The organism is Tunturiibacter lichenicola, from assembly GCF_051013355.1.
Classification (GTDB): domain Bacteria; phylum Acidobacteriota; class Terriglobia; order Terriglobales; family Acidobacteriaceae; genus Edaphobacter; species Edaphobacter lichenicola_F.
In genome coordinates this window covers 461,372-576,714 of the sequence record NZ_CP132945.1, presented here as the reverse complement: position 1 = coordinate 576,714, position 115,343 = coordinate 461,372, and the positions used below count along the sequence as shown (strand labels likewise).

The window sequence follows — 115,343 nt, the reverse complement described above, 5'->3', positions numbered from 1 at the left end:
AGCATGCTCATCATCTGGTCCTTTGTCATGGGCTTCGTACTTCAAAACTTCGTCATTCCGTCCTCTTCCATGGCCAGCACCCTACTCGTTGGCGACCACGTAATCGTAGAGCGCGCAACCCTGGCGCCCGCTACCTCTTGGACGAACCTCATCCCGTACCGCGAACTGCGGCGTGACGAACCCGTCGTTTTCTTCCGCCCGGCACCTAATCCCAAGGGGCAGCACGATATTCTGGTTAAGCGCGTCATCGGTATCCCCGGCGATCGTATCCACCTCCGCTGCGGCATCGTTCATCGCAACGGCGTCTCCTTGGACGAGCCGTGCGCAGCCAAGCCCACCCCGGCTAATTACGACCCCTACAACGACGAATTCCCCGCTATCTCACCAGCAAAAGGACGCGGAGTCACCGCCGAGTGGTCGCTTGACCTCCTCGACCACATCCAGGGTGAAGACCTCGTTGTTCCATCCGGCATGTACTTCGTCATGGGCGACAACCGTAGCAATAGCTACGATGGCCGTTACTGGGGCCTAGTCCCTCGAGCCAACCTGATCGGCCGTCCACTTTTCGTCTACTGGTCTTTCGAGACACCCGAAGACGATTTGTACAAAACTTCACCGTCAGAAAGAGCCAGTTCCACGCTCCATACCATGCTCCACTTCTTTGACGAGACCCGCTGGAGCCGGACCTTCCACCGGGTGAACTAAACTACCTTTCACTCGGGGATGCGATCGTTGTGACAGTACCAGAAAGTGGCCGGCAGATCGGTCTGATCAAGGCGCTCGAATAACCAATGTCAAAGCCCAGTGCACGAAAAACGGGGCGGTCTCAACCGGTCGATGCAACACCATCTGATATGAATTCAATTTCAAAAGGTGGTGGTTATGGCACAAGGAAAACGGAACAGGCTTTCCACTGGGCAGAGGATCGAGATGTGGCGGCGCTGGAAGGCGGGCGAGTCGTTGCATGACATTGGGCGTGCCTTCGGTAAGGGGCATGGTTCTATTCGGTTCCTGTTGACGCAGCGCGGCGGGATAGTTCCTCCCGCTCGTCGGCGCTCACCGCGAACGCTGACCTTGGCCGAGCGGGAAGACATCTCACGAGGAATTGCTTCCGGTTTGTCGATCCGTGAGATAGCCAGCGGGTTGCAACGGCCTGTGTCGACAGTGAGCCGGGAGGTGGCGCGTCACGGTGGCCGTCCACTCTATCGAGCCAGTGAAGCCGATCGTCAGGCCTGGGAGTCGGCTCTGCGACCCAAGGTGTGTCTTCTTGCGAACCACGAAGAACTGCGGACGATCGTGGCCAGTAAACTGATCCTGGACTGGTCGCCGGAACAGATTTCGAAATGGTTGAAGGTAAGCTATCCCAACAACGAGAGCATGCGCGTGTCCCACGAAACCATCTACCGCAGCTTATTCATCCAGGCCGCGGAGTGCTGAAAAAAGAGCTGGTTCAGCATCTCAGGTCCAAGCGGCTGATCCGTCGTTCACGGCACGCGCGGGCAGCGGGACAGTCCCGCGGACAGATCGTTGATGCGATCTCTATCAGCGAGAGACCAGCGGAGGTTGAAGACCGCGCCGTTCCCGGTCATTGGGAGGGCGACCTACTTGCAGGCAGCAAGAATACTCATATCGCAACTCTGGTGGAACGGCACTCGCGTTTTGTCATGCTCATCAAGGTGCCCAGCAAAGACACAACGACGGTCGTCGCCGCGCTGAGCAAGCACGTGCTTAAACTGCCCGCAACCCTGCGGCGCTCGTTGACCTGGGACCGAGGGTTGGAGATGGCCAAACACAAGAGCTTCACGGTGGACACAAATGTGAAAGTCTACTTCTGCGATCCGCAGAGTCCATGGCAGCGCGGAACCAATGAAAATACCAACGGCCTGCTAAGACAGTACTTCCCTAAGAAGACCGACTTGTCCGTCCACACTCAAGCCCATCTCAACAAGATCGCGCTGCGTCTCAACCAACGCCCGCGAGAGACCTTGGGCTTTCAAACGCCGGCGAGTAAACTGCAAGCCAGTGTTGCATCGACCGGTTGAGCTGGCAGTCATTTTCAGCAAGCAGCACGCTGTTGATAGCTTTAGGCTTCCTTAAGTCGTTGCTCTTCTTTTGACGCGCCCTCGAAGGTATTGATTCTGATGCGACATAGTGTCAGCAGGGTTTCTAGAGCCCCTACATGAACAGACAAGCCCGGTTTCTGAGTTGAAATCCAAGTACAGCTTATCGAAGTAAATGTTGAAGCCATTAAATTCGAATCTCCTCGGATCTGAGTTCTCTAGGTCTCAGTTGTCGAGTTCGATTCCCGGCATTAAGCGCGCCCTGAATCCTCCGGAGACGCATGAGTTCCTGAAGGAGCTGAGTCCTCTCAAGCGATTGGCAAACGTAGGAGAGATTGAAGAACTGTTGCTTTATCTCGAACGCACGCTCTTTTTAAATGGCGAAATCGTCCATCTTGATGGAAGTGCATGTCGGGAAGTAGTAACCCATGACAAGCTCTGTCGACCACTCAATGTCGAGATTTTAGGGCGAGATCCTGTAAAGATTGCGTTTTTGCAAAATCTCATTCGCAGACTGTTGTTTAGCCTCAAAGAGGAGGAAAAGATGATTGCAATTACAGGAATAACTGGACGTATAGGAAGACGACTTAAGGGCCATCTGCTAGCGCAGGGTCAAGCGGTTCGTGGCGTCGTTCGCGATCCGAAGAGGGCGGAAAACTGGAAGCGGCAACGGTGCGAAGTTGCAGTCGCTCAGCCGTAGGAACTTGACGGACGAATGCCCGCAGGCGAGCTCCGAAGGGATGGTGCTCGTTCCGAACATAAACCGGAAACACCATCACGATTCAATCTCATGAGATTTGTGCGTTGGCGCGACGAAATAAACCATTGCATGGCAACAGGTGAAAATTATTTGAAGCTAGGAACTTTTTGGACCACAGTCCGTTGGAAAATCCTGATCCTCTTTTTACTCTCCAGTGTCGTCTCGGTAATCATGGTGATGTGCTTTTCGATAACTGTCCTGAATGTGCTGATACGACGAGAGAGTGCGTACCTGATTGAGGAACGAATTAAGGTTATCGTCGAAAGCCGCCAGGGACTTATGGATCCAGCTCTCGACAAGCTACAGGGATGCCAGTACGCCTCTAATTCCACCCTCTTTACAGCCTTCACCGAACAGTTGAATGCCGCGTGGCCGGGGAGTCAAAGCATCTTTACCATCCTGTCCACGAAAGCCCTCAACACCGCTGGTCCGATGTGGCTTGATGTACCGTCCTTTGCCGGTGTTGTTGAAGATCGGGGCAGTCCAGAAATCCGCTTCATGCGCACCGTGAAACGCGAGGACTGTTTCGTAAGGATTCTTGTCAGAATTCCTCTTGGCGAATCGTTCTTAAGTCAATTGTCAAACGCCTCGGGCCTGGAGATCGTAAACAGCAAACCCGTGCTGCTGCGTCCGTACCGGCGCGACGAGGGAATTGCTGGAGAGATCAAAGCCAACTTTATGCCTGGTTCGTCGCGACCGGTTCCTGTCGTAGTTGTCGCGCGGAATTGGGAGAGCGGAGCATCAGAAAGCTGGGTGATCTGCCAGATTCGGCCCAGCTATGCACGGACCATAGAGGACCTTAGCCGTATGGGTTTGCGTAGGGCATCGTGGGTTTCTCCTCTAATCACCATCGCCTTCGCCCTGGGGCTCGCCTATGCGTGCGGCATGTGGTTTTCTCTCCGTCTCAGCAAACGCATCGTTACTGTAATTGACGCATTGAGCCACGCTGCGCATCTCGTCGGAATGGGTGATTTTTCGATCAGGATTCCGCTTACCGAACACGGCCAACTTGGATCACTCGTAGCTTCGTTCAATGCAATGACCTCTCATCTTGACACTCAGTACGAGCAGGAGAATCAACGTATTGCTCTGGAGCGAGATATGACATTGGCCCACGAGGTACAGCAATATCTTTATCCCCGCTCTGCGCCCGTCGTATCAGGCGCGACGGTGTGGGGCAGCACCACACCCGCCCGTATCGTGAGCGGTGATCTTTATGATTTCTTTTCCTGCAGCAGCAACTCGGTTGGCCTGCTCTGCGCTGACGTTAGTGGTAAGGGAATGTCGGCTGCATTGATGATGGCGCATTTACAGGCGGTCGCACACGGCAGAATGCTTGCGCCGAATGAACCGACCGCGCGGCCATCCCCTTCTTCCTTCGCCGCACTGCTCAACCGCGATCTCTGTGGACGTTTTGGCGACAACAGATACGCCACGATGTTTTATGGAGAATATGACTCCTGCAGTGGACTGTTACGGTATGTCAACGCCGGGCATTGTCGACCCATCTTCATCTCAGAGACCGGCGAAGTCACTGCGCTCCTAAATGGTGATTTGCCAATTGGTCTATTCGCGGACGCGCTCTATCAGGAGTTTCAACTCACGGTCTCTAAGGGTTGTACCGTCGTTGTGTACAGCGACGGATTGATAGACGCGCTGAATTCGAATGGGGAGGAATTCGGTGAAGAGAGGCTCGTGGACCGCTGCAGATCTCTGCCGAAGAGGGCGACGGCACAGGAGATCTGTGCACACCTGTCCCAGTATCTTGCCGAATGGTCAGCGGGTGTCGAACAGTTCGACGACACAACCATTCTCGTTCTGACAGTGAACTGAAGAACAGCGGTATTTGTGGCGCGCCGTGGATCAGGACGGCGACGTGATCGACATTCCGGTCCAGCCGCATCGTGATCAGCGCGCCGCAGAACGATTCTTTCGAAAACTCTTGCGTAGCCAGGGTTCGGAACCACTGCAGATCATTGCCGACAAATTGAGAAGCTACTCCGCTGCCATGCGAAGCATCTTCAGCAACGTGACTCACAGGGTGGAGCGGTACGCCAACAATCGCGTCGAAGCCTTGCATCAGCCGACGCGCCAACGGGAACGGCAAATGCGCCGATTCAAATCTGCCAGGCACGCACAACGTTTTCTCTCCCTCCATGATGCCGTTCGAAATCTGTTCCGTGTGGGCCGACACTTAGTAAGGTCTAGCAATCACCGGCTCCTACGATCGCGGTCATTGGCGGTCTGGCGGGAAGTGACCGCGGCCTAAGCGAGCGCAAGACCCGCAGCGTTCCCAGCTCAGATGTCCCTCAATGTCTAAAGTTGACAATGTCGATCGAAGGCATTACATAGTCCCCATTTTGAACAGAGCACAAACCGGCGCCATTCAGATTTATTCCATTGCTGTTTATTGTCCTAGGTCCGGCAATGGAATATAGCGTTGATCCTTTGAAATGGAATTCACAATCCATCTGGTACAGAAGTCGTAGGGGAATGCAATCTCTTGCCACCGTCAGTTGTTGAGACAATGATGTTTTCACCTTGCTCTTGATGGGCCGCACATGAGCGAAGCGTGATTGGAGCTTCGGGCTAGACCGAAAGATTGACCTTGGAGCCGTCCATCAGGTGGTCGCGAAACAAGGCTGAGGTTGTTATTGTGCTCCCAGCTCATTTCACCACATTCTTTGGACCTCTAAGAGGAATCACAATGCTCAAGCGGCTGGCACCGTTGTCCCTTTTTATCGCACTGATTACGACGGCGTCACAGGCGCAAAGTAACTACGCAAGCTTACGGGGAGAGGTAACTGATCCACAGCATCTGCCCGTGCCCGGGGCGAAGGTGCATATTACCTCCGACCTCACTGGCGCGGCGCGCAATGTAACGACTGACGGCGCGGGCCTCTATGTGGCAGGTGGCCTGCAGCCGGGCGGGTATCACGTAGAGATCGACAAGAGCGGATTCACCGCAGCCAAGCAGTCGCTGCAGCTGGAAGTGGGGCAGAAGGCCACGCTCGACATTGCTCTCTCTCTTGGGCCTGTGGCACTGGCGGTCAATGTCGGTGTTAACGGCGAGCTACTTCGTACTGCCGATGCCACCGTTGGTGCAGTTGTCGATCGCGACTCCGTGCAACAGCTACCGTTGAATGGAAGGCAGCTTATCGATCTCGTCGCCACGGTGCCCGGAGCCCACGTGAGCATGGGCGCGCAGGAAGGCAATGTGAATCCTTTGTATTGGCGGCCCGGACAGTTTTCTGCCGTGAGCATTGCGGGCGCTCGGCCGAATGCGAACTACTTTTTGCTGGATGGAGCGACTAATACCGATCCTACATTTAACACACAGAATCTGAATCCGAATCCGGACATGGTGCAGGAGTTTCAGGTTCAGGTTGGAAGCTACGCAGCCGACATGGGCGGCGCAGGCGGCGGCCAGATCAACATCGCCACGCGGTCCGGAACGAACTCATTTCACGGCACAGCCTATGAGTTTCTCCGGAATGGAGCGATGGATGCCTTCTCCTTTGGCTCGATGGGAATGACCAAGCACCTGGTTCAGAACGACTTTGGCGGAGCCGTCGGCGGCCCTATCTATAAACACACATTCTTCTTCGTGAACTATGAAGGTTTGCGTAGGGCAGCGGCAGATCCAATGACCGACACCGTCCCCACCGCAGAGGAGGCTTCAGGAGACTTCAGTGACAGTGGCGTGAACATCTACGACCCGAGCTCGACCTATGCCAATCCTGACTACAATCCTGCCCTTCCCGTCAGTGCTTCAAACCCGCAGTCCCTGCGAAAGCAGTTTGAATACAACGGCAAACTGAATGTTATTCCGCCCAGCGAGTTGAATTCGGCATCGTCGATCATGCTCAAGCAATACGTGCCCCAGCCCAACCAGATGAGCGGCATGATGGGCATGAATATGAATGGGCAGCCCACCGTCGTAGGAGCTGGAAACGATTCCAACAATTACCTCGATCTTCGCAATGAGCTCCACTACACCGACCAGGGCACCGTGCGCGTCGACCATGACTTCAACAACGGCAGCACAGTCTTTGTCCGTTACAGTGGTCAGGGTGAACATGGATTCATGCCTGAGAACCTTCCCGGTTTCGGCTATTACCACGATAATCTCGCGCAGCAGGGAGTGCTCGGTCTCAGCACAGTCATCTCGCCGCGCATGGTGAACACCTCTACGCTGGCCATCTCGCGGCTCAGCATGGATCACACAACCGAAAGCGCAAACAAAAACGATATCGTCAGCCAGTTAGGAATTCAGGGCGTGGGATTCGGCGGCCCCGGAGCCTGGGGTGCTCCTTACTTCACGGTTCAGGGATACTCGCCCTTTGGCGACAGCTACTCGGCCACGCCGATGCATGCATGGGACACGATCATCGAAGGGCGTGACTCACTTACTTTTCAAACCGGTAAGCACACACTCAAATTCGGCGGCGTTTACCAGTGGTACATATGGCCGATGTGGGGCTTCTTTCAGAATCGCGGCTACTACCAGTTCACCAGCGGCTTCACCACCGAGACGTTGACCAATGACGGTACCGGCTCCGCGCTGGCGAGCTTCCTGCTGGGCATGCCCGTAGTCAGGCAGCGGCAGGCCGGCGTTCCGCAGATGAATCTCCGTCAGTGGTACGCCGATGGCTTCGCGCAGGACACCTTGAGAGTCACCCCATCGACAACAATCAATTATGGCGTTCGCTATGAGTACATGAGCCCGCTCTGGGACGTGAGCTATACCAACAGCAACCTCGATCTCAGCAGCGGGGCGCCGCAACCATTCATCGGCGGACAGAACGGATATCCGCGCGGATTGATGTATCCCAACCGGAAGAACTTTGCACCGAGGTTCGGCATCGCGCAGAGCTTCGGCCTTGGGTTAGTCTGGCATGCGGCCTACGGCATTTTCTTCACTCCCGTCGATATGAACACCTGGTGCAATCAGCGTCACAACATTCCATACGTCTTTCCTGAGACGGCACAGAGTGACAACTACACCCCAACTGCCGCAATCGCGAACTACAACTTCGGGCAGCCGGTGCTCGGCAAAACAGTCGTCAGTTTCACGGCAATGAGCATTCATCCCGCTCCACAATACATCCAGCAATGGAGCACCTCCCTGGAGAAGAGCCTCGGCCAGAGTACAACCCTTGAGATCGGCTACATTGGCTCCGGCGGATGGCATCTGCAACGCGCCCACCTGATCAACAATGCGCAGCCGGGTCCCGGCCTGATTCAGCCTCGCCGTCCCGTGAGATCCATGAGCTTTGTCCCGGGAACCGTTTTGCCCTCGAACATCCAGGTGTTGAACCCGGCAACCCCGCTCATCACGCCGGTCAGCACCATCAACCTGCTCGAGAACACCGCGCAAAGCTGGTACGACGCGGGCTACGTCACATTTAGGCACAGATATGCGCGCGGGCTGTCGCTCGTCGCGAACTACACCTATGCGAAAAATCTTTCGAATGCGCCAGACTTCAGATCACCTATGTACGAATCTGCAATTCCGCAGAACAACAACGATCTGGAGGCAGAGAAGGGACCGGCCTGCGATATACGTCACCGCTTTGCGCTGACTGGCGTCTACGACATCCCCACATGGAAGGAATCACGGTTGGCAGAAGTCGCGACAGAGGGCTGGCGGTTGTCCTTGATCTATCAGATCCAGACCGGCTATCCGCTGACAATCTCCGTCTTTGGCGACACCGCCAACGCGGGAACGGCACTCGGGGAGAATCCGATTCGCTCAAACTATACCGGCCAACCGATGTTTGGCCAGGGTACCCGCAACGCGAACGAGTGGTTCAACACTGGAGCGTTCGCCGCTCCTCCCGCCTACACCTTCGGCGACGTTGGTCGAAACTCAGTTTATGGACCGGGTATGCAGAGCCTGGACTTCGCGCTGGTGCGGAGTTTTCCGATTACCGAGAGGACAATTTTCGATCTTCGCGGCGAAGTTTATAACGCTCTGAATAAAGTGAACTTGGATACGCCGAACCGGTTTGTGAATACTGCAGGATTCGGAACGATCACAGATGCGATGGATCCAGCTCGCCAAGTTCAATTGAGTGCTCGCGTCTCGTTCTAAGCAGAGACACTCCGCAGTCCGCACAGACGATAGCCGCCGCTCGCATTAGGCAGCTGGGACTTCTGTCACGGTTATGCCTCGCGACAATTGGGACGGTGCGACGGCATCAATAAATTGTCCAGACTCCGGGTGTAGCAACCTCGAGGAGGTGCCGGTCTGGGTCACGGAAATAAAGGCTGTGACCACCGAGCTTCCAAGCTTGCGTCTCTTCCACAGTGATTCCGTTTTCGGCAAGCCACGCTCCCCATCGTGTCAGTTCGTCGGCGCCGATCGCGAACGCGAGGTGAAGCTCACCATCTCCGTCGTGCGGTGACACGATGTTGAGCGAACCTCCCTTCTTGAACAGCAACAAGACGTGGCGTTTCCCCGCCTTCATTGCGCAGCCGCGCTCTCCGAAGTCGCCAATGACCTCGAAACCAAAGATCTTCTTGTAAAACGAGACAGAACGGGCCAGGTCGGTTACGTAAAGTGAAGACTCGAGGATTCCCTCAGTGTTCGGATGCATGTTTGATCTCCACGATGCAGTCTTCACAATCTTAACTCGCTCTTCATCTTGTTGCCTGGATCTCCGGGCGAGAGCAGGCTTCTGAAGAACGAGTTCCGCGCGAAACTGGGTTAATCTATCGGCAAGTTGCCGATGACGTTTTACGAGGTAGACTGGCATCGCATATGGAAGGGTGAATTTGGAGTGCCTTCGACGAAGTAAAAAGAGAAAGGGCAAATGACTGTAATTGAACCATTCCTGAACAAGTTGATCGATTACGCGGGGCTCTTTCCGCCTGCGGGCCTCGATATGCTGACGTCGGCCCGGAATTATGTCAGTTACCGCTCTGGGAGATATGCATGGGTTCTGGGACGCTTGATCATTCCCGTTGCGAGGTTGACAGAGTTCAACGCGGCGTTGATGGAGGTTGGCGGCGATGAGCATCTGACACCATGCCTCGTGAGCGCACTCAGCACAGGCGATGCGCAGCAAGATGCTCGTCTGATATCTGGGCTCGATAAGAGGGTTGCAGTTGTTGACGTGCTCGAGTGGAAGGCTGCGAATCTGGATGATGTGCATAGGCTGCTCTCGGCCCCAGTGCAAAAGACAACTCTCTACGTTGAATTTCCGCTGAAGGATTGCAGGCAAATAATTCCTGCACTGAAGGAAGGAAACGCGCGCGCAAAGATTCGGACCGGAGGCGTTACTGCTGATGCCATCCCCAGCGTCGAGCAGATCGCGGAGTTTCTCGTGACCTGTGCCGAAGCAAAGGTCCCCTTCAAGGCAACGGCTGGACTGCATCATCCTTTGCGTTCCATTCAACGACTCACGTATGAACCGAGAAGCGCATCCGCTCTGATGCACGGTTTCATGAATGTCTTCGTCGCGGCAGTCATCGCCTATTACGGAGCAACGGAACAGAAAGTTTTAGCAGTGTTAAAGGAAAACGATCCTACCGCGTTTCGCTGGAGCGGGCACGCTCTTGCATGGCGTGATCAGGAGCTATCCGCAGAACAAATTAGAGAAGCGCGAGAGAACTTCGCTATCGGCTTCGGCTCCTGTTCGTTTAATGAACCGATCGCCGATCTTTTGAATCTCGGATGGCTCTCATGAAACAAAATGGATTCCTCGTTCAGGGCCATGCAGTTGATTATTGTTGTTGCGCGCACGTAGATTGCTTGTACGATTCCATGCCTGGAGGACCTTGTGCTGAAAACGTTTGCAGCCTTTGCCTGCTGTAGTTTTGTGTTGTTGGGCCTATTTGTGCCCAGCCCTGTCTCGGCTCAGACGGCAGTGCGGCCCCAACCGGATCGGCAGCAGTGGTATCTCGATGCCGGCAAGATGACCTACGTGGTCGGCGTCAATGAACAGGGCATCCTGCAATCGCTTTACTGGGGGCCAAAGTTGAGCGACCGCGGTCTGGTGCCGGTGGCGAAGAGCCTGCCTGAACGCGCTTCACAGTATCCGCCGGCAGCCACAACGCCACAGGAGTATCCGGCGTATGGCGCAGGGATATTTCCGGAGACAGCGCTCAAGGTTAATTCGCCGAACGGGGATCGGACGTTGATTCTCAAATATGAGTCGGCGAAGGTGACGGGGTCGGAGCTCGAGATCGTCCTGAAGGATACGAATGAGCCGCTGCGCGTACACCTGTACTACAAGACCTTTCCGCAGGGCGTGCTGGCGCGTTGGTCACGCATCGAAAATATAGGCAAAGGCAGCTTTGGTATTGAGAATGCTGCGTCGGCTACATGGAATCTGCCTGCCGGTACAGGTTATAAGCATCGCTGGCTGACGGGTATGTGGGGCGGTGAGTTCCAGTTGAACGAAGAGCCGCTGGTGACCGGAAAGAGCGTGCAGGAGAGCCGTACCGGACATACGTCTCACGAGGCGAATCCGTGGTTTTCGATCGGCAAAGAGGGGGAGACGACCGAAGAGGCCGGGCCGGTCTGGTTTGGGGAGCTTGGATGGAGCGGCAATTGGCAGATTGTCACCGAATATACTCAGCTACGCCAACCGCGGGTGACGGGCGGCTACAACCCGTTCGACTTTCATTGGACACTTGCAGCCGGAGCATCGCTTGAGACGCCGAAGTTCTACGCGGGTTACACGGATGGCGGCGATGGTGAGGCGTCACGCATCCTGAGCCAACTTCAGTTGCAGGAGATCCTGCCTAAGCGCGGTGAAGCGCGTGAGCCCAAGCCCCGCCCGATCATCTACAACTCCTGGGAGGCGACGGAGATGAACTTCACCGGCGATACGCAGATCGCGCTCGCCGAACGCGCCGCGAAGGTAGGTGTGGAGAGGTTTGTGATCGATGATGGCTGGTTCGGCAAACGTGACGACGACCATGCAGGACTTGGCGACTGGACGATCACGCCAAAGAAGTTTCCGCAGGGGTTGAAGCCGGTCATCGATCGCGTGCATGCGCTGGGCATGGACTTCGGTATCTGGGTGGAACCAGAGATGGTGAATCCAGACAGCGATCTCTATCGCCAGCATCCGGAGTGGGCGATGCAGTTCCCGAATCGTGAACATTCGGAGGAGCGCAATCAGTTGATGTTGAACCTGGCGCGGCCGGATGTGAAGGAGTGGATGTTCAACTGGCTCGACAAGCTGGTGAGCGAGAACGATATTGCTTTTCTGAAGTGGGACTATAACCGCATCTGGTCGGAGCCGGGCTGGAACACGGCGCCGGGCTCTTCGCCAGAGCATCCCAATACGGATGCGGAGAAGGCAATCTATCTCGAAGCTGTGCGTAACCTGTATGACGTGATCGATCGGCTTCGCGCGAAGCATCCGAAGTTGGAGATCGAGTCCTGCTCTAGCGGGGGCGGGCGCGTGGACCTCGGCATTCTTGAGCGCACGGATGAGGTTTGGCCGAGTGATAATACGGACGCGCTCGACCGGCAGGATATTCAGTATGGCTACACGCAGGGGTACACGCCGCAGACCATGGTGGCGTGGGTGACGGATGTGCCGAGCATGGATCACCGCATGGTTCCGCTGCAGTATCGCTTTGTTGTGGCGATGCAGGGCGCACTCGGCATCGGGGCAAATCTGACGAAGTTTTCCGATGCCGAGCTGGCGCTCTCGGCGAAGCTCACAGAGTTTTACAAGACCATTCGGACTACGGTGCAACACGGCAAGTTGTATCGGCTTGCATCGCCGCTAACAGGCGATGCATCGCAGATGGAATATGTTGCGCAGGACGGCTCACAGGCCGTGCTGCTGTCGTTGCTGCATAGCCAGCGATTCCGGCTGCCCTACCCCACAGTCCATCTGCGTGGGCTTGACCCCAACGCAATGTATCGTGTTCGTGCGTTGGACCGGGAGAAGTATACGGGGGAGGCGCTTTTATCGGGCTCCGTGCTGATGGGCGCGGGTGTGAACCTGAAACTCGAGGGCGATTATGACAGCACTGCGTTAGTCCTGGAGCGGCTCCCGTGATTTGATCCACTCCCATCGAACACGGTTTCCGGAAACGAGGTTATGGAAATTGAACTCCATCCGGTGTCTCGGCGTTCCGAAGTTGCTGATAACCCCATTTCAGGGAACTATGGCTGCGGATGCCTCTGGAACTGGCGTGGCCGTTACGACCGCCAGTCCTCCTTGAGAGTCTCTGGTGTGGATTTTATTGATAAGTCATCGGTGCCGGGTTGCTGATCCCAAGACGATGGAAATGGAATAACGCTCTTTGTTCACTGCTTGTCAGGATAACGAGTTTACTAGGAGTAATCACATCCCTATCGATACGTCATGCGCTCAAGGTCCGGAGGATACCGGTTGCCCTCGACGGCAATCTTCGCGGTCGCGCTATCCAGTTCATGAAGATCGTTCGCTGTCAGTTCGACGAGAGTCGAGTCGATGTTCTCCTCTAGCCGGTGCAGTCTTGTAGTGCCTGGAATGGGGACGGGCGTGGCCACGTGTCACCGTTCATGCTGCGCCTCGCCGTGGCCTGTACCGACGAGGCGCAGCACTCAAGCGCAAACAGGTTTGCTTAGCGCTTGACGATCTTCTCCAAGCGCGGATCCGACCATAGAGCAGCAAACTCCTGATCGCTATATACCCGCGCCAAGTCCGGATAGTGGCCCTCCTTTGCCCGACGCAAATATTCAAGAGCGCCGTCGAGATTGCCTTTCTTTCCATACGATTTTGCAATCAGGTAGGAGATCCGGGCGCGTTGCTCGGGGGTGGTGACCTGCGCGATAACTCCGCCGTTGTCGCTGTCCAAGATATCGGCATTCAGTTCGAGCGCCCGAGAGTACTCGGTCATCGCCCAGTCCACCTCTCCGAGACCCATCCAGGCCTCCGCGATGTTCAGGTGGGCTGTTGCGTTCGATTCATCGAGAGCCAGTGCCTGCTTCAAGTAGTTGACAGAGGCTTTGTATCTCTTGTCCATCAAATCCATGACCCCGAGATTGTTAAGCGCGGCAACACTACGGGAGTCGAGCTTAACCGCCTGCGTCAAATGCTTGCGGGCAGCGTTCTTGTCACCGAGTTGGAATTCTGCGATGGCCAATTTGTCATACAGCATGGAGTTTCTCGTATCGCCCTGGACTGCTGCGTGGTAGTAAGCGACGGCGGATGCGTAATCCTTATGGATGCGCGCCTGGTCTCCCTTTTGCTCAGCCGTCTTCTCAACGGTCGGCGACTTCGGCACATCCGGAAGAGACTCTGTCCTCGCCTGTACGGCAGCGAAAACCATCAGGTTTGCGACTAAAAGTACTTTTAGAAATCCTTGCATTTTGCACCTCTTCTCGATGAGGCGACCTCCGGAGGTGGGCGAATGATCGTGCCGCTTCGGACAGTTTGCTCATCACTTCGACTCCAGTAGAGGCCCGTCATCTTCCGCTGACAACGCTACAGCCGCTACTACACCGTTTTGCGTCAAGACGAAGTGATGAAAATGGGCTGCAAAGACGCTAAGCGTCTCCTTTCTGAAGGCTTGCGGGCGATCTGGTGGAAGAGAAGAGAGGAGGTTAAATGCCGTTACAAGGCATGGAGTAGCTCTATGGATACCGTTAAATCGGCCAGGAACAGTGCCCCGGCGCTAACATCGGAGCGGCGCGACAATCTAAGTTGACAGAGAACGGTGATTAAGATGGCGCCGATAAGCCTAGAATCAGTCGATTTAGAGCAAGAGCGCGCAGAACTGAAATGTGTGCTCAACTCCAAGGAATTCAGTCGTTCTCCCACGCTGGCTCGCATGCTTTCCTATCTGTGCGAGGTGCAGTTCGCCGGAGAGGCCGACAGAATCAAAGAGTATACGATTGCGGTCGAGGTTTTTCGGCGCGCCGATTCGTTTGATCAGGACTCGGATTCAATCGTGCGGGTAGAAGCCAACCGGCTGCGCAAGCGGCTGGCCGAGTACTACGCTCAGAGTGGCTCGACGCGACCTCTAAGAATCACTATTCCGGTTGGGCAGTACGTGCCGCGGTTCGAGACGGCCGAAGCATCCGCTCAGGCCCCCCTGGTGAGCACGCTTCAGCCCGCCAACCCGCCGGGAAATCCGTCAGACCAACTCGTCAAGTATTTCAAAGGTAAACATTGGGCATGGTGGCTAGCCGCAGTGCTTGCGACTATGTTGGCGGGCACCACAGGAACCTGGCTTATCTTGCGGCATGAAGCCCGGGTTTCGTCCGCTCAATCCAGGGCGCCAACCGCCACGGAAGGGCCTACCGAGCAGATCGGACCGCCAGCCGGTGAAGAGATACGAATCCTCGCTGGCACAACACGTAGCTTTGTCGATCATGCCGGCAAGTTATGGAGCGCTGACAAGTGGTTTACAGGCGGCAATGCCGTTAGAAGTTCCGTGCTACAGATTTGGCGTACAGAGGAGCCAGGTTTCTACCGAACCAGCAGGCAGGGACAATTCCGCTACGACATTCCACTCAAGAGAGGAGTTTACGAGCTGCGACTTCATTTTGCGGAAACTGCTTTTGGTCCCGAATCAACGGAAACCGGTGGTGAAGGCAGCCGGCTGATGACGATCCGAGCAAATGGAAAGACGCTGCTCGCCGACTTAGATGTTGTTGCTGATGCCGGCGCCAGCCGAACTGCAGACGTAAAAATCTTTCCGGATATAAGACCGGAGCCGAACGAAATTCTCCATTTGGAGTTCGCCGGCGAGGATGGAATGCCGGCAATGGTTTCAGCTATCGAAATTCTGCCAGGAGCACAAGGCCGCATGCGGCCCGTTCGTGTTCTGGCACGGCAGTCTCCTTACTACTCCAACGACAGCCACTGGTGGAGTCCTGACAATTATTTCGAAGGTGGGCAGCTGGCGGTGTTCGCAGAGCCTGTCACAGGTACCGACGATCCCGAACTTTACGAAACGGAACGGTGGGGAAACTTCTCCTACGCGATTCCAGCGTCTCCGGGAAGATACTCTATAACGCTCCACTTTGCTGCACGCCGCGCGCCCTCGGGCGAATCGTCGATCAATGCGGCGCTGAGCAGAATGCAGGTTAGTCGCGTATTCAATGTGTTCTGCAATGGCAAGGCTCTCCTTCAGAATTTCGACTTATCGAAGGAGGCGCATCCATCGGATGTTGTGATCCGAAAGTTTTCCGGCCTCGAACCGAATGCACAAGGCAAGTTCCTGCTGGCTTTCGTTCCAGTCAATGGCTACGCATCCGTAAGTGGAATTGAATGTCTTCCCCAATGAGGTCCATCTGCGGCTCGCTGAGGAAACAAGTTGATGTGAACGGAAACACCATTAACATCAAGGGCATTGTCAACTTAAGACGTTGAGGGACATTCTGGACTGGGAACGCTGCGGGTCTTGCGCTCGCTTAGGCCGCGGTCACTTCCCGCCAGACCGCGAATGACCGCGATCGCAGGAGCCGGTAATTGCTAGACCTCAATAAGTGTCGGCCCACACGGAACAGATTTCGAACGGCATCATGGAGGAAGAGAAAACGTCGTGCGTGCCTGGCAGATTTGAATTGGCGCATTTGCCGTTCCCGTTGGCGCGTCGGCTGATGCGAGGCTTCGACGCGATTGTTGGCGTACCGCTCCACCCTGTGAGTCACGTTGCCGAAGATGCTTCGCATGGCAGCGGAGTAGCTTCTCAATTTGTCGGTAATGATCTGCAGTGGTTCCGAACCCTGGCCACGCAAGAGTTTTCGAAAAAAGCGCTCTGCGGCGCGCTGATCACGATGCGGCTGGAGAAGAATGTCGATCACGTCGCCGTCCTGATCCACGGCGCGCCACAAATACCGCTGTTGGCCGTTGATTCGAATGAAGATTTCATCCAAATGCCAGTGGTCGCCCAGCCGTCCCTCTTGTCGCTTCAATCGCCGAGCATAGTCGAGACCGAACTTCTCACACCACTGCCGGATCGTTTCATAGGATACGATGATGCCGCGCTCGGCGAGAAGATCTTCGACATCCCGGAAACTTAGGCAGAGGCGATGATAAGCCCACACCGCATAGCTGATGATCTGGGAAGGGAAACGATAGCCAGAGTAACGAAAGCAATCACTCTTCATGGCACCAGTGTTTCAGGTTTCGTGCGCAAGTTGACAATGCCATTGTCTGAGTCAGCCATCTCTCCCTTGAATGCGACATCAGTGAGCAACGACTATTCGACCGCTGATTTTCTTCCCCAATCAAAGCGCCTGCCGAGAATTCCCTTGACAATCAAGTGATCGGTCGCTGATGTCGGGCCTATGCCAATTCCTATGTTGATCTCCCACTTCGGCGATAGGTTTAGGTCTGTCACGGCGAAGAGTTGCTGTTCTTGATTATGGAGCGAGTAAAAGGAGCCGATCCACCCATAGTCCGCATAGTATTCGAAGCCGGCGCTGACCACTCGAGTGAAGTCATACCCCACCTTGGCACCGGGCGAAAAACCCCAACCTTGATTCGCACCGGGGCCATGCAACGTGCGTTCGAGAGCAGGGTTGAAGGCGAGATACCAGCGACCAATGGTTTTATCGATAATGGGACGAATCTCCCAGGTCCACGTGTCTGGAGAGTAGACGGGCCGTTGGTAGCCAACTTCGGTCGAAAGACTTATGCCAACAGGAAGATGCCAACTATCAGGAGCGCGGACACGCGGGCGGATATGGTCTCCGACCCACTGCACTCCGTGCCCATCCTGTTCACTGGTAAAGATGTAGAAACCAACCTCAGACCAATTGTTGATACCTTCTGTCAACTCGACAGTTTCATGCTCCTGGTGGTTCGTTGGATAGACTCCGTCAATTGTCTGAGTTTGGCCGGAGATGGTGTAGTTGGAGTGCAGTTCGACCATCAGGTTCTTTGGTGCGACCGTGTCCGCGCCATAGACCTGGATCTCGTAGTTTCCCTGGGCGTGCGTAATCGCTGAACAAAACAACAAGTACGTAAAAAGTGGCAACAAGAAACTGCAAAAATACATTCTGTTTCGATCTACTCCCAAAATCTTAGGCATAACGAAATACCATCATGAAACCCCTATCCATATGATCTTGCTGATGACAATGAAAGAGCGTTCGTCCAGGGTTGTTCGCGACAAACTCGACTTCCGCTGTACTCTTTGCCGGAACCAGCACGACGTCTTTCTTCAACCCATACATCTCGGGACCGCCCTCTACTTGACGCACCTCGAAGGTGTGCCGATGAAGATGCATTGGGTGATCGTCCAGGCTAAGATTCTTCATCACGAGCCGGTAGCGTCGGCCTGTTGTTAAAACCGGTTCATCGTTGTTCGGATACGACTTGCCGTTGATGCGCCATAGCTCTTCGTTGCCATGCCCCTGAAACTTCGAGTCGAAGCTAAGCTCAATGCGATCGACTTCTTCATCCCTGACGGCTGTCGAGGTTGGTGAAGCAAATTGGCGATAGTTCCACACGAGATCGTCGGGCTGATTCCATACCGGCTTGCCGGACGCCCCCGCGTACTCGATGACTATACCCATGCCCGCGGCCTGAACGTGCTTTCTTACCTCGCCAAGCACCCAGACGCCGGCAGCGTTCATCTCAACAACCGCACTGACTCTCTCCGCGGGAGATAGGCGCAGCATTGGAACGGTCTGAGGTTGTGAAACAGGATTCCCGTCTAGCGCGACGACCTTGAAACTGTGTCCGACCAAAGCAATCCAGTGCACCTCGGTAGGGCTTGAGTTCAGGACATGCATCAACAGCCGTTCGCCTTGTTTGACACGAATGGGCTCGCCGAAACCAAGCATTTTGCCATTGATGGTAGACACGTCGTAGACAGGATTCATGTATCCGTCATCGCCGCCCTGGAAGTGACCGCCCCAATCATGAAGTCCAAAGAAGACCTCGCGATCGTAGCGTCCCGGGTTCTCTCGCGGTTCGATTATGAGAAAACCGTGTTGTCCACCGTACTGAGCCTTTGTAAGATCTTTGCCCGCGAATGTATGGGTGTGAAACCAACGGAATCCTGGAGGGTCCGGCCTGAAGGCATACCGGGTCGTTGCCCCTGGGGCAATCATTGGTGTGCCTTCTTCCATCGCACCGTCAATCTCAGAGGGCAAGAACAAGCCGTGCCAGTGAACGACCTCTGGAGTATTAGTCAAGTTTCGGATCTCCACGATTCGCTCTTGACCCTGACGCATGCGCAAAAGTGGACCTGGAACCTGACCGTTGTAAGCTACGGTTTGGAAGTGTCGCTTTGGAGAAGCTTCTAACGTATACGGAGCAATCTCAAGCTTAGTGTCGGCAACGGAACTCTGGCCATCGGCAGCTTTCAATAGAGCGGATCCGATCGCCATAGTTGAAAGTTGTGTGAAGCGTCTACGAGTGAGCATCTTTGATTTTTCCAGAGAGGTCATAACCTCAATATGTCCTATGTACGGCCTGAGAAACTAACCGGCAGTCACATATAAGACTCGAAAGATTGATTCAAGGTTTCAGAATGCTGTTCGGAGAACGACCCGTGCACTTGCCGGAGGGAGAATCATTATCTCCGCGAACAGGGTCATCCACTATCAAATATTTCACTGAATAACATATCGGGTAGTGCCGGTCTTGGGCAGTGATCGGTGTGACCGTTGGCACGGTGAGGGATGTTGGGGATGAAAAGCCCACGGAGCACCGGTTGATTGCCCTAGTCAGTTGATAAAGCCATTTATTCTTCTACGAGAGTCCAGCTGGAATCAGGATCGAACTCGCTCATTGTTGTCGCCGTTTCCGTCGTTGCCTTCCCCAGGTCCTTTTGGAGCAGCACGCCATCCTGGTTGATGATGAAAGTCATCACTCCCGAGTTGCCGTATTCCGCTGGATAGGCGACGAAGGCGAAGCCACCTGTCATCTTCCCGTCGACCACGTATTCTTTTGCACCTCCAGGCGTCTTATCGGTCTGCCCCTTCAGCATGTGGAAGTAGTAGCCGTGGAAGGCCGTGTGCCCCTCGGGCTTTGTGCTATACCCTTCCGCACTCGCCAACGCCGCCAGCGGTCCAAGCGGGCTGGGCGGCTGCCCTTCCACCGTCTTCCAGTACAAGCCGTTCTGCTTGCCAGGGTCGCTGAGGAACTTCGCAGCATACTGCTTGGTCTTTTCGCCATCGTGAAGCTGGGAGAAGTACTCCGCCTCACCCTGCGCCCCCGCCCTGCAAACGTCGATGATCGCAAGTTCGTTCCGGCCGATGCGACGGTTCAGCACCTCATTCTTTCCTGCAGCCGTGTCGAAGAACCACTTTCCGTCGCTATTCTTTTTGAGCGGAATTGGGAAGGGGAAATTATCCGCTCCGACTAGCAGCATTTGAGTACCGTCCAGCATAGTGCGCCAGCGATGCATCATCCCGTATTCGGTCACGAAGGTAGCAGCTGCGTTTTTGTCCTGAACGGGATCGCCGGAGACGATAAGCTCTTTCGAATCCGCACCGAAAATTGCGAAGAGAGCGTTTTGATCGTCTGACTTTGCCGCCGCCAGTAGCGCATTACTCGCGTCGTCGGGTGAAGCGAACACATTGATCGAAGGTTTCTCAGGGTTTTCGGATTTCTTGCAAGCGGCGAGGAGAATCATCGACCCCATAAGCATCAGCCGTATCGCAAACGTAATTCTGCGGCGCTCAAGCGACATCCCGTCCTCCAAAACTTTCACCATAAACTCGTTCAACGTGGCTCACTCAAGATGACTTTGTTTGCGGCAGCACCGTCGATTTATCTGCGACCGTTACCGCGGCTTGCTGCCCCGCGAGCACTGGCTTGTCTGGATTGCCAGCCGCCGCCCCCTCCACCTCCACCCAAAGCCGAGGTTCCGCTGGTCTTCGCCTCTCCACCGCCATAGCCGCGAGCGGCAGCGGAGTTGGCTCCAGATGCGCTGGAGTAGCTTGAAGTGTTGTGGGGGGTGCCCTGGGTCTGGCTCCAACCGCTTCCGGTGTTCTTGTAAACGTTGCCGTTTGCAGTAGCGTACTTGTTGCCGTTTGCGGCTTGAGCGGCGCCTCCACTGTTGCCATACTTGCCGGACGCGGCGACAGCTGAGCCACCGGCCGTAGTCTGCGCGGTTGCTACACTCCCGTTCGCGGTCGTTTGATGCTGGGTGTAGGCAGTATTGCCATTCTTGGAGACGACGGAGCTTCCATAACTCCCGTAGGCGTTTGAGGCTTGATGCGTCGCTGCATAGGCCCCAGTGTTCGGGTTGTACGCCTGCCCGACCGCTTGCGAGCCATAGGCGTTTGAAGCTGACGCGCCTCGTGCATAAGTCCCTGTGGAGGGGTTATAACCAGCAGAGGCGTGCGCGCTGCCGTTGGGTCCATAGGCGGATACGCTCGAACCGTAGACGCCGCCATGCCATGCGCTGTTCCCGTAGTAGCCAGTGCTGTGGTAGACCACTGTTCCTCCGTGCCAGTTGCAGTTCCAATAACTGTAACCCCAGCTATTGCTCATCGCTGCGCCCAGTGCGATACCAACTCCGAATGCAAGCACAGCCGTCGTCACTACAGCTGCTGTGCTGTAGCCGGGCGTCGCAACTGGAACGCCGTAGACGACCGTTGGGTTGTATGTCGGGACGTATATCACTTGTGGATTGGTCGGCTGAATCACGATCACCTGCGGCGACTGTTGCACAACCGTAATCTGTGAGCCTGATTTTAGATTGCCCGCAGCTTGTGCTTTGCCGCGCAACACCTGCACTGCAGACATCACATCGGCGGCCTGCGTTTGGTAGGCCTCCCCTAACGAGGAAGTCCAAGTTAGGTTTTTCGCCAAGTTGTCGAGCACGGATGGAAACTGAGTCAGCGCTTTCACACTGGGATCCCAAGTCTGCTTATCAACGGCCTGTGCAAGCGCTGTGCCGGTGAGGCTCTTGTTCTGCTGAAGCCAGCCGCTAGCGGCAGCAACCTGGTCCGGAAAAGTCGCAGCCCCCAGAATCTGGGCGACCAAGGCGTCAGGGTACAGGGCGATGGGTGCCACTAATTCTTGCAACTCATTCGCAGACAGGGGTGCACCCTGTCCCGAAGATCCAGTCGACCCTGCCGGCGCCGGTTGTTGACCTACGGCTTCAAGTGGCAGAGCAGTAAATACCAACAGGAACGCTAACACCGCCGACAGTACCCGTTTTATGAAAGCTCTGATCATTTCTTCTCCATCCAGGAAATGACATCGAACTCAACCGCTATTTAGCAATAAGGATGATGAGCATATTTCCGGTGGGTACAGACTATTGCCTCGTTGCCAAAGCAGCTACTAGCAACAGTGCTAGTAACTCGAACTAAGCATGCGAGGTATCCGGACAGCAACTGAATCTTAGGAGATTGGCAAATCTGCCGTGCGGTCATACCAGTTTCGCTCCGGTCTCTCAGACGAGCCGGCGGCACAGCCAAGCCCAAGAACGAAACGGGCGTAGTCAAGGTCTCGGTGGTGCGAACTCTGTAACTTCTTGTTCGGTAACCCTTACCGTGGGATTACTTCAGGATTGACCGTCGTTCAGGGCGTAGTACCGGAACTTAGAGGTTTCCAGCGCACTGCCAGTTTTGCTAGTGGAATGGTTAACACCACGTCTATAGACTCGGCTTCGATAAGATGAGGAAACAACCATGGGCGAAAGATCCGCATCTTTTAGCCGCAATGGGCCGACAACGAATCTGAACACAATCCGTCCCCGAGGAATCGGAGTCGCAGCGATGTCGTTGGCTTGGCCGCTGATGCTAGCCTCCCTGACCGCTCCGAAACTGCAAGCCAGTGTTGCATCGACCGGTTGAGACCGCCCCGGTTTTGGGCAAGTTCACCTGGGCAAAAGGTTCGGTGCGTCGAACTTGGTAAAAACCTGTTTTTAGCTAGTGACTCGCAGTCGAAGAGTGACTCGGCGCGTTCTCACCAGTTATGTGAGTCGCAAACGATCACTGCGATACTCACTCGGCCGGAATCCTGAACCGGCGCGAAATCACCTGAGGCCGGCGGCAGTAGTTTTCGTGATGGTGCCGTTGGCGTCGTCGTCCTTGAGAGCCCAAATGAATGCGCCGCCGAGGCCCCCAGGAACGCGCGTGCGGACGTAAACCGTTTTGAGCCAGACCGTGACTGGGTCATCGTAGGACCAGAAGGTTTGCATGTTGGGATCGTAGAGCGACACGGCGAGTCGGCGCTCATCGAAGTGACTTGTGTAGCCGGTCAGGCCGGTCACCGTGAGATAGGTGATCAGGCCGGGCGTCTGCAGATAATCGCTCGAAGGAAACGGAGCTGGACCGGTTGAGGTTTGATACAGGCCATTGTTAGTTTTGGGAGCGCCCGTCCAACCACGCGCATACGTGGGAATGCCGAGGACGAGCTTTTCTCCGGGAACGCCGGCCTCAAGATATGAGCGAACCGTGTCTTCGATGTAGAAATTCTCGGAGGCATCCGGATCCTGCTTGTCGTCGAAGAGGGGAGACGCATGATTGGTAGAAGTCTCCCAGGTGCCGTGGTAGTCGTAGCCCTGCAGGTTGAAGAAGTCTAACTGGCGCCCGACTTCGGCTAGCTGGAGGTTGGAGTAATTCTGCTGGCCAGCGGGTCCGAACATCGTCAGCAGATAGTGCTTGTCGTTGGCCCTCCCCAGGGCGTCCAGCTGCCTGCGAAATTCCTTGAGCAGCAGGGTTGCGTTTACCGTGTCGGCGGCGGTGGGAAACTCCCAATCGATATCGATTCCATCGAAGACTCCGGCTGCAGAAACTCCTGGCGCGAGATTACCCTTGACGAAGAGATCGATACAGCTGGAGACAAAGGCCTGACGGTCCTGAGCGCTACTTGCAGCGGCCGAAAAGCCTGCGGCCCCGGAAAGCGAGATCTCCACTTTCAGATTTGGATGCAGTTGTTTGAGCTGTTGCAGCGCGGCGAAATTCCCGTACAACGGGCCTGCGTATGGCGTGCCGCTGACGCTTGGAAGATACGGATCCTGATAGTCGGCCCAGCTATCCGCTATAGCGCAGCCGGTTGGTGTGGCGTTGCCGAAGGCGTACGTCAAATGCGTGAGCTTATCTGCAACGCCATTGGCCTGCAGATTCGCAATGTTGTAGCCGGCGAAATAAATGCTCCATTCTTCAAAGTAGCCACCGACCACTTTGGATTTTTTGTCGTGGCCCAGCTCATTGGCGAGAATAGGGCGCGCAAGGAAAAAGTGAATGAGCAGGTTGGCGACCAAGAAGGTGAGGGCACGGGACGGAAGGCCGACAGAGACACGAGTGGACATAGGCTACCTCTAGGATGGGATGCAAGCTGGCGAGAGGAATATACAACTATACAGGCGCGTAGGCAACATACAGCAATATGGGCGTCGTATAGCAGTCTTGACATATATTGCAAATCGCGATATAAATATCGCGATTTGTAATATGACATTGAGATTGAGCGATAAAATTCGTTACTTGAGGGAGGTAGAAGGTAGCCTCCGCGGTCTCGATCGCGCTATGACCCAGCAGGAGCTCGTCCGCGCAATCCAACTGGAAAACGCCGCAAGTAGAAAGAAGGCGGGCAAGGCCACAATCAGCCAGTCCTACCTGTCGCAGATCGAGAGCGGCGCTCGCCCGCACCTCACCAACACCACGCGGCTTCTGCTGGCGAAGTTCTTCAAAGTTCATCCAGGCTACCTGGTCGATGATCCCGAAGGCTACCAGTCCGAACTTCTCTCCGACCTTCGCACCATTGAGAACAAGCTTGATCTCTGGCTCGTTGGCGGCTCAGAACGTTTTCGCCGCGACCCCGCACTCTGCCAGGCCCTCCTCACGGTAGCCAACCATAGCGATTCACGCCGTTGCTTTCTCCTCATCGAGGCGATCATTGAGACACCCGCGCTTCTAGACCGCCTGTTCCACGTCCTGCGTCCGGAGAGCACATCAACCGAGACTGTCCCCCCCCAGACCGTCCTTCGAAAAACTTCAAAGCGGAGCACCAAATAATATGGACTCCTTCTACCTCATCTCCTTTATCGTCGGCCTCGTCCTCAGCCTCGTCTCTGTCGTCGGAGGCTTCGCACACCTTCACATTGGCCACCTCCATATCGGGCACTCGGCCCACGTTCACACTCATGGCACGCCGCACGGTCTCTCCAGGGTCAACGGCTTCACCATTACGGCATTCCTCTGCTGGTTCGGCGGAGCAGGCTATCTTCTACATCGCTATAGCCCCTTTTTCGCGTCCCTGATTCTCCTTTTGGCTGCGCTAAGTGGAATTGCCGGCGCAACGTTACTGTGGACTGTCCTCTTCAAGGTGCTTCTGCCACGCGAGCGCGTCCTCACCTCCAAAGACACCGAGATGACCGGCGTACTCGCTCACGTTAGCGACGCCATTCGCGACAGCAACAGCATCGGAGAGATCATCTTCTCGCAAACCGGAGCCCGCCGAGCCTCCGCAGCCCGAAGCGATGATGGCCACGCCATCGAACGCGGAGCCGAGGTGGTCGTCGTTCGTTACGAACGAGGCGTCGCGTATGTCCGCCGTTGGGAGGACCTCACTGACAGCATCCCATGACGCCTAAGAGACCTCGCCTGGCGGCCTCGCTTGCCGAGACACTCTCCCGCCCTTCCATCACTGAGGCAAGCTCCTTGCACGCCCCTCTAGTCCGTCATCGGACAAAGGAACAATATGTCGAACTCGGTCATCATCATTGTTGGTCTGACTGTTCTAGTAACTCTAACCCTCGCTCTTCTCATGGCCAAGATGTTTCGCAAAGCAGGCCCTAACGAAGCCATCATCGTCTACGGATTCCGTGGCCCTCGCGTCATCAAGGGCGGCGGCGCCGTAATCTTTCCTGTCGTTGAAAACTCCCGCCAGCTCTCACTCGAACTCATGAGCTTCGATGTCGCACCGCAGCAGGATCTTTACACCAAGCAAGGTGTGGCCGTAACGGTAGAAGCTGTTGCACAGATTAAAGTTCGCTCTGACAACGAGTCCATCCTCACCGCCGCCGAACAGTTCCTCACCAAGTCTCCCGACCAGCGCGAGGGACTCATTCGCCTCGTTATGGAAGGCCATCTGCGCGGCATCATCGGCCAGCTCACGGTGGAACAAATCGTCAAAGAGCCTGAGATGGTAGCTGAGCGCATGCGTTCGACCTGCATGGACGATATGAGCAAGATGGGCCTCGAGGTCATCTCCTTCACCATCCGCGAGGTTCGCGACAAGAACGAGTACATCACCAACATGGGCCGCCCCGATGTAGCTCGCATTCGCCGCGACGCAGAGATTGCCGCGGCCGAAGCCGAACGCGACACCGCGATTCGTCGCGCCATCGCACTGCGCGAAGCAGCCGTTGCCAAGGCCTCTGCCGACCAGGAACGCGTGATCGCAGAGACCGCATCGTTAGCCAAGCAAGCCGAGGCGCAGCGCGACCTCGATATCCAGAAGGCGCAATTCACCGAACAGAGTCGCCGTCAGGAAGCCCAGGCCGATAAGGCCTACGAGCTCCAGACGAACGTCATGCAACAGAAGGTGATTGCAGAACAGGTCAAAGTTCAGCAGATCGAGAAAGAGCAGCAGGTCAAAGTGCAGGAGGCCGAAATTCTGCGTCACGAGAAGGAGCTCATCGCTACCGTCCTCAAGGGCTCAGAGATTGAGCGTCAGCGCATCGAGAACATCGCTAACGCCGAGAAGTCCCGGATCACGATGGAGGCGGAAGGCCGCGCCGCTGCCACCAAGCTGCAAGGCGAAGCTGAAGCTAACATCATCTTCCAAAAAGGCGAGGCCGAAGCTAAGGCCATGAACGTAAAGGCAGAAGCCTATCAAGAGTGGACGCAAGCCGCTGTCGTTGACAAGCTCATCACCAACATGGCCGACGTAGTCCGCGCCATGGCGGAGCCGCTCAGCAAGGTCGACAAGATCACGATCGTCTCGACTGGCAACGATGGAGCCACAGGCGCAAGCAAGATCACGGGCGAGATGACGAAGATTGCCTCTCAGGTCCCCGCACTCTTCGAGGCTCTCTCCGGCATGAACCTCCACGACCTTATGGCCAACGTCAAGCCCATGAAGCCGCGCGAGGGTGGCAACGGACATCAGGCCTAACAGAATAACCCGGTGCGGACTCCATCTCCGCACCGGTGCCTCATCGCAGCAAAGGAGGTTCACGATGGCGCTACTCGAACGCGTAGGCACTCTCTTACGAGCGAACATCAACGATCTGATCGAAAAAGCCGAAGACCCCGAGAAGCTGGCTCGGCAACTTGTTCTTGATATGGAAAACCAGCTCCTGCAGGTCAAAACGCAAGTGGCAATCGCCATCGCAGACCAGCATCTCCTCCAGAAGAAGCTCAAAGAACATGAGGAAACCATGAACCAGTGGACTCGCAAAGCGGAACTCGCCGTCCAGAAGCAGCAAGACGACCTCGCCCGCGCCGCTCTGCAACGTTCTCTAAGCAACCAACAACTCGCCGTGGCCTTCGCCGAGCAACTCGAAAATCAGAGGGTCGAAACCGAAATCCTTCGTAACGCCTTCGATCGCCTTCAGCAAAAACTACACGAGACCCGCTCCACCTGCGAGATGCTCATAGCCCAGCACCGTCGCTCCCGCACAATGGGCAAGGCGAACGCATCGCGAACCGTCACTGCCGCACACCAGCGATCGACCGCCCTTAACCGCCTGCGCTCCACCATTCAGCGCAACGAGGCCGACAACATCGCCAGCCGCATGATGCTCGAAACAGACTCTCTTGAAGATCGTTTGGGTGCTCTTGAAAGAGAAGATCAGATCGAACGCCTTCTGGAAGATCTCAAGAGCCGCCAACCTCGCTTAACCTGAGACCAACTCTGGAGACGTGCGCAGTGGTTTTTGGTGCAGTCAACCACACGATGTAGGGCGGAGCAATCTTCGGATGTAATAGCCGGGTGGGCACCGTGGTGCTGAACATCGCGGTGACCAGAACAAGGATCAGCAGCGACATGCCGAGGTAAAAGTACGATCCCCATGCGTAATTCTGCACGAACAAGCCCCATCCTTTGCACACTTTGCATTGGGTGGGGCTATTTCTTTTAAATCATGAATGTCTTCGCCGCATCAGTCGGACCATACCCAAGATACCGGTGCCCATCATGAAGAAGGTGGAGGGTTCGGGCGTCTGTGCAATGGCTTGATATACGAATCCAAAATCACCATCTGTAAACAGAACGTCCCCACTTGGGTTTACGAATACGCCGGCTGGTTCCCCAATCCTGAGAACTAAATCGCCAGCGGTGTTCGAGCCAGCGGCTAGCTCTCTCACTTCGGTGTCACCACTGTCGAAGCTATTCCTGACAACGACTACTTGTGCTGATCCGTTGCAAACAGAATATTGAACCAATGTGTAACCTGTGGGAGCAATGTAATTGCACGAGACACCGTTGTCGCTGATAAATGACGAAGGGAACGTGTCTGACTGAGACACCAAATTACCGTTTTGAAAAGACTGATAACAGGATGGATTGCCATCCGAACAGAAATGACCAGAGATGAGCAGCGCGATGCCAGCATCGTTGATTCCAACTGCATCGTTGCTATCGACTCCAAGGTTGTATACCTGAAAGGTATCGGCGTGAGCCGCCTTTATGAAAAACATAGAAACTAACAGTATCAGGCCATTAGCGAACGCTTTTATCATATGCTGCTCCTTTGGATATAACGTTGGTACAAATCATGGTCGCCCTCCGATAGCGTGTCAAGATAAAAAGACTCGCAGTCTAATTTGCGAAAACGAATGATTACAAAGTGATCGACATCAGGTAAAGAGCGACCCTGTTGAATCCGCGCAAGGCTCACAAGGGTCAGTCAAACTCGCATCATTGTTCTTCGCGTTGCCGACATCTTTCTTAACCTTCCATGCTGTCATCTCCTCAGCTGGGTGCGGTCTCAGAATGTCTACAGGTGGCTGTGCAGGATCGACGGGACTAAGCCATCTACTCCAGTCCGCCCCCTTCGCGAGTTTTCAGGGAGCTTTTGGGATAGCGGCCCTTACGAGACGCGTCCGAGGTCGGTATCTGTCCAGCCAGTTGCGATCCGGAGAGTCTTCCACATTTCAAAGGGATCGAAATCGCTATCCCCGTCACACCAGACGACTTCAGTCGCGAGCATATGGCCCAGCAGAATCGAGTCTGCGTTTGTCGCCGCATATATGGCGAGGGTACCGTCACTAAGTTTCCACTTAGTGCCGGAGGTTTTTGCTATGGGAGCAGCATAAAGAACACCCAAGTCGACGCCCGAGTTAAAGGATTCTTCGGGGGCAAAATCGAGATCGGCCAGCTTGGTTGCTCGATCCTCATTTACAGCGAGGTAGTTTGTGATCCAGCTAAATTTCAATTTTGCTCTCCTATGAGGCTGGGTGTCTTTGTGGAGAGTGGCGGCTGGAGGTGGCATATCGCCTAGTCGTCGCATAGTGTTGAGACGTATGGACGGCGAACTTTCAGCGCGGTCCCACGCTTCGATTTTCAGATCACGAATGAAATAGAAACAGGTTTCGAGACTTAAGAACCGTGCGCAGCCCAATTTTCGAGCCGGAGGTCCTGGATGCGCCCGAACTCACGGGTATTGTTGGTGACGAGCGTGAGGCCGAGGCTACGCGCATGGGCCGCGATGAACAGATCGTTCGCGCCGATCACGCTTCCACTCGCCTTGAGAGCAGTCCGGATCTGCGCATAGTGGAGAGCAGCCTCGTCGGGATACTCGAGCACTTCGACATGATGAAGGTATGCATTCAGAGCGAACTGGTCTTTCTGCCTGCGCGGTGAGACCTCTACCCCAAACAGCAGTTCACTTTTGGTGATCACCGAGATACAGACATCAGTTACTGCGACAGTCTCTAATCTCGTCAGAACGGCGTCGTTAGAACGCTTCATGATGTCGGAGGAGATATCCGTATCAAGCATGTAAACCGACATCAGATTTCGCTCTCCTGTATGGGTAAATCCTCCACACCCTCCATAAACTCGGATGAAGCCACAGGTCCAGAGGATAGATAGGCAGACCAGTCCTTCGGGCGGGCAGAGAGAATCACCTCGTCGCCCTGTTTGCGTATGAACACTTCAGAGGTGGTGAACTGAAACTCCTTCGGCAGCCGAACAGCCTGGCTGCGGTTGTTCATAAAGATCTTGGCTGTACGCTGCATTTCGCCCTCCTGCAACAATGGCATATACATAAGGATATGCCAGGAGGCTATGCAGCTTCAACAGTCCAGGTTGCGCCGTATGGCATGTCAGTCCGCGTGGGCAGCAGTAAGAACGGTTGCAGCGTGACACTGACGCCAAAGCCACGGGCTGGCTAGTTAGTTATTTTCGAGGGAGCAGGTCTCCTAGATCGGAGAGACTATTGCCATGAAAAAGCCATCGCAACACCTCATCGCGGAAGTTCCACGCAGCATCACCAAGGTTGGGATGACGATCGGGGTCGATCTTGGGAATGTACTGGAGCTATTACTGCAAGCTCAACGAAGATTGGAGAAGTAGTTGATCGAGCCGCTTCAGGGCCACACCGAAGGCCATCGAAAAGTGGTTACCCGACCTACCTCCAGCGCGGGTCGCGATGGAAGCGGGGACTCACTCGATCTGGATCAGCGAGCAGCTTCTGCACTGTCGGCCGTGCTGCTGATTGCGGTGTTTGCGACGGTGGGGTGCGGGAGCGGAGAATCGTCCCCGATGCCATCTGGGAATGCGCCGACCATCACCACACAGCCGGCCAGCGCGGCGATCCCGCTGGACAGCTCAGCGACGCTGTCCAGTGTCGACGACGGGAACCGGACCGCTGCGCTATCAGTGGAGTTAAAACGGCAACGCGATTTTGGGGACGAATGTTGCAGAGCCTAAATTGTCCTACCTGTAATATGTACAGCTGTGCGGCCGCAATGGCCGGAGCCGGGTTTTGTTCCGAAGTTCGGGCGCGGGGAGGAATGATGAGAATCACACTGAATATCGTTGCCAGCCTTTTGTTTCTAGCCGGCGTGATTTGGTTCCTGCAAGGGATCAATGTACTTCCTGGTAGTTTTATGACCGGACAGACGAGGTGGGCGGTTTATGGTGCTATAGCCGTTGCAGTGGGCATCGCTTTATTGCTAAGAGCTAACTGGCTGCGAAAAGAGCGTTGATTCGGTGTGAAGTTGTCGAAAAGGCCGTTTGCGGGAACGTATGACCCGAGTTCGGATCATCGCTGACACAAGGTGCTTCCGTCCTTGTCTGGCGAACGGGGGTGCAGAACAATCCGAGATCAATACTCGCAAGTCTGCGTCTGCTAATTGTCTCCCCTTTGCACTAGACTGATCGGGGGCGCGGGCGGGCAGTTGAGTATGCAAAAACAATTACGGTTAGCTTCAGCATGTCGTATGGTGATTCTCTATCTCGCGATTGTGAGCGCAGGGGCGTCCTTGCTTTCAGCTGCTGTGTGGGCACAGGAAGCTGCAGCCCTCGCGGTAACGCGCGCGCGGCATCTAAGCCACGGTATCAATACCAGCCTGTGGTTCGCGCAGTCGCCCGCCGACTACACGGTCGAACGCCTACGGAGCTTCACGACGACCGACGATATCGTGCTGATCAAGAAGTTGGGGTTTGACCATATTCGAATCAGCATCGACGCAGAGCCGCTGCTTGGCTGGCGGCGCAACCTTCCGCAGGGTGTACAGTTCATGGCCGAACTCGACCGCGTCGTGCAGGCGGCACTCGAACAGAAGCTGGCGGTAATCATCGATCTGCATCCGGAGAGCCGCTACAAGCAGCAATTGCTGCAAGGGACCGAGCCGGTAGAGCGCTTCGGCATGCTTTGGCAGAGCGTTGCGAAGCACTTCAGTTCGATGGATCCGAACCTTGTCTTCTTCGAGATCATGAACGAGCCGGAACAGCCCGATCCGTATCGGTGGCAGGGAATCGAGAGTTTCGTTAGTGGTCAGATCCGTGCGGTTGCACCGCAGCATACGATCATCGCGGGCGGAGCGAAGTGGTCGGGACTGGAAGACTTGATGCTGCTCCAGCCAATTCCATATGACAACGTCATCTACACCTTCCACGACTACGAGCCATTCGCCTTCACACACCAGGGCGCGACTTGGACCGATCCTGCCGTGCAACCGTTGCGCGGTGTGCCGTACCCTTCCACGCCGGAGAACGTGGCAACGAACCTGCAGGAAGAGCCCACGCTGGCGGGGCAGTTCTTCATGGAGCAGTATGGCCTCGCGCGATGGGACGCACAGCGTGTGGATGCCACGATCGACTTCGCCGAGCGCTGGTCGAAGCTGCACGATGCACCGGTATACTGTGGCGAGTTCGGCGTGTATCGTCCATTCGCTGATGAAGCGATGCGCGCGCTCTGGCTACGTGACATGCGTATCGCGCTCGAAAAGCGTCACATCGGCTGGGCCATGTGGGACTATCAGGACAACTTCGGCGTCGTGACCAAGAAGAACGGGACGACCACGCCAGATCGCGTAATCCTCGATGCCCTCGGCCTCAACCGAGCAAAGTGAACTCTAACTGTGATCTAGCCACAATTAATCCGGAACAACTGTCTACGTGCTCCGTCGCAGGTCTCGCAAAATTGGGGATTGCGATAAGAACAACCGTGTAATAAGTTCGACCGCGCCATAATCTCAGTTGACAGAGAATCGTCTTTGCCGAGGATCCCCTTTCCAAGGATGTGCGCTGCGCTGAAGCTTGTCGCCTACACTGCGAAGTCGCGGACGTGGCGAAACTGGCTCTAATGGGCTTGCTGCCCAAGCTGGGCCAACCCGACTTCCTCTCAGTATGTAGCCAGCGGAAATGGTCTACGCGAAACGTCTGCGGCTCGAGTAAAGAAGGCGACCCGCTCCTGCGACACCGGTGGCCAGCAGCAAGAAGGAAGATGGCTCGGGAGTCGTGGCTGCCGGAGCGATCGTGTACAGGCCGTTAGAAAAGGCCTGACTGTCTTCGAATTGTCCGGTGGCTGTGCATGGAAAAGATGCACAGCGCGCGAGCCCATCCTCAGAAAGGATGTTTTCTCGATCAAACATGTTACCGGAGGGGTTGAAAAATTCCGGCACGGAGAAATTTACGACGTAGTTGCTGATCGGCGAGTTGGGGTCAATCGAGACCGTTCCCGCCAACGTTCCTCCTGTCGTCCCCGTCAGACTTCCTTCGGCGTAGTCCAAAGGATCGTTAAAAGCATATGTGACGTCCAACGTCAGCCCGGTTCCGATCGAAGTGGGCACGTCGAAAGTGGCTGACAGCGTTGATCCAGGATGCAGAACGCCCAGATTGAAGGTGATCGTCTCGATAGTGTCAGCCTTCGCCAAACCTGCTCCAGCGATTAGTAAGACAGCGGAAAGCAATATCTTCATAAGGTTTCTCTCTTTGAAAGTTTGGCGACTCGGAGGGCCTGACTTTAACATACGAAGTCCATGCTGAGTTCCAGTCAGGTCTGAGTTGCCCTCGACTTTATCAGATCTGCTGGGGTAGATGAAGTAGATCCCTCTCCAGATTGACATCATGCACAGTAATTTCATCACGCTGCCCTCGACCACTGAAGGATAATTCCCGTGAAAGTCGGCCGCTTCTCTGCCATCTCGGCATCCAGGGTTTCTTGTGTCGTAAGGAGAGCGGCGACCTGATATAAGCGAGGTGCCTGAAAGCGCTCGCCTGGCGATCTTACGATTGCTATTACTTTATGATTAATTAAAAAAAATAATTACAAATGTGTCCAACTCTTCAATTAATTTCCGCATCGAATTTCCGCATCAAGACCCTTATCGTTGAGGTGACTCATGCGTTCTTTTCGTCTGCCTATAACTATCGCCCTTTTTAGCGTCCTAGCTATCACAGGTTCAGCCTATGCTGACACCTTTGACTTCTCTGTAACTGGATCATCAGGAACGTTCAGCGGATCTGGAACTCTCACTGCAACATCGATTGGGAGCGGAGAATACCTGATCACTGCAATTACTGGCACCGGGGTAACAGGATTAATTGCACCTGGAAGCTTTAATGGCAACAATAATCTACTCTTTCCATCTGCCCTGCCACAGTTAGATTCGAATGGATTTAGCTTTATAGACGTAAACGGGCCTGATAAGTTCGACGTAAATATTTTTAGCAGTGACTCAGGATACTTCGCTTATCTACAAGATGAGGATCACTTTACCGAAACCGTCCCCGTCACCTTTGACCTAGCCTCCAAAGTTCCAGAATCTTCCACGCTATTCCTGCTGAGTACAGGCCTCCTTGGCCTAACTGCGGTAGTGCGCCGCAATTCCTTCTGATAAGCCGCCGCCTACGCGGGGCTTTGGCAAAGCACTTGTGATATTTGGAACACTGATGATGCCTTCCAAGGGCGAGACCGATCCTTCACGATCATTTAGGCTGATAACCGATATAGCCCAATGACTGGCAGGGCGGGCGCCTGGGCCGTCACCTGCCTCTATGAGACTGATGCGATTCATATGACTTTCATACAGCTACGTAGCTGTACGACGGCATCTCGGTTGGCGCTTAGACCTCATTTCGCCTCCAACTGCCGATAGGAAGTTTCGCGCCTTAGCAGCGTACTCCATCGGTTGTTGCAAATAGGTCAGAAAACATCTCGAGTGGTGGGGCTCATGTCGAACTCACGGTAGCGGAGCAATGCGCATGATCCCTACGGCGGCAGCGACTTGGCCGCACCGGTCCTAAAATCGCCTATTTCGTTGCAACATGCAATTCTCTACACCACAGAAGCTAAAAAGGCCTTCAGCCTAATTGGGTCGCCGTTGTCTATTGCGGCAACAATATGCAGCGCATCTCCTTGGACATAAAGGCAGCGCTCAGGCTGTGACTATGTTCCCAGACGATTTACATCGCGCCTCGTGTTGGCCAGAGATCTCATGTTGAGAGAGAGATGAGCAAAAGAGGGGTGCTATCAGATTCCTCCATGACTCCTGGTGGTCTTTCACGGAGTTGCGTATGTACATACGCAATTCCGCTCTTGCACTGTTAGGTGCGCCCCCGTGATTCCCTTAGAAATGTGGGATTACAGCTTGAGTCTGGCTGATTGAAGTGTTAATCTCGTGCAGAGGATGGCGAACAAATGGAGAAGCTCGAGTCTGCACACACTAATGATGATTTTAGGTTGGTGTCTCCACCCGACATCAACGGAGAGTTGTTTGTGAAGGCCGTACTCGAGGACATGGAGCACCCTCAGCCCAAGCGACCACTTCAATGCGTGACTGTAAAGATGCCCTTGCCGGCATATCTCAGAATGAAGCGAGCTGCCCAAAAGTGGAACTTGACCTACACCGATGTGATCAATTTCTGCACTCAACGCGTGGTTCCTATACTCGAGATGCCATCTGGTGAAGTTGCCGAGATGCTCGAGCAGCATCGCATCGAAGGCGAGAACCGAAAGGCACTTCGATCCTTGAGGCTAAAGTCTTATGTCCCGGATTGATTCACTGAAAATACAAATGTGAATGCTCCGATCGATTCGCGGACAAGCGAACATATATATAGATAGCACCAGGTTCGAAAAAGAGAGAAACGGTAATGACGACCGTGATTCTCGTTGCGGACGCTTGCGAGATTCAGTAGTGATCATTTAAAAAAACCGGTTGTGTCCGCAATTCGGTGCTCGAACTTATAACAATTGAAAGTCAGACTGAGATTTTACAGGGCGGCGGATCTTTAGATCTTCAATCGTCCCCTGTATACCTTTCATCCCCAGGTGGCGAAACATATACAGGTCCCTGTATACCTTTCGTGACTTGGGTCAGGGATGATACATCCCCACCACCTGGCCCTCTTTTATCCCCTCCCCGTGGGGTCGAATCATCCCCACTATATAGAGAAGCTCTTTAGGGCAGTTCTTAATCGGGGACTGTTAGATATATAAACCCAGCCATATTGCGACGACGACGACGTTTTCTCTCGTTCAGTGATTAAGAACGTAAAACACAAAATAGCGGGCTATTCACATAACTGACTCGGAATGACGTTTCTGTCATGACTTTAACTCTTTTTCTGCTTGAATAGGCAAGCGTCCTGCAATACTGTGGACGTACCATGAAAAAGCCATTTCAACGCAGAGCTACACTTTGGCTGAGTACTACCGAGGTAGCATCAATCCTCGGTATTTCTCAAAGGACCATACTGAGAAAACTCGCAGCAGGAAAGTTCGCCGAACCTGCGCGCGATCCAAAGAACAACTACCGCTTGTGGAGACCCGAAGAGGTTGAAGTAATACACCAGCAAATTTCTAGAGAGAGTTTGTGATCCGGCTGGTGATCTCGAATCAACGTGGCGGCGTTTCCAAAACAACTACGACCACTACTTTGGCGCGAGAGTTTGCAGATAGAAATAAGAGGGTTTTAGTTGTGGACACTGACCCACAAGGGTCTGTTAGCAGTGTGCTGAGCCTAAAACCTGAGTATGGACTTTATAACTTCGTTATAGAAAAACTCCGACTGGATGATTGCATAGTCGCAGTTAGTAAAAATCTCCATGTCCTGTGTTCTAGTCGAGAAACCACCAAGGTCGAAACAATCTTGATGGGAAACGTAGCGAGAGAACATGCGTTTTCTCAGCTATTTTCAATGGTTGATAAAAATTATGACGTTGTTCTCATTGACGTAAGCCCTTCTATTACCCTCCTTCAAACCTGCGCTATGGTTTACGCCGAACAAGTCTTGATTCCGATTGGGATGGATACTCTGTCGTTCCAAGGAGCCATGGCGTCAATTGAAGCCTCGAAGTCGCTCAATCAACTTTTGAGGGCCAACATCCGGACTGTGGGACTATTGCCAGTAATGGTAGATAGGCGTCTGGCGATGACCACCACTGTCTTGGAGGGTCTCGAAGGCCTATCTGTGGGAATGAGCATTCCCCTTCTTCATGCAATACGAACTGACCAGAGCGTAACCAAAGCCGCCCGAGCGGGGCAGTTTCTTATCGACTACGATCCCAAATGCAAGGCTGCTGAGGACTACCACCAGGTAGCAGATGAGTTGCAATTCCTCTTCAAGGAAGAAGTCAATGGGAGAGCTGTTAACACGTAATGTTCGCAAGCGAAAGATTGAACCCTTAGACTATGTCGAAGCTGCACTCGCCCCTGCTCTGAAGGGCATGACTTCGTTTCTGGACTTGAGACCTGAGGATATTCGCAACGGCCATTTTGCAGGCTTGGTCCAGACCTCCAAAACTACTCCGCCGATCGGACTAGCACCCCCGCTCGTTCCACTGGTTCATACATACCCTGGGGATGAAACGTCACCAGGGTATGTATGGGGTGAAGTAGCTCGGAAGCCCCCTGGGCATGAAACGTTACCAGGGTACTATCGGGATAAAACATCCCATAGCTCTCCAACGAAATCCCCTACATCCGTTCAGCTTTTGTCCTTTTCCACTGCAGATCGTCTCAAACCTGGATGCGGGCGCTCAAAGGTCAGGAAGTGCGTCCTCGCACAAGATGGGCATTCACTAGGCGAGGAGGCGATCTATCAGATTCTATGGAGAACCGGGGAACTTGAGAGTACGGATCCAAATGGTTCGCGTACGAATCGTATCGGTGCCGCTGAGATCAGCTACAAAGTGAATATGGCCAAGAAGAACGTGCGACAGAATCTATCGCGTCTTTTTGAGAAACTGGCTTTTGAAATCATAGAAAACTTCGAGACGATAAACTCGCGGGCTCGTCTTTATCGCGTGTTCTCTTATAAGCAGATACTAGAACGCCGTCGTGCTGCCGGCATGTTGTATGTAGTCCGTAACAAGGGCGTCGTGTTCTGCAACGCGGACGGGACGGAATCGCATTCGACCCCAGGGGCGGTTTCATCCCCTGGGGTCGAAACAAACATACGGCCCGCCCCATCAAAGAAAAAAAAGAAAAGCACTGCATCGGTTGGGCTGTCTGCCAACCCAAAAGGCGAAATCGTGTCAGATGCCGGTGGCACCGACAGCAAAGACTTGCAAACTGTCGCGTCCGCCTTGAATCGCTACTGGACGGTCGACGAAGCGGCAGCGCTGCAACTACTCCGCGATTGCCGTCGTGTGCGTGCGGATGCCAAGGCCGACGAGATCGCCTTTTTTGTAAGAGAAAAACTCGAAATGGCCCGGTCAAACCGAAACATCATCAATCCGACCGGCCTTGTTCTCGCCACAGTGCCGCAATTGTTTGCTGGGTCTTCCTTCGATGAATTTAGGCGGCGGTTAGAATATCAGGCTACGCTGGCCGCAGACGAAGAAGAGAGACGGCAGCAGCAGCAACGTGAGCTCGAGATCTGGCTCGCGCAAGAGCGAGACCACTTTGAATCGATCGTGAACGATCATTCTAGAGGTCAAGAAGAACGCGATCACGCGGAGAAGAGTCTTCGGCAATCCGCCAGGTGGAACCAATAGTCGTGCAATTGACGATTTGCCGTACCACTGAGTTATGTCGTCACTCAAGCGTATCGCGCTACTGATCTCCGGTATCCATAGTGCGATACGCGTCCGGTCGTTGGCGCTCCGTGGAGCGCTGTAGTTTCTGGGACTCCGGAGAGGTCTGAAGCCACCCCTTGGCTACTCTTTTATTGGTGTGCCAGGTGTAGTCGCCGGTGAGATTGATGTGCTCCCAGCCGAGCGGGGAGACGTGCTGGAGGAAGGCAGGATCGAGCTGCCGCGATTTTGCCATTTGCTCTGTTGCGCGTTCCAGGTACACGTATTCCAGAGCGTGATGGCAGCCACAACCAGGTTTAGCCCGCTTGCGCGATGCCGCTGATTCTCAAAGGATCGATCATCTCCCGCAGCACTTCAACCGCCTCGATCAACTCGCGTGCAACCGGAGCGGGCCGAAGTTGAAGAGTCTCGATCAACGCGGGGGCATAGCGCCGAAGCTGAGGATAGTGTTCTCCAATGAGCGAGAGCGCATCGAAGTCCTGATCGCGGGCGAGTTCCGCTGCCTCTTTCACGCTGGCAGAGAAAGAATCCCAGGATGCGACCGTTTCATTGCCGCAAACGGGTCGTGCCCTTGCTCCCGGGCATCGACCAGAGCCGCGCCAACCCTCGCGTAGAGCCGAACCTTATCGTTGATGGCTTTGCCCTGTTCGGCAAAGGCTCGTTCGTATTTATGCTTCGCCTTGGTAAAGAAACTGCCAATCAGTCGATCATTGAGATCGACTATCTCATCGGTCAGCGTTGCCGCTGTTTCGATCATCAATGCGACCAGTGTGCCGTGACGCCGTGCCTGCTCATACGCTTTGAGCTGGTATACCGCTGTCTGCCCGGCCTCACGAGCCAGCTGCAAGAGACGGTTCTGATGCAGATTCTTGCCGTCCTCTGGAGACAATGCGAGGTCTCGGATGGCATTCAACCGCTCGACATGAGCGAGCACCGCTCTCGGCGTGGGCGCTCCCGGTGGCATCCGCAGCCAGGAGAGCGCACTATACGGACTGCCCGAGCGTTGCTCCAGCAATTGGTCCAGCTTGATTCGCTGTTCAGGGCTGAGGTCCTCGGTGAGAAGAGCGAAATCCTTCCTCTGTGCGCGTGTCATCGCTTCGGCACATAGACGTTCGATCACCGCAACCGGAGGAAGAACGATCAGCTGTCTCCGAAGCCCGGATACAGATAGGTCGAACCCTAGGGTGACGTGGTGATTGAATCGATGGTGAAGACGTTCCCCGGAACGTTGAAAGGAAATAGTCTATATCGGAGGAAGTATTGAGCGGCGCCCGATGGCGCAAGAGTGTTTACATCCAAGGTTGGATTCAGATTTGTGGAGTTGGACAGCCACACAACTTCTTTGAGGAAAGTCGGATTTGTTCCAGGGCCGAAGAAAAGGATATTCGCATTGTAGAAATGTCCTGGGTTGATGCTGGTGAGATGAAACTGGAGGAAACGATTGGTCGCGAGACTGATATAAGGATTCGAAAGAGCCCCAGGCAGGCGGTAGTCAATGATTTCCTCAGTCGTGTCCGAATGACTATCCAGAACAGCAACGGTAACGGTTCCGTTACCATTCGCCGTGGCGGTTGGTTTGAGATATCCGGGCGGATTGCTGACGTTGTTCCCAGGCGAGATAGTTCGAACCACAATAAAGCTGAAGTATCCGTTTGCATTAATCATGTTGTCGAATGCCGCGCCCGGTGGCCCAAAGAATGGGGTCATAACCGGCGAGGCCGTTCCGATGAACTCACTTAGCGTGCTATTGGCAAGGCTGCCATCACCCCTGTTTGCAATCCAGACATTGCCTGAATTGTCGATTGCAATATCCTGAGGGGAGTTGCTTTTGCTGTCCGCGAAACCGGTGCTCGGAGACAAAACATTCCCCGCGGCATCGAACTCCGCGGCGCCATGGTTGGTGGCAATCCACTTATTGGCCGCGCTGTCGCTCGCGATTCCTCGTGGGCCGCTCAGTCCACCGCCGATGGTGCCGGTGGAGGATGAAAGCGCTACACCACTCAAATTAAATGAGCTGATACTGTCGCCCGGAGGGTTGCTCATCCAAACCTTGGCGCCGGCATCAACGGTGATGGAAACCGGTCTTAGCAGTCCTCCTCCGGTGTAACCGGCAACAGGCGAAACGGCTACGCCGGCTGTACTAAATTTGCTGATGGAATTAGTCCCTTCATTTGCTATCCACAGGTTACCCAAGGCATCAAGGGCGAGTCCTTTGCTGGCATTCAACCCGCCTCCGGTAAATCCGTTGGCCGGAGAGAGAGCTGCACCGGCTGATGTGAACTTACTCAGGTTAGCTGCCTTTCCGGAGCCATTACATGCATCACCACAGTTGGCGATCCAGATGTTATCGAAGGTATCGATCACCAACTTCTGGGGAAAGCTAAGCCCGCCTCCGATGACCTGAAGGGGATTGGTCATTGGTGTTCCACTGGCGCTTAACTCGGTGAGCGAGTTATTGCCCGCGTTTGCGACCCAGATGTGGCCCGTATGATCGACTGCCAGACTTTGGGGTGAACTTAGGCCGCCGCCTGTAAATCCAGCGCCCGAGAGCGCTACACCCCCGGGGCTAAACTTACTCACGGTGCTACTCGACGGATTTGTAGCCCAGATGTTTCCGAGGGAATCGACAGCAATGCTGTTTGGCGAATCGAGTCCGCCCCCTGTGAAGTTTACTGCGAGCGTCCACTCGGTCGGGGCAGCTGCCAGAACGGGTGTGAACTGTTGGTTGGCCGATGACAAGGTGAATAGAGCACTTGCGTTATGAACCGGATTCGAGGCTATATCGAGCAGTGCTGTCAGGGTGTCAGTAGGTTTGACATTATTGGGGGCTGCCGGCGTCGCCGCGGTGAACAATCCTTGGCACTCCGGAGATGAAACCCCCAATGATTGAATGCAGGCCGCGGCGATGTTTGCAAGCGTATTAATCTTCGCGACCGGTGCGGTGGCGCCAATGGGTAACAGGTTTCCTGGAGCTCGCCCCGTCGCCACGGTAGCCAGGTTTGCCACTGTTCGTGCGGCATTCGCCAACCCCAATGTGTTTGTACTCGGGCTACCGACATTACCAACAGAGAACGGCTTCATAAATTGTGCCAATGCCCACACAGAAGCAACGGTAGTCACTTCATTGATGATGACGTTTCTTGGAAGCGCATTACACGGTCCAAGAAATGACATCAGACTGATCCCAGGGTTAGCAGATAATCCCGTGCTTCCGCCTGATGCAACTAGGTAGACCTCGGCACCATCGGGGCTGCAGGTAAACGTGGCTATGTTCCATGAACCGCCGGTTCCAGTCACCGTTTGCGCCAGTAAAGTTGGAGCGGATCCATATCCAGTCGTCCCAACCTGAAATAGCTTGACCGTGGCGCCCACGGCTGGCTTGTACATCGCCGCAGCATCTGCTTGCCTTCGGACATTTCCAATTCCGCTACCGATATGAACGGTTCCTTGAAGAGATCCGTAAGATTGGCGCTCCGCGATCTGCGAAGGTGCCGCGCTGCTGAAGCTTAGAAAAAGAGCGGACAGTAATAGGGGGAGACGTAGATACCCCTGCACAGAAAATGAACGATTAGCTCGCGACATGGTAAAGACCTCGGCTGCTCGAGCATGGCTTGCCCGTCGGGACAGGTCTGGCCAATGTTTACTGACTCTAACGAGCGGTCAATTTTTGTCTGAGATAACCTGGGGAATGCTGGGAGAGCCCCTTGGCGTAACCGAAGTTCAGCCGATCATTTCAATGTATCCGGAGGAGCCAATTGCACCTTTTATGAGAATAGCCTCAAGGTGGTCTTCCCCGATGCGCACCACTATCTCACACGCCGAAGAAAATATGTATAGAAAATATGCTCAGCTGAAGTCAATAATTTACTGTTCTTTCTGGATGAAGCGGAGTATAGATTATCCACTTAGATGAGACTCTCTTGGGCGCGCGCGGCTTTTGGGGGGCGTCCCAACGAAAAAACGATGCAGATAGGTTCATACCCGGAGATATAGCGTTCATGAACAAACTGATCAATCGTATTGGCTTTTTCAGCCTATTCCTGCTTGCAGAATCACCTCTCCATGGATTGCAGATTGGAGGTTGTGTGGACTCCCCTGAAAACCCAACTGCAATTCTGGGCTTAGCGGCAGCGGCTGCAATAGTCGGACTATCTTCGCGTCGAAAGATCATTTCGCTCTGGCGCGGAAACAAACAATGGAAGCCCTGAGCCGGCACGATTCGGGGAAACAGACTCTCGCGACACCGGGCATCTCCGCCCCACGATTTCCTGCTTTACCCCAAGAATCGTGGCGCCGCTTACTCCCCTGTTTTCTGATCGCATTTCTTGGGCTCGTTGCGCTTAGTCCCGCGTTAGCGCAACTTTGGGTGTCCTGGACTACCGACGCTCTGCGTTCCATTGGAATGTTTTTCCCCATAATCAGCGTCGCCCTTACTCTTCGCGTCTGGAGGCGACTAGGTTGGGAGACCCATGGAACATGGTGGGGACTTCTGCCCCTGTTCTATGCTGTCGCGGCGACGCACACAGAAGGCAACACTCACGTGAGTTATGTCTTGACTTCCCATGTGGATTTTTCTCTGATACCGAGAGGGCTGACAGTCTTCGCCTATGCCAGCGGTATCACTCTTCTATTTGGAGGAGTCCGCGTCTGGCGTCAAGCCGCCTTCCCCTTGTCATTGCTGTTATTTGTAAACCCGGCTCCTCAATTCTTCAATTCAGTGGTCGACCTGCCACTGCAATACCTCTCTGCGCATGCCACTCGTGCCTTCGCTATGATGATTGGCGTCCATCCCAACGGAGAACAGCTACGCCTCATGTTTGCTCCCCAGTTCGGTATGTTCATCGCTCCCGGCTGTAACGGCATCCGGGGCGGACTAACCATGGCATATCTTGGACTCATACTCGGATATATTTATAAATTCTCCATTCGCTTGCACATGTTCACTGTAGTCTGCGCTCTCGCACTCGGGTATCTTTTCAATCTAGTCAGACTTTGTGTGCTGGTCCTGTATTACTGGTTGGCTTTGCATGTTTATTCCCTCCAAGCCCACGCTGAGGCTGCCGATTACTTGATTGGCGTTGTGCTTTTCGTACTTGCAACGGTTCTATTCTTTTCGCTCATTCGCAGGAATGAAAAAAAGGGGGGAGAATTCTCAACGGTTGAGATGGGGGAGCCAAATCGCCGCGGCCGGGTCGGCGGCTACGGTTTTGGTGCGGATGCAATGAGAAATTCTGACAACGTAAAGCTCGGCTGGAAGTGTCTTGTATCGTTGGCCCTTCTTGTCGTGGCAGCATCACCCTACATTTACAGCGACGGTGTCCAAGCTTTGACCGGAAGTGCCCATGAAGGAGCAACGACGAATTTTGCTCGTATCTTCCCAACCCGGATCGGGAAATGGACTCTGCTCAAAACCTGGCAAGAGCGCGATACTCAGCAGAAATTGATGTATTCCTGGGGCACTTACTCAAGCGATGATCAAGCGGGTGAAGTTGAAGTAGGTGTGTGGTCTCCATCAGGCGTCCACTATCCCATCGCTTGCCATCTCGCGCGCGGGGAGAAACCTGTCTGGAGTGCTGTAAGAACCTTACCCTTAGCCGATGGAAACGGCACGTTTCAGATGACGTCGTATCAAAATGAAGGTGCGAACCTCGTGGAGGCTTCCACAATATGTACAACAGATGGATGCTACGAGAGCGGCAGTGCGCCATTTCGAAAAGGCATCAGTTTTCGAAGCGCGGGCATTCGCAAATTCGTATTCTCTTCATTTTCGAGGTCGCGGCCCCTCATAATCCGCAAACAATCACCGGGCACCCATTCCTCTTTTCCAAAAGAGGCGCCTCAGACGATTGTCGAACTACAAGGCTTTATTTCAAAGCTGACCCAGAGCGAGATCAGACGATTTCTTGAAGTCCAAAATAGGTGACCGGAATTTGAAGGAGTCGAAAGGCGATCTTTACTGTTGAGGAAGCCTCCGTTTCCATCACTCGGCACAGGATCTGAGGATTCAGCGAACCACGTGCGGATCGGGATTGTCGTATTGCCACTCGGTGATGTCCTTTATCATGCGTGATGGGCCGGGTGACAGTGAGCGTTACCGGTGCCCGTCCCTCAAAAGGGCGCCTGGCCGGCAACCACGCGAACGATCTGCACTCATTCAACGGAGCCCTAAGAGCCATTGCGCCCTCGAATCAGTGGGACCCCATTCCTTATCGCACGATTTTTGACGTTTGGTGTAGTAACCCATCAAAGGCCCCCCTTAGCGTACATAAATTCCCCTTTCTTGAGGTGTCCCCGAATATTCCTGGAAGCGTTCTCTCAGGCGACCGATATTAGTATCTAGTAGCTGCTGCCCAAGGCCTGATAAACGGAAACGAGTTGCTCTACCAACAAACGAGCGACTTTCGCCGTAGAGAATAAACCATGTCGATCGATATGGGAGCAAGATATCGACCATACAATACGATCATTCGCCAGTGTAGGAGTAAAACGAAAGGTCCTGCGGGAGCCGGTCGGGTTGCCATCTGAGATTCGCGCTTCGGAACAGCAATTTGGGTAGACGTGAAAGTTCTGTATTTCTAAGCTTGCTTTACCTAGGATAATGGTGGCTGCGCCCACCCAGCGAAATACTTCACCGCGTACCTTTCTCCCATCCGTAAGACTGCGTATCCTATTTGAAATTAATTCGCACTCTGAAGTAGCCATTTGGCTCAGAAGAATCTTCTGTCTATTAGCTTCCATTCGAGTACCGATATTCTTACGACTCAACGCCAGCTCATGATTTTCAGCCATTATGAAGTCATCGAAATCTGTCATTTACTTCTCCATTGAGTCTGACAAGTAGTGCAAAGATTAAATGTATATTACTTACCCGTAAAGATAGTCTGAGTTACTGTAGCTGCTTTAGGCTGTCTCTTACGGCGCTGACATGGTACTCGATAGTGAGCTAGTAACTCAGCAGCTGCATAGCTTCGAATTTTTGCATAAGCCGTAAAATAGAGAATTAACACCCTTCTTGGTTGCGTTACCGAAAGAACAGTACTATAGTCATCTCCACTCAGTGTTGACGATCGCACGGGAGTCTCTAGCATCGATTATTGAGAGATCGGTGTAATCGATAAACGGATCCAGCTGGTTTGTACTCTTTCCGGGAGCCGTCATTATGCATAGTTATTATATTAAGTTGCTGTTGCCTTTGTATGCGGTTCTCAACCTGATCGGCGGCACGATATTTCATTTCGCCACTCTTTGTTCTGAGCCCGAACCTCCAACAGCGAGAGAAGTAACGGTTTACTTCGTGGTTTGTACCCTCTTCGGGATGCCATTGCTCCTGGGTGCAGCGGCATGGCATATCTTCAAGTCTATTTTGAGGGAAATTAATGACACGCAACTGGGCTGGTTTAGCCAAGAACGTGTCAGGCTATCCGATCCGGAGTTACATAGTCAATGGGATCCGAAGAATTCCGGTAGTAAGTAATCGCTACCAATACTACAAATTCCTTGTTGGTAGCATCACAAGTTGCCGCTGTTAGCACACGGTGTGAGGTTTTCCGTATTCAGGATGATAATCCTCCTCATAGGAACAGAGAATGCTTCATTAACTCAGGACCTTCATCGCCAAACGAAAAATCCTCGATCCTTGAACAAATAAATAGATTTATTCAAGTAGATATAGTCACTCCTTTCCTAGGGTCAGAAATTATTATCTATATTAACTCCGAATATGTTGGTTGACGCTCTGATTGCAATGAGTTTACATCGGAGATTCTGATGAAGTTCGACCTTTGGGGGTAGCGATGTCGTCAGATCCCTTTGTCGCTCCGACGCAGTATGTGCCGGAGCCACTTATTTCGAATCGCCTGAATGCCGCCGACCGCAATGGCTCTACAATCCTTAGGTCTCTACCGGTCCAGTCCATACCTTACATCGCAAAGGTATCGATTGATCTGATAACGATAGCAATTGTTGGACTAATCGGCCTGCACATCCAGACGTTAAGCGACCTTCAGATGGCGAATGGCTCCATCGCGCTTGCTGAAATAATTCGCTTTCATTCAATGCTCTACGCTGCCTATGTCACTTGGTTTGCGGCCTGTCTTATCTTCTTCATGCAGGCTGCAGGACTCTATGTTCACACGATGAACCACAGCGGCATGGATGAACAGCGCAGGACACTCCAAGCTACATTGACCGCTGGTCTCGTCCTCTGTGGCACCGCTTACCTGTCACACGGAGAGGTAATGTCACGTGAAGCCATAATAGTTTTCGTCGTGGGAGTCGCCTTGATGCTCTCGTTTAGAAGGGCATTATGGCGTCGCATGGCTTATCGTCGATGCCGCGAGGACATTGATACACGCAATATCCTCATAGTCGGAACTGGAGAGGTCGCTCAACAGTTGCGTACGCATTTGGAATCGCTAAGGCACCTGGGGTTTCGGTTCAAAGGATTTGTTTCGCTTTCGGAGGATGAAGCGAGGCACAACCATTCGGACCTCATCGGGGACGTCTGCGACTGCCTGTCGCTCGCAAAGGCGTATTTCGTAGATGAAATATTCATTTCCGTACCAGCTGAACGTGACCTTGTAATTGATCTGGTTCAGGGTGCACGAGACATGGGGATTGATATTCGCATTGTGCCGGACCTTTACAAAGGACTGGCACGGAATGTTCCCGTAGAATTCGTTGGGCAGATTCCGACTTTGCGGTTACATTGCAATGAACTGGATTTCAGTTCAGTACTTTTGAAACGTGCTCTTGATTTAAGTCTGTCTGCACTGGCGATGTTGATCCTGCTTCCATTATTTCTGGTGATCGCTCTGGCAATTCGTTTGGACTCGAGAGGACCCATTTTTTACCGCTCGGAACGTATCGGCCGAAAGGGTCGAACCTTCACGTTCTATAAATTTCGCACGATGGTTGAAAATGCGGACGCACTGAAAGCCACAGTGGCACACAAAAACGAACGCGATGCCATCCTGTTCAAGATCGCCGACGACCCGCGTGTCACCCGAGTAGGAGCTCTGTTGCGGAAGTACTCAATGGATGAGATGCCGCAATTCCTGAACGTCTTGTTCGGCGATATGAGTTTGGTGGGACCGCGTCCCCCCCTATCCGCCGAGGTGGAGAAATATGAGCTGTCTCATCTGCGACGGCTGGAGGTATTGCCGGGTATCACTGGTCTATGGCAGATTGAGGGTCGGCAAGACCCATCCTTCGAAAGCTATATTTCGCTGGATACAGCCTATGTTGAAAATTGGTCAATATGGCTCGATCTTAAAATTTTGTTGCGCACGGTGGATGTTGTAATTCAAGGTACGGGAACATGAAGCAGTGTTCTGATCCGATCCAAACTTATGGCGGCCACAATCCGCACATACCGACTGTTCACAACGAGGAGATTACAACCTCAACTTCCGTCCATCTGGATGCCGTTCGTGGACTGGCTGCTCTCGCCGACATGACGGTTCACCTGAAAGATTGTTCTTCAGTTCCATCTCAGATCCGCAGCAGGCAAGTCGGGACGGAGGCCAGGAAACCGCGTCCCACAAGTCCATATCCGTGAGCCCGGTAGCTCACTCACCACGTCCACTTCCTGGAGATGAACGGCGACAGCTATCGCCTCAAGCAGACCGGGAGAGGACGAAGAATAAATCAACGCCAATCCTTCCAAACTTAGTTATAAACGCTTGGTGATAGACAATCACAAGCAGCACGGCAACTGCTCGAATACCATCCAGCCGCGCAAGTCTTGTTCCAGGTTTTGAGGAGTCAGCAATGCGTATACTGCGTACTCCACCGGTATCACCGGGGCTTGAGCGCAGAGAGTTTGCTGAATTGTTCATAAAAGTGATTGGTTCTCTGGGTAAGTGATCGAACTTACATGGTTGTAGGATTTGAAGATAATAAAAAGCAGAGCCTCAATGACCTTGATTCTGGCTCCGCTGCGAAACCGTTGGGCACCATCCATTGCTGTGAACCTTGTGAAGGTCTAGAGTGTGGGTTCCGAAGGAAGCGCCTCCCTGGTGAAGAGCGCCTTGATTTCCGCCCAGGTGATCAGCAAACTTGGGGGTCTAACTCTTAGTCGGAGCGGGAAGTTTACCAGGATAAAAGTAAGCCGGATGGCAGTGGCTATAGTGAGCGCCCACGCAGCGCCCTCCACTCCCCACTTCGGGATCATCCAGAGGAGAAGCGGGATGGCCGAAAGGACTCCGCAGCCTTGCAGGAGAGTTGTGGTTCCTGGGTAACCTGCTGCAAGAAATGCCTGGGATAGAACCGCCGTTATCCCGTCCAGGATCGTTTCGATAATGAGGATATGAAAGATAGGCGCGGAGGAGTCGAACTTGCTTCCGTAGAACAGACGCAGGAGAAGGCCACCCACCAGAAAAAACGGGATGCCGGCTGCTAACAAGGCAAATAGGGTCATGCGTCCGGCCCTGCCGGCCATGGCTACAATCTTGATTTCTGAAAGACCGACTGCCTTCGACATGTTGACGGGGACGACCGCGTTGGGAATGAAATTCAACACGCCAGCAGCACTCTGAGCCACGACGTAGAAGCCCATCGCTTCGGGGGGAAGCATGCCGACCACCAGGATGCGGTCAACCTGATTGCCTATGACCCCGAGTAGATCGGCCCCCCATGCGCGGACGCCATAGCGCAGGATGGTGATGGCTGCGGCGTAGGACTCACGGTAGCGAGGGTGGAAGTATTTGTGAACCCAGTAGAGATTCCAGAACATGACCGGGCCGCCCGCCAGAAGGTACGCAATGGCGGCATAACCGATGGTAAGAGTACCGGTGAGCTTTTCAGCGAAAAGCACCACGACGATTGAGATGGGTGGCAGGAGACGGAAGAGGTTGTAGTAGCTGAAGGAGCCGGCGGATTGAACCTGGGCACCCAGCGTATTTCCCCACAGTGCGAGAGGCGCTACAAGAACCGCGATCTGTGCCATGTGAATGATGTGGGGAGAGTAGGTGTGGAGCGAGTGCGGAATGATGACCAAGCCGACCAGGATCGCCACGCAACCCAGCAGCAGACTCAGGATGGAGGCTGCAGCAGAGAGCGCGCTCGCCAGTTCGGGTCGGTGACGGATACTGTAAACCGTGGCGACGGGGACCCCCAAGGTGAGAGCAAAGGCCAGGAACTGCGGCCACATCGTGACCGCGGTGAGTTCACCTCTGCCCGCGGGACCTAGAGCGCGAGCCACAATGATCCCGGCAAGGAGGTTCGCTCCTTGAATTCCAATATTGGAAAGGGCCGTGAGGATGACCGCCAATTTGCCTGTTTTCGCCTGAAACATTCGCTGGAGCGAACTTCTCATCAATCTCCTAGGCGTACTAGGCCATGTCTCGATTGGGTTTTCTATATTCTAGCAGCGCCTAAGGTGCATCAAATGAATTGAGGAAGCTAAAGAGCCTGGCGATGGATGCGGCCAATATCTTGGTGATCGGTAACTGTGCAGAGACTCAGGCGTTGAATGTTTCGAATCTGGGGAATGCATTAATGCATGAGGCGACGCACGATGCTGAGCGGTAGCACCACAGGCAAGAGCTTTTCATGGAACACCCCGAAGCCTCCTCCCGCGTTGTTGCGCTCCTGCCATGATGCGGGACTGGACGCTGAAGGAAACGGCTCACTGTCCGCATCCTTGGTGGTGTGGGAGGCCTCGGCAAGTTTCTTAGGCACGATGACGCCGGTGCAGGCAGCAGATGTCAAGGATCGGCTGTGCCAGGGATCTCGCCTGCTGCTTACATTGGATAAGTTCGCCGGGTTGACACCGCTTCTTTTGGGCGATGTCCTGCCGACCACGGGTTGGGGAACACAGCTTCGATACCTTTCTTACCTTCCTGCGGAGCCGCTGGTGGTTGGCTCTGCGGATGCAACGATCTATTCCGCACGCAGCTTGGAGGACATGACTGTGCCTTATGCCTTCGACATTCGTCCGTCGCCGGCGGTTGAGCTGGGACAGTCGAAGTATGAGCGTTACGCGTTTGTGCATCCTCTGCTCAAGACTCCGATCGCGGCCCGCAGCTGGACATGGACCCGTTCTCTGTTGAATCGTGATTGGCGGATGCGGGTGAGGGGCAACGATATTGCGCAGCTGCCTCTAGTGGTGACGGGCAGGTACGGTGCTGGTCGAATCGCCGTGGTGGCGACCTCGCTGGCGGGAATTGAGGCGACGAGTCAAGCAGGGGTGTTCTGGGCTAGCCTACTGGAGTGGTTGGTCGCTGAAGATGCGCAGGCGCCGGACATCGCTTCCGCCATCAGCATGAAGATTTCGCTCAAGGGCAGCAAGGCACAGGTTCATCTTTCGAACGCAAGCTCAAGGCCTGCAGCTGTTGAAGTTGCTGCGCGCGTGACAACGGCGACCGGTGCCCTGCTGCCGTATGGGCAAAGCGAACTGCTGCAAACGGAGATGGTGCGGCCTCACCAAACTGCCTTGGTGGCGTTTCACCTCGGCGCGCAAGCGCTTCTGAGCGCAGGTCCTGTCCAGGACGCGGAGCCGCTGCGCGTGAGGATCGGAGTGGTCTCGCCTGGTGGCAAAACTTTATTGGGGGAGCAGACCGTCTTGTCTGACAACCGAAGCCCGCTTCGCCTTGTGCTGCGAACCGATAATATCGAGCGCTTGCAGTACCCTCACCACGCTCCGGGGCCGCATGGTGTTCCCGCCTTTCAGAACCGGATGGGCTTCTTTGTCGGAGCGTATGCTTATCTTCCGGGCCAGCTGATTACCGGCGAGGTCTATGTTCACAACGGTTCGATCAACGTGGCTCCGCGTGCCAGCATTCGCGATTTGACGAATCCAGGGAACGTATCGGTGATGGCGTTGAACGATGAGTCTGTGGTGATGCGAAAAGTACCATCAGACAACATCGAAGGGTATGGGATGTGGACCGGCGCGACCGGAAAGGAAAACGTACTGGAGTTTTCGCTGCCATTGGCCACGATCATTTCGGAGATACGAATTGCAGGCAATCCTGATACATATAACGGCGGGTTGGACCACAACCCCGGTGCGGTTGCCGTTGAGGTGGATGGCCATGAGGTCACCCGGCTCGGAAATATTGATGACGCGTTTGTGAGTGGCGTAGGGACAGTCCGAGTACCGTTCGCTCCTACCCTGGGGAAGGTCGTAACGGTGCGGTTCCCTTGGGTGGCGACGACGTGGAATCGACGACCGAGACAGCCCCCATGGTTAGGAGAGATTGTTGTTCTGGGCTGGACCGGGGAAGCCCCAGCCAGCCATAGCGGCTCGGTCAAGGTCACTCTGTTCGATGCGCTGAGCGGAGTGCGAACCGAGGTGGCGACGCTTCCCGCGCACGTGTCTCCTAACACAGTCGAGAGGATCTCATTCCAGCTCCGCCTGCCCGATACCAAGCGGACCTCATTCTACCGACTTGAGGCGGTATTCGGGGATGCGTCTGCGCATATGCCCGTTCTCAAGATATCTCCTTCAAGCATGCTGCTGCCTCTCGACGATCTACGACCGACTAACGCAGCGAACACGGCCATGCTTGTGAGTCGAGGATTTCGAGAGTTCTCACATGTTGGAACTGGCGTTGGCGATACCATCATGTCGTGGGGCCAGCCAGATGACCTGATTTGGAGCTACAGTAGGAATTTCAAAAGGATCAACATAAACTCGACGACAGAAGCCAATCGGCTCTACGTCACGGAAAGCGATCTGCGCCACTACATCACACCCTGGCGTGCGTTCCCGAATGGAGAGCTATTTCTGCCCGAAGCCGCCCACTTGCTGGTTGAGAACATGAAGAAATCGGCGAAATGGAATAATTCCGAAAAGGTGGTCGTTTTCTTCGCGGATGCTTGGGACACAGGTCCAGACCTGAGCACAATGCATGGCTGGCAAGACTTCGTCGAGTTCGATCTTTCGTTGAAGGCGGCGGGTGGAACGGGACTAACTTCCCGGACTCGAAAAGAGATTGCCAACGAGATCCATACGAAGCACGAAAACGAGTGGCAGGTTTGGCAGCTTCAACGCTATATGTTGAGTGTGCGAGCGCTTCGCAATGCGTTTGCTGCTGAGAATAAGACGCTTGCCCTTTCGGCGCAGGGCGTTCCGATGGTGGCAGGAGATTCTGGTTTAGAACTGGCGCGCACATACCAGGGGATGGCGGACGACTCGACTTGGAGCATGGTGGAGAACAGTTCAGTCCTGACGATGGGCCGCCAGTTTGCTTTGCTAGCCTTCAACCCTGTCTGGCAAATGACCACGCTGATTGCCTGGAGCTTCAACTCATCGCTGTTGAATGATTGGCAATGGCACTCGCCGGCTGGGACGCTCGAACCTTCCCGCCGACAGATGTATCATCGCGCGTGGCGTGCGACGGTGTGGCTGGATGGGCGATACAGCTCGGTGTACACCTATGGCTACTCGGGGAACGTCGGCCTTTCGTATTCGATGACGGAGCGTGATTACCAGGAGTGGTGGTATTTACAGGAGCGCCACAGCCTGATCTCGCCGGACGAACCATTGGGTGCGGGTCTCCTCATCAGTTCTCAAAAAGCGGCCGACCCGCGCCACCTTCGCTTCAACTGTGGCGATCCCTTGATCCTGGATGAGGCGCTGCTGGTCACGAAGGCCTTCCGGCTGCTGCATGAAGCAGGGATCAGCCTGCCGTTCGCGGCGAACATCCGTGCGCTGGAACATTGGAGCGGAGATGCACCGCTGATCGTGCTTAACCTGCAGGACTTCAGCGAAGACGAGGTGTTAACTCTGGCGGCGTGCCACTCGCGCGGGAGCCTGCTGCTGGCCTTCGCGGAATTGTCGACGCTGTCTGCGTCTATGCGGCGGTTGTTTTCGCAGACAGGAACTCTACTCATTGAGAGGGCGGCCGCTTCCCTGACACGAGCTGAGATTCAAAGCATGGCGGACAAGCTCATCCGTGCTCTACGAATTCCGATCAGCTTCCCGAGCGGCACTGCGGGATACGCGTTCCGATCACTGAATATCGTCTACATTGTGGTCGAAGACTGGTTGGAGAGTGAACGTGAAATTGACATTCGATTCACTAAATCGAAAGATATGAACGCCGCCTCGGCATGCGATGTGAACTATAGTGCCCCTCTGAAGGTAGAGGGCATCGGCCCACAATGGTCGATCCGGGTTCCGCTCCGATCAGGAGACGGTGTCCTAATCGCGCTTGCAGAGAGGGCCTCATGAATCGACGGGGTTTCCTTAAGACCTCCAGTTTCGCTGCTGGAATTCTCTGGAGTGGACTGGGGTCACTCTCGGCTGAGGATATCGCTCGCCTAGCGACCCGAAAACGAAGTTGTGTGGTGTGCATCGATTCCCGACTGAAAGCAGAGACCCGCGCCAGAATTGATCGGCTTTTGAGCATGAACCAGAGACAGCCGCTGTTGACAGCGTTCTTGGCGGGCTCTCCTCTGATGTCTCAATCGACTTCGGATGCACTCGCGGGAGATCCGATGCAATTGGCGTTGAACCACTTGCTCGTGGTTGGACTGGCGGACGATGCTCTAGTGCGAACGGTATGGCAGCGGGAAGCCTCGATCAAGGGCTCTTCGATCTACGCGTTCGGCTTTGGTAACCTGCAGGGCTCCATCGGCTACATTGAAAGCGACCGCAACCCGTTGCTCCATGTACCCTCGATCCCTACCATTCCTTACGAGAGCGAACTTGTAACCATCACGGGGACGGACGAGTTGGGCCTGGAACTGGGAGTCCGCGCTTTTTTGGAGAAGAACCTCACCAACGGGATCATCGCGGCTACGGGCTGGAAGCGCGGTACGGCCACGCTTCTGGACCGCGATCCTCTTCCCGCAGCATTCGACCTTCCGGAGGGATTGCCAACCACGCTGTCTAATCTACGGCTGGTAGGGGTCACACAGGCATCGGAGGACGAGTATCGCGGCGTTCTCGCGGATACAGGGTTAAGTCCAGAGTCAATATGGCGCGGCAAATACTACGCCGACGGTGTCTGGGATGGTGCAGGGATCAAGGCCAGCTTCTTCGATTATGCGGCAGGGCTGCACCGTCGCGCTTACGGAAACACAGTCTGGTACGCCACCTTTGAGAGCTCGCAAGCCGCCTCTTCGGTTGCGGGCAAGATCGCGGCGGCGGCCAAGCTCATGGCGCGCGGCGCCGGTTGGTCGGGCAATCTGCCACCGTTTGCCTCGGGCGACACAATATTGGGTGATGTTGCGATACCAGGCTCGCTCGAACTCGCATGTGCTGGATCGACGCTAGTGATGACGTCCCGGCTGGCGATTGCCAATACCCCGTAGGTCGATTGAGCGGATGAATTAGTGAATTAGTCCTGAGTGCTCGGTGTTTGGAAGCCAGATCCTCGGGGAACAGCCAGCCAGACGTGGCTGCGTGCCCAAGCTTGCGGGAACATCCGACAATTTTGAACGGGAGTGGCGTAACAACTCCCATGACCAGAAGGGCAAACGGAGAGAATCAATTTCCAACAATCTCTTAAGCGTGTGCATTGTTTATAGCCTCGCGTTTCAACTAAACACGCAATCTCATATATCGACCACGCCAACCTCCAATTACAATTTTGAGATGCCCGAGGCTCGTAATATTCCCGTCGAACTCAGCGGACATCGCTTTCTAGAATTTGATTCACTACGGGGCTTAGCTGCCGCAACAGTGGTGGTCGGTCATCTCATGTACTTGTATCGTCCGGTCACGCCCATAGCGCGTTGGCTATACCTGCTCCCATCGAACTTCCTGCTCGCTGGCGGCTCTGCGGTCATCCTATTTTTCACCCTAAGTGGATTTGTTCTCACCCTGCCGTACAAGCGGAGCAAACATGCCTCGTACCTAGCCTACCTGGTCAAACGCTTCTGTCGTTTGTACCTACCTTTCGCTGCCGCGCTTCTCCTCACAGTGTTCATCCGCGCTCACTCTCCGTCGCCTGTCGTTATCGGCCAGGATTGGCTGGACGGCACCTGGAATACTCCGGTTAGAGCCCATGACGTTTTTTATCAACTAACCGGCGTTGGTAATTTCAATCCATATCTCTTCAATGGTGTTTACTGGACGCTTGCCGTTGAGATGCGCATTTCATTAATAATGCCGGCTATCGCGTGGCTAGCCCTTCGAATGCGATTTTCTATAGGTCTCGCAGCCTCATTGCTGACGGCAGGGTTTTTGACATGGCTAGCTCCCCACGTGAGCCACAGATTAATTCCAGTCACACTGCGGTACGCCTGCCTATTTCTCAATGGTGCTCTGTTTGCAACGAACTTCGATTTGGTTGGCGCTTGGTGGCGGAATCGGTCAAGTGTCGTTCGGTCGAGCCTCACCATTGCAGCCGTGCTCGTCTTTGGGTACGCGTCGGAAGCTGTCCACACATACAGTTTGTTGCAGCAGGCACTTTCACTTGCTTCGATTGTGCTCATGCTCAATGCTTCCCAAAGCCGCGCCATTCGTCACTGGTTGCACCGGCCCGCGATTCTTCACGCGGGCGCTATCTCCTACAGTCTCTATCTCACTCATTTGATTGTGCTCCTTTGGATTGTCCATACATTTTGGGGAAGAATGCACGCGCTTTATGTGATACCAGGATTTATACTCGCATCATTCATATTGGCCGAGTTCTTCCACTACTCGGTCGAAAAACCCACGATCAAACTCGGCCGCTTTTTAGAGAGGCTAGTTCTGTTACGCTCTCTGGTGAAGCCGCCAAGCCTGGTCAGATAGCAGCTTGCGAGTGGTCCCATCCGTCAGATGCAGGCTGTACAGGCGCTGGGCATCGGGAATGAAGCGGTTTGTCAGGCTAACGCCGTCTTATATTGGCAAGGGTATATCCACCCGCCAAGACAAGAGCTTTTGCCGCTTGAATCGTCCCTTGTCCGCCTTTTCGCCGCGCGTTGGCGATCAGCTCTTCCACTAGATGCTGCACTGTTCTTTCCTGATCCCCATCATCACTTATGATGACCTGCGCCGGGAGAACTTTGCCACGAAAGCGGCCTGCAGGCAAAGACGTAAGTCGTCGGGTCTATGTCTTTTTATTTTGATCAGTCAACGCTTTAGCTCCGCGAGCAACTTCAGCGATAAGGTTGGTGAGCTCTGTTCAGGGTGCGCTGCTTCCAGATGCAACTGGGTCTCACTTCTCTGGAAACTTTATATGACAACCGGCAACCCGACAGGCCTTAGGTGCTGGCACCGTTTCCTTTGCACATGCAGGGGAACGATACTGTACCCAACTATGGTTACAGTATCCCTCCGAGGAGAATGATAAAGACCGAAGCGAACTATAAAAGCAAACTACAAAAGTCAGTGGCTTGAGCTCCTTCCGAGTAACTTAGTGAGGGTGCTCGAGCCACGGGACGCTGAGCTCCTTCTCCTAGAGCTCCCACCTGCGCCCTGTTTGGTTGCCGTACCTTTGAGAGCCCTCTGCTGATGGCTCAAGAGACCTGAGAAGAGAGGCGGGTTCGTTGTCGAGGAGGTACCAACCCAGGAAGAGTGAGGTGACGAGGCGAAATCCGAAGATCGTCCGAGGGTGAAGCCACTCGTCGGTCCAGAAAATCTGATCGGTGCGCGACTTGTTGTGTGGGCGCGACTGATGCTGGAGGTTGACGCAGCAAAGCCTGTTCCTTCATTGAGCAAGCGGGTCCGGAGACTGGGTGACGCCAGAAGCATTGAGATGGAGGCTCCGGACGGCAAGCTTCCAGACGGCAACTGGATGCTGGATCGGCTGAGTCTTCTGGTTGAGCTACTGCCACCACCCGACGTATTCGAGGTTGCAGACAGACTTGCCGAAACGTTGGGGCTCGGCTGATCCGCAAAAGCGGAAGTTGCGGCGAGTTGCGCGGGGCAAGCACGTCCCATAAAGAAGAGCGATGCCACTAGTAGGACGATCCCTGTCCACTTGAAAAGAGCTCTCATGTGCACTTCCCCTAAAGTTTCTAGTTGACGATCAATGCTGTCGTCACTGCGCTTGCAACGGCACTGGTGATTGCCGGTAGTGCGGCGTAACCAAAGTCCTTAAAGCCACTGCGCGGAATGACGAGCACGTCCCCCGCAGCGAGCACCGGGTCCACTTCTTGGCTCTTCATGATTTTATTCAAATTTACGTGGATGGTCTGCACTCCAGTTGGGCTCTGCCTGACGATGGATGCATGTCCCATGGCGGCGGTGCGGTTATATCCTTGTACGAGCGCCAGCGCGTTTATCACGGTAAGGCGCTGACCGACCTGCATATAGAAAGCCCCGCCGTGCACCACATCGCCGACGACATAGAAGAGGGGAGCCCTCGAGACGACCACCGTATCTCCCGGCTCCACGGTCGTCATCTTCTGCACGGCAGAGTAGTCGGAGCTGGTAACCGGCACAACCAAGGGATGGTCAGCGTCATTGAGGTGAGTGACCGTGATGGTTGAACCTTCACTGGTGAGTGCTCCTCCAGCGGAGGCCAGCGCGTCGTACAAGGAGTGGGGTCCAAGTAAGGTGTAAATTCCAGGGGAATGGACTTCCCCGAGGACGGTGACGCCCTCGGTGGCGTATTCCATAATGGATACCGTGACGCTGGGCTGCAGCATAATCTGGCTTTGCTGTAGGCGCGCCGCAATGGCGGCCGCAGCCGCGGTGACCTGCATCCCCTTCAGCTGAACCGACAAGCCGAAGGGCAGCGTGACTTGTCCGAGTTGATCGAGCCGGAACTTTCCGGAGAGTTCCGGGGTATCGAAGACTTCGACATCGACGAGATCTCCGGGCCCAATCAGGATGTTCTGCAGGGACGAAAATTGCGGGATGATCTGGATGGGCTGGTGCACGGGGGCGGCAGCGTCCGGGGAAGGCTGCAGTTGCGCCATTCCGACAAGAGGAAAGAGGAAGCAGCACAGGAGAGTGAGCCGGCGCGCGGGCGCGGGCGCGTTCTGTTGGAAGCTGAATGGGTTTATCCGCATAAAGATTCTCCGGCTAGTTGTAATAATCATACCCACCCTTTCCGTAGTATCCGGAATCGCTACCGAGATTAGAGATGTCATTGAGAAGCACGCCGGCGATGCGGGCATGGGCTCTCTGAAGCACAGCCTTGGCGCGGAGCAATGCTTTGAGGGGAGTCACTCCGGCGCGAGCGACGAGAATGACAGTGTCTGCCCAACTGGCCAGTGGAAGCGAATCGCTGACTGTGAGGATTGGCGCCGAGTCGAGGATCACGAAATCGAACTGGCTCTCCCACTCGGCGATGAGGGAATGAAACTTGGCCGAGCCGAGTGCTTCGGAAGGGAAGGTAAGGGTCTTTCCAGCGGGGACGAATTGAAGGTTGGGAAGGGAGGGGATAGGGGTCATGAAGTTGAGTTCGCCAATATCCCCGATGATGTACTCTCCGAGGCCGGCCTGGTTGGGAATCGAAAGATGGCGGTGGAGCGTCGGTCGCCGGAGATCGGCATCGATCAGAAGCACACGGCTGCCCCTTTGTGCCAGGACGACAGCGTAATTGGCGCTGGTGGAAGATTTGCCCTCGCCCGGTAGGGAACTGGTCACCAGGATCGACTTCGCCGGCCGGTCGATTGAGGAGAGCGAGACAGAGTTGCGCAAGGCCCGATAAGACTCTGCGGCGTGAGACTTGGGTTCGCGCAAGGTGACGAGCTCGGCAAGGGGTGCTTTCCCTGGCGGAGTTCCAGGAACATTAATGATAGCGGGAGAGGAGAGGTGAGGAACGCTGGCGAGGCTAACCAAACCCGAGCTTTGTTCGAGTTGTGAGACGCTTTGAATCTCATCCGCGACCGAGGCCATCAACAACGAAGCGCCGATGCCGGTGGCGAGCCCAAGCAGCAGACCAAGTGCGAGTACGACACCCTTTTTGGGCTCCACGGGATCGATCGCAGCGCGCGCCCGATCGACGATCATGGTGTTGACCGAGTTGAGGCCGGCATCGACGCTGGCCTGTTGCAGTTTGTATTGCAACGTGTCGTACAGGTCTCTGCTGGAGGTTCCTTCCGCAACCAGAACGGCGTAGTCGGCCTGGGTCCGGTTGAGGGCGAAGGCCTTTTCCGTTTCGACTCTAAATTGTTCGCGCAGCATGTCTTCCGCCTGTTTGGTGGCTTCGTAGTCTTCCCTTAGACGTCCAGAGGTGATCTTTACGTCATTGGCAATCTGCGAGCGAATCTGCGCCAACTGTTGCTTGATCTCTTCCAGAGGCGGATAGGCGGGTCCAAATTTGGCGGAAAGCTGGAGGTACTGGGTATAGAGATTTGCCTCGTTGGCCTCCAGCGACTGAAGGTGGGGGTCAGGCAAAAGTGACGCCAGAATGGCAGGATCTCCGGTAGCGGCGGCGCGCATCTGGGCCTCTTTCACGATCCGATCCCCTTCGGCGGTTGTCAGGTGGTCATTGAGCAATCGGAGGCGATCAATGATGGTGTTGTTGGAAGGATCCGTGCCCACGAGATTGTTCTTCTCCTGGAACGCCGCGAGTTTCTTCTGGGCGACTGCGGCGCGCTCACGGAGTTCATCCATCTGCCCGGAGAGCCAGGTTCTCACCTGAACCACGGAGTTGTAGCGGCTGTCGAAGTTCTGACGAGTGTAGGAAGCGATCACCTGATTGATGAGAAGAGCGGCAATCTGGCCGTTACCGTGGCGAAAGGTGAGACCGATAAGCTGGGTTCCCTCGACCTGCTTGGCACCGAGTGCGTGGCGAAAACCGCTAAGGAGATTTTCCTCCTGTCGGGACAACGGCTGCTCGGTTGGCGAAAAGTTCATCTGGCTCTTATCGAAACCAGCGTACGTCTTGAATTGCTCCGGAGTTAGGGCGTTGAGAGCAGCAAGAGCGACCTGGTCGCTTTTAAGCACAGCCGTCTCGGTAGCGATCTCATCACCAGAGCCACCGCCCGCGAGCGAGAGGAGATCACTGAGGCCGAGCGAGCCGGCGCGGCCGGGGTCGATCCTGATCGTGGCACTTGCTTCGTATACCGGCTTTTTGACCGTGATGTAGGCGAAAGAACAAAGCAGGCAGATGACCGTGCAAGTGACGATCAACCACTTATTACTGGACAGGGTACGAAAAATATCGGGAAGCGAAACGCCTGCACTCTCTTCTTGAGCGGCCGGGCTGTTCAGGTCCATCTGTTCCGCGAACTGACTATCACCGCTGGGTTGATTCATAAAGAGGCGTCCTAAGTTGAAAACTGCAGTTTGTGAAGCGGCCGAAGACGTTACCGTTTAGTCGCACACGGCTAATGCTGTTGTAATGATCTGGGCGAGACCGTTGCGAAGTTGGTTTGCGTCGAAGCGCTCTGCATTGTCCCTGCAGGCCCTTGGGAGATTGTGATCGAGTTGACTGAGGCAGAGGTTGATGGCATTGGTGAGAGAGTCTTTGACCTGCAAAGAAGAAGCGATCGGCGGGCTTCCCATGGGCGACTCTGCGTCCATCGTCTCCAAGGCAACACCCGTTCCGAGGGCGATACCCGGGGCGCGATGCCGCCTCGGTCTGGGCTCGATACAGACCGTCTCCAACTACAACAAGCTCTTGATTTGGCATTTCTCTGAAGGCCCGCACGATCAACTCCACGCGTTTGTAAGGAACTAACCGAGAAGCGAGGTTCTGCTTCTGCTCGACGAAGGGAAGATCGTCGATACTGACGGAAAGACAAAGCACATGACACCCGCTACGATAGTCGCAGATGGTGAAGAGATCAGCCGTAGGGTAGACCTGAAGCACTTGCTCAAGGACTCGCTCTCCGCCCCCCGGCTCCGTCAGCCAGTCATGCACGCTAACAACTCTCAGCAGGGTTCTCCTCCTAGCGTTAAGGCTGATTTTTTGAGGCTGCTACCTTCAAGCGGTGAGGAAGTATTGATGATCCCTAAAGAACGGATGCTCTGGTTTTTTGGACTCCCTTAACCATAGCATCACTAGTAACCTTTCGGGTTGCAATCTCTATTCCAGCTCGGGCCGGGCGGACCGCGAAAACAGGGTCGGCATGTAGTTGTGCGATTGCGGCCGCAAGCTCAGATACCGATCCGGGTGTCACTAGCAACCGTTTGTTGATCCTCGATTATCTCGACCACGCCCCCAGCATGTGTCGCGATCACCGGACGACGCGCCCGAAGGGCTCCGGCGAGGTCGAGGAGTGAACAACCGTGTCGACCATGCGCATGAGGGCAGGAATGTCGCGGCGATGACCGGATTGGTCAACGAATAGGATCTTCACGCCAGTCCCTGCGCGTAGACCTGTTTCACCCTCTCAGCGATGAGAGGCCAAGAGTAGTTGGTCACAGCGTAGCGTCGGCAGGCATCGCTGCTGGGCAGGGTTCGCACTCCGGTGAGAAAGTCGCCGATGGTCTCGGCCATGGTGGGAGTGGTCATGCCGTCGAAGACACACTCAGGCGCGAAGGGCCTGACCACCTCTGGCAAGCCGCCAACGGGTGTGACCAGCACGGGAGTGCCCGAGGCGAGGGATTCGAGAGTTATCATGCCGAAACCTTCGAGCGCCTGTGTGGGAACGACGGTGAGGTCAGCGGCGCGATAGGCGATGGGCAGGTCGGCGTCTTCAATGCGGCCAAGCTGGCGCACATTGTTCTGCAATCCAGCGACCTCGATACGCTCGCGTAGCTCCGCCATCAGAGGACCTGTTCCACCGAGCAGAACCAGGACCTCCGGGACACGCTTGCGGATTTCGAGAGTGGCTTCGACCAGGTTCTCAAGACCCATTCTGCGCACTTGTCTGCGCACTGCCAGGATGATGGGGCGATCGGTCGGCCAGCCGAGGCGTTCGCGCGCCTGGACGCGTGTGAGGGAGTCGTTGAAGACATGGAGATCAACACCTGCCGGAACCACGCGCACGATCTCCTCGGCGACGCCGTAGCGCCTGACCAGCTCTTCCTGGAAGGCGTGGGAGAGAACGATGATGCGGCGGGCGCGCTGATAGACGGTGCGCTCCATGAACGACTGCATCTTAAACGCGAGCGAGGATTGTCCTTCCACACCAGCCTCAGCTGCCCATGGACCCTGGAAGTGAACGACGGTCGGCGTGGACCGCAGATGGTCGGCGAAGGCAAAGGTATAGAGGGCAAAGTGAGAGACGATCATGTCGGGCTTCTGCTCACGCAAAATGCGCAGCGCGGCCTGGCGGCCATGATAAAGCCGTGAGGTCAAGGGCGCCTTGGCAAGAGCGAAGGAGGTGATGACACCGCCGGTGGCCTGGGCGACGCGCTCACTTCCTACGACGAGGCCCTGCACCTGGACGCCGATGTCCGGCAAATGCCTCAAAAGTTCGGAGTAGACGCGGTTCAAGCCGCCTTGACGCTCCCCAAACCAGTCATTGCCCATTTGAAGCGTTCGAAGCTGTGTGGTTGCCATAGGTTCCCCCAAGCGCGAGCGTATGGCACCTCTGTCGCTTGTCTTCAGTTGTAGGATCTCTATTTTTATATTCTACAACTGTAGTACTAGAGGTCTCGCAGATTAACACGAAACCAGGATAATAAAACCTATGGTAGCGCAGTCCCATGCTAATGGACGGCGGCGTCGTTGATTTTTGATATCAACATCTTTGAAGGAGATCGATTCGTTAGGAGTCTTCTCGCGAAAGCATTACATTCGAAATATCTGCGCAAGAGTGGCGTGCATGAGTGTCATACCACCCCGGCACCGCTCCGCGTGTAAAGAGACCAACAAAGAAACCAACAATGAGACGAACAAAGCGACGCATCGCTTTATTGAGCAGACCAGCTCCTCGAAATCTCCACTTGATCAACAAGATTCCGTCATCGCCAACCAGAAAGTAGCCTAGGCGAATAAGACGATATTGGCGGAGGATATCATGCCTGGACTTCCATTTACCCTCAAGTTCTGATCCAAACAACCCCGAGGATCCTGTCTCGAACCGTTGAGCTACGTACTGACCTTCTCTTGGTGGATCCGGAGCCTGAGACAGATGTACTCTTGACTGCTCTACAGCCTGAAAAGAGGTGTAACCTAGCTTGCTGAAAAGGTCAATTTCGCGCTCGATGTTCTCAAAGCTCGTCTTATCTGATTCGATAGAAATGTAAGTTGGTCGTTTTTCGAAACCACTAAATGCGTTTACGCAAACTTCGTCGCAACCTTCGATATCAACCTTCATAAAGTACGGCACGCCGTGCTCTCTTATTGCATCCGCAAAATTAATCGCATCGACTTCAATAATGCTACTCGACATTCCGCGCCGCGCATTACGCTCTGCCCAGTGGGAAGAAACCGTTCCCAAGACAGAAACATCACGATTTTTGTAGAACCGAACTGTTTGTTGGCCGGCCTCGATGATATCGAGGTCTACTATAGCTCCTTCAACAATTGTCAATTGCCCATTATCCACAAATTCTTTGAGCCTTCTCTTGCAAGACGCGATTAGGTCTGGATCTGCTTCAAATGCGACAACGCGAAAGCCCTTGCGTAAATAGAATTCTGCGTCCTCGCCTTTGTGCAGCCCAACGTCATAAATAAGGTTCTGGTGTTTAGGGGTGTCAATAGGAAGCGCCATTGCTCTCAATTCCTCGGATCTACTGCTTGTGAACGAGTTCGTAAAACCGACCTGCATCTGGACACGAAAAGTGGAGCTTAGCGGTGGCAATTTTGCGCCGCACCGCAATGATTAGTCTTTCACTTGTTATAGCAACTTCACCAATTTACGCCAACAATAGGCAAGAAAACAAAAACTTGCTTTGTCACATGCGCCTGGAGGTGAGCGACTCTGGGAACTATCTGGACCTTCAAAAGGGAGACGATGCGGTGCGCACGCTAGACCGGATGAAGCTCGGTCGCGGCAGACCCAAGGTGCCATTCTGTGACAACGCAAGCGTGTTCACCAGTCAAGCGGTGGTTCTTGGGACCTATCGTTCCTAATGTCGGTCGACCAAACAAACCAACAAACAACGCCTCTTGTGTAGGATTCGAGAGGCACGTGCCTTGTGAAATATCCCGTTATCCATCGTTCATGGTTTTACAGCTTTTAACTATTATTTAATAGTCGGTGTTTTTAGATCCATTAGAGATGAGTATGTCTACGAGAGTATCGGGAACCGATTCAGGCTAAGGTTTTCACTTGCAGGGATTCGATCATGTTAGTCAGAGTTTGCTCGATGGTGAAGCTTGGCAGATCGGGGATGAGCTGCTTGAGGTGCCCCGGATTGCCGACCAACGAAGGGAGTTCGTTGGGACGAACCCAGGCTGGATCTACCTCAACTTGCAGCTTGTGCCCAGAGATCCGGGAGGCGAGTTGCAAGATATCCAACAGGCGATGCCCAACCCCGGTGCAGATGTTGACCGTAGTTCCCGACGGAGCGGTCTCCAGCAAAGCGCGATAGGCCTGGGCTACCATGCGGACGTCGTTGAATTCGCGCTCGATGTCGAGATTACCAAGTCGAATTTCCGACTTCTTGTGAGCGAAGTGGCTTGCGATCTTGGGAATGACGAAGTCCTCGCTCTGCCCGGGACCGGTGTAGTTGAAGGGCCGGGTGAACACGAGCGGGAGCCGGTCCAGCCATGTGCGGGACATGTGTTCCATGGCCAATTTGCTGGTTGCGTAGTGGTTGACGGGAGCAGGGGGAAAGTCCTCGCCGACGAAAGGCAGCGGAGTGATCCCATAAACATTGGAACTGCTGGCCAGGATGACCTTCTCTGGTTTAACACCGTTTTGCGTCAAGGCTTCTAGGAGATTGAGCGTTCCGAAAAGATTAATCCGATAAAAATCCCAAGGATCCCTATGGCCGACGAATGCGATTGCAGCGAGGTGGATGACAAATTGAGGCCGGACCCTGGACATTGCTTCGCGCAAGGAGGCCGGATCGGAGATGTCACCATGGACCTCTCCCGGGCCGGGCGTGTCCGGCACCAAGCCGGTGACTTGATAACCTGTCTGAACCAGCGCTTCGCGTACATACCTCCCCGTGAACCCGCGGCTTCCAGTAAGCAGGACTACGCTGGCGCTACTCATCAGGACGTATGACCTTTGGCGTTGCGTTGAAGATCGGCGGCGACCATCAATTGGCAAAGCTCTTCGAGTGTCGTCTTTGCCTCCCAGCCCAGAACAGACTTGGCCTTGGAGGGATCGCCGATGAGTAACTCGACTTCAGCGGGTCGGTAGAACTTGGGATTGACCTGGACGATGGTCTTGCCGGTCGCGGTGTCGACAGCCTTCTCGCTCTCTGCCGAGCCGCTCCACTCGAGGCTCACCCCGATGGATTTGAAGGCAAGTACAACGAACTCGCGCACGGACTGCATGCGATTGGTCGCCAGGACGAAGGTATCAGGCGTATCAATTTGCAGCATGCGCCACATTCCTTCGACGTACTCCTTGGCAAAGCCCCAATCGCGTTTCGCATCGAGGTTTCCAAGTTCGAGCACATTCAGAAGTCCGAGCTGGATCTTGGCGACTGAATCGGTGATCTTGCGAGTGACGAACTCACGCCCGCGAAGGGGGGACTCATGGTTGAACAGGATCCCGCTCGTGGCAAACAGTCCGTAGGATTCACGGTAATTCACGGTTGACCAGTGAGCGAAAAGCTTGGCCACGCCATAGGGACTGCGAGGATAGAAGGGGGTCGTTTCACTTTGAGGAATTGCCTGCACTTTACCAAACATCTCTGAGGTGGAGGCTTGGTAAAACCTGATCTTGGGGTTCACAATGCGGATGGCTTCGAGAAGGTTGAGAGCGCCGAGGCCGGTTGTCTTTCCAGTGGTGATCGGCTGATCGAACGAGACGCCAACGAAGCTCTGCGCGGCGAGGTTGTAGACCTCTTCGGGCTCAGATTTTTGCAGAAGCCGGATGCTGGTGGAGGTATCGGTCAGGTCATATTCGACGAGATGAAGGTTGGGATGGAACTCTGCGCCGAGCTCTTGGATACGCCAAAGGTTTACGCTGCTACACCGCCGGAAGGTTCCGTAGACTTCGTAACCAGCACCAAGCAGAAAATGAGCGAGATAGGCTCCATCCTGCCCTGTTATCCCTGTAACAACGGCCCTCTTCATGTACGGAGGATACCAGAGTCATTTGAATAAACAAGACTTCCGATTAAAGAAAATACTTCTAAAACCAGTGAGCGTTGATGATGCATAGTCTGGAAGAGTCACTCGGAAGGAGCTTGATCGCGAGTGGAATGGATGGCTTCAGCAGGCCAAGCGCGGCGTAGTGACGGGTTTTGGTCTCTTCCTTAACAGAGCGAGGCTTGATGCTACGAAATGATCTTCCTCTGGACGGATTGCTGGATGACGGTTACGAACTTCGAGGCAAGGTGCGATTGCTCGTAGTCGCGCAACACCGACTGGCGTCCCTGCTCGGCGAGTTGCAGACGTGTTACGGGATTCTCGAGCAACTCAAGCAAGCTGAGCGCGAGTTGGCCGGCATTTTTTTCGGGTACGACCAAGCCTCCGCAGGTCTTGCCGATGACCGTCGGGATTTCGCCGCACTCGGTGCCGATGACTGCGGTGCGGCATGCGTTGGCCTCGACGAGCACACGGCCGAACTGCTCCTTCCAGTTGCCCTGAGTCTCGGAAGGAAGCACGAGAACATCAAAGAAGGATAACCATTCAGGCGCTTCGGCGTGAGGCACGTAACCGGTGAGAGTGACGCGCTCGCCAAGTTCCAGGCGCTGAATCTCGGCGCGTAACTCTGGCTCTAGGTCGCCGGATCCCACGAGGACGCATCGCCAGGCGCGGTCACGCATTTCGGCAAGGGCATGAAGAAGGGTGAGAAGTCCTTTCTCCCGGACCAGGCGGCCGATATAGCCGATCACAAATTCATCTGCGGGGACGCCGAGGCGCTCGCGGATCTGACTGGCTGCCTCCTGCTTTTGGTGATAGATATGGCTGTCCACGGCAAGGGGAAGCACCTCAGCGAGGCTGCGGTATCCCTTGGCTCTCAGCACGTCGAGAGCACCCTCGGTTACAGGAAAACAGAAGGAAGACCGCGCAAGAACGGCGCGCTCAAGCTGAGCAATGGGTGCTGGATACTGCTTGGAGATATTCTGAGCCGCGTAGAAGCCGATCGGAACGTTCCGACCCAGCGCGTTGGCAAGATAAACTTGGAAGGTGGCGAAGCCGTAGGGCTCATGATGGACGTAGATGACGTCGGGCTTTTCTTCCCGAAGGATGCCGGCGAAGAATGTCTTATAGACATGGGCAGGAACGCTGCCGCGCCGCCATGCCGGAACTTCGCGGAGCGTGCCCTTGAAGGGCTCACTGCGCTGCGGGGGAATATCACTGGTGTATTCGTTGCGCCAGAGCGCCGGCACCACAAGCGAGACGGACCATCCACTGAGTTCCTGGACCATCGCGAAGAAATTCTGATTGATGGGAAGGACACACGCGTGACTGATAACTAGCAATTTCAAAGGAGTTTTCCTCGCGGTTAGAACTTGCGGCGGTGCACAGAGTTGAGTGGTTGATGCTAGATGGTATGCGTGCGGTGCAATGATATGTTCCTTGCATCAAGAACACAAAGCCGTAAGCGCAAACCAGACTCGACACTTCGTAACTCACGGCTGCTTGAGGATCTAACTTGCTACGCCGCCGAGTGGGCCACCCTTACTTTCGGTCGGATTGAGGCTGCTGCTCGTGTGCCTCGACCTTGCGAGCAGTCTCTTCCCAAACTGGCGGGTGGGCCCTTCCACCAAGCGATAGAGGACATCGGCGGCAAGCGCCGTGACCGTTACCGCTAGAACAGTAACAATCAGCGTCCCCATCACGGTCTCGTGAGGCAGGAAGTGCTCTACTGAATCGATAAGCATCATGTGGATCAGATACATGGAGTAGGAGCGTTGTCCGATCCAGACGAAGATACTGCTACTTAACAACTTAACCAGCCAACTCTCCGCAAGCAGAAGATGCGACAGTAGGAGCGCGCCCAGGAAAGGAAAAAGAAATACGAATCTCATATCGAGATTTACCAGGTAGAACCCAATCGCAACGAGACTCACGACTACGATAGCCGGTATTCCCGCCCACCATCTCTTGACCCGGTCCGATTTTGCACTGGCAAGAGCGATCGCAAGCAGACATCCCACCAGCAGGCCGAAATAGGAGCGAAACAGCCGGAATGGCAGGAACGCAGCAAGCGCCATCAACACCGGAACGGCAAATAGCCGAGTCTTTTTGGGCAGCAGGACGAAGAACAGCAGCGGCCAAAGCAGGTAAAACTTCTCCTCCACTCCAAGCGACCAGGATGCACCAAATGGCGGCTTGTTCACCCCAATATAGTTTCCGTAAACATCGATATGGGCTGACAGGATGTCCATCGACATGGTCAGGTAATAGACCAACAGATGACGCATCAGTGCCCAGTCGCGAGGATTTCTCAGTGCCCGAACAACATAGACGGACAGAACGAAGAAATACAGGGGAACGATGCGGAAAAAGCGGCGTACATAAAACGCATACAGGTCGACCTTCTGCTTCACGCTCTCCTCGCGAAACAGGAGCGTTGTGATCAGAAATCCACTAATCAGAAAGAAAATATCGACACCAAGCCACCCAGGCAACTTGTTCAGCGGGTACGGTATGTGCCCGAGATGATCGAAGATCACCAGCGAAACGCAGACCGTTCTCAGTCCATCCAACGCCGGGAAGTACTTGCGGCTAAGTTGCGGCATATTCCTATGACCTACCCCGAGTTTAAGCGCAAGTTTTGAGATGTTTGATCAATTTTACCATGTCATCCCCGTCGCCTTGATCTTCGGAGAGACGTTCCTCCTGTGATATAAGCGCAATGAGGCTCTCCCCGGTATGATTGTGGATATACGCGAGTATGAACAAGGTACCCGCCTAGAGACCGACATCTGTATCATCGGCAGCGGTGCAGCAGGAATCACCATTGCCCGCGAGTTCGTCGGCTCCGCGCACCGTGTTCTTGTTCTTGAAGCCGGCGGCAAGCTGTTCGAAAAATCCAGCCAAGACCCGTATCAAAGCGCTGTCGTGGGCCTGAAGCATGGAGGCATTCACGAAGGCCGCGTGCGCGTGCTGGGGGGGGCAACCACCTTATGGGCGGGGCAGGCGCTTCGCCTCTTTGACATCGATTTCGCCAAGCGCTCATGGGTTCCCTACAGCGGATGGCCCATCGATCGGGCCACCCTCGATCCCTTTTACGCGCGCGCTGAACAGGTCATGCAGATTCCGCATGCCATGAACGAACAATCCTCCTGGCCGCCGTTTCTTTCCACGCCCCCAGCCTATGACGTGGACAATATAGTCACGTACTACTCACAATTCACCAGCGTTCCTAACTTCTCGCAAAAGTATCGTGAGATATTGGCCAGCGCTTCCAATATCACCCTCGTCATGCATGCAAACGTAACCAGCCTGGCTGCGAATGACAGGGCAACGAGACTTGATGAGGTGCAAGCCCGTGGGCTGACTGGCCACCCCGTCTCTGTACGTGCGAAACACTTCATCGTTTGCTGCGGCGGAATCGAGAGTGCCAGGCTGCTGCTGTTGTCTAACGCCCTAGAGAAGACCGGCATTGGCAACCGTCACGATGTGGTCGGACGATTCTTCCAGGACCATCCTGGAGTCGCAATTCCAATCAAGCCGCTCGACTCGGCAAGATTTCACTCCCTCTACGATTCCATCCGCCACAGTGGGATTAAATACAGCGTCAAACTAGCTGCAAGTGCCGACTTTCAGAAAAGAAACCAGATCCTCCATGTGGGCAGCGAGGTCTACTATCCCATCGGGGACGACGATCCCCTCAAGGCAGCAAGAGATGTACTCAAGGGCGCACGTCAACGCCAGGCTGGCCCGTTTGTGCGCGCCTTAGCACGCGTCATGGCTCGTCCCGATGTCGTTGCAGGTGCGGCCTTTCGCCGATATGTTCGCCGACAGCCCGCCTCCGTTGGAAGCACGCTGCCACATCTCGGCGTTGGCGGGGAGCAGCAACCCAACCCCTCCAGCCGCATTACGCTCGGGGAAGAGGTCGATGTGTTGGGTCTGCCACGAACTAGGCTGGATTGGCGGCTCACTCCCGAGGACTCGCAGTCCATCCTCTCCTTTGTCCGGGATCTCGCCTCCGAGTGGAAACGCCTAAGAATCGCTGAAGTGGATCCCGACGCAGTGCAGATTCTCGGTCGCAACGAAGGCCAGCACGGCGGCTATGTCGATGCCAACCACCACATGGGCACTACCCGCATGGGCACCGACCCCACCACAAGTGTGGTCGACGCAAGATGTCGCGTTCACGGATATACAAACCTCTACATTGGAAGCAGTTCAGTGTTTCCTACCGGCGGCTTCTCGAATCCCACTCTCACCGTATTAGCCCTCTGCCTTCGCATCGCAGACGATATCAAGGCACAACTGAATAGCGACTAGATGAACCCGCAACAAATCGAGACTGTCCCCGGGGAGTGAGCAGAGCCATGACGGATCCAGGCACCAAAACTCAGTTACCGCCCGCGACGGCCAAGGCCTTCATCGGATTCGGTTGCAGTAACCTGCTCGGAGAGAAGTCGCGCGCAGAAGGCTCGCAGCTTCTGGAAGCTGCCTACGCCTCTGGCATTACCCATTTTGACGTAGCGCGTGTCTACAACTACGGCGATGCTGAAGTGCTTGTGGGCGAATTCCAGGCCGGCAAGCGAGATAAGATCACCCTCACAACCAAGTTTGGGCTCATGCCAGCTGGTAACGTCGCCAAGATGAAAGGCCCTATTCAGGTGGTGCGAAGCATCATGCGGTCTTCTTCGTTGGTCCGTCGGCTGGTACGCAGGAATGTGAAAAAACTCACGCAGGCAGGGAAATTTGATGTTCTCACGGCGCAGAGCAGCCTTGACACAAGTCTCAAGAGCCTGAAGACGGACTACATCGACTTCTTCCTCCTGCACGAAGCATTCGCGGACGATTGCACTCCCGAGCTCTTTGAGTTCCTGAACGAGGCCGTGAAACGAGGCAAGATCAGGGCCTATGGAGTCGGCAGTAACTACGCCAAGATGGAGCGGATCGCGAAAGAAAGGCCTGAGTTCCTACCCATCGCGCAGTTCAATAGCAATCTCCTCGAAAATAATCTTCAATCCTTCCAAGCAATTCCTCCGGCCGGAACAAGCATGACGATCACACACGGTGCGCTCAGTGCTGCTGAGGCGATTCGGAATCGACTCAAAGCGGATCCGTCTCTCGCCACAAAATGGAATAACCTGGTGGGCTTCGACCTTACCTCGACGCCAGCTCTTTACATGGCATTGCTGCAGTGGTCTCTCTCCTCCAATCCTGGGGGGGGCGTCATCTTTCGCGCGTCCACTCCCGAACGGATTAGCTCCAATCTGAAGTTCCTTGCCAACGGCGCCTGGACACAGGAGCAGACTCTAGCCATGGATCGATTAGCGAGCCAATTGGCCCCGTGACAAAGTTCGTCCTTACTCCACGGCTGAGAAACTCAGGACGACTTTGCGAGCGCCTCATATAGATTGAGATATTTGCGCGTTGTCACCGCCCAGTTCATCTGCTGCGCCTGTGCCAAGGCGATGCCACTGAGTTCTTCGCGTAGCGCGGGCGATTCTAAAAGCTGCGTGATTTGTTTCGCCAATGCACCCGCATCATTTGGATCCGGCAGCAACAGGCAGGCATCGACGAAGTCTTCCCCTTCAGCGATGAAGGCCGACGCGATGACGGGCAATCCAGAAGCGAGCGCTTCCATCAGCACCAGGGGGTGGGCCTCGTAGCGCGAAGGAAAGACAAACATATCAACGGAACGCATAAGAAGTGCCACTTCCGAGGTCTTCCCTAAAAAAAAGACACGGTCGGCGATTCCCAATTCCCGCGCCAAAGCAGGGTAGGGGCTACCGGCCGGATCTCCCGCAATTGCAAGACTCAAAGGTGGTAGCTCGGGCATGGCCCGGAGAACAGTTTCCAGGTTCTTCCGCGGGGTCCGTATGTCCCCCACGAACAGACCATAATTGCCTTGTTCGGGTAGGCCAAAATGAGTTCGATCACCCTTTCCACGATGAAAGACCTCAGTGTCGACACCGTTGTAGATCACGTGAATCTTGTCAGCGTCAATCCCAAGATCCTGAACTTCGCGGCCAGTGCGCCGTGACACCGCTACAACCGCTTTCGCTCGAGCATAAACAGATCGCTCAACACGGGCATTGAACCATGTGAAGAAATTCTGATAAATCACGTAAGGGCGCGCCGTGGGCATATGGAATGGATAACTCGGGTGCTTGTACCAGCTGCTGTGCACAAAGTGCGCGGCAACAACGTCGACCGCTTCAAACGTAACGAAGCCATTCGCCTGGACCACGTCAAACCTTGTTCTATTCTTCCTGAGCCAGCGTGCGCTTCTTATAGCGAACATCCAGTTCCGCATAAATTGAGTGGGAATCGAGCTCTCTTGAATCTTCACGAAGATGGCGTTGGGGTGACTCGACAACTTCTCAGAACACTCATGGCCGACCATCGTAAGTTCGTGGCCAGCCTCGAGCACTGCCTGTGCAACTTCTAAATTGACTCGACCCTGTCCATCGCGATAACCGAAAAGATGAGCAATGATGGCGATTCTCACGTGCACCCCTGTTTGACGCATTCTGCCGCGAAGGCCTGCGGAACTTCTGAGTGAACGGACACTGGCGCATTTGTCTAAGCGCAGCTGCCCAACACCAATCAACCTAGCTCTGATCTGTCGTACTGCTAGAATACAGAAACCCGCCAATCCATACATGGCTTGAGACGCAAGGAGATAGATGCCAAGTTTGCTCCAGCGAATGCTGCAGGCGAAGATGCAAGTCTTACCGCCATCTCCAATCAGGCTCACCTTCCAAGTGAATTCCGGTTCGAACTCAAGGTGCTCATCATCTGGAAGGAGACCAAGGCGCTTTTCAAGGCAGATATCGCTCCTTATGGGCTCTCACTTGGGCCACAATCTCAGAACTTGGGCCTTGGATTAATGTCATGAGAATCTCCGTCATCGTTCCAACATATCGTCGCACTGCGGATCTGGCGCGCTGCCTGCAAGGTCTCGCTGCCCAGCAGCTGCCAGCAGACGAAATTCTCGTCATTGTCAGAGACTCCGATGACCAAACACATTCATTTTTCAGCGCCCGAGCACCGCAACTAGGAGTGCGTTTAGTGGAGACGACCGTACCAGGCCAAGTCGCAGCCTTGAACGCCGGGTTGAGTGCCGCGAGCGGTGAAATCCTGGCTATCACGGATGATGATGCCGTCCCGAGAAGCGACTGGCTCGCCCGCATTCACAAGCATTTTGTCGAGGACGATACCCTTGCAGGAGTTGGCGGCCTGGATATCGTACATACGCCCGACGGGATTTTAGAGGGGAACAGGACCACGGTTGGGCAGGTACAGTGGTTCGGCCGTCTAATCGGAAACCATCATCTCGCGGTCCATACTCAACAGTTTGTAGACTTCCTTAAAGGAGTCAACATGGCTTACCGCAAGGCCGCTGTGCGCGGCTTGGAGTTCGATACGTTCCTGCGCGGGAAAGGCGCCCAGGTGAATAACGAGCTGGGCTTCTGCTTGGCGTTGAGGGCCAGAGGTCTCAGGCTGTTCTATGATTGCACGGTGATCGTGGATCACTACCCTTCCGTTCGGTTTGGTATTGATAAGCGGGAAGGGGGTGAGTATGAAGCGCTTGAGAATGCGTCGTTCAACATGTACTGGTCGCTCTCGCAGTACATGAAGCTGGGAGTTCGCCGGACCTTAGCTCTGTGGTGGGCGCAATGGATCGGAAATGAAGGCCGCCCCGGGTTACTCCGTGAATTCCTCGCCCAATTCGGCTCCAATCGGAAGCGTCGCAACATTGCGCGCGCAGCTCGCAGCGGGCGACGCCAGGCGACTGCATTCGCGGTCACAAAAAGCGCGCGAGCCAATGATTAGGGACTAGGCACAGCGCAAGACTTTGATGAATTAGCTGGATTTTTCCTATGGAGAATGAGATCAAAAAACGAGTGGGTTTGGTGATGCCTCTCGGACAGCAACGGGGTGGGGCGGAAGCACTCCTGATGAATCTTCTACGCCATCGCAGCGACCAGCATCACTTCGTCTGCGCATTCTTGGAAGATGGTCCACTCGTCAGCAAAGTTAAAAGTATAGGTTATAGCGCCAGGGTCTTTCCCACCACGCGCCTCACCGATCCGTTCAATTATCTTGCAACCATCAAGAACCTGAGCCGATGGATTGCTGAAGAGAAGCTGGCAACCGTCTTCTCTTGGATGCCAAAAGCTCACCTTTATGCGGGTCCAGCCGCGTATCTCCGGGGAGCAAGAGCAATATGGTTTCATCATGGGATCACGTGGGGAACACGCATCGACCGCATCATCACGCGCATACCCACGGCCGGCATCCTCTGCTGCTCCAACGCCGGCAAGGAGGCGCAGGATAAGCTCAAACCGGCCCGTCGCACCGAAGTCTGCTACCCCGGTGTCACCTTTCCAAGCGATACGCCGATGGATAAAGCCGAGGCTCGCAGCCAACTCGGGCTTGCCACAGACATCCCAATTGTCGGCATGGTCGCCCGTTGGGAACGTTGGAAGGGAGCCCATATCTTCATTCAGGCAGCCGACAGGCTCGCCTTTACCAGACCTTCGGCACACTTCTTCATCGTGGGCGGACCACATCCACGCGACCTGGCCTACGCCGAGGAGTTGCGCGGACTTGCCGCCCATAGTCCCTTGGGCGACCGCCTCTTACTGGTCGGCCAACTTCCGCCAGAGCAGGTTCCTGTCTGGCAGGCTGCAGCCGATGTGATCGTTCACCCTGTCACGAGCGAAGAGCCGTTTGGGATGGCCGTCGTCGAAGCCATGGGGATGGGCAAAGTCGTCATCGCCAGCAACGCTGGCGGCCCTGCAGAGATCATCCACTCCGGCGAAGACGGCCTGCTCGTGCCTCGCCGAGATTCCGCCGCACTCGCCGTCGCGATCGATGAAATGCTCGACTCGCCGGTACGCCGCAATGCCATCCAAGAAAGGGCCTTTCTTCGCGGACGAAGCTTTTCGGTCTCCGTATTCGTCCATCGAGTCGATGAACTCATCACCTTGTTGACGACAACCTAGATAGTCCCCTTCATCTTCACGCTGCAGCAACCCGACTAAACGGCGCTTGTCTTGGCTTGCGGGGAATGCCCCGCTTCGCCAATCCAAAGCGCCAGAAAGGCTGGAAAGTTGTGGTGACAACGCCGGAGACGAATACGTCTCCGGCAGCGTGTTGAAGATGATTATTTGACCAAGAAAGAGCTTCAGGCAGACTAAACAGGTCTCGTCTTGACGACTTCGAAGTGTCGCTTCAAGCGCAGGAAGGGCGCCTCCAACCACCGGTAGGAGATGGCTGCCATCGCAATCGTCAGAGCCAGGCCGAATACATCTTTAGCCACGGACACACTCGGTGAAGCGGCGGCAGATTTGAGGAGGGCGGAAAGGATATAAGCCGCAAACGAAAGCCCCCAGATATGAAAGACGTAGAGGCCGTAGCTTATTTTTCCAAGATAGACGAGGGAGCGAGGAACGTGGCCCGAAAATCCGAGAGTTGCTACGAGGACCAGCGAGCACCCTAGCATCACCATGAGGTAACCAGCAATGGTTGGGACAGGACCTCTAAATGTGAAGAGGTATTCCGAGCTGAAACACACACCGCTTCCCGCCGCGAACATTGAAAAGCGTGTGCCGTAATTCAGCCGTGGTAGAGGGCGATCGGAAAACAGGTACGCTACCATGATCCCGGCGCCAAACATGATGAATTGAACTCCGCTGTTGTACCAGAGTGTTTCCCTGCCCTCGTCCAAGTGGGACGCGTAGGTCACCGTGGCGATCATCACGACTAAAATGGAGACAAAAACGCCAGGAAGCCAGCGCAGCTTGATGCTCCGCGCGATCATGGGAAACATAAGATAGAACTGCTCCTCCACAGAAATGCTCCAAAAGTGAAAAATCTTGAGCGGTCCGATATCGGCGTGGATATGGAAAACGTTGTTTAGATTGCCTGCCAAAAGAACATAGGCTGCTATCGGGGCTGCCCCAGGAAACCCTCTCACGACTGTGGAGACGATAAATGTCAATGCAAGCGCAAAGAAATACAGGGGCCAGATACGCAGGATCCGACGACGATAGAAGCTTGCTAAGTCCAGAGTGCCTGTCACGGAACGCTCCCGAATCATGAGAGTCGTAATGAGATATGCACTCAGCAGGAAAAATAGACATACGCCATCCGCCAGGCAGTGGGTCAATGGGTACAGAACGCTGTTTACAGTGATTCCGCCAATACGGCGGCCGCTGAAACGAGCGGGGCCGACGTGGTAAATGAAGACCAGCAGGAATGCGAAGAAGCGAAGGGCATCCAACTCCGGTCGATAGAAGGTCTTGGTTTTAGTTGTCGGTTGGCCAGGATCCAGTTGCTGCTTTGGCGGCGTCTCACTTAGTTCAAAAGCCATTCGGATGGTTCTCCTGCTGTTGATTCGCGTCTCATTCCAAACCTCAGTTACGCAGACCGGGTTCTTACTGATTCGAAGCGCGCCTTGAGCTGCAGGAATGGCTTTTCGAGAAATTTGTACGATAAGGCGGCCAAGGCCACAGTGATCAACAGTACCGTCAGGAGATCGACCCCGGGTATTCTGATGGGCCAACTTGCCGGGCTGCTACGCACAATATGCATCGCAAGAGCATGGAAGACGTATAGCCCATAAGAGATCTTACCAAGGTAGATGAGCCATTTCGGAATGGCGCCTGGAGCAAGATAAAGAATGCCACGAAGGAGCAGAGCGCACCCGATAGCGACGAGGAGATAGCCCACAATCGCCCGGATAGGGGTTGGTTGCAGACCTCGATCATTGATCTTGCAGAAGATCTCGGCTACGAACCACAGAGCCGCGCCGCCTCCGGTAAGAGTAAGTGCATAACGCCAGTTGGGCATTTTAATCGAGGGCACCATTAGGGCGAAAAGCCCACCTCCGGCGAAGAAGGCAAACTCAGAAAGGCTGTTCATCCAAAGGCCGAGTGAACTTACGCCACGTGCCGCCAGGATCCCTGTCGACACGATGGAAATTAGAGCTACGCCGGCGGTAAACCAGAGAAAGGTTTTCCTTGAGACAGAACGAAACACCCCGGGCCAGATTGCGTAGAACTGTTCCTCCACAGAGATGCTCCAGAGTGGGCCTATGGCAAAGGCACCCAAACCGGCAACAGTGCAATACCAGTTACCCGCGAGGACGCTCATGGCGGCGAATCGAGGAAGGCTGATATGTTCCGCGGCACGCCAGTGTCCCACGAGGGCAACGCCACCAAGAAACGCAAAGTACAACGGCCAGATTCTGAGGATTCTTCGGATGTAAAACGATCTCAGATTGATTGTTCCGCTCGTCCGTCGTTCCATGATCAGCAGGCTGGTGATGAGATAGGAACTCAGAAAAAAGAAGAGGCTGAGACCGAAGCCCACCGTATCCCGCACGATAATTGCGACTGCTAAGAACCTTGGGCCAAGATGGTTGAGCACTTTGGCGCCCGTAGGGATGTTGTGACTAAGAAAGACTAGAAAGAATGCCATGAATCTAAGGCAATCAAGTTGAGGATAGTAGAATTTCGGCCGCACCGAATGACTAGCTGCGTGGTCTGGAATGGTCCGCTCAAGTTCGACTCGCGTCAGCATATTTTCCATATCCTGGATTTAACGTGCCGACGCGCTAAGGGCTTGAGTACGGAGTCTGGTAGGAGCGGGGAGTTTCGTGCTTTGTGCCGTGATCTCATACGGGCGCGGTCGTGACAAGGCGCCAATCACGAACCACACCAATGGAGCGATCCCATACTGCCCCAGCGCAATCCATGCTCCGCCCATTGCGGCCAGAATTCCAAGTACGGGAAGCGCAAGATGTTTTGCGGAGGATCTGCCGAATATGATGGCTCGTCGGAGAACGAGTAATATCGTTGCGAGGTAAGTCAGGCCGCCAATAAAGCCCATGGCCAGGAATGCATCGCTGATGTCGACCTCTGAGCTGCCGAGTTGATCGTCGGTGCTGCCACTACCTTCGGCAAACTTACCCAAGGCCAAGGTTGTGGAACCAAGGCCACTCCCGATGGGATTAGTAAACCCCCGAATAATTCCCTGGGTGAGCATTTGCGAGTGCATCCCGGCCGTCGAGTATTTCTTGTCGAAAGGATGGGATAGACCGCCGACCTGATGCTGAGTCGAGGCTTGTGCGGCGGATGTCTGCTTTCCGGTAGAATCTCCTCCGCCGATTTGTGAGAGTGCAAGCGCAAGCGCGCCGATCCCAACTGCGAGCCCGATCGGCAGACGCACAGCCCATCCACGCCCACTGCGATTACTCAGTGCCCAGGAGATCGCAACCGAGAATAACAACTTCACAATAGAGGTACGTGACGATGCCAGGAACAAGGCCGTTGCGACAAGGGGAAAGAAGAGGCCGTACACACGCTTGCCGGCGAAGAAGGCAGCAAGCGTGAACGAACTCGTGACCAGCAGGAGATCCGCGTACTCGACTCCGTTAACAGAGAAACCAAAGGACCGGACAAATCCGCCCCCAAGGTTGAGGGCGTGATAGTGATCGATCACAGCCGCGACCCAGGCCGATTCCCAGGGAAGAAAGCCGACGTAGGTTTGGCATATGCCAAGTGCGGCAGCGAGTACGCCAAGAGGGAAGAGGACCCGGTAGAGTACCGCGAAGAGGACCTTGTCCGTGCCGTAACGCCGCCCAATCCAGAACCAAAGCATCGGTACGAGGTAGAACATCGCGCCGGCCAAACCAACTGTGACGGGTCCCTGGCGCGGGTTGAAGATTTCAAGGGTCATGACGACCATCAGGGTCAGAACCGCTTTGGAGATGGAGTCTTCTAAGCGAACGCGGATGAGGAGTGGCACAGCCAGGATCAAGCTGAGCAGGGGACCGACCAAAAGTAGCGTATCGAAGGCGGGGTAGCCGAGAAACATTCCCGGGATGCGGCGGATGTCCCCCAACAGAAAGAGGTAAGCGATGGTAAGACAGATACCGAGTTCCGGCCGGGCAAGAGCGATGCCGATCATCACGATTGAGACAAGGAGCGTAACCAGGAGGTTCGTCTGACCTTGCCAGAGGAGCCACAGCAAAGGAACGAGGGAGGTAAGGGCGTAAAACCACACGCGAGCAGCTGCCGGAATATTAATACCGCTTGGCATGGTGAGAGCTTTGGCCATAGATGAAGGAACTCGGGTGTGACTCGGTAAGCAGAATTATACAGTCCGTGCATGCATGAGATCAGGCGAGCAGCACTGCTTGCTCGTCGACTCCCGGACCGGAAGACTTTACGGGAGTGGCGCTAAGCCCAAAGGGACGAGCAGGTGAACCCGTTGCAATGCGAGGTGAATGGCGAAGGGAATGAGAACTCCTGCGGCAGTGCCAAGCAGTAGTTGCGTCCAGAGGCTCGACAGGCCCAGGTGCGATAGAGCCACCCTGGTTGCGGCGCCGACTAGGACATGAAGAATATAGATGGTGAAGGAGGCCTGCCCAAGGCTCACCAGTATCCCGCTCAGCGAGGCGCTGAGACTGTGGAGCAGGTGGCTGAGGGCGATGATCAGCAGAATGCCTGCGATTCCCGCGGGAAGCGATGGAAGCGCGTAGGGCCGATCGTTTGCCGGGCCCCGGACAACGTGTGCACAGAGCAGTAACGCACCGGTTAGTCCCAGGGTGGAGAAAAAAGCGGTTCTCTGGGTTGGGCGCCAGTTGAGCAGGAGGCTGCTTGTCCAGACACCGACGACGTAAAACGGGAACATTATTGCGACAGCTACCGCCAGACCGTTGGAGATCCAATGCAGACTCAAAAGGCCCGCGCCAGCGCACAGCGTGAGCGCCCAACGCCGACCCTTGCATAAGAATGCGAGAAAATGGCAGGAAAACAGCGCGTAAAGGAACCAGAATTGGCCAATCGGACGCCACAAAATGAAGGCCAGGGACTTAGCCGCATGGGGCGTGTTGATCATATGGGGGAGCAGGACCTGGATCGATCCTTGGATGAGCGACCACAACACGTAGGGGTAGGCGATCGTCCACAACTTGTCTTGAAGGAAGCGTCGGGGCCCCTTTAGCATGGAGTGAACGACATTCAGACCAGCTAGGACAAAGAAAAGGGGCATGTGAAATGTGTAGATTGTGTATTCCGCCGCCGCCAGAAATCCCTCGCGGACATCTGCATGGGAGAACGAGAGGCTGATGAGGACATGGCCGAATACCACGAGGATTATGCCTATCCCCCGTGCAATGTCGATCCACGCAATCCGCTGCTTGGCAGCCAATCAAAGTCCCCTTGGGTTGGCTCGGTAGAGGAACGACCGGCTACAAATACCTTACCCTATTCCAGTTGTGACACTTTCATTGCGGGCGCGGTACGGTCGAACTATTTCGAGAGAGTGGCACACATAGTTGCTCAACACCGGATATCACTCACCTCAGAAGAGCAGGGCTAAACCGATACCCCGTTGCTTGCCTCCCTCTCGTGCATTGTTGACGAATGGGACATGCCTTGCAATCGCCTTGTTGATCGCACCAACCTGCTGAATTGCAACTTTGCGGTGGCCGCCCCGAACCGGGCGTGGATCGGCGACATTCCTACATCCCAACCAAACGATGTAACCGCAGATCCGGTCATCGATGCACTGCTGCGGACGCGAACAGCGGTCCTTCAACCCGGCCGCGCCATGATCTCGATAACGCCTGACCCACTGGGCCACGGTCAGCCGATCCTCTAAACTTTCTTCGCAAGTTCCCCTCGACGAACGTCAGTCGAGCATGAAAATGGTGTCCATTCGATCTCCCCGAGATGTTGCTGTTTCGCGACTTCAGCTTCCCCGTTCTCGATCGAATGGACAATAACCTATTGAAACTTCATATTTAGAGACATGTTTGGCCACTTTTTCTCATTTTGAGAATTTATGGCGGTTTCCAATCGAACCGGTGCCACGCATTCAATCCAGTCTTCCAAAGCCTCTGCAATGATGTCATCTTTCGACATCCCGAGCAGTGTGGAAATCGACCACAAATGATGACTTAAGTTTTCTTCTAAGCTGACAACAAATGGATCTGGATCACGAACTATCGGAGAACGTTTCATACTCTGCTGGTTCCTCCTTTTCGTCTATGCGCTTGCAGGACATCATTCCATGATTTCTTTTCTCAGCGCGCCGACATAAATGACGGCGAACCATTTTGTAAACCAAAGTGCCCGACGATCATTTTCTAGGGTCGTCACTACCTCTCCTAATCAAAATCTCTTATACTTCGTTTTCCACCCATTGTCTACTGGAGGCAAATAACCATATAGCTATACTCTATAGGTATGCATGATGGTTTTCGTTTTAGTATAAGTTTTGTCAAGATTGAAGGATTTCAGAGAGGCGCCAATGTCACAAATCGAACTAATTCCCAGATCTGCAATGGCACTGATACCTTGGTGGGGTGTTCTCACCCCATCTGAACAACGTTCTGTCTTACTCGCAACTCAGAGCCTAACCGAAGAGATGCAAAAGCATGGCTTATCTAAACTTGCGATCGGTAAAGAGCTGGTTCGGTTACGAGAGATCCTTGAGCCGAAGCGAAAATTCTGCGACTATCTTAGGCGAAATTTTCCAACATGTTCAGTCGCCACGGCCTACAGGTGGATCGAAAACTACGAGAATGCGAAACTGATGCTGCCGGAGCGATTTATCAGCGTCGCCATGGCACATGGATACCATGTTATAGACGCAGCAGTTATCGCAAAAATGCCACCTCCGCGTACACAAGACAGAGGAAAGATTATTACGTATCTAGCCCAACTTAAGAAAGCTCGAAAGAGTTCAATACCTGATCGAAAGTTAGTGGATCCAGACGCATTGAAACAAGAATGCGTAAATTTTGTTTCCGCGCGCTTTCGGCGACTGCCTCAAGATGATCTTGGTCGATCTGCGTGGATCGAATCTCTTTTTCAAGATCTCTTTTCCGAGTTTGGCCTGAACAGAGAGGATCTTTTGACAGCAACTCTCGTTCCTGCAGAAGCCAGAAGGTGAGCGTTCTAACCGTGCCCTCGGAATCAGTATCCTCTAGTGCGCAGGTTCGGCCGACGTCGAGCTTGCGCACTTTGGTCTTTCGTGGAAGGAGTGTCCATCAGGATTAGTACGCATCCAAGCGGTTGATTGCCGGATGAGACCTGCAGGTTCGGGAGGCTGGCGAGGGGCGCGAGACCGCCCGCCGGCTCATCGGTCGAGCCATCGTCGATGCAGTTTACGAAGCCTTTGAAGGGAAGCTCCGCTGCTCTTCGAGAGATCTCTTCAACCAATATCCTCGCAGAAACCCAGTTGTTGTAGACAGCGATCACAGTCCGCAGCCGCATGCTCTGCGCCCTCTCGGCGAATTCTCTGATTGTTGCATCCAAACGATAGTACCGTCAGAACTGGAAATAAAGAAAGGTCGACTCGGTAGTGCAGTATGCCATGCTGATCAGGAACATGCAGGTCGTGGCCAGCCACCATGCCAGGTTCGGCTGCCAGCGGGGAGTCTTGATCGGGTTCCAGTTCGGAGCGTCCTCGCGCTGCTCTTCGCCCAGCAACTCCTGCGTGTTGGGCATCAGCCAGACCAAGGCCAGCAGCGCCACGATCCAAGCCAATTCGACCGTGTGCGCCCCGGCGCCGTGGTGCCGTCCCAGCATCCCGGCGTAGATCGAAATCGCGCTGCCCGCGCCGGCGGCACGGAACATCACCTCGCCGAAGAGCACGCATATGAAGGTGATCCCTACGGCAACCGGTCCTTTGATTAGGCGTCGAAGCTGTCCATCCGCCGGCAGGAAGGTTCTCCATGCATGGTTGATGACGATGTAGGTGCCGTGCATCAAGCCGTACAGGAGATATTGCAGGCCGGCGCCGTGCCACACGCCCGCTAGAAAGAGCGTAAAGAGCATCGGCAGCGCGATCAGGCTGGTGAAGCCGTCTAGCGTCGCGCGCGCCCGCATGGTGGACTTCTTGCCCTTCTCCATGCGCCGGCGGCTGATCCAGAAGATGATCGGGCTATAGACGTAGGCCGTGATATAGCGCGTGAGCGTCATGTGCCAGCGGTTCCAGAAATCGATGATCCCGGTGGCCTTGTACGGAGAGTCGAAGTTCAGCGGAAAACGAATCGAAAAGACGCGCGCCAGCCCGACCGCCATGTCCGAATAGCCGGAAAAGTCGAAGTAAAGCTGCATCGCGTAGCAGAGCACACCAGCCCAGGTGCCGGCAAAGCCAAAGTCGCGAGGAGCGTGGAACATACTATCGGCGTAGGCCGAGATGCGATCAGCGATCATCACTTTCTTGAACATGCCCATGGCGAACCACGAGAGACCAAGCGCCACGTCGTTGCGGTTGAGGCCATAGCGGCGCTCTTCGCGGAACTGCGGCATGATCTCCTTGTGGTGGAGGATTGGCCCCGCGATTAGATGGGGGAAGTAGGTGACGAAGAGGAAATAGCTGAGCAGGTTCTCCGGCGTTGCGGCTCCTTGCTTCAGGTCGACCAAGTACGCGATCTGCGTGAAGGTGAAGAACGAGATACCAAGCGGTAGAATGATCGAGCCGACGTTGTGGCCGATGCCATGGCCCGCGAAGAAGTTCAGCAAAGGAAACAGATATTTGAAGTAGCCCAGAGCCGCGAGATTAGCGGCGATGCCGAAGCTAAGGATGCCCGTCTGCACACGCTCGCGGCTGGCGTTCCGCGCGATCAAGTGCGATACGCAGAAGTTGAACAAGATCGAGCCGATCAGCAGCCACAGATACGTGACGCTCCACTCCGCATAGAAGACCAACGACATGAACGCCAGAAACGCAACGGCCGACCGTCTCCCGAAGCTGCCAAATAGGGCAAAACCCAGCACGCTGAGGGGAAGAAAGAAGACGAAGAACCCAGGCGCGCTGAAGGTCATCGTGTAGACGTTCCGGCCGTTGATGGCGACGAACCGTCCTGCTTCATCAACGCGAGGATCTGATCGGCGGCTCTCTCCGATACATGCGCGGAACCCACAGCGTCCGTGTGATAGTCGCTGTCGTTGAAATCGCCGATGGGAAGGATTTCGACCTGGTTGTCGGCTGCTCCATCCGCGTAATCCGATACCTGCTGCTTGTCGAAGGCGCAGTCAGCCCAGGCCGAGACATCGACCAGCACATGCGTTCCTTCCACGCTGTAATGTTGTCGGAACTTGGCGATCTCGGCATCGTTCTGCTGCTTGGTGAAGCGATGATGGATATAGTCAGCCGGGGTGCGTATGCATTTGGTCTCAGGTGCAAAGGGATTCTGCCAGAAGCCCGCGTGCTCTTCGCGGGCCGGTAGCCCCTTGAAAGGGTTCAACGCATGCGAAAAGGGCTGATGCAGCAGCCTGTCTTCGGCAAAGATAGCGAAGTCGGCTGCCCAGACCGGATGGTGTCGCAGCAGATTCCAGGTGAACGCTCCGCGGTCGTAGTGCAGGGCGTAAAGTAAACCCTCCGGATAGAACTTGGGCAGTTCCTCGGGTTCCGGATGAAACTCGCTAGCGAGCCACATCGTCAAGAGGTACTTCGGCCTGCGGTTATGGGCAAGGTAGATATCCAGCGGATGATTGCTGCCCAATGCCCAGTGGACCGGCTTTGGCTCAGAGATATTGCAGGTCTTCAGGCCAGTTCGCTTGGATGATGGCCGGATCGAGTGCAGTCAGCGCGGTCGAGTCCCCATAGAGGACGATGTCGCAATTTTGACCCGCTGCGTGCGCGCTATAGCCGAACTGTGAGGGAAAAGCAGTGTCGCCGTCATGCGACAGGAACCACGGTTTCATCGCTATAGCGAAGCAGATCAGCAAGACGCCAACCTGCGCGGCGGCAAACAGGATGCTGTACCAGATAGAAGCCCGAAGGCGCCCACTATCAGGTTCGACGGGCTCAATAGTGGGAGGAATTTCGCTGTGGTTCACCATATAGAAGGACGTCAAAGAGGGATCAAAGTTTTGGGGTAGTGTAACATCCGACCGGGCGCATCCAGGCAGCGGCGCGATAGAGCACCGTTATTCTCGTTTTAAGAAAGAGGGGTCTGAGGTGCAGTGGAATGGAAACTGGGTTAGGGAACAGACAATTCATTGTTTGGGCGGGAGCGGCCTGTGAGCTCCCTGGGCGATTGCGTCCGACAAGGAACGAATATCGCCCGAGCATATTGATGTGCTCGTGCAGAAGTGTGAGAGACGGCGCATGTCTTCGTCCTTGACCGAATACCTTCCTCGCGCAACTTAGGCAAGGCCGCCTCCATTATAAGGTTGTTCCTGAGGACGATCATGTTCAGTACGAGGCAAAGCGCTCCGAGCTAGTCTTCCTGTTCCCTTCGCGGAAGTGCTGTCGCAGTTCGACACGCTTGCGCTGGAAGACAGCCCGGGCGACACTATGGCGTCCCTCGCCGCGGTTTGAGCCGATCGGCGCGAGAGGCAGGCCGGGAAACGCAGCAATCCCAAGTTCGGGCCAACCACCATCTTCCTCCGGAAGGCCATCAAGAAAACTGCCACCCGGACACTTGAAGATAGCGGGGCCGTGAAAGGGCAGTCAGTCTTTCGATGCAATAAACTAGTTAAGTCAACTGTATACCAGCCGTTCGCTTCCGATTCGTATGATTCCGCGTTGTGCGGAGGGTCCACCGCTTCTGAAAGGATCTGCTCGATGAATCTATCGACCTACACGCTTGACCAGCTGCTCATGAAACGGCGCGGGCTGCGCCGCCAGCTTCTGACTCAAGAAGGGCTGAAGGATCTGCGTATCGCCGTCCTGGGTGGAACCACCACCAACGAGCTTGTGGACCTGTGGGAGGTCCTTCTGCTTAACAGCGGTTTTCGACCGACGTTCTACCAGTCCGAGTATGGCCGCTACTACGAAGACGCGGTGCTCGAACCGCGTGAGATCGCGGCGTTCAAGCCGGACATCGTGTATATCCATACGTGCACGCTTAACATCCAGCAGTTCCCGCCGGTCTCCTGCACGGAAGACGATCTGCCGAGCTTTGTCGCGGCGGAACTAAATCGCTTTCGCGCCATCTGGCGGTCACTGGACTCCAACGTCGGCTGCCAGGTGATTCAGAACAACTTCGAGATGCCGGCGTATGCGACGTTGGGCAATCTGGACGCGGTGAGCCCGGGGGGCACCACGCGCTTCGTCCAAGAGTTGAATCGCGGCATCGCGGCTGCGGCCTCGGCCAGCCCGAAGTTGCTGATGCAGGACCTGCACTCGATTGCGGGGCGGATCGGGATGAATCATTGGTTCGACCCGGAACGCTGGTTCAGCTACAAGGTGGCCAACACGGTTGAAGGCACGTTTGCCGTGGCTACCTCGCTGAACGCGCTGGTAGGTGCGATGTACGGCTGCAGCCGCAAGGTGCTGGTACTGGATCTCGATAACACGTTGTGGGGCGGCGTTATCGGCGACGACGGCGTGGACAAGATCCACATCGGCAAGGAGACCGCCATTGCCGAGGCGTACACGGCGTTCCAGGAGTAGTATTGCCTGCGGCTGCGCGAGCGCGGTATCCTGCTCACCGTTTGCTCGAAGAACAACGACGATATCGCGCGTTCGGGCTTTGGGCATCCGGATTCGATCCTGAAGATCGAGCACTTCTCGGCCTTCCGCGCCAACTGGGACCCCAAGCACTGCAACATTCAGGACATGGCGCGCGAGCTGAACCTGGGCGTCGACAGCTTTGTCTTTGTCGACGACAACCCGGCCGAGCGCGCGATCGTCGAAGGACAGATTCCGGGCATCGCTGTGCCCGATGTTGGTAGCGAGGTCTCTAAGTATGCGTCGATGATCGATGCCGGCCGGTATTTCGAACTCGTGGCGCTGAGCAAGGAAGACCTGGTGCGCGCCAAGCTGTACGAGGAGAACTCGCAGCGCGCACAGCTGGAGCAGAAGTTCGCCAACTACGGCGAGTATCTGGACTCGCTCGAGATGACGGCGGACATCGATGTTTTCAATCCGACATACATGGAGCGCATCGCGCAGCTCACCAACAAGACGAACCAGTTCAACCTGACCACGCGTCGCTACAGCCTGGCCGAGATCGAATCGACCGTCACCGACCGCCGGCACATCGGCATCTGCGGTAAGCTGACAGACCGCTTCGGCGACCATGGCCTGATCTCGATCGTGCTGGGCGAGATTCGCGGCACCGAGCTCTACCTCGACCTTTGGTTGATGAGTTGCCGGGTGCTGAAGCGCGACATGGAGATCGCGATGCTCGACCGCCTAGCGGAGCTGGCCAAGGACAAGGGTATCGAAAAGTTGATCGGCTCGTACCTGCCGACGGCGAAGAATGGAATGGTCGCGGGTCACTACGAGAAGCTTGGCTTTTCGCCGGTATCTCACGACGGATCAACCGGCGCGACAACCTGGTCGCTCGATCTGACAACGTACGAGACCCGCAGCCGCCACATCAGAATTATGGAGAATGCCCATGCATGATTTATTGCCCGAAGTTCAAGAGATCTTTCGCGACGTATTCGATGAGCCCAGCCTCGTCATCACGCAGGAGTCGAACGCCTCTACGGTCGACGACTGGGATTCGCTCGCGCATGTCAACCTGGTCACGGCCATCGAGAAGAAGTACAAGATCAAGTTCGGACTTGGCGAGCTGCAGCAGCTCAAGAATGTCGGCGACATGATCGATCTCATGAAAAAGAAGATCGCAGTAAAATGAACGAGTACCGGTGGGATGACCTAGCCGCCGCATGGCCCAGGACTTCGAGTGGACGTTCACCGAGGCGATGGCGAGTGCGTTTGCGATACTTTCGGTCGACGTGAATCCGCTCACGCCGACCGGGTGTATGCCACCTCCGCGGGCTTTCCCAGCCGAGTGCTCTTGGGTCTGATGACCTCGTCGCTCTATTCGCAGCTGGTGGGCGTCTGTCTGCCGGGCAACGCACCGCTGCTTCAGCGGTGAGAAGCTCACGGTCCATGGTGTGTTCAAGAGCGACTCGTTCCGCCGCATGGAGATCAAGGCGAACATCCGCAAGGAAGCGTTCATCTGCCGACCTATGAGCGGCTGACGAAATTCAACCTGGATCGCTTTCATCAGAACATGGCCATTCAGGTGGGAGCCGCGATTCTGCTACTCAAGAAATTCGCGCCGAAGATGAGCGCGCGCATGGTCTTCGTGTTCTCGAGCATCACGCGCTCCATACCGCCCAAGTTCCTGTCGCTGTATACGATTGTCAAGTATGCGCAAGCATTCCGTGGTCACACACGCGCCCCGATTCGGTCAAAGCGATGACAAAAGCAGGCAATGAGTTGAGCGGCAACTAAGACCGTCCACTGATGAACCTGTAAAGGCCTTGTGGTGGATACATCACTCAGTTACTAATGAGAAAAGTTTTACGTTGCCAATTGTCTGCCGTGCCCTTACCTTTGACATAAGGCTCTCGACTAAAGCAGTGAATGCCAACCCCTGGCGGCGGGTGTTGTGGTACCTTCTTTTTCCTCGAGGCGGCCGGCCGATCTGGATCGCTGGAGCCACGCAAAGATGACATCAAGTAAGCCCTTACGGTTCTTGGGAGCCGCAAACCTCATCTTCACGATTACGCTCAGCATCGGCCTATCACTCGTAGCCTATTCACTTTTAATATTGCTGATGCCGACGCAGTTAGGAGTGGATCAGTACTGGTGCATGTATGCTGCGAAGCAGATGCTGGGCGGCGTCCAATTAGATGGACCTCGCCTTGTGGAAACGAATCCACCCTTATATGTCTGGTTCAGTCTGGTGCCGGCCGAATTGGCCGGGATAACGAAGCTATCGTTTACGTTTGCATACGAACTCATCAGCACCATTGTTGCGCTTGCAGGTTGCTATCTCGCTATTGACATCGAATGGCGTATCGTGGGCAACACGAAACGGTTGTTCTTCGTATGTCTTGCAGTCTGCACGGTCGTCACTGAGCTATTCCTTCTGCAAAGAAGACCAGGTGAGATATCAAGCACCATGACCAATTTCGGGCAGAAGGAATATTTTGTAGTTGTACTCCTACTGCCCTACGTCTTAGGTGTGCTCGGAGATATCCTGCCAACGATGACGAATGGACGTCGTATCCTGATCGGATTCTTTGCCGGTCTTGCGATCTGTCTGAAGCCTCACCAGGTCTTGGTTGTTCTGTTGGTGCAGGTCGCTGTATTGGTTTGGAACAAAAGACTCACGGGACTCGTCACCATTGAAAATGGGAGTTTGATCGCGACTAGCGCAGCGTATATCCCGCTAATTGTGTTGTTTTCACCCTCCTACATGCCACAAATACTTCCGATGATGTTAGATACGTATTGGGCGATGGGAACACACAGTGCCTGGTTCTTATTCGCGCATCAGAATGTCCATCATTTCGAGCTCCTGGCAACCGCACTTGTAATTTGTGTTGCTCTTAGAAAGCATATGAAGACTCCGAGATGCTCCTTTGGCTTATTAGTTTGCAGCCTGGGTTCCTCTCTTGCGTATGACTTGCAACACACGGGATGGGCCTACCAACAGCTGCCAGCTTGGGCTTTTCTAATCTTAGCTACTCTTTGGATGGCGTCAGATCTAACTTGCACCTGGGTCGTTAAGCATGGAATCAGAGTCCGAGTCTCACGCGCGGTAGTTGGGTTGCTGGTCGTCGCTGGGACTGCATCGCTCCTTTACAATGCACGAAGGTTGACAGTACAGAAAGATCGCAGTCTTTCTACAGTGTCGACGATCGCGAAGGAGCTATTGCCGTGTCCCCCTGGAACGTCTGTGTATTTAATTTCGGTGTCGATGCCTCCCTTTAAGGTCATACTAGACCAGAATCTGGTTTGGGGAAGCCGGTTTGCTCATCTTTGGATGGTTCCTGCTCTTACCTTGAATGAAGAGGCGCACCGGGAACCGGGTCGCCCCTTTAAGAGTATGTCCCCCACGACGCGTCTGCAGCTCACCAGAGACTTGCAATCAGCGATAGTGGCGGATATAGCCTCGTGGAAGCCCAAGCTTATTTTTGTCGCCCGAGCTGATAATGCGCTTCCAGCTGGCGCAAACGCTTTGGACTGGTTGCGGCAGAACTCCGCGTTTGACGCTGAATGGGAAAACTATTCAAAGGTGAAGACCGTAGCTAATGCCGATGGCTCAGTTCGGGAAGCATACGATGAGTATGTTCGGATCGATTAACGGCAAAGCCACCGCTCTAATGTGACGCGCAGTTAGAGTAAGAGTTTTGAAGACGGCAATGCGCTAATGGCTAATGATTGTGGCACAGCAGAAGAACCGCCCCATAATAGGTGGCACACGCTGGTGGAGAGGAGAGGCGGCTAGTACTCCGGAACTCGGAATTGCGGGATAAGACTATCTAGTCTCTCTGCGAAAGAAAGATGGTGCAATGCTAATGACAGCTACCTTTGCTGGCCAAGACCGTTTTCCCGTTCCGGATAACGACACTAGTTCCTTGCTTTCCAAGTAGTTCCGATATATGGCAAAAAGCTCTGCGACCGCTTTGAGTGTGTCGGATGCTTAAGTTTGGATCCGTCGACGTCACGCCACACCTGCAAGGGCCTCGGCCTTCATCGCTAGCGAAGATACGTATTGCGTATATGCGCGAGTTCTAGTATCGCCGTCAGAAAATCTCTCGATTTTACGTGAGACCCCCCTACATCCTCCCACCTCTTTAAAGGGAGTTCGTAGATCGCCGCTGAAACATAGTGAATGTCGTTGTTATTCATGTAAAGGAATCGCGCCAAGATTTCCACATCGAAGATCCACTTCGAATGGAATGGCTTGCCGAAGATCTGTAACAGATCGGGCGTGATGCGAAATAGCTTCGCGCCGCACTGCGTGTCATAGATCGGGAGTCTTAGCATGAGGGACACGACGGAGGCAAAGACTCTGCCCAAGTAGTGCCTCGTAGCCCTTCTATGAATAGAACGGCCCAAGAGCCGTACACGCGCCCCGAAGACCATTTGTACCTGTAGATCCTCATCGAGCACACCCTTCATGTCCGCGATCGACTCGAGGGGGGTCGCCAGATCCGCGTCCCAAAATCCCGCGTAAGCTGCCTGGCCGTGGGAGATTCCCTCTAGCAATCCCTGTCGGACTGCTTCCGCCTTCCCGACGTTGGATTGCAGGTCGAGTACGCCCACGTTTGCTGGATATCTTGTCTCAAGGCCTCTCAAAACAGCTAAAGTGCAGTCCGCACTCCCATCATTCACGAGCAGGAATCGAACCCACGGCGTTGCTTCGATGAAGCATGAGAACTGGCTTATCGGCAGGCGGGTTTGTTCGTTGAAACAGGGAACGATGATCACACATAGTTGCTCAACATTAGACATCGCTGATCTCAGAAGGGCGGGGCTGTAACTAACGCGTCATCCGCGGGTCTTGGTCTCGACCTACGGCACTGTAAGTAATTCGAAGCGGTCCACAGTCTGCCCACTTCTAGAAAGTTCACAAAGGTGAATGGCAAATGAGGTCAGCCAAAAGCGGAGGATAGACATACAGCCGGACCTGATCTACACCTCAAGGACTGCGCGGCCCCGGCAAAAGAGCTTTGCGGATCGGCGAATCGGAGCTGAGGATCTATGCCTGTCTCTGCGCCGTCATAAATAAAATTCCTGCGGTGCTCACGCACGAGCATGGATGCTGTCTCGTAGATTCGGAAGTCTTCAAAAGTATGGTCGTAGGGATGCATGAGTGTCTTTAGAAAGCACACGATCAGCACCGGAGGAAGTGCGACTCTACTTGGCGTCATGGCGCTCCAGTATACAACGGTAGATTTATAGGTAATGATCCCTATATGCGCCGGCATCAATTGAGCGGCCCAAGTATTAATTTCTCGATCTTACCGTGAATACGCCAAGCGCAGCCAGTTTTTGACCATTGAATAACGCGACCTAAACGACAACTTACCTCTTTATACCGGCGGCTGTCATTTCTACGATTTGAGTAAAAATTATCACCCTAAATCTCTGTTACGCGACGCGATATATTGTGAATGGAGTGAGATGAGGTCCGCCACTAGCCGCTTGCGTCGCCCGTTCTCATCTTCCAGTGCTCGAAGCTTCTGCGCTTCACTGCCGTCCATACCACCGAACTTCCAAGCGTAGATCGTGTGCTTAGACACACCGCACTCTCGGGCTACGTCGTCCGCCGTACGTCCTGCCTCGACTTTGCTTCAAAGCCGCAATAGTCTGCGCTTCGCTATGCTTGCTCCTGCTCATGCCAATCCTCCTCGAATCCGAAATCATACTTGCGGATGTGCGGATCTAGGAGCTTGTTGAAATAGGGTTATAGTCGAAGCGCGAAGGGGATATTTGAGTGCTGCAAGGCTGTTTAGATTGAGTCTTCTCTGTGTGGTTCTGGCTGCGGACCCTGTTGAACACTCAACGGGGTGTTTTCAGGCGCACTGCTGCTGTGGGCCTTGCCCCGCTTGGTGTGCGATGAGCCTCGGCAGCCGCACAAGGTTGTGAGCGGCGCAGCTGAAGACGAAGATCCAGTCCACCTTGTGCAGTCCACGCAGCTTCACCTGGCGGAGGGGGCCGATATGCTTGAGCCATCCGAAGCTCTTCTCGACCAGCCATCGCCGGCTCAGGCTGATCGCATATCCAGGGTGCCGGGTGGTTCTGCGGTCGAGGTTCGAGCGGCGCCCTTTCTCGTTCTTGCTTACATGCGCGGTCACGTTCAGCTCCCGTGCGGCATGGAGGAAGTCTTTCGTGTCGTAGGCCTTGTCGGCACCGACGGTGATCCGTTTTGAACTGCCTCTTTGCTTCTCTTCGAGCAGCAACAGCGCGGCTTCGCGCTCGGCATAGCCATCGGCCTGAGTAACCATCGCGGCGGCGATCAGACCGTTGCGATTCTCCACCAGCGCATGGCCGAGATAGGCCAGATGCGACTCCTTGCCATAACTCTTCTTGTAGAGCCTGGCGTCCGGATCGGTGGTCGATTCATGCGTCTCGTTCTTGCGCTGCTGGCCGTGGAAGTTCGTGCTGTCACCCTCTGAGCCATCCTTCCTGCGGAAGCTCTTCTGCGACGCCCAGGCCTGGATCAGGGTGCCGTCGACGGTGAAGTGCTCATCGCTCATGAAATGCTTCGCCTGCTTGTTGACCTCGGCGAAGAACTGCTGAGCCACTTCGCTGGTTAGCAACCGTTCACAGTTCTTCGAGAACACCGCATGGTTCCATACCGCGTCGTCCATGCCAAGACCGACGAACCAGCGGAACAATAGGTTGTAGTCGAGCTGTTCCACCAGTTGCCGCTCCGAGCGGACCGAGTAAAACGCCTGAAGCAACAGCGCCCGAAGTACATACTCAGGCGCGATCGATGGACGGCCAGAGGCCGAGTACATCTCATCAAACGCCGCGCTCAACGACCGCAGAATCACATCCGTTAGCCTGCGTATCTCACGCAGCGGATGGTCCTCGGGTACTCGCTGCTCCAACGTCACATAGCTGAACATCCCACCCTGCAACCGCTCGTCTCCACGCATAACTCTATAGACGATCTGACTCAGCAATCAGACCAAGAATGGAACCTTTTTCAACAAACTCCTAGGGGGGCACGTCAGTGCGGGTCACCTATGACTGGTGGATGCGCGCTGGAGTGATCTCGGCGGCGAGCTTCCTGTCCGCCGGTTTTCTTGCCGCCTGGATGGCTACCAAGCGAGACCTGATCCAGGCATTGTCATACGAATAGTAGTCGTCAGATAGGGAGAAACAAGGCATCGATCCTGGTTTCCCACTGAATGAGGGTCAGTCAAATCCTTAACGGAGGTTTTCGGTTGGATGTGGTTACTACACCGGTTACTTCTTTGTCATTCGCACCCAGAACACGATGGAAGACCGGCTAGGCCGGATCGAACAGTACCTGGTTGCGCCTCCCCAGCCGGTGCAGGTTCCCGCAGCGTCCGGTGTGCATGCAGCCACTTACAAGGCAAAGGCGAAATAAGGCACCCAGCAGAGTATAGGCCTCCCCAGGCAGGCTATGGATTTGATGCTCTCCGCTTGGAAAGAGCAAAGGCGCTCTCGTCCCACAACCCACAGCCTCGACGGCGATCTTATTCAATTAGGTGATTACAAACCAATCTTGCTAGACTAAGTATGCCGCCTAATAAATTCTTACTTAACCCCAAATAAACCAAAAGCTCTCATGACAAGTGTCGCTCCCAAGAACCACAGCGTAGCTCTAGATGGTCTTCGTGGTCTTGCGATATTGCTGGTCTTTATCCTCCACACGATCACCCTTCCTGATTTCGGATACACAACGGCTCTTCACGTTCTCGCACTCGGACATTACGGTGTGGATGTCTTCTTCTGCCTATCCGGTTTTCTAATCACTGGCATTCTTTATAGGAATAAGGTCCTACCCTACTATTTTCGTAATTTCTATGGTCGGAGGACTCTCCGGATCTTCCCCCTCTACTACCTATACCTGTTCCTTTATTACGAGCTTGTCGTCCGGCTGAAGATCGTGAACTTTGGTGCCAGCAAGACAGCGCAGGCTGCGAGCGATCTGCATTGGACGTGGTTCTATGCCACTAACCTAGCGATTCTGGTGCAGGGCCACTACGTGACAGCCTCGCTCAACCTCTTTTGGACACTTGCCATCGAGGAGCACTTCTACCTCGTGTGGCCGCTCATCATCTTATGGCTCAGCCCTAAGCGTCTCCTCGGTGCCGTCGGGATTATCTCAGTCGTGGCTCTCGCACTGCGGACCTTCATGTTGCATCACGGTTTCCCAGGATATGTGGTTGGCACCTTCACACTTTGCCGGATCGACTCCTTCGCGATCGGCGGCGCGGCGAGCGTTCTCCTGAGCCTGCCGGAATGGAGGCAGCGTCTGGTTCAGATAGCGCCTCTTGCTGTTGGACCGATGCTCGCGCTTTTTTTGGTCATACAGTTCAGATTGGGTGCCCCCGCCATTATGACCTATGGCTACACTGTGCTCGCGATTGCTCTTTCTCTGGTGATCGTCTGCGCCACCGTATTCACCGAGTCTAAGTGGGTGGCGATCTTCCGCTCCAGGCCTATGACATTCCTCGGAAAGTACAGCTACTCGCTCTATGTATTTCACGTCCCTATCCAAATCCTTATCAGTCGGAAGTTGCCGATCGAGCGGATTATGAATACGATCCACAATCCTGTCGCTGCCACGATCTTCAGCTCGGCCATCGTCGGTATCCTATCGATCGGCGTAGCGCTGATGACCTGGAACTTATACGAGAAGCACTTTCTCGCCCTGAAGAAGTACTTGGACAACAGTACCGTAGGTCGTAAGCGAGACCTCGGGGTGGCACGTTAGTTACAGCCCGGCTCTTTTAACCAAACAACCATTGAAAATGTTGGCGAAGAAATTTCTTAGTCCTCGCCCTTTCAACGCATTCAGGCTGTTCGGCCCCGCCACCTTTAAGTGAAGTTCCTCGCCTCGAACGGCCTCCTCGATTAGGTCAAGCAGCACACCGAAAAAAATGGGACGGTTGTCCAGTTCGGACCGTTCGCTGGCCTGATCTATCCGATCGACGCCGCAGTCAATAGGTGGTCTGTCCCAAGATCCTCGCATCGTACGAGATGGAGCTTCATCCCTTCATCCGTACCGCTGCTAGTCGTAAGTATGATTGCGTGATTGATAGGTAGTGCGGAAGATTATTACGCTGCCGGCCTGGCCCGATTGCTGGGGTACCTGTGTTGGCCTTCGAACCCGAACCAACGGAGAAGTCATCTTCGATTCTCCTGGCCAAAAACAACGGAGTCTCCCATCTCGTCCAAATGGCCGATCTGTTCACGGTAGAAAACATGTGGCAACTTGCGAACAAGCGAGCTCTTATCGTCTGTGACTGTGAGGGCTTTGAAGTGGTTCTCTTCCGGCCCGATATGCTTGAACTGACCAATAACTGGGACCTCATCATCGAGCTACATGGAACGGCGGATGCAATTCTGCCATCCCTCAGTTGGCCCCAGCGCGTCACCATTGTGCAGCGGTCCGGTCTAGCGAATGAATACCGCACCATCGGCAGCGATTCCTCTGGTACGACTTCAGGCACGCAACGAGCCACGAGGCCTGAAAGGACGCGCTTTCCCAGCGAGAAGCCATGCTCTTAGCGATAGGCGCGGCCCTATTAAGATTTCACAACAACTTGATGTGAAGCGTCAGACGCGAAGCGAGCTGCTTTTCATTGGATTGACCTATTCAAATGAAAAATACTTGCGCCAATCGAGATACAGTGACTCGTCGCCGGACGGTAAACAATACATTTACTCTAAGCTCCTTCCAATTTTAGCCTGCGGTTGAAAGGATGATCTTTGCCTTGAGCGTATCAGAATGTTTCTACCGAAGACGTTACGTTACTCGACGATCGATAGGGAGTTGATTGATAAAAGATGCGTTGTCTGTTACGCATTTGTTCTGCGACGATTTCAGTAATACCGGTTCGAAAGCGCTCTGAAGTGAAGCGTTGAGCATTCTTCCTGCAGTTCTCTGGCATTATCCGCGATCCGTCACGTTCAAAGCATTCGACGGCGGCGATGATTGCAGCTTCGTTTTGCTCCATGAAGAAAACTCCGGTAGGAACGCGTGATTCTAACGGGCGGATGGATTCGAGTACGCCACCTCTTCCCAAAGCAATCACCGGCGTCCCACAGGCCTGAGCCTCAACCGGGGTGATGCCAAAATCCTCAATGGCCGCGAACACAAAGGCCCTCGCTTGTGACATCAGCTCATGCAGTCTATCTTTAGCTTGGTAGCCGAGGATTTCGATATTCTTATGTCCCAGCGCTGCCTTTTCTACATTCTCTCGCTCGGGACCGTCTCCCACGACGACTAGTCTGCGGGTCGGCATTTGTGCAAATGCTTTGACGATTAGTTCGATGCGTTTGTAAGGTACAAGCCGTGAAGCAGTCAGGAAAAACTCCTGTTTATGGGCGGAGAACGGGAGTTCTTCGACATTGACTGGAGGGTATAGAACGTCGCAATCCCTTCGATACAGTCGCCGGATTTGTTGCGCCACGTACTCTGAGTTAGCGAGGAATACGTCAACACCGGCTGCGGAACTAAGATCCCAGGTGCGGATGTAATGTAACAGCGCCCTTGCAAATAAACTCTTTATCCCGTTCTCCAGATTGTTATCGTGCAGGTATTGATACTGCATGTGCCACGCATACCGGACGGGGGTGTGCACATAACTGACATGAAGTTGTTCGGGTCCCGTGATGACTCCCTTCGCCACAGCATAGGAACTGGAAATGATCAGATCGTACGAAGTGAGATCGAACTGCTCAATCGCCAATGGCATAAGCGGGAGATAGGACCTGTAATAGCGGCCGGCGAAAGGCAGATGCTGAATGAACGTTGTTTTGGGGCTTTTCCCTCGGAGGAAGCCCCGATGCTTGGCATCTAGAAAATCGCAAACGCTGAACAAGTCAGCATCTGGATACAGAGTTATCATTTGCTCGAGGACACACTCAGCTCCGCCCGGCGACGTAAGCCAGTCGTGCACAATCGCTGTTTTCAAAATATGCTCCAGTCTTAAGCTCTGATAATTAATCTGGATAAAATCTCAACGGCAATCGGAATCGCGACGACGGTCGCGAAGTTTGAGTAGGCCGGCACACTCCCGAATGGTATATCTCTTATAGTACCTGTAATGTCCGACAACTATTCGTTGATTCACGATAACCTATCGAAATCCTGGCGATATATAGTAATGAGCTCATTCGTCTCGTTGCGTCGAGAGATCTATTGTGATTGATTAAAGAGCGGAGACCTGAATTGCTACAATGAATCAACTAGTATTGGCATCTCTTCACGAGCCATGCAGTTTCTGAGTACCTCCTCGATTCCGTCCGCCATAGCATGCACGGAGAAATGATTGATTGCTCTCTCTCTGCCGGCGTCCGCAATTCTTCTCGCGAGGCCTGGGTGTGCATGGTACTTTTGAATGGCTGCTGAAAGATCTAAAGGACATCCTGGGAGTACGAGCAGGCCGGTCTCATTGCCCCTCACAATTTCAAGGACGCCACCAGCGCGTGAAGCTATTGTTGGGCGTCCGGCGAGCATGGCCTCGACGATAACCCTGCCAAAGGGCTCGGGAGACGTAGACGTGTGAGCAATAATATTCATGCATTTCATCAGGAGAGAAACGTCCTTGCGAAAGCCTAGAAAGTGCACACGGCCCTCTAGGTCCGGTGCTTGTGCCCGCTGACGCAGGCTTTCCACGTAAGAGTCTTCTCCGAACAGAGCGTCCCCAACGAGGACCGCGTGCGCATACGGAAGAGATGCTATCGCCTCAAGGAGGATGTGCTGTCCCTTCCACGGACTTAATCTCCCGAAAACTCCTACTAGGTACTTACCTCTAAGTCCCAATTCCTGAAGCATAGACTGCTTCATCGTTTCGGTCACAGCATCGAAGGGCTCAGGGCTAATGCCGTTATATACGACCACCACCTTCTCAAGCTTGCCGCCACACTGGACAAAAGAATCCGCCGTAGCTTGCGAATTAGTGATCACAATAGAGGCAGTTAGATTACTAGCCTCAACCGCGATTACACGCATCATAGGGCTAAAATGATCCGCGGTGAGCATATCTCTCAAATGCCAGATCAGCAATTGGCCTTTCCTCCGAGTAGCAGCGCTAACCAAAAACGCTTTTTGCGAGTTCGCATAGACGACATCGAAGCCGGCTGTTAGCTTAGCTAGGCGGCGTTGGAGGCCGAAGAAAGCAGGTCCTGCTTCAAGCACAGCCTTCAGGCGGGTTTCGCTACGCACCTTAGATAGAGATCCCCCATGAAGCAGGTGAACAGGAACATTGAGATCTTCAAGTGCCGTACGAAAAGGACCGTCGTCAAACAGCACGATTTCGGAGTGAAAAGGAGAGTGCTTAATGACATCCAGTAGAGACAGCTCACCCCCACCGAGCTGTCCAGTCTGGTCAACATACATCACTCTCATCAGATAGCCTCCCCATAACTATGTTTCCCTGGTCAAGGATGATCCAGGACGGTAAGTTGTAGCCCACGATCTAGTAAATGCTATGTCTAGACTTCAACTGTGGATGCCAGATGACCTGGAACCCTCCAGTCGTGTCCGACTGGAGGCCGGGTTTGAAGACTGGAGCCTTCCAGAGCTCTTCCTGCACGTATGCGTTTAATTCGAGGTCGGGTCGAAGTCGCTTAACCAAATCCAGACGATAGGCGTTCTGCGTGGTACCCAATTGAATGAAGTCCTTAGCGTTTTTCTTGTTCAAGTACTGCAGGCTTATCCATTCGCTACCGGAAAGGTGATAGGTAAGCCAAGCCTGGCCGCCTTTTGCTTCCCGGCCAATCCAGTGACCCATGATGAACCCATTATTCGTATATCCCTGCCGCTGAACCCCCTCATCGTAGTTGCCTGCACCACCTGTACTGCGAGTCGTAGGGTAGTCTGTGTAAACTGCTTCGACGCGCAGATCCAGTTTCGAGGCGTAGGGCAGATGTGAGAGGTAAACACCGGATAGCCAGCCCGCTCGCCGTGGTGCACTGATTGGTGTTACGTCGTCATGTGTTGTTGAATCGGCGTATAGAGTGACCCACTTACGGGCAAATGGTAGACGGTAGGAAAAATTGAAAGTAGAAAAGCGGGCGCCTGGGTCATTGCGGGTAAGCTTTATCGCGACGCTGGTATCGTTAATGTCGAAGAAACCCTTTAGAAAGGTATGGAGCGTGACAGGAGCGTGCCCCTCGCCTCCGAAAATAATTGTGCGCTGGAATCCAAACTGAAAATTCTTTGTTGGCGCAAAAGAAAACATTTCTGAGTGAGCCCACGGATCTTTCGGGTCAGTATGGCCCTTCAGGCTCCCGATAAAGAAGTCGTACCGTACTGGACCGAGAATCTTGCTAATCAAAGGAATGTCGAGCGGTTCAACACGATTAATTCGGAACGTATACATGTTCTCCGCATTGTTCGACCAGGCCATCGCACCGCCGAGCCCTGGTCCAAGCCACGCATCAGACTTGCCGAAGGAGATTTCGTGGTTCAACAAATGTGCCGATAAGTTTGCCTCGAGTACGCGAAAGTTGTTTTGAGAGGGAAGAGGTCCTTCTGGAATCGTTGCCTGTGGACGGTTTGGACCCACATATGGAATGCCATCCCTGAGCGAAAGCGACTGACTGAGCGCGAATGTGTATCCCTCGTAGGGAGGAGCGTGTTGGTACTCGCTTCTTACGTATAGGGAAAAGGGTCCGGCCTCCGTGATAGTTGAAAAACCGTCATAGCTGTTGAAACCCGTTGAGTAGGGTCGGCCGTAATCACTTATGAAGGTCTGACCTAGATGAAAGCTGTCGCGCAGCACCGTTCCGCTTAACTGTTGTACACCAAAATAAACAGAGGCGAGACCGTATTCGAGGCCATCAGAAGTTAGACGCCGGGAACTTGAACCGAGCCCCAATTCGCGATCCACCCTAACGAATATTTCTTTAGCTTCATCGCTATCGCCGAGCCGCACGTCATTGTATGTCTTATTTAGCATATTCAACACGCTACGACGGGTCCAGGGACGCATACTAAGAAATGCCGTATCGAGATAGCCAAGTGAGTACAAGCGTAAGAGCGCGGGGTATATCCAGCTGTCCACGGGGATGTAGGTTGATCCTAGGATCTCCTCGCTACGATCAGGCACTGGAGGTTTCCGTGGCGCGGTAGATGCGTGGTCTATGGGCGCCAGTGCAGCATGTGTCAGATGGCTCGGAGGGATATTCAGAGAAGATAAGTCATACGGTTGGATAGTTAGCGGGTTGTCGAGACGTAAGGGCCGTACAGTCATTGCCTCAGAAGTTAATAGTTGTTGGGCGTGAAGATTCACTAGCGGCACAAGTAGAACTGCGAGCGCAAACGCAGGTTTCGCTAACCGAATGGAGCTGGGCGTAAATGTCCGCATCTCCATTTTGTTAATGAAGCTCAGGCGGGAGGTACGCATAGCCACTAATCGGCTAGGTATAGCACATCCTGGCTGGCTCTTGTTTCCCAGCAGGTAGAGGTGGTCATGAGCGGCGATGCAGCCCCCAAGATATGGTGGACAAGTTTGCAGCTGGCCTGTCTCAACGGTAAACGGAGCCGCGATTAGCGTAGGAGTCGCCATTGAATCCTATTCAAAGGACTAATGTGGAGGAGATGCTGGAATTCGCTATCATCTGGGTAAGCAGGGACAAATCTACTCTTATTCGGCCCCTGTCCTTGACGTGGTTAAAGAGGGCGTGTCGTCCAAGAAGATATCCCTACTAACAATCAACTTGGGAATCGGAATAGCAATTGGAACCTCCATTACGTAGATCTCAGCGTGTGTTATGGATCGGTTTTATAGTTGTTGCGGTTGCAGCTAGGGTAACTCAAGCGACGATACCCTGCAACAATTAACAGCAGAATAATTTGTCACCTTTGGCGACGTAGGTGGAGGGTATAACTATGCGTGACAACTCAACAGGTAAAGTGATCCCGCGGTGATCATTGTTAGAAACACGGAGTGTTGTGAAACTACCCACGACCACCTCGCGGTAAACCAACGGTGACGTGTTATGAATCTTGTGAGTTACTAAGCAATGGCAGAGAGTCGCAGGAGAATACGTACCGGTGTTCGATGAAGCGATTTCGCATACTACATAACACAACCCAATCATGGGACAGGGTGACTATGATCTAACATTATTTACCAATGCCTCGAACACGTTCCAAGGCCCGAAGCCGCGCTCACGGAGCATTTAAGCAAAGCTTTGTGGGCAACAGGACTTTTGTCACAAAAGCTACTCGATCGGCAGTTCAGATTCAGTATGCGTGTTCCGGATTCGGTTCCACCATTTCACGGGGACCACGATGCTTGCTATTTATGCAATCCGACCGACCTAATTCGATTTCCGCAAGAACCGTCTAAGGGTATTGCGAAAGGGACGGCATGGTCGTCTTCCGATAAGTTATTTGTTCGCTGGAGGCACCTGGGTCGCAGCCCAAAAATGCCAAATGCTGCCCATCTCATAAGTACATCAAAAACTTTGCGAGCGTTCCCATGTGCTGAATGAAGGATTGAGCTTCTAAGCGGCGTCATATAGCACCTGTTTTTGAGCTTTGCAAGCGGACACAGCCGTCTTACGCAATGAAGGCCGACACTTTTGACCGTCCCCCGAGAATGTAAAGATCTGTGAGATTCCAGCTCTCGCGCACCATGATCACCGTCGGACCTGTGCTCGTCTCTGTCATCGGGCGGGTGGCGAGCTTCCGCAGGGTTCGGCCCCTCCGTTGCTAATCGCAAAACGACCAATGTTCGCCCATTTACCGACCCTCAATATCACCGCGGCCCGCGTATAGAGCATCTGTCGGACGTCTACGTGGTGACCGCGCCGAACGAGACTTCCCCCCCCGACGACGGCACGGCAGTCAGCAGGCGGGATGGGCAGCGGTTTCAGTTCCTCGTTGACCGTCGGGGTTGCGAAGTACCTCAAATCATTGACAGGAATATCGAACTTTATGTATCAATTATTGCGTTTCAATTTGTCCTACCAGAGGAGTTTTTAAAAAAAAATGGTCCAACCGTTCAAATTTCGCTGGGGACGATGATGACAGTGTGGAGCGGCACTTTGGTCATCACACATATTTGGAATCTTTCCAAAAACGCCGCTTTTAAATCAGACCGGGAACGGTCCACAACGCAACTCGGAGGACTCTTATTGGATGGTTAGTTCCGACTGCGCGGACGGCCTAGGTGATTTTTTGAATGGTTTTCGTTATGCGGTCCGACCTATACTCGGTAACTGGCAAAATTTCCGCCGAGCTAATGGCTGGTCGTCCGTACTTTGCAGAGCTGCGCCGATGACGGTCCGATTGGATCGAGTGCATCTTCCATACCGTGGGGAACTCAAGGCTATTGCGATAATCCCGTCCGGCTTCCCCTCATACCTTAATCAAACTGATATTTCAGTTAGCAGCCGAATACGCACTACTTTCTCGTCCCTTAGTTGACAACTTTCCGGAGGCGTAATGTTTCGCAGACGTTTCAGAATAATCGGAATTAGTTTCGCCCTCATGGTGATACTTGGTTGCACGGTGTCGCTGTATGCACAGACCTCCTTGGGTCAGATCGCCGGAAATGTCACCGACCAGACGGGAAGCGTGATCCCGGATGCTACGATCACCGTCACAAATGCCGATACGCGGGCGGTTCGCTCTGTCAAAGCTGACGGTAGTGGTTTTTACGTTGCGACCAACCTTGCCATCGGAACCTATTCTGTCGCGGTTGCGCAGCCCGGATTTCGAGGTGAAACTCGTTCCGGTCTCATCATCAGTGCCGACGCCCACCTCACCGCCGATTTTCTGCTACAGCTCGGGAGCACCAACGAAGCAATTACCGTTTCTGCCGTTGCCGGAGAGACCCTTAATACGACCAGCGGTGAACTCTCGCATGTGATCGATACGAAACAAGTTCAGAATCTCGCGCTAAACGGCCGAAACTACACCCAGCTTATGACGCTAATACCGGGCGCTGTTGTAACCAATCCGGACATCTTCTCCGTCACCACTAGTCTTGCAGCCAACAATCAGGCCATCAACGGCAATCGCGCCGACTCGGGGAATCTGACGGTAGACGGAGCTTTCAACTTGAATCCCGGAAGCAACGGCAGTGTTATGAACAACGTTGGAGCAGACTTCATTGAGGAGGTAAAGATAGAGACATCTAATTTCTCCGCCGAATACGGGCGAACTTCCGGACCCGCTTTCAATATTGTCACTAAAAGCGGCACTGACCAGTTTCATGGCGTTATCTTTGAATATCTCCGTAATAATCTCTTCGATGCACGGCCCTTTTTCTCAGCTTTCAAAACGCAATTGGTATTCAATGACTTCGGTTATGGTGTGGGGGGACCCATCCTTAAGGATCGTCTGTTCTTTTTCGTGGGAGAAGAGTGGAAGCGACTTCGGCAGGAACAGACACCCACCGTACTCACGACACCAAGCAGTGCTCTGCTCTCGGGAAACTTTGCTGGCTTACCTCAGCTGTTTTATCCGGGAACTAAGACGCCTATTCCCGGCAACAATATCTCGGGCATGATGTCCGCCGATGGCAAAGCTATCGCAGATGTATTCAGCGTCGAGAACCAACTGGGTCAATACACCAATCTCACCGGAGCATCGAACAACCTGACTGTGACGCCTCTCAATCCCCTCGATTTTCGAGAAGATGTCGTCCGTCTCGATTTCCTTATCAATAAAAATAACAGCATCTATGGACGGTGGATCAGTGATCACAATACGCTGACAGATCCATTCGGAACTTTTTCGAACACCGGAATTCTCCCGACTACGCCAACTACACGCGCACGCCCTGGTCAGAGCTATCTTCTTGCCGAGACCTGGACCATCAGGCCAACGATCATCAACCAGGCCCAGGCAAACTTCAGCTATGCCTCGCAAGACATCACTCCGGCGGGAGATAATTGGGAACGGGCAACATTTGGATTCCAATACAACCGGCTCTATCCGAATGGGGGGAACTTTCCTAACGGCATTCCCGCCATAACGATCTCAGGCACGCCATACGCCGGCATACAGGGGCCAAACTTCGCGCTTGCGGCTGACCCTGCCACTGACATTCAGGTGTCTGACACTATCTCCATCGTTAAGGGCGACCACCTTATCAAGGTGGGAGGAATGGTCGCGCGCGATCGCATCGACCAATTTGGTAGGCCCTACTACACTGGCCAAATCAACTTCAATGCGACCAGCGATCCCAACACCACAGGCAACGCCTTGGCCGATGCTCTGCTGGGAAACTTCGCCAGTTACGTTGAAGCCAGCAGTAATCCCAATGGTCACTTTCGCTTCACTCAACCAGAAGCCTTCGCCCAGGACACATGGAAGGTCACTCGGAAGCTGAGTATTGAATATGGCGTTCGCTTCCAACTCATACTGCCGATGTATACCCAAGGCAACAACATCTCGAACTTTGATCCGTCGGCATATTCGGCCGTTAGCGCCATTACAGTCAATACGAACGGTACGGTGGTTCCAGGTACCGGCAACCCTTTCAACGGTCTGGTCCGCGCCGGAAACGGCATCCCTGCCGATCAGGTTGACCGAGTTCTCAACGTCAATACCGCAGCCTACCCACTGATTCCTGCTGGTGCTCCGCGTGGCTTGTATGTCATGCATGGCGCATTAGGGCCACGATTTGGCTTCGCGTACTCGGTTTCAGATAGCACAGTCATTCGGGGTGGTTTTGGTAGCTTCTACTACCGGCCTGAGGGAAATATCACCTTCAGCCAGACAAACATTCAACCATTTCTCTCATACTCCGAATTCGACAATGGCAATCTCAGCACGTTAGGGACAGGCGCGCCAAATGACACAAGCCTTCAGGCAGCTATCAACGCAATTGATCCAAATCTTAAGACTCCATACATTGAACAGTTCAGCTTTGGCATTCAACAGCAGTTGCCCCATGCCATGCTCCTGGAGACGACTTATGTTGGCAACGTAGGGCACCATCAGCTGCGCGCGCCTAATATCAACTTCCCCGACCTCACTGGAGTAGCGGCCAATCCAAGCTACAGCACGAATTATTTCAATCCCTACAAAGGATTCGGAACAATTACCCAAGAGCGTAGCGACTCCAACTCCAACTACAACGCCTTGCAGGCGTACCTCTCCAAACGCACGGGCCAGGTTAGCTTCACGGTGGGATATACATTCGCCAAGGCGTTGGGAGATTCTCAAAGCAATGGAGCAACGCTGGAAAACTGGCAGAATCTCTCCTACAACTATGGCGAGACCAACATCGACCGCAAGCACGCCTTTATCTCGACTGTTGTCTGGTCCCTTCCCACCTTCCGGAAACATAATGTCTTCTTACGCGAAGGAATCGGTGGCGTACAAATCAGCGCTGTAGTCCGTGTGCAGAGCGGGCCTTACTACACCATTACGGGCAACACCTCGACTGGCAGCCGCCGAGCCAATTACCTTGGCGGAAGTATGTATGCCAAAGACAACCGATTCACCCTTTCAGGCCATCAGGCGCAGTGGCTCAATCCGCTGGCGTTCAGTGCGGCTCCTGCTGGAAGCTTTGGATCGGCTGGAGTGGGCAGCGTCATTCTGCCAAGTCTGCAGCAGGCCGATGTGACGTTATCGAAGATCTTCAGCTTTGGAGAGCGAGTCCAGTTCAAACTTCAGGCTGACTCCTTCAATGCTCTGAACCATACCAACTACAGCACTCTGGATACGACTGCGACGGACGGAACCTCCTTCGGGCGGCTCAACGGTGCGTATCCTCCACGGCAGCTTCAATTTGGAGCAAAACTCATCTTTTAGCTCATCACGAACATGAACCTTACGTGATCTCTGATCTATCTGATGGGAGACTGTGGCGCTGGTTCCGATAATGAAAATTTTAAGCTTTCCAAAAATAAGGAGCAGTAAATGTCTAAATCGCGTCGTGAGTTCCTAGTTGGCCTGGCAGCATCGGGTGCGATTGTTACGCTGTCCTCAAAGGCCTTCGCAAGGGCGGGTATTTTATGCCCCGCGTTGAATTCGGCGCTTCTCGCTGATCCTCCAAACAGCAGCGGTGTGGATTTCAAAATTGGCTATTCAGCGATCGCTTGGCATGATCAAGATACGCAGGCTATCAACGATCTCTCCACTCTCGGGATTCCTGGAATTCAACTTCGCGCAAATGTGGTCACCGAGGTTCCCGATCCTCACGCGCTTCGCGATATGCTCGCGCAACGTCATTTGACCTTCGTCGCCCTATCGAGTGGCACAGCGCCTCTTGATCCTGAACTGCGCCAGACTACGATCGATACGCATATGAAGAATGCGAAATATTTGCACGAAGCAGGCGGCAACTATCTGCAGATAGTTCCAGCTGGATCGAAAGGTGGAAGTTTCTCTGCCGGAGACGCCAAGTACGAGGGCCGATTCCTCACAGAGATTGGCAAGCGCGTTGCCGACCTAGGCCACCAAATGAGCGTTCACAATCACATGGGTACGATAAGTCAAACCCCAGAAGGTCTCGAAGCGATTCTCAATGAGGCCGATCCACAATACGTGAAACTTGAGTTGGATACCGCGCACTATCTGCAAGGCGGCGGTGATCCTGCCGCTGCTGTCCGAAAATATAGCAAACGGTTGCTATTCCTCCACTTAAAGGATGTTAAAGATGCCCCGACGAAGGGCGGATATGAATTTGTCGAGTTGGGGCAGGGAAGACTTGATTTTCCAGCTGTTTTTGAAGCGCTCAAGTCGGTTAATTTTCACGGTTGGGGCATCGTTGAACTAGACGGCGAGCACGTCGGCGCTGTCAGCACGCCCATCGAGTCGGCCAAAATTAGCAAGAGCTATCTTGAGCAAAAGTTGGGCATTCGTGTATGACCTGTTACTTCCTTTTCCTGAGCACACCAGAGTGTGAGGTTCGATCGAATGCTGCGCTTTGCCGCTAGATGTCTTGCTCTTTCTTTCATGTCTTTGTTCTAAATTCCTTGAAATCCGACCAGAGGGTGAATTAGCATGACTCGTTTCTCAAACATATTTGCACGCGGACTGATACGCTGCCGCAACGCATTTCTCTTCGTCGCCGTCTGTGCTGTTATTTTTCCGGCACTCGCACAGCAACCAATGAAAACACTTCTGGTCGGTGTCGACCATCGCTCCATCATCTCCCTTGACGGAGACTGGCACTACCTAGTAGACCAGCCGCCCGCTAGGGCTCTCTATACAGCTGAAGGAAAGGTCCGCGACAACGGCTACGCGCTCAACACCCATCCCAATATCGATAGCGGCGCACACAATGAGGAGTACAACTTCGCCACAGCCCCCACCCTAAGGGTCCCCGGTGACTGGAACACCCAAGACCCAACTCTCTTCCGCTACGAGGGGGTTATCTGGTATCAACGCGACTTCGACTTCCAGCCCAAGCCCAACACGCGGACGTTCCTCCACATCGGGGCTGCGAACTACAAGTCCTTCGTTTGGGTAAACCAAAAGCGCATCTGCGATCACGAAGGCGGCTTTACGCCTTACGACTGTGAAGTTACCGCAGCACTCAAACCGGGTAGCAATTTTGTAGTTATTGCCGTCGACTCGACCCGCGAAATGGATGGCATTCCTTCCGTTGGCATCGACTGGTTTAACTATGGTGGACTCACCCGCGATGTTTCCCTCGTCACGCTTCCCATGAAGTTCATCGACGACTATGACGTCCACCTGAAGCACGAAAGCTCCTTTTCGGCGGCTAATGCCAATAGGCTCACAGGTTATGTCCACGTCGAAGGCGCTGCGGCAGGAACTCCTGTCACCCTGCGTATAACCGAGGCCGGGGTTAGCACGACTCTCGAGACAGACGCTGAGGGCCGCGCGGCCTTCGACGTCAAGGCGACCAAGCTCGAACTGTGGTCGCCAGCGACGCCAAAACTCTACAAGGTCGAACTAGCCTCTGGTCAGGACGGCATCACAGATGACATCGGCTTCCGCGACATTCGCGTTGACGGCACCCGCATCCTCCTTAACGGCAAAGCCATCTTCCTGCAGGGCGCCAACATGCACGCCGAGGCTCCCTATCGTACTGGCCGAGCCTGTACCGACGAAGACGTTAATAACATCTTTGCTTTTCTTAAGGACCTCAACGCCAACTTCGTCCGCCTCGCCCATTACCCGCATGATGAGCGCATGGAGCGCACCGCCGACCGCGATGGCATCATGATATGGTCGGAGATCCCTCTTTGGCAGCACATCTCCTTTGACAAGCCCGAGGTCTACGCCAAGGCAACTTACATGCTCAATGAGATGATCCGCCGCGACCGAAATAAGGCCTCCGTCATCCTGTGGTCCGTGTCGAACGAGACCCCCAACAACCCTACCCGCACCCAGTTCCTCACCAACCTCGCCAATGAAGCTCGCAGACTCGACCCCACGCGCCCCATTACGTCCGCTATCCTCGGTCCTCATCTGCAGGGGAATGAAATGATAGAGGATGATCCATTAGCCAAGGCTCTCGATGTCATTGGCCAAAATGAATACATCGGGTGGTACTTGATGCGTCCAGAAGACGCAGACAATATCAAGTGGACGCTTCCACAAAAGCCAATCCTACTCTCCGAGTTCGGCGCTGAGGCTAAGCAGGGCAATCATGGTGGCGAAGACCAGCGCTGGGCAGAGGAACAGCAAGTCAACGTCTACAAACATCAGTTCGTCATGATCAACAAGATTCCCCAAGTGCGCGGCCTCGTTCCGTGGGTACTGATGGACTTCCGCTCGCCCACCCGCAACATTCCGAAATTGCAGGACGGCTTCAATCGCAAGGGACTTATATCGGAGGACGGCAAAAAGAAGCAAGCCTTCTATCTCTTCCAAAAGGCTTATGAGGAACGGTCGGTTGGGAAGGCCGAGTAAAGCTTACCTTAAGGCTATCGCTTTGAGAGCTACCTGCTAACGAAGACCCTAAGACCGAACAGGTTTTCATCGGGGGCGAGATACAAGTACATCATCTAACCAAGGATGGCTGCCGCGTCTTCAGTCATGGCAAGTTTAGAGATTACGCGAGGCATCAAAAAATCATGCTTGGCAGATTAAAGTAGGAGGTCTTGCATTCACCACCATTAGCCTGAGAGCATAGCTGGCATGAACCGCCGCTACATTCCTTCGCCGAATACCCGTTTGAATATCGTGAGTGTTTTGCTGTTGATTGCACCCGCTGTATTCTTTGCCGCCGATCAGTGGATATGGGCGGTGCCGCATGGATACAGGTTCCACGTGTTTCAGGCCGGATGGTGGACTGCGGAATTGGCAGCGTTGGCGTCAATTCCTTTCGCAATAGCAGGAAGGGGCTTACCACGATTTAGCATGGCTTTGCTCGGATTCTTTGAAATGTGGCTTATATCCCGTTGGTTCAATATCGCCTAAACAGCCAGCCAAACTCCCAAGTTTAGGGAGTGAAGTATATAAATCCCTAAACTTTCTACTCTCTGGCAAGGAGTCGGATATGCAAAACATCCATAGAAAGGTGCTCAATCTAACTACAGCCACAATCGCGTTGGCCCTGTCGCTTGCGACATCGGCATTCGCGCAAACCGCCAACACCTCGGCAGGTACCGCTACGCCGCATATCCAATACGAATCCTACAAGCTGCCAAATGGCCTTCAGGTCATCCTCGTACCCGACCATAGGATTCCCAGCGTGCACCTGAACCTCTGGTATCACGTGGGCTCAAAAAATGAACCGACTGATCGCACCGGCTTCGCCCATCTCTTCGAACACATGATGTACGAAGGGTCAAAGGATGCGCCTGAGCATTTCATGACGCTGATCGGAAAGGTTGGCGGTACGGGGAACGGCACCACCACGGAAGACTACACCGAGTACTTTGAGACAGTACCCGCCGGCAGCCTGGAATATGCGCTCTGGCTCGAATCGGACCGGCTCGCCACGCTGCCGCAAGCCATCACCCAGGAGCGTCTGCAGAACCAGATCGCTGTCGTCGAGAACGAGCGCCGCCAGAGAATGGAAAATGAACCCTACGGCCTGCTCGATGTCTACCTGCATGACAACCTCTACCCTGCGGGACATCCTTATGCGCATTCGGTCATCGGCACGCATGATCACGTCCGCGCCGCGACAGCAAACGAAGTGAAAGAATTCTTCGCCACCTTCTATGCGCCCAACAATCTCTCGATAGTTATTGCGGGCGACTTCGACACCGACCAGGCAAAGCAGTGGGTAGCGAAATACTTCGGCCCCATTCCGCCGGCCCCACCCATCGCGCGGCCGGCCCGTTGGACGACGCAGTTGCAGGGCGAAAAAAATGTCGACACCAACGATCACATTGCCGAAGAACGCCTCTATCTCGCCTGGCCGACTCCCAGCTATTTTTCTCCGGATTCCATGCGTCTGCAGCTCGTTCGAATGGTCCTCAACCGGCGGCTGAGCGCAGACCTGGTTTATAGCGAGAAGCACCCCTGCTCGGAAGAAGACGTGTCTTCGAGTGCAGACGAAGACGCTTCCGACTTCACGGTCGAAGCGACCGCGCGGCCAGGAGTGTCCCTCGACGAAGTAGAAGCGAAGATCGACGCTGCCATAGCGCTGCTTGCCAAAGATGGACCCAAGCCCGACGAACTCGAAGCAGCCAAGGGCCGTTTCCAGTTTGGCGAACTCTCAGCGTTCGACACGCTGCAAACCACGGCTGAGATGCTCAACAAGGGCCAGACCTTCGCGGGCAATCCATCCGACTACATTCAGCGCTGGAACCAGATTACGAATATCACGGCAGACGACGTCAAGGCCACTACGCGCCAGTGGCTCGATACAAAGAATCGCGTGCTCATCCGCTTCCATCCAGATCTGGCGCAGGTACAGAACGTCGCCACTTTGGATAGGACAGTCGCTCCCAAAGTCCATCCAGATCCGCCGCTGATCGCACCGAAGGTTGAGTCGGTGAAACTGCCGAATGGCCTTGAAGTCTATGTTGCGCGTCGGACGGGCGTACCCAAGATTTCCGTACTGCTGACCACGCGGGCCGGCGATAGGTTCAGCCCGAAAGGTAAAGACGGTCTTGCCGTTGTCACCGCTGTGACCATGGGACGCACCACCACCCGCACCGCCACCCAGGTGCGTGACAGCATGGAAAGCCTCGGCGCAACAACTATTGGCTCCGGCATCACCAATGAGAAGGCATCCTTAAACTTCGACGTACTCTCAAAAAATATCGATCCCGCCTTCGCCATCTTTAGCGAAGTCGTGGCCCATCCTTCTTTCATCCAGTACAACGTGGATACCAACGTCAAGCTTTGGGAGAGTGCCGTCGCACAGAGCAGGAACGACGCCGGTGAAATGGCCGTCAGTGCTGCGTCGGCAATTCTTTTCGGGTCCGACCATCCCTATGCCCACCCGATTGCCACCAAGGCAGGCCTCGAAAGCCTGCGCCCGGAAGATATTCGCAGCTTCTATCAGACCTATTGGAAGCCCGACGACTCCGCAGTGTTCTTTGCAGGCGACATCACTATCGAACAGGCAACAGCAGTGGTGACGAAATATCTCGGGGACTGGTCAGGCCATGCTCCGCACTTTGAGTCCGTACCGGCATTCCAGCCTCAGGGCGCCGGCCGCGTCTACCTCATCGACAAACCGGATGCGCCGCAGACGTACATCTCTCAGATGCTCCCGGCCGTAGGCGCCGATTCGGCGGAGCGCTACCCACTTTATATCGTCGCGAACGTGTGGGGAGGCATGTGGGACTCGCGACTCACCGCAATGCGTGAGTCAGAAGGCTATACATACGGCTTCAGCTCCGGCTTGGCCCTCTTCTCAAATGGAGGAGAGCTGACGGCATCCGGCTCTGTCCAGACTGACAAAACAAAAGAAGCGGTGGTTGAACTCGAAAAACAACTGCGGCTGCTCGGCGGTAAACAACCCATCACTGAGACCGAGTTGGAGGACGCAAGAAAACAGAGCAGGCGCGACGACGCATCCGCCTTCGAGACGCTGGCCGGGACCGCCAATGCGATGGGTTACCTCTGGGAGTTGCATCTCCCCATGAGCGCTATGCAGACTGAGTCGGATGCCGCTGTCAACGCGAGCCTTGCTGAAGTGCGCACCGCCGCCGCGCACTTTGCGGACCCGGACAAAGCCGTGCTTCTCCTGGTCGGCGACCGCGGCAAGATCGAGCCCGGACTGCGCGAACTGGACCTCGGCCCCATCACCCTGGTGGACGCCGATGGCAAGGTAATCCCGCAGTAGCAATCAAACATGGGTGCGCACTAGCGAGGCAAAGTCGCTTGGTGGGTCCCGCCAGAATTCGGACGATAGAGCACGTTAGTAAACGTGCGCGGTAATCAAATCAGCGACTTACAGCATACCTGCTGTGAGGGGATGAGAAAGCTGCGGTATGCCGCGAACCGTTTGCTCGGCGTCGGTGAAGCAACCGTCTATCGAATCCTGGCTTTGGCCAAGATCCAGGCTCACTAACCGGACGTTCCGTCCGATTTTTCCAAAGACCCCTTTACCAGACCTGCAGTGCGACGATCTCCGGCGGTTGTGCTTTAAAATCTACGACACGGACGTGCAGCACGACCTGCAGGTTGCGGCTGCTCCATCCCATTGACAGCCGATGGGTGATCTGCGCAACTGAGGCGGGATTGCAGATGAAGCTTGCTGCGGCCAGCGTTCCGTACTGGCCCATGCCCGCCACGCTCAGTATGGGCGCGTCGCCGTTGCGCTGAGCCAGCCGCGTGACGATCGCATAATCCTCTGTGTCCTGCGAGTCGTTGGAAGCCTTGAGTATCCACTGGCGGCCGCCCGGCTTGGTCTCCTTGATCTCGTTACGTGCGGCGAGAACGAACGGTAGGTTCTTGGTCAGCTCGAGCGTCATCGGATTGTTGAAGCCGCCGACCAGCACTGTGGGCGTGTCGCGAAGTTCTGCAAACGAGATGTCGTTCGGGAAACGTTCCTGAAACGTCTGGCCAAAGCGCGTGACAGTGGCGACGAGCGCCGAAACCGCGTCCACATCGCCCAGTGCAACGAAGCTGTCACGTGCCTGACGTACGTCGGTGCCCTTGATGACCGTATCCGGGCCAGTGGGGACGAAGAACTCCATGCCGTGGTTCTCAAGCTTGCGATCACGCGCATAGCTGTCGACGAACTCATCCGAGAGCCGGTAGACAGCATTGCTCCCGATGGAGAAAATGATGGGCTTGGAGTTACCCGTCCATGGTGCCCAGAAACGATTGAATGCCCGCATCTCTGCGGATGGCACCAGGGCGTATACCAGAGCCGCAATTACCAGCACGAGCACGACCGCCATCAGCTGTAAGAGCCCCGAATATGCCTTCCACCAGCGAGTGTTCACGTCGGCTTGCTGCACGATGACAGGCACCGGTAGCGAAGGCACGATGTGGGGCACCGGCAGCACGGGCGCTCCCTCTGCCGCAGGCAGATCTACCACGTGCTCGGCAAGCTCGGGCGACGGCACGGCGGCTGGCCTCAGCCCCTCACGCCAGCGAAATACGGCGCGATAGGACCCGGACGGTATCTCGATCTGTACCGTAGTCGCGTGAGTGTCGGGCAGGGATTGATAAAACTGCGCCAGTCGTTTGCGCACCTCGGCCGCGCGGATGCGCACCACCGGGTCATCGCCAGTTTCATAGTTCGGCGGACGGCCGAAGACTTCAGCACCGATCACGCGCTCGCGCAGCAGGTGTTCTTCCTGAGAGAGCGAGTGCTTGACGATGTAGCAAAGCAAATTCTTGCACTGCTGCGTATGGCAAAAAGGCGCGCTGGCCAGCACCTCGTCCAGAACCTCGCGCACGGCCTCGGCATCAATTATTTGTCCGCCTTTTGCGCCGGCGTGACGTGGATTTCGTGCCGGGTGGCGGGGAAGACTAAGTGTTTCCATTAGTGATAAGAGACAACGGAGAGTATCGTACCTCCTCCTTTAAGTCACTGTCAACGCATACATGATAAAGGGCTTAGACGGTACGGAACCGTAATGCTCCTTGTGTGTGGAGCCTCGCGACGCGTCTTGTGTTGCGGTCTGAAGAAAATAGAAAGCGGCGTAAGCAAAAGCCGGATGATCGCACGACGCTGCCTGATTACGGAGACCAAGATGAACGAGACGCACCCGAAACATATTTTTCACGTGAGTTTTCTACAAGCCGTTGTGCTCATCGTCTGTCTGCTGTTCTCTGCTGGTGCCGACGTTGTAACCGTGGCAGCCTACGGACAGGTCATTACGGCCTCGCTCTCCGGCACGGTCACGGACTCGTCCGGCGCGGTCGTTCCCAAGGCATCCATCGCGCTGAAGAACCAGGCGACCGGCGACACGCGCACAATCAACTCAAACAGTGGCGGCTTCTTCACCTTTGCCGGTGTGTCGTCAGGCGACTACGCGCTCACAATCACTGCCGGGGGCTTTGAGGTACTGAGCGAGCGGGGCATCCACCTAGACCCCGCCGACAGCCGTACTTTGCCGTCGCTTGTGCTCAAGCTCGGCAACCAGGCTGAGACAGTCACGATCACGGCTGAAAACGACGTGCCGCTCGACACCGGGGAGCGTTCCGACCTGATAACTGCAGAGCAGATCAAGCACCTCTCTATCGAAGGTCGCGACGTCACGGAGTTGTTCAAGACGTTGCCAGGCTTCGCCATCAACAACACAGGCGGTGGGTCAGGCGTGGGCAGCAACGCCGCGTATGACCCCTCGCAGGTCACGGTGAACGGCGCCCTGGGGAACTACTCCGCCAACGGCAACCCGCTCTCCGGCGTCAGCCTGAAGCTGGACGGCGCGGACATCACCGACCCGGGCAACTACGGCGCCGCCACCCAGACCGTGAACTACGATCAGGTAGCCGAGGTTA

94 protein-coding genes and 5 pseudogenes (2 of these 99 running past the window's edge) are annotated in these 115,343 nt (G+C 54.5%); 50 read left to right on the top strand and 49 right to left on the bottom strand.

Annotation, left to right across the window (positions count from 1 at the left end; all coding sequences use genetic code 11):
* The 7 genes and pseudogenes from lepB to RBB82_RS25130 form a co-directional block, all read left to right on the top strand.
* A protein-coding gene (lepB, locus tag RBB82_RS25160; RefSeq protein ID WP_433975873.1) for a signal peptidase I crosses the window boundary here: on the top strand, positions 1–705 show its 3' portion. Its footprint begins 93 nt before the window's first position; the window shows 705 of its 798 coding nt (coding positions 94–798); the start codon falls outside the window, past its left edge; it ends in the stop codon at positions 703–705.
* 177 nt (positions 706–882) lie between these two features.
* Positions 883–1,437: a transposase gene (locus tag RBB82_RS25155; protein ID WP_433975872.1), complete on the top strand. Its 555-nt coding sequence runs from the start codon at positions 883–885 to the stop codon at positions 1,435–1,437.
* Entirely contained in the window at positions 1,344–2,042 is a 699-nt protein-coding gene (locus tag RBB82_RS25150) for an IS30 family transposase (RefSeq protein WP_433975871.1), read from the top strand. The genes RBB82_RS25155 and RBB82_RS25150 overlap by 94 nt, the downstream gene beginning before the upstream one ends.
* A gap of 334 nt (positions 2,043–2,376) precedes the next feature.
* A complete protein-coding gene (locus RBB82_RS25145) occupies positions 2,377–2,760 on the top strand; it encodes a hypothetical protein (protein ID WP_433975870.1) in 384 nt (127 codons plus the stop codon).
* 129 nt (positions 2,761–2,889) lie between these two features.
* Positions 2,890–4,653, top strand: a complete 1,764-nt coding sequence (locus tag RBB82_RS25140; RefSeq protein WP_433975869.1) for a PP2C family protein-serine/threonine phosphatase — start codon at positions 2,890–2,892, stop codon at positions 4,651–4,653.
* A gap of 10 nt (positions 4,654–4,663) precedes the next feature.
* Positions 4,664–5,089, top strand: a pseudogene (locus RBB82_RS25135) (IS6 family transposase); the annotation flags it as partial.
* A gap of 438 nt (positions 5,090–5,527) precedes the next feature.
* Positions 5,528–8,917, top strand: a complete 3,390-nt coding sequence (locus tag RBB82_RS25130; RefSeq protein ID WP_433975868.1) for a carboxypeptidase regulatory-like domain-containing protein — start codon at positions 5,528–5,530, stop codon at positions 8,915–8,917.
* A 106-nt stretch (positions 8,918–9,023) separates the two neighbouring features.
* Here the strand turns inward: RBB82_RS25130 and RBB82_RS25125 are convergent, their stop codons facing one another.
* A complete protein-coding gene (locus RBB82_RS25125; protein WP_433975867.1) occupies positions 9,024–9,422 on the bottom strand; it encodes a VOC family protein in 399 nt (132 codons plus the stop codon).
* Between the two features lie 216 nt (positions 9,423–9,638).
* Between RBB82_RS25125 and RBB82_RS25120 the strand changes: the two genes are divergently transcribed.
* Positions 9,639–10,514 (top strand): hypothetical protein, encoded by an 876-nt coding sequence (locus tag RBB82_RS25120; RefSeq protein WP_433975865.1) that lies wholly within the window; start codon positions 9,639–9,641, stop codon positions 10,512–10,514.
* Positions 10,515–10,607: 93 nt separating this feature from the next.
* The gene (locus RBB82_RS25115) at positions 10,608–12,851 is read left to right on the top strand and encodes an alpha-galactosidase (RefSeq protein WP_433975864.1); all 2,244 of its coding nucleotides are present in this window, start codon (positions 10,608–10,610) and stop codon (positions 12,849–12,851) included.
* Positions 12,852–13,147: 296 nt separating this feature from the next.
* Here RBB82_RS25115 and RBB82_RS25110 read toward each other — a convergent pair.
* Positions 13,148–13,315 (bottom strand): annotated as a pseudogene (locus RBB82_RS25110) (aldo/keto reductase); the annotation flags it as partial.
* A gap of 86 nt (positions 13,316–13,401) precedes the next feature.
* The gene (locus tag RBB82_RS25105; RefSeq protein WP_433975863.1) at positions 13,402–14,148 is read right to left on the bottom strand and encodes a tetratricopeptide repeat protein; all 747 of its coding nucleotides are present in this window, start codon (positions 14,146–14,148) and stop codon (positions 13,402–13,404) included.
* A gap of 417 nt (positions 14,149–14,565) precedes the next feature.
* On the opposite strand from RBB82_RS25105, the gene RBB82_RS25100 reads away from it, so the two are divergent.
* A complete protein-coding gene (locus tag RBB82_RS25100) occupies positions 14,566–16,071 on the top strand; it encodes a malectin domain-containing carbohydrate-binding protein (protein ID WP_433975862.1) in 1,506 nt (501 codons plus the stop codon).
* 127 nt (positions 16,072–16,198) lie between these two features.
* Here RBB82_RS25100 and RBB82_RS25095 read toward each other — a convergent pair whose 3' ends face one another.
* From RBB82_RS25095 to RBB82_RS25070, 6 genes are all read right to left on the bottom strand, one after another.
* A complete protein-coding gene (locus RBB82_RS25095) occupies positions 16,199–16,897 on the bottom strand; it encodes an IS6 family transposase (RefSeq protein WP_433975861.1) in 699 nt (232 codons plus the stop codon).
* A gap of 92 nt (positions 16,898–16,989) precedes the next feature.
* Entirely contained in the window at positions 16,990–17,769 is a 780-nt protein-coding gene (locus RBB82_RS25090) for a hypothetical protein (protein ID WP_433975860.1), read from the bottom strand.
* Positions 17,770–17,815: 46 nt separating this feature from the next.
* The gene (locus tag RBB82_RS25085) at positions 17,816–19,129 is read right to left on the bottom strand and encodes a multicopper oxidase family protein (RefSeq protein ID WP_433976016.1); all 1,314 of its coding nucleotides are present in this window, start codon (positions 19,127–19,129) and stop codon (positions 17,816–17,818) included.
* Positions 19,130–19,485: 356 nt separating this feature from the next.
* Entirely contained in the window at positions 19,486–20,436 is a 951-nt protein-coding gene (locus tag RBB82_RS25080; RefSeq protein ID WP_433975859.1) for a DUF2950 domain-containing protein, read from the bottom strand.
* An 80-nt stretch (positions 20,437–20,516) separates the two neighbouring features.
* Complete coding sequence (locus RBB82_RS25075) at positions 20,517–21,932, bottom strand: DUF3300 domain-containing protein (RefSeq protein WP_433975858.1); 1,416 nt, start codon at positions 21,930–21,932, stop codon at positions 20,517–20,519.
* Positions 21,933–22,737: 805 nt separating this feature from the next.
* Entirely contained in the window at positions 22,738–24,015 is a 1,278-nt protein-coding gene (locus tag RBB82_RS25070) for a glycoside hydrolase family 18 protein (protein ID WP_433975857.1), read from the bottom strand.
* Positions 24,016–24,163: 148 nt separating this feature from the next.
* Here RBB82_RS25070 and RBB82_RS25065 point away from each other — a divergent pair, with 148 nt between their 5' ends.
* The 4 genes from RBB82_RS25065 to RBB82_RS25050 all read left to right on the top strand — a co-directional run bounded on the left by RBB82_RS25065 (position 24,164) and on the right by RBB82_RS25050 (position 27,558).
* Entirely contained in the window at positions 24,164–24,721 is a 558-nt protein-coding gene (locus RBB82_RS25065; RefSeq protein WP_433976015.1) for a helix-turn-helix domain-containing protein, read from the top strand.
* Position 24,722: 1 nt separating this feature from the next.
* Positions 24,723–25,292: a hypothetical protein gene (locus RBB82_RS25060; protein WP_433975856.1), complete on the top strand. Its 570-nt coding sequence runs from the start codon at positions 24,723–24,725 to the stop codon at positions 25,290–25,292.
* 114 nt (positions 25,293–25,406) lie between these two features.
* Positions 25,407–26,825 carry a flotillin family protein gene (locus RBB82_RS25055; RefSeq protein WP_433975855.1) on the top strand — a complete coding sequence of 473 codons (1,419 nt, stop codon included), beginning with the start codon at positions 25,407–25,409 and terminating at the stop codon, positions 26,823–26,825.
* A gap of 64 nt (positions 26,826–26,889) precedes the next feature.
* Positions 26,890–27,558, top strand: a complete 669-nt coding sequence (locus tag RBB82_RS25050; RefSeq protein ID WP_433975854.1) for a PspA/IM30 family protein — start codon at positions 26,890–26,892, stop codon at positions 27,556–27,558.
* Here the strand turns inward: RBB82_RS25050 and RBB82_RS25045 are convergent.
* The 5 genes from RBB82_RS25045 to RBB82_RS25025 all read right to left on the bottom strand — a co-directional run bounded on the left by RBB82_RS25045 (position 27,530) and on the right by RBB82_RS25025 (position 29,893).
* Positions 27,530–27,739 carry a hypothetical protein gene (locus tag RBB82_RS25045; RefSeq protein ID WP_433975852.1) on the bottom strand — a complete coding sequence of 70 codons (210 nt, stop codon included), beginning with the start codon at positions 27,737–27,739 and terminating at the stop codon, positions 27,530–27,532. The genes RBB82_RS25050 and RBB82_RS25045 overlap by 29 nt on opposite strands.
* A 54-nt stretch (positions 27,740–27,793) precedes the next feature.
* Positions 27,794–28,393 (bottom strand): PEP-CTERM sorting domain-containing protein, encoded by a 600-nt coding sequence (locus tag RBB82_RS25040; RefSeq protein WP_433975851.1) that lies wholly within the window; start codon positions 28,391–28,393, stop codon positions 27,794–27,796.
* Between the two features lie 350 nt (positions 28,394–28,743).
* Positions 28,744–29,088: a hypothetical protein gene (locus tag RBB82_RS25035; RefSeq protein ID WP_433975850.1), complete on the bottom strand. Its 345-nt coding sequence runs from the start codon at positions 29,086–29,088 to the stop codon at positions 28,744–28,746.
* A 164-nt stretch (positions 29,089–29,252) separates the two neighbouring features.
* Complete coding sequence (vapC, locus tag RBB82_RS25030; RefSeq protein WP_433975849.1) at positions 29,253–29,666, bottom strand: type II toxin-antitoxin system tRNA(fMet)-specific endonuclease VapC; 414 nt, start codon at positions 29,664–29,666, stop codon at positions 29,253–29,255.
* On the bottom strand, positions 29,666–29,893 hold the full coding sequence (locus tag RBB82_RS25025) for an antitoxin (RefSeq protein ID WP_433975848.1): 228 nt from the start codon (positions 29,891–29,893) through the stop codon (positions 29,666–29,668). Before RBB82_RS25025 ends, vapC begins: the two co-directional genes overlap by 1 nt.
* A 205-nt stretch (positions 29,894–30,098) precedes the next feature.
* On the opposite strand from RBB82_RS25025, the gene RBB82_RS25020 reads away from it, so the two are divergent.
* From RBB82_RS25020 to RBB82_RS25005, 4 genes are all read left to right on the top strand, one after another.
* Positions 30,099–30,230 carry a hypothetical protein gene (locus RBB82_RS25020; protein ID WP_433975846.1) on the top strand — a complete coding sequence of 44 codons (132 nt, stop codon included), beginning with the start codon at positions 30,099–30,101 and terminating at the stop codon, positions 30,228–30,230.
* The gene (locus RBB82_RS25015; RefSeq protein ID WP_433975845.1) at positions 30,231–30,587 is read left to right on the top strand and encodes a hypothetical protein; all 357 of its coding nucleotides are present in this window, start codon (positions 30,231–30,233) and stop codon (positions 30,585–30,587) included. It abuts the gene before it with no gap.
* An 83-nt stretch (positions 30,588–30,670) separates the two neighbouring features.
* Positions 30,671–30,865 carry a hypothetical protein gene (locus tag RBB82_RS25010; protein WP_433975843.1) on the top strand — a complete coding sequence of 65 codons (195 nt, stop codon included), beginning with the start codon at positions 30,671–30,673 and terminating at the stop codon, positions 30,863–30,865.
* 234 nt (positions 30,866–31,099) lie between these two features.
* Positions 31,100–32,233: a glycoside hydrolase family 5 protein gene (locus tag RBB82_RS25005; protein WP_433975842.1), complete on the top strand. Its 1,134-nt coding sequence runs from the start codon at positions 31,100–31,102 to the stop codon at positions 32,231–32,233.
* A gap of 297 nt (positions 32,234–32,530) precedes the next feature.
* Here RBB82_RS25005 and RBB82_RS25000 read toward each other — a convergent pair whose 3' ends face one another.
* Complete coding sequence (locus RBB82_RS25000; protein ID WP_433975841.1) at positions 32,531–33,082, bottom strand: PEP-CTERM sorting domain-containing protein; 552 nt, start codon at positions 33,080–33,082, stop codon at positions 32,531–32,533.
* A gap of 423 nt (positions 33,083–33,505) precedes the next feature.
* Between RBB82_RS25000 and RBB82_RS24995 the strand changes: the two genes are divergently transcribed.
* The 4 genes from RBB82_RS24995 to RBB82_RS24980 all read left to right on the top strand — a co-directional run bounded on the left by RBB82_RS24995 (position 33,506) and on the right by RBB82_RS24980 (position 38,105).
* Entirely contained in the window at positions 33,506–34,000 is a 495-nt protein-coding gene (locus tag RBB82_RS24995) for a PEP-CTERM sorting domain-containing protein (RefSeq protein ID WP_433975840.1), read from the top strand.
* Between the two features lie 1,774 nt (positions 34,001–35,774).
* The gene (locus tag RBB82_RS24990; protein ID WP_433975838.1) at positions 35,775–35,984 is read left to right on the top strand and encodes a helix-turn-helix transcriptional regulator; all 210 of its coding nucleotides are present in this window, start codon (positions 35,775–35,777) and stop codon (positions 35,982–35,984) included.
* Positions 35,981–36,766 (top strand): ParA family protein, encoded by a 786-nt coding sequence (locus RBB82_RS24985; protein WP_433975837.1) that lies wholly within the window; start codon positions 35,981–35,983, stop codon positions 36,764–36,766. Before RBB82_RS24990 ends, RBB82_RS24985 begins: the two co-directional genes overlap by 4 nt.
* A 538-nt stretch (positions 36,767–37,304) precedes the next feature.
* Positions 37,305–38,105 (top strand): hypothetical protein, encoded by an 801-nt coding sequence (locus RBB82_RS24980; protein ID WP_433975835.1) that lies wholly within the window; start codon positions 37,305–37,307, stop codon positions 38,103–38,105.
* Between the two features lie 181 nt (positions 38,106–38,286).
* Here RBB82_RS24980 and RBB82_RS24975 read toward each other — a convergent pair.
* The 4 genes and pseudogenes from RBB82_RS24975 to RBB82_RS24960 all read right to left on the bottom strand — a co-directional run.
* A pseudogene (locus RBB82_RS24975) lies at positions 38,287–38,483 on the bottom strand (Tn3 family transposase); the annotation flags it as partial.
* Positions 38,441–38,656 carry a hypothetical protein gene (locus tag RBB82_RS24970; RefSeq protein WP_433975834.1) on the bottom strand — a complete coding sequence of 72 codons (216 nt, stop codon included), beginning with the start codon at positions 38,654–38,656 and terminating at the stop codon, positions 38,441–38,443. The pseudogene RBB82_RS24975 and the gene RBB82_RS24970, both read right to left, overlap by 43 nt.
* Positions 38,653–39,237, bottom strand: a complete 585-nt coding sequence (locus tag RBB82_RS24965) for a hypothetical protein (RefSeq protein WP_433975833.1) — start codon at positions 39,235–39,237, stop codon at positions 38,653–38,655. Before RBB82_RS24965 ends, RBB82_RS24970 begins: the two co-directional genes overlap by 4 nt.
* An 86-nt stretch (positions 39,238–39,323) precedes the next feature.
* Positions 39,324–41,531, bottom strand: a complete 2,208-nt coding sequence (locus RBB82_RS24960; protein ID WP_433975831.1) for an NHL repeat-containing protein — start codon at positions 41,529–41,531, stop codon at positions 39,324–39,326.
* A 611-nt stretch (positions 41,532–42,142) separates the two neighbouring features.
* Between RBB82_RS24960 and RBB82_RS24955 the strand changes: the two genes are divergently transcribed.
* Together RBB82_RS24955 and xrtJ are read left to right on the top strand one after the other, a co-directional pair.
* Entirely contained in the window at positions 42,143–42,352 is a 210-nt protein-coding gene (locus tag RBB82_RS24955) for a PExPT-CTERM protein (protein ID WP_433975830.1), read from the top strand.
* Positions 42,340–44,067: an exosortase J gene (gene xrtJ / locus RBB82_RS24950; RefSeq protein ID WP_433975829.1), complete on the top strand. Its 1,728-nt coding sequence runs from the start codon at positions 42,340–42,342 to the stop codon at positions 44,065–44,067. Before RBB82_RS24955 ends, xrtJ begins: the two co-directional genes overlap by 13 nt.
* Before the next feature lie 413 nt (positions 44,068–44,480).
* On the opposite strand, the gene RBB82_RS24945 is transcribed toward xrtJ, so the two are convergent.
* Positions 44,481–44,957 (bottom strand): hypothetical protein, encoded by a 477-nt coding sequence (locus tag RBB82_RS24945; RefSeq protein ID WP_433975827.1) that lies wholly within the window; start codon positions 44,955–44,957, stop codon positions 44,481–44,483.
* Between the two features lie 346 nt (positions 44,958–45,303).
* Between RBB82_RS24945 and RBB82_RS24940 the strand changes: the two genes are divergently transcribed.
* Both RBB82_RS24940 and RBB82_RS24935 read left to right on the top strand, forming a co-directional pair.
* Complete coding sequence (locus tag RBB82_RS24940) at positions 45,304–45,618, top strand: hypothetical protein (RefSeq protein ID WP_433975825.1); 315 nt, start codon at positions 45,304–45,306, stop codon at positions 45,616–45,618.
* A 319-nt stretch (positions 45,619–45,937) separates the two neighbouring features.
* Entirely contained in the window at positions 45,938–47,467 is a 1,530-nt protein-coding gene (locus RBB82_RS24935) for a sugar transferase (protein ID WP_433975824.1), read from the top strand.
* A 662-nt stretch (positions 47,468–48,129) separates the two neighbouring features.
* Here the strand turns inward: RBB82_RS24935 and RBB82_RS24930 are convergent.
* Positions 48,130–49,461 (bottom strand): oligosaccharide flippase family protein, encoded by a 1,332-nt coding sequence (locus RBB82_RS24930; RefSeq protein WP_433975823.1) that lies wholly within the window; start codon positions 49,459–49,461, stop codon positions 48,130–48,132.
* 186 nt (positions 49,462–49,647) lie between these two features.
* On the opposite strand from RBB82_RS24930, the gene RBB82_RS24925 reads away from it, so the two are divergent.
* The 4 genes from RBB82_RS24925 to RBB82_RS24910 all read left to right on the top strand — a co-directional run bounded on the left by RBB82_RS24925 (position 49,648) and on the right by RBB82_RS24910 (position 56,917).
* Entirely contained in the window at positions 49,648–53,325 is a 3,678-nt protein-coding gene (locus tag RBB82_RS24925; RefSeq protein WP_433975822.1) for a hypothetical protein, read from the top strand.
* Between the two features lie 266 nt (positions 53,326–53,591).
* Complete coding sequence (locus RBB82_RS24920; protein ID WP_433975821.1) at positions 53,592–54,410, top strand: hypothetical protein; 819 nt, start codon at positions 53,592–53,594, stop codon at positions 54,408–54,410.
* Positions 54,411–54,501: 91 nt separating this feature from the next.
* A complete protein-coding gene (locus RBB82_RS24915) occupies positions 54,502–55,836 on the top strand; it encodes an acyltransferase family protein (protein ID WP_433975820.1) in 1,335 nt (444 codons plus the stop codon).
* An 802-nt stretch (positions 55,837–56,638) separates the two neighbouring features.
* The gene (locus RBB82_RS24910; RefSeq protein ID WP_433975818.1) at positions 56,639–56,917 is read left to right on the top strand and encodes a hypothetical protein; all 279 of its coding nucleotides are present in this window, start codon (positions 56,639–56,641) and stop codon (positions 56,915–56,917) included.
* A gap of 127 nt (positions 56,918–57,044) precedes the next feature.
* Here RBB82_RS24910 and RBB82_RS24905 read toward each other — a convergent pair whose 3' ends face one another.
* From RBB82_RS24905 to RBB82_RS24880, 6 genes are all read right to left on the bottom strand, one after another.
* Positions 57,045–58,043: a polysaccharide biosynthesis/export family protein gene (locus RBB82_RS24905; protein WP_433975817.1), complete on the bottom strand. Its 999-nt coding sequence runs from the start codon at positions 58,041–58,043 to the stop codon at positions 57,045–57,047.
* Between the two features lie 13 nt (positions 58,044–58,056).
* Positions 58,057–60,240 (bottom strand): GumC family protein, encoded by a 2,184-nt coding sequence (locus RBB82_RS24900; RefSeq protein ID WP_433975815.1) that lies wholly within the window; start codon positions 60,238–60,240, stop codon positions 58,057–58,059.
* A 57-nt stretch (positions 60,241–60,297) separates the two neighbouring features.
* Complete coding sequence (locus RBB82_RS24895) at positions 60,298–60,591, bottom strand: hypothetical protein (RefSeq protein ID WP_433975814.1); 294 nt, start codon at positions 60,589–60,591, stop codon at positions 60,298–60,300.
* A 572-nt stretch (positions 60,592–61,163) separates the two neighbouring features.
* Complete coding sequence (locus RBB82_RS24890) at positions 61,164–61,286, bottom strand: hypothetical protein (RefSeq protein WP_433975813.1); 123 nt, start codon at positions 61,284–61,286, stop codon at positions 61,164–61,166.
* A complete protein-coding gene (locus RBB82_RS24885) occupies positions 61,283–62,434 on the bottom strand; it encodes a glycosyltransferase family 4 protein (protein WP_433975812.1) in 1,152 nt (383 codons plus the stop codon). The genes RBB82_RS24890 and RBB82_RS24885 overlap by 4 nt, the downstream gene beginning before the upstream one ends.
* Positions 62,435–62,642: 208 nt before the next feature.
* A complete protein-coding gene (locus RBB82_RS24880; RefSeq protein ID WP_433975811.1) occupies positions 62,643–63,590 on the bottom strand; it encodes an FkbM family methyltransferase in 948 nt (315 codons plus the stop codon).
* A gap of 83 nt (positions 63,591–63,673) precedes the next feature.
* On the opposite strand from RBB82_RS24880, the gene RBB82_RS24875 reads away from it, so the two are divergent.
* Positions 63,674–63,952 (top strand): hypothetical protein, encoded by a 279-nt coding sequence (locus RBB82_RS24875; RefSeq protein WP_433975810.1) that lies wholly within the window; start codon positions 63,674–63,676, stop codon positions 63,950–63,952.
* 181 nt (positions 63,953–64,133) lie between these two features.
* Here the strand turns inward: RBB82_RS24875 and RBB82_RS24870 are convergent, their stop codons facing one another.
* The 4 genes from RBB82_RS24870 to RBB82_RS24855 all read right to left on the bottom strand — a co-directional run bounded on the left by RBB82_RS24870 (position 64,134) and on the right by RBB82_RS24855 (position 68,694).
* The gene (locus RBB82_RS24870) at positions 64,134–65,042 is read right to left on the bottom strand and encodes an NAD-dependent epimerase/dehydratase family protein (RefSeq protein ID WP_433975809.1); all 909 of its coding nucleotides are present in this window, start codon (positions 65,040–65,042) and stop codon (positions 64,134–64,136) included.
* Positions 65,042–66,076, bottom strand: coding sequence for a GDP-mannose 4,6-dehydratase (gene gmd, locus RBB82_RS24865; RefSeq protein WP_433975808.1), 1,035 nt, complete (start codon positions 66,074–66,076; stop codon positions 65,042–65,044). Before gmd ends, RBB82_RS24870 begins: the two co-directional genes overlap by 1 nt.
* Positions 66,077–66,279: 203 nt before the next feature.
* A complete protein-coding gene (locus RBB82_RS24860) occupies positions 66,280–67,437 on the bottom strand; it encodes a glycosyltransferase (RefSeq protein WP_433975807.1) in 1,158 nt (385 codons plus the stop codon).
* 162 nt (positions 67,438–67,599) lie between these two features.
* Entirely contained in the window at positions 67,600–68,694 is a 1,095-nt protein-coding gene (locus RBB82_RS24855) for an acyltransferase family protein (protein ID WP_433975806.1), read from the bottom strand.
* 133 nt (positions 68,695–68,827) lie between these two features.
* On the opposite strand from RBB82_RS24855, the gene RBB82_RS24850 reads away from it, so the two are divergent.
* Both RBB82_RS24850 and RBB82_RS24845 read left to right on the top strand, forming a co-directional pair.
* Positions 68,828–70,408, top strand: coding sequence for an FAD-dependent oxidoreductase (locus RBB82_RS24850; protein ID WP_433975805.1), 1,581 nt, complete (start codon positions 68,828–68,830; stop codon positions 70,406–70,408).
* Positions 70,409–70,455: 47 nt separating this feature from the next.
* Entirely contained in the window at positions 70,456–71,433 is a 978-nt protein-coding gene (locus RBB82_RS24845) for an aldo/keto reductase (RefSeq protein ID WP_433975804.1), read from the top strand.
* A 32-nt stretch (positions 71,434–71,465) separates the two neighbouring features.
* Here RBB82_RS24845 and RBB82_RS24840 read toward each other — a convergent pair whose 3' ends face one another.
* Positions 71,466–72,593, bottom strand: a complete 1,128-nt coding sequence (locus RBB82_RS24840; protein WP_433975803.1) for a glycosyltransferase family 4 protein — start codon at positions 72,591–72,593, stop codon at positions 71,466–71,468.
* A gap of 386 nt (positions 72,594–72,979) precedes the next feature.
* Between RBB82_RS24840 and RBB82_RS24835 the strand changes: the two genes are divergently transcribed.
* Positions 72,980–73,921, top strand: a complete 942-nt coding sequence (locus tag RBB82_RS24835; protein WP_433975802.1) for a glycosyltransferase family 2 protein — start codon at positions 72,980–72,982, stop codon at positions 73,919–73,921.
* 47 nt (positions 73,922–73,968) lie between these two features.
* Positions 73,969–75,096 carry a glycosyltransferase family 4 protein gene (locus RBB82_RS24830; RefSeq protein WP_433975801.1) on the top strand — a complete coding sequence of 376 codons (1,128 nt, stop codon included), beginning with the start codon at positions 73,969–73,971 and terminating at the stop codon, positions 75,094–75,096.
* 191 nt (positions 75,097–75,287) lie between these two features.
* Here the strand turns inward: RBB82_RS24830 and RBB82_RS24825 are convergent, their stop codons facing one another.
* The 4 genes from RBB82_RS24825 to RBB82_RS24810 form a co-directional block, all read right to left on the bottom strand.
* A complete protein-coding gene (locus RBB82_RS24825; protein WP_433975799.1) occupies positions 75,288–76,466 on the bottom strand; it encodes an acyltransferase family protein in 1,179 nt (392 codons plus the stop codon).
* 47 nt (positions 76,467–76,513) lie between these two features.
* Complete coding sequence (locus tag RBB82_RS24820) at positions 76,514–77,677, bottom strand: acyltransferase family protein (protein WP_433975798.1); 1,164 nt, start codon at positions 77,675–77,677, stop codon at positions 76,514–76,516.
* 18 nt (positions 77,678–77,695) lie between these two features.
* The gene (locus RBB82_RS24815) at positions 77,696–79,216 is read right to left on the bottom strand and encodes a hypothetical protein (RefSeq protein WP_433975797.1); all 1,521 of its coding nucleotides are present in this window, start codon (positions 79,214–79,216) and stop codon (positions 77,696–77,698) included.
* Between the two features lie 108 nt (positions 79,217–79,324).
* Positions 79,325–80,311 (bottom strand): acyltransferase family protein, encoded by a 987-nt coding sequence (locus tag RBB82_RS24810; RefSeq protein ID WP_433975795.1) that lies wholly within the window; start codon positions 80,309–80,311, stop codon positions 79,325–79,327.
* Between the two features lie 222 nt (positions 80,312–80,533).
* Here RBB82_RS24810 and RBB82_RS24805 point away from each other — a divergent pair, with 222 nt between their 5' ends.
* Complete coding sequence (locus tag RBB82_RS24805; protein WP_433975794.1) at positions 80,534–80,764, top strand: hypothetical protein; 231 nt, start codon at positions 80,534–80,536, stop codon at positions 80,762–80,764.
* A gap of 125 nt (positions 80,765–80,889) precedes the next feature.
* Here the strand turns inward: RBB82_RS24805 and RBB82_RS24800 are convergent, their stop codons facing one another.
* On the bottom strand, positions 80,890–81,126 hold the full coding sequence (locus tag RBB82_RS24800; RefSeq protein WP_433975792.1) for a hypothetical protein: 237 nt from the start codon (positions 81,124–81,126) through the stop codon (positions 80,890–80,892).
* A 289-nt stretch (positions 81,127–81,415) separates the two neighbouring features.
* Here RBB82_RS24800 and RBB82_RS24795 point away from each other — a divergent pair, with 289 nt between their 5' ends.
* Positions 81,416–82,060: a hypothetical protein gene (locus tag RBB82_RS24795; protein WP_433975791.1), complete on the top strand. Its 645-nt coding sequence runs from the start codon at positions 81,416–81,418 to the stop codon at positions 82,058–82,060.
* A 23-nt stretch (positions 82,061–82,083) separates the two neighbouring features.
* On the opposite strand, the gene RBB82_RS24790 is transcribed toward RBB82_RS24795, so the two are convergent.
* The 5 genes and pseudogenes from RBB82_RS24790 to RBB82_RS24770 all read right to left on the bottom strand — a co-directional run.
* A complete protein-coding gene (locus RBB82_RS24790; RefSeq protein WP_433975790.1) occupies positions 82,084–82,383 on the bottom strand; it encodes a hypothetical protein in 300 nt (99 codons plus the stop codon).
* Between the two features lie 54 nt (positions 82,384–82,437).
* The gene (locus RBB82_RS24785; RefSeq protein ID WP_433975789.1) at positions 82,438–83,940 is read right to left on the bottom strand and encodes an MBOAT family O-acyltransferase; all 1,503 of its coding nucleotides are present in this window, start codon (positions 83,938–83,940) and stop codon (positions 82,438–82,440) included.
* Positions 83,937–84,554 carry a hypothetical protein gene (locus RBB82_RS24780; RefSeq protein WP_433975788.1) on the bottom strand — a complete coding sequence of 206 codons (618 nt, stop codon included), beginning with the start codon at positions 84,552–84,554 and terminating at the stop codon, positions 83,937–83,939. Before RBB82_RS24780 ends, RBB82_RS24785 begins: the two co-directional genes overlap by 4 nt.
* An 88-nt stretch (positions 84,555–84,642) precedes the next feature.
* Positions 84,643–84,975 carry a hypothetical protein gene (locus RBB82_RS24775; RefSeq protein ID WP_433975787.1) on the bottom strand — a complete coding sequence of 111 codons (333 nt, stop codon included), beginning with the start codon at positions 84,973–84,975 and terminating at the stop codon, positions 84,643–84,645.
* Between the two features lie 141 nt (positions 84,976–85,116).
* Positions 85,117–85,438, bottom strand: a pseudogene (locus RBB82_RS24770) (Tn3 family transposase); the annotation flags it as partial.
* A 249-nt stretch (positions 85,439–85,687) separates the two neighbouring features.
* On the opposite strand from RBB82_RS24770, the gene RBB82_RS24765 reads away from it, so the two are divergent.
* From RBB82_RS24765 to RBB82_RS24750, 4 genes are all read left to right on the top strand, one after another.
* Positions 85,688–86,518 carry a hypothetical protein gene (locus tag RBB82_RS24765; protein ID WP_433975786.1) on the top strand — a complete coding sequence of 277 codons (831 nt, stop codon included), beginning with the start codon at positions 85,688–85,690 and terminating at the stop codon, positions 86,516–86,518.
* A gap of 6 nt (positions 86,519–86,524) precedes the next feature.
* Positions 86,525–87,478 carry an HAD-IIIC family phosphatase gene (locus RBB82_RS24760; RefSeq protein ID WP_433976014.1) on the top strand — a complete coding sequence of 318 codons (954 nt, stop codon included), beginning with the start codon at positions 86,525–86,527 and terminating at the stop codon, positions 87,476–87,478.
* Positions 87,471–87,713 (top strand): acyl carrier protein, encoded by a 243-nt coding sequence (locus RBB82_RS24755; RefSeq protein ID WP_433975785.1) that lies wholly within the window; start codon positions 87,471–87,473, stop codon positions 87,711–87,713. Before RBB82_RS24760 ends, RBB82_RS24755 begins: the two co-directional genes overlap by 8 nt.
* Before the next feature lie 822 nt (positions 87,714–88,535).
* Complete coding sequence (locus tag RBB82_RS24750; protein WP_433975784.1) at positions 88,536–90,179, top strand: hypothetical protein; 1,644 nt, start codon at positions 88,536–88,538, stop codon at positions 90,177–90,179.
* Between the two features lie 395 nt (positions 90,180–90,574).
* On the opposite strand, the gene RBB82_RS24745 is transcribed toward RBB82_RS24750, so the two are convergent.
* The 3 genes and pseudogenes from RBB82_RS24745 to RBB82_RS24735 form a co-directional block, all read right to left on the bottom strand.
* Entirely contained in the window at positions 90,575–91,309 is a 735-nt protein-coding gene (locus tag RBB82_RS24745) for a glycosyltransferase (RefSeq protein ID WP_433975783.1), read from the bottom strand.
* Between the two features lie 698 nt (positions 91,310–92,007).
* Positions 92,008–92,221, bottom strand: a pseudogene (locus RBB82_RS24740) (transposase); the annotation flags it as partial.
* A 176-nt stretch (positions 92,222–92,397) separates the two neighbouring features.
* Positions 92,398–93,486, bottom strand: coding sequence for an IS5 family transposase (locus RBB82_RS24735; RefSeq protein ID WP_433975782.1), 1,089 nt, complete (start codon positions 93,484–93,486; stop codon positions 92,398–92,400).
* Positions 93,487–94,145: 659 nt separating this feature from the next.
* Here RBB82_RS24735 and RBB82_RS24730 point away from each other — a divergent pair.
* Positions 94,146–95,297 (top strand): acyltransferase family protein, encoded by a 1,152-nt coding sequence (locus RBB82_RS24730; protein ID WP_433975781.1) that lies wholly within the window; start codon positions 94,146–94,148, stop codon positions 95,295–95,297.
* Between the two features lie 383 nt (positions 95,298–95,680).
* A complete protein-coding gene (locus RBB82_RS24725; RefSeq protein WP_433975779.1) occupies positions 95,681–96,094 on the top strand; it encodes a hypothetical protein in 414 nt (137 codons plus the stop codon).
* 215 nt (positions 96,095–96,309) lie between these two features.
* On the opposite strand, the gene RBB82_RS24720 is transcribed toward RBB82_RS24725, so the two are convergent.
* The 3 genes from RBB82_RS24720 to RBB82_RS24710 all read right to left on the bottom strand — a co-directional run bounded on the left by RBB82_RS24720 (position 96,310) and on the right by RBB82_RS24710 (position 100,644).
* Positions 96,310–97,503: a glycosyltransferase family 4 protein gene (locus RBB82_RS24720; protein ID WP_433975778.1), complete on the bottom strand. Its 1,194-nt coding sequence runs from the start codon at positions 97,501–97,503 to the stop codon at positions 96,310–96,312.
* 260 nt (positions 97,504–97,763) lie between these two features.
* Complete coding sequence (locus RBB82_RS24715) at positions 97,764–98,939, bottom strand: glycosyltransferase family 4 protein (RefSeq protein ID WP_433975776.1); 1,176 nt, start codon at positions 98,937–98,939, stop codon at positions 97,764–97,766.
* A gap of 70 nt (positions 98,940–99,009) precedes the next feature.
* Positions 99,010–100,644 (bottom strand): capsule assembly Wzi family protein, encoded by a 1,635-nt coding sequence (locus RBB82_RS24710; protein ID WP_433975774.1) that lies wholly within the window; start codon positions 100,642–100,644, stop codon positions 99,010–99,012.
* Between the two features lie 1,699 nt (positions 100,645–102,343).
* Between RBB82_RS24710 and RBB82_RS24705 the strand changes: the two genes are divergently transcribed.
* The 6 genes from RBB82_RS24705 to RBB82_RS24680 all read left to right on the top strand — a co-directional run bounded on the left by RBB82_RS24705 (position 102,344) and on the right by RBB82_RS24680 (position 112,728).
* The gene (locus RBB82_RS24705) at positions 102,344–102,691 is read left to right on the top strand and encodes a hypothetical protein (RefSeq protein WP_433975772.1); all 348 of its coding nucleotides are present in this window, start codon (positions 102,344–102,346) and stop codon (positions 102,689–102,691) included.
* Between the two features lie 298 nt (positions 102,692–102,989).
* Positions 102,990–106,313, top strand: a complete 3,324-nt coding sequence (locus tag RBB82_RS24700) for a carboxypeptidase regulatory-like domain-containing protein (protein ID WP_433975770.1) — start codon at positions 102,990–102,992, stop codon at positions 106,311–106,313.
* Positions 106,314–106,421: 108 nt separating this feature from the next.
* Entirely contained in the window at positions 106,422–107,372 is a 951-nt protein-coding gene (locus RBB82_RS24695; protein ID WP_433975768.1) for a sugar phosphate isomerase/epimerase family protein, read from the top strand.
* A 243-nt stretch (positions 107,373–107,615) separates the two neighbouring features.
* Complete coding sequence (locus tag RBB82_RS24690) at positions 107,616–109,388, top strand: glycoside hydrolase family 2 protein (RefSeq protein ID WP_433975767.1); 1,773 nt, start codon at positions 107,616–107,618, stop codon at positions 109,386–109,388.
* 228 nt (positions 109,389–109,616) lie between these two features.
* The gene (locus RBB82_RS24685; RefSeq protein WP_433975766.1) at positions 109,617–109,898 is read left to right on the top strand and encodes a hypothetical protein; all 282 of its coding nucleotides are present in this window, start codon (positions 109,617–109,619) and stop codon (positions 109,896–109,898) included.
* 79 nt (positions 109,899–109,977) lie between these two features.
* Entirely contained in the window at positions 109,978–112,728 is a 2,751-nt protein-coding gene (locus RBB82_RS24680; RefSeq protein WP_433975765.1) for a M16 family metallopeptidase, read from the top strand.
* 262 nt (positions 112,729–112,990) lie between these two features.
* Here the strand turns inward: RBB82_RS24680 and RBB82_RS24675 are convergent, their stop codons facing one another.
* Positions 112,991–114,295 carry a hypothetical protein gene (locus RBB82_RS24675; protein ID WP_433975763.1) on the bottom strand — a complete coding sequence of 435 codons (1,305 nt, stop codon included), beginning with the start codon at positions 114,293–114,295 and terminating at the stop codon, positions 112,991–112,993.
* Between the two features lie 297 nt (positions 114,296–114,592).
* Between RBB82_RS24675 and RBB82_RS24670 the strand changes: the two genes are divergently transcribed.
* Positions 114,593–115,343 carry the 5' end (the start) of a carboxypeptidase regulatory-like domain-containing protein gene (locus RBB82_RS24670; RefSeq protein WP_433975762.1) on the top strand. Its footprint extends 2,996 nt past the window's final position, so only the first 751 of its 3,747 coding nucleotides appear in the window; the start codon lies at positions 114,593–114,595; the stop codon falls past the right edge of the window.

What these genes read in the sequence shown, in the direction of transcription:
- RBB82_RS25155 (WP_433975872.1), top strand. Translation starts at nt 883, where the DNA reads ATGGCACAAGGAAAACGGAACAGGCTTTCCACTGGGCAGAGGATCGAG.
- RBB82_RS25150 (WP_433975871.1), top strand. Translation starts at nt 1,344, where the DNA reads ATGGTTGAAGGTAAGCTATCCCAACAACGAGAGCATGCGCGTGTCCCA.
- RBB82_RS25140 (WP_433975869.1), top strand. Translation starts at nt 2,890, where the DNA reads ATGGCAACAGGTGAAAATTATTTGAAGCTAGGAACTTTTTGGACCACA.
- RBB82_RS25130 (WP_433975868.1), top strand. Translation starts at nt 5,528, where the DNA reads ATGCTCAAGCGGCTGGCACCGTTGTCCCTTTTTATCGCACTGATTACG.
- RBB82_RS25125 (WP_433975867.1), bottom strand. Translation starts at nt 9,422, where the DNA reads ATGCATCCGAACACTGAGGGAATCCTCGAGTCTTCACTTTACGTAACC.
- RBB82_RS25120 (WP_433975865.1), top strand. Translation starts at nt 9,639, where the DNA reads ATGACTGTAATTGAACCATTCCTGAACAAGTTGATCGATTACGCGGGG.
- RBB82_RS25105 (WP_433975863.1), bottom strand. Translation starts at nt 14,148, where the DNA reads ATGCAAGGATTTCTAAAAGTACTTTTAGTCGCAAACCTGATGGTTTTC.
- RBB82_RS25095 (WP_433975861.1), bottom strand. Translation starts at nt 16,897, where the DNA reads ATGAAGAGTGATTGCTTTCGTTACTCTGGCTATCGTTTCCCTTCCCAG.
- RBB82_RS25085 (WP_433976016.1), bottom strand. Translation starts at nt 19,129, where the DNA reads ATGGCGATCGGATCCGCTCTATTGAAAGCTGCCGATGGCCAGAGTTCC.
- RBB82_RS25080 (WP_433975859.1), bottom strand. Translation starts at nt 20,436, where the DNA reads ATGTCGCTTGAGCGCCGCAGAATTACGTTTGCGATACGGCTGATGCTT.
- RBB82_RS25075 (WP_433975858.1), bottom strand. Translation starts at nt 21,932, where the DNA reads ATGATCAGAGCTTTCATAAAACGGGTACTGTCGGCGGTGTTAGCGTTC.
- RBB82_RS25070 (WP_433975857.1), bottom strand. Translation starts at nt 24,015, where the DNA reads ATGTCCACTCGTGTCTCTGTCGGCCTTCCGTCCCGTGCCCTCACCTTC.
- RBB82_RS25060 (WP_433975856.1), top strand. Translation starts at nt 24,723, where the DNA reads ATGGACTCCTTCTACCTCATCTCCTTTATCGTCGGCCTCGTCCTCAGC.
- RBB82_RS25055 (WP_433975855.1), top strand. Translation starts at nt 25,407, where the DNA reads ATGTCGAACTCGGTCATCATCATTGTTGGTCTGACTGTTCTAGTAACT.
- RBB82_RS25050 (WP_433975854.1), top strand. Translation starts at nt 26,890, where the DNA reads ATGGCGCTACTCGAACGCGTAGGCACTCTCTTACGAGCGAACATCAAC.
- RBB82_RS25040 (WP_433975851.1), bottom strand. Translation starts at nt 28,393, where the DNA reads ATGATAAAAGCGTTCGCTAATGGCCTGATACTGTTAGTTTCTATGTTT.
- vapC (WP_433975849.1), bottom strand. Translation starts at nt 29,666, where the DNA reads ATGTCGGTTTACATGCTTGATACGGATATCTCCTCCGACATCATGAAG.
- RBB82_RS25025 (WP_433975848.1), bottom strand. Translation starts at nt 29,893, where the DNA reads ATGCAGCGTACAGCCAAGATCTTTATGAACAACCGCAGCCAGGCTGTT.
- RBB82_RS25020 (WP_433975846.1), top strand. Translation starts at nt 30,099, where the DNA reads ATGAAAAAGCCATCGCAACACCTCATCGCGGAAGTTCCACGCAGCATC.
- RBB82_RS25010 (WP_433975843.1), top strand. Translation starts at nt 30,671, where the DNA reads ATGATGAGAATCACACTGAATATCGTTGCCAGCCTTTTGTTTCTAGCC.
- RBB82_RS25005 (WP_433975842.1), top strand. Translation starts at nt 31,100, where the DNA reads ATGGTGATTCTCTATCTCGCGATTGTGAGCGCAGGGGCGTCCTTGCTT.
- RBB82_RS25000 (WP_433975841.1), bottom strand. Translation starts at nt 33,082, where the DNA reads ATGAAGATATTGCTTTCCGCTGTCTTACTAATCGCTGGAGCAGGTTTG.
- RBB82_RS24995 (WP_433975840.1), top strand. Translation starts at nt 33,506, where the DNA reads ATGCGTTCTTTTCGTCTGCCTATAACTATCGCCCTTTTTAGCGTCCTA.
- RBB82_RS24990 (WP_433975838.1), top strand. Translation starts at nt 35,775, where the DNA reads ATGAAAAAGCCATTTCAACGCAGAGCTACACTTTGGCTGAGTACTACC.
- RBB82_RS24980 (WP_433975835.1), top strand. Translation starts at nt 37,305, where the DNA reads ATGGCCAAGAAGAACGTGCGACAGAATCTATCGCGTCTTTTTGAGAAA.
- RBB82_RS24965 (WP_433975833.1), bottom strand. Translation starts at nt 39,237, where the DNA reads ATGACACGCGCACAGAGGAAGGATTTCGCTCTTCTCACCGAGGACCTC.
- RBB82_RS24960 (WP_433975831.1), bottom strand. Translation starts at nt 41,531, where the DNA reads ATGTACAAGCCAGCCGTGGGCGCCACGGTCAAGCTATTTCAGGTTGGG.
- RBB82_RS24955 (WP_433975830.1), top strand. Translation starts at nt 42,143, where the DNA reads ATGAACAAACTGATCAATCGTATTGGCTTTTTCAGCCTATTCCTGCTT.
- xrtJ (WP_433975829.1), top strand. Translation starts at nt 42,340, where the DNA reads ATGGAAGCCCTGAGCCGGCACGATTCGGGGAAACAGACTCTCGCGACA.
- RBB82_RS24945 (WP_433975827.1), bottom strand. Translation starts at nt 44,957, where the DNA reads ATGACAGATTTCGATGACTTCATAATGGCTGAAAATCATGAGCTGGCG.
- RBB82_RS24940 (WP_433975825.1), top strand. Translation starts at nt 45,304, where the DNA reads ATGCATAGTTATTATATTAAGTTGCTGTTGCCTTTGTATGCGGTTCTC.
- RBB82_RS24935 (WP_433975824.1), top strand. Translation starts at nt 45,938, where the DNA reads ATGTCGTCAGATCCCTTTGTCGCTCCGACGCAGTATGTGCCGGAGCCA.
- RBB82_RS24930 (WP_433975823.1), bottom strand. Translation starts at nt 49,461, where the DNA reads ATGAGAAGTTCGCTCCAGCGAATGTTTCAGGCGAAAACAGGCAAATTG.
- RBB82_RS24925 (WP_433975822.1), top strand. Translation starts at nt 49,648, where the DNA reads ATGAGGCGACGCACGATGCTGAGCGGTAGCACCACAGGCAAGAGCTTT.
- RBB82_RS24920 (WP_433975821.1), top strand. Translation starts at nt 53,592, where the DNA reads ATGCAATTGGCGTTGAACCACTTGCTCGTGGTTGGACTGGCGGACGAT.
- RBB82_RS24905 (WP_433975817.1), bottom strand. Translation starts at nt 58,043, where the DNA reads ATGCGGATAAACCCATTCAGCTTCCAACAGAACGCGCCCGCGCCCGCG.
- RBB82_RS24900 (WP_433975815.1), bottom strand. Translation starts at nt 60,240, where the DNA reads ATGAATCAACCCAGCGGTGATAGTCAGTTCGCGGAACAGATGGACCTG.
- RBB82_RS24885 (WP_433975812.1), bottom strand. Translation starts at nt 62,434, where the DNA reads ATGGCAACCACACAGCTTCGAACGCTTCAAATGGGCAATGACTGGTTT.
- RBB82_RS24880 (WP_433975811.1), bottom strand. Translation starts at nt 63,590, where the DNA reads ATGGCGCTTCCTATTGACACCCCTAAACACCAGAACCTTATTTATGAC.
- RBB82_RS24870 (WP_433975809.1), bottom strand. Translation starts at nt 65,042, where the DNA reads ATGAGTAGCGCCAGCGTAGTCCTGCTTACTGGAAGCCGCGGGTTCACG.
- gmd (WP_433975808.1), bottom strand. Translation starts at nt 66,076, where the DNA reads ATGAAGAGGGCCGTTGTTACAGGGATAACAGGGCAGGATGGAGCCTAT.
- RBB82_RS24855 (WP_433975806.1), bottom strand. Translation starts at nt 68,694, where the DNA reads ATGCCGCAACTTAGCCGCAAGTACTTCCCGGCGTTGGATGGACTGAGA.
- RBB82_RS24850 (WP_433975805.1), top strand. Translation starts at nt 68,828, where the DNA reads ATGATTGTGGATATACGCGAGTATGAACAAGGTACCCGCCTAGAGACC.
- RBB82_RS24845 (WP_433975804.1), top strand. Translation starts at nt 70,456, where the DNA reads ATGACGGATCCAGGCACCAAAACTCAGTTACCGCCCGCGACGGCCAAG.
- RBB82_RS24835 (WP_433975802.1), top strand. Translation starts at nt 72,980, where the DNA reads ATGAGAATCTCCGTCATCGTTCCAACATATCGTCGCACTGCGGATCTG.
- RBB82_RS24830 (WP_433975801.1), top strand. Translation starts at nt 73,969, where the DNA reads ATGGAGAATGAGATCAAAAAACGAGTGGGTTTGGTGATGCCTCTCGGA.
- RBB82_RS24825 (WP_433975799.1), bottom strand. Translation starts at nt 76,466, where the DNA reads ATGGCTTTTGAACTAAGTGAGACGCCGCCAAAGCAGCAACTGGATCCT.
- RBB82_RS24820 (WP_433975798.1), bottom strand. Translation starts at nt 77,677, where the DNA reads ATGCTGACGCGAGTCGAACTTGAGCGGACCATTCCAGACCACGCAGCT.
- RBB82_RS24815 (WP_433975797.1), bottom strand. Translation starts at nt 79,216, where the DNA reads ATGGCCAAAGCTCTCACCATGCCAAGCGGTATTAATATTCCGGCAGCT.
- RBB82_RS24805 (WP_433975794.1), top strand. Translation starts at nt 80,534, where the DNA reads ATGCCTTGCAATCGCCTTGTTGATCGCACCAACCTGCTGAATTGCAAC.
- RBB82_RS24800 (WP_433975792.1), bottom strand. Translation starts at nt 81,126, where the DNA reads ATGAAACGTTCTCCGATAGTTCGTGATCCAGATCCATTTGTTGTCAGC.
- RBB82_RS24795 (WP_433975791.1), top strand. Translation starts at nt 81,416, where the DNA reads ATGTCACAAATCGAACTAATTCCCAGATCTGCAATGGCACTGATACCT.
- RBB82_RS24790 (WP_433975790.1), bottom strand. Translation starts at nt 82,383, where the DNA reads ATGCGGCTGCGGACTGTGATCGCTGTCTACAACAACTGGGTTTCTGCG.
- RBB82_RS24785 (WP_433975789.1), bottom strand. Translation starts at nt 83,940, where the DNA reads ATGACCTTCAGCGCGCCTGGGTTCTTCGTCTTCTTTCTTCCCCTCAGC.
- RBB82_RS24780 (WP_433975788.1), bottom strand. Translation starts at nt 84,554, where the DNA reads ATGTGGCTCGCTAGCGAGTTTCATCCGGAACCCGAGGAACTGCCCAAG.
- RBB82_RS24765 (WP_433975786.1), top strand. Translation starts at nt 85,688, where the DNA reads ATGAATCTATCGACCTACACGCTTGACCAGCTGCTCATGAAACGGCGC.
- RBB82_RS24755 (WP_433975785.1), top strand. Translation starts at nt 87,471, where the DNA reads ATGCATGATTTATTGCCCGAAGTTCAAGAGATCTTTCGCGACGTATTC.
- RBB82_RS24750 (WP_433975784.1), top strand. Translation starts at nt 88,536, where the DNA reads ATGACATCAAGTAAGCCCTTACGGTTCTTGGGAGCCGCAAACCTCATC.
- RBB82_RS24735 (WP_433975782.1), bottom strand. Translation starts at nt 93,486, where the DNA reads ATGCGTGGAGACGAGCGGTTGCAGGGTGGGATGTTCAGCTATGTGACG.
- RBB82_RS24730 (WP_433975781.1), top strand. Translation starts at nt 94,146, where the DNA reads ATGACAAGTGTCGCTCCCAAGAACCACAGCGTAGCTCTAGATGGTCTT.
- RBB82_RS24715 (WP_433975776.1), bottom strand. Translation starts at nt 98,939, where the DNA reads ATGAGAGTGATGTATGTTGACCAGACTGGACAGCTCGGTGGGGGTGAG.
- RBB82_RS24700 (WP_433975770.1), top strand. Translation starts at nt 102,990, where the DNA reads ATGTTTCGCAGACGTTTCAGAATAATCGGAATTAGTTTCGCCCTCATG.
- RBB82_RS24695 (WP_433975768.1), top strand. Translation starts at nt 106,422, where the DNA reads ATGTCTAAATCGCGTCGTGAGTTCCTAGTTGGCCTGGCAGCATCGGGT.
- RBB82_RS24690 (WP_433975767.1), top strand. Translation starts at nt 107,616, where the DNA reads ATGAAAACACTTCTGGTCGGTGTCGACCATCGCTCCATCATCTCCCTT.
- RBB82_RS24685 (WP_433975766.1), top strand. Translation starts at nt 109,617, where the DNA reads ATGAACCGCCGCTACATTCCTTCGCCGAATACCCGTTTGAATATCGTG.
- RBB82_RS24680 (WP_433975765.1), top strand. Translation starts at nt 109,978, where the DNA reads ATGCAAAACATCCATAGAAAGGTGCTCAATCTAACTACAGCCACAATC.